Origin of the sequence: Gaoshiqia sediminis (genome assembly GCF_025907915.1) — a bacterium.
In the GTDB taxonomy this organism is placed as follows: Bacteria; Bacteroidota; Bacteroidia; order Bacteroidales; family Prolixibacteraceae; genus Gaoshiqia; species Gaoshiqia sediminis.
On record NZ_JAPAAF010000004.1, the window covers coordinates 57,672 to 173,014 of the forward strand.

Sequence of the window (115,343 nt, forward strand, 5' to 3'; positions counted from 1 at the left end):
TGATTTACTTCCATCACGAACAGTAAGAAATTTAACCAGAATATCACATGCCTTTGTTGTTGCCTGGCAAATGGAACGTGAGGATTATGCTTGCGCTGCCCAGGAACCCAAAATTGGTTATTCATTCTTCTAAGTCAGTAGTAAAAGTATTTATCTCCGAAATATCATTCACTTTTTTCAGATTGAATGGGAAGGTTTTACACCTTATTTAGGGTGTAACAGGGGTTGATCATGTTTTATAAAAAAGATAAAAGGAACGTATTTATGAGAGTGCTTATGTTTGGTTGGGAGTTTCCACCCAACATTTCCGGAGGTTTGGGAACAGCATGTTTGGGGATTACCAAAGCGCTGACCGCTTATGCAGATATTGATCTTACATTTGTTGTACCCAAGGCGTATGGTAACGAGGAAACCTCCCGGATGGAATTTATCGGGGCGAATGAAATTGACCTGATCAAAAGTAAAATTAATCAGGAGCGCCTTTGCGACCCTTATACCTATATCAGTGTGCAATCGGGGATGTTGCCTTATGTCGATCCTGTAAAATATGCTGAAGTCATCCAGGCTAAATCTAATGAGGCCGGCAAGGACAACGAAGTAAAGTCCAGGAAAGTAACATTTACCGGGAAATATGGGGCCGATCTCTTGACCGAAATTCACAATTACTCGATAATTGGGGAGTATATTGCTAAAAGCGGAGAGTTCGACCTCATTCATGCCCACGATTGGTTGACTTATCCGGCTGGGGTGCTGGCCAAGAAGGCAACTGGCAAGCCATTGGTCATCCATGTTCATGCAACCGATTTTGACCGTAGCGGGGGGCACGTCAATCCGGATGTTTTTTGGATTGAGAAACAGGGCATGGAGGCCGCTGATGCCATCATTTCTGTGAGTAATCATACAAAAAGGATAATTGTTGAGAAGTATGGTATCTCTCCGGAAAAGATTTATACCGTTCACAATGGGGTTGAACCCGTTGCGGCAATTGCTAACCCGCAAAAAAAGGAAGTGAAAACAGTCACCTTTTTAGGGCGCATTACCCTGCAAAAAGGGCCGCAATATTTTATTGAGGTGGCCCGGAAAGTACTGCAGAAAATGGAGTCGGTTGAATTCGTCATGGCTGGAAGCGGTGATATGACGGCTCAAATGGTTGCCATGGTGAACAAATATGGTTTGACGGATAAATTTCAATTTCCAGGCTTTTTATGCGGCGAACAGGTGCAGGAGATGTACACCCGCTCGGATGTATATATAATGCCTTCAGTGTCCGAGCCGTTCGGAATTGCCCCGCTCGAGGCCATGCACTGTCGCGTACCGGTCATTATTTCAAAGCAGTCGGGAGTGTCTGAGGTGGTCAAGCATGCCATTGCCGTCGATTTTTGGGACACGGATGCCATGGCCGATGCCGTTTACAGCATTTTGAAATATTCAAAATTGAAAAATATGATGGTAAAAAACGGCACACGTGAGGTGGGTAACATCAATTGGGACCAGTCTGCGAAACAATTGGTACGTGTTTATGATAAGATGACAAAATGCGCATAAAATCGATGGATATGAATAAGGTATGTTTGTGTATTCAACTTCATTTGCCGGCAATTCTCCGGCAGTACCGTTTTTTTGAGGTGAATAAAAATGATTACTATTACGACGATTGTGTTACCGATAGTCAGGTTGATCAGTTTTACAAGGATATTTTTGTGCCTTTTTTTGATTTGGTGACCAAATTGAGCACTCGGGCCAAGAGTAAAATAAAACTGGGCATTTCCGTTTCGGGTATCACCCTGAAGTTGTTTAAAAAATATCGTCCTGAAGCTTTGGTGACATTGGATACCTTGCATCAGAAAGGATTGATTGAGTTCTTGTCCGTTTCCTGGTCTAACAGCTTGGTGGCGTTTAATGATAGCAGTCTGCTAAAGGAACAGCTCTTGTTGCACGACCAGTTCATCCAGCATTTTTTTGGAACAACTCCGAAGGTTTTTATGGCTGGCCGTCACACGTTATCAGCGCAGAGCCTTTCCGTGATTGGCGAAGTTGGGAAAAAGGCGGTTGTCAGGTTTGGGACAGAACCTGATAAAGATTGCGATTACTATACAACTCCGGGCTGTCCTGAGATGTGGTTTGCAGATCAGAAATTAAGCCGTTTGGTGGAGAAGCAGGAATTGGCTCTGTTGAGTGAAAAAAACAACTCTCGTCCTGAAAAACTGTTAAAGCAAATCCGGGAGCATGCGCAGTCAACTCCTGTATTTATTGAGTACAACCTGGCTCAACTGGGTGAGCCATTTTTGTTGAACCGGTCATATTTTTGGCAAACGTTACTCACAGAGCTGGGGGCTGATTCGCAAGCCGGATTTGTATTGCCGAGCGAATTTGTGGGTTTATCAAGGAATTCATCCGGCAATGGAAACAACGAAAGAAGAGTGTCAGGAAAAAAAGGTAAGAATCTTTGGCTGAAAAACGACTTACAAAAAGAGGCGTTTAGTAAACTCGTACTTTTAAATGAAATGGTAAAAGCATGCGATTGTGAAACGCTTGTCCGGGATTGGGAGTACCTTCAGGATAAAGAATATTTGTTTTACATGAACGACCGTTTCTTCGAAGACGAATTTGCCTCACAGCATTTCAATCCCTACCAAAGTCCTTATCTGGCGTTCATCAATTACATGAACATTTTGAGCGATTTGGAAAACCGGCTTTTAAATAGGATTCGGAAAAATGAATTTGAGCAGCATCAATTATATAGCATCAATTTCCCTTCTAATTAGTACACCACTTTCTTTTCCTACTCCCTTTCGGCGAACCGAAAGGGAGCTTTTTGCTTTAAATTGGCCCTGTCTTTTCCGTTATTGGCTACTTTATTCTGCGTTGATTACGGATTTGTACAGATCTGCTTAAAAGTCATAGACTCCTGTCATGGCAGCAGTCGTAGTCAGTTTTGCCCCGGCTTTTTGCATTTCGTCCCAGGCTGCCTTTTCATCTCCGGGATGGGCGTTTACTCCTGCTGTTGCGTCTTGCACCACGAATGTTTCGTAACCGGCTTTCAAAGCATCCAGAACGGTGTTTTTTACACAATATTCGGTGGTCAATCCGCAAATGTACAGCGAGTTTACTGCGTGCATTTTGAGGTGTTGGTCCAAGGAGATGTTCGTGGCCTCGAATGCGGAATACCCATCATCCAGATCGTTCGTCCCTTTATACAAAACCAGGTCAATTTTGGGGCGGTTGAGGCTGAACGGGAATTCGGCCCCTTTTGAGCCGGCAACGCAGTGAACCGGCCATTTCTTGAAATGAACCGAGTTGGCCGGGTGCCAGTCTTTGGAGGCAATAATCAGGCTAAAATGCTCCATCAGCTTGTTGATTTCCGGAACCACTTTGTCACCGTTGGGTGCCGGTAGGGTCCCTTCGGGTAAAAAATCATTTTGAAGATCGACAATCAGTAAGGCTTTCATGGTCTTTTGTTTTTATTGAATGATTCAAAATTCATTTTTTCGGTAAACATGATCAGCCACCGCATTTCTGCTGGCCAGTAATTTTTCACTTATACCGATTTTGTAAACGTGAGGGTTCAAAAAACGTTTGTGTTCTTCGGGCAATTGTTGCAGCCGTTTTAAGGTAAAAGCAGCATTTTCGGCGGGTGAAGCCAAGGGCTGGATCGTTTTCCCGTTTTTCATCACCTGTGTCATTAACTCTTCCTTTTGAAGGTTTACCACCTGTTTTCGTTTTTCAGGCTCTGCCGGATGGTGAATGTAATCGTATGTGCCTTCTCCAATGTTGGAAATACCATCAGCATAAAACTGGTTTTCTTTGTCCAAAAAGCGGTGAATGGTCTTTTTCCCGGGCAGGGTCATTTTCGTTTTGTTTTCCGATACTTTTAACGATGGTTTCCCGTCGAACCACGAAAGTTTGTAAACGCCATCCAGCGCGGGATCGTCCTTTCCGGTAACGAGTGATGTGCCTACCCCAAAAACATCAATTGGCGCGCCCTGTGCCAGCAAGCTCTGGATGATGTGCTCATCGAGCTGGTTGGATGCAACAATTTTCACTTCGGTCAAACCGGCTGCATCCAGCATTTTGCGGGTTTGTTTGCTCAGGTAGGTCAGGTCGCCACTGTCCAGCCGAACTCCGATAAGCCGGTGCCCATTTTCTTTCAGCTCCCGGGCTACGATTATCGCGTTTGGAACGCCGCTTTTCAGCGTGTTGTAAGTATCCACCAGTAGGATGCAATTATCGGGGAAGTGTTCTGCATACACCCGGAAGGCAGTCAATTCATCTTCAAAACTTTGAATCCAGGAATGAGCCATTGTTCCGCTGCTTTCGGCTCCAAACTGCCAGGCGCCGTAAACATTTGATGTTTTGTCGAATCCACCACTTATGGCTGCTTTGGTGGCATTTATCCCGCCCAGCCCCTGTGCCCGGCGGAGGCCAAATTCCAACAATAGCCGGCGCCCTGCGGCCAGGCGCATCCGGCAGGCTTTGGTAGCGATCAGCGATTCAAAATTCAGGATATTCAGCAGAACGGTTTCAATGAGTTGGGTTTCCAGGATATTCCCCTCAACGCGCAATACGGGTTCATTGGGGAAAATCACCTCGCCTTCACGCACCGAAATGATATCTCCCTGAAATGAAAAACGACTAAGAAAGTCAACGAAACGTTCATCAAATCCAATCGATGCCAGGTAAATGCAAGCATCCTGATCGAACCGGAAATTTTCAAGCAGCTCCAGCAAGGATGATAGTCCGGAGAATACAACGAAGCCTCCCTGGTAAGGTATTTTTCGGAAAAAATAATCGAAGCAAGCCGGCTTGTTGTGACGGCCACTCAGGAAATAGCCTTGCGCCATGGTTAATTCATAATGATCGGTGTAGAGTCCGCTGCCTTTTTCAATTAGGTTCATAATCGTAGTTTTTTGTAAACAGATACAAATTACGGATAAAATTGCGGCTACAGGGATGGTTGCTTTGAAAAATGTTGACGGACAAGCAATCCGGCTTAGTGAATAGCAAAAAAGCCGCTCGGAAATGAGCGGCTTTTTACAATCGGCTGATGATATTATTTTGCCTGGCTATGCTTTATGTTGGCTTGAGCAGCAGCCACTCTGGCGATTGGTACGCGGTAAGGAGAGCAACTCACATAGTCGAGTCCAACGCTGTCGCAGAATTCCACAGAGCTGGGTTCACCGCCGTGTTCGCCGCAAATGCCCACTTTCAGTTTGGGTTTTACCGAACGGCCTCTTTCAACGCCCATTTTTACCAGCTGCCCAACGCCGTTTTGATCGAGCACCTGGAACGGGTCTTGTTTCAGGATGCCGTTGTCCAGATAGATGGGCAGGAATTTACCAGCATCATCGCGCGAGTAGCCCAAGGTCATCTGGGTCAGGTCGTTAGTGCCGAACGAGAAGAAGTCGGCTTCTTCGGCAATATGATCAGCCGTTAGTGCGGCACGTGGAATCTCAATCATGGTTCCAAGCAGATAATCAATCCGGTCGCCTTTTTCCTCGAAAACTTTCTCGGCAGTATTTCGAATGATGTTTGCTTGGTGTTTCAGCTCGGCCACAGTGCCTACCAGCGGGACCATAATTTCAGGCAGGGTAGCAATACCTCTGGCTTTCAGGTTTAGGGCAGCTTCTATGATTGCTCGTGCCTGCATGGCAGTAATTTCTGGATAGGTAATTCCCAACCGGCAACCACGGTGACCCAACATCGGGTTGAACTCCTCTAGTTCTGATATTTTCGTTCTGACGGCATCAATGGATATCCCCATTTCCTGTGCCAGTTCTTTCTGTGTGGCTTGCTGGTGGGGCACAAACTCGTGCAAGGGTGGGTCAAGCAAGCGCACGGTAACTCCGTAGCCTTCCATTGCTTCAAAGATGCCTTCAAAGTCGCCGCGTTGGTAGGGCAGAAGTTTTGCGAGTGCTTTTTCGCGTCCTTCTTTTGTTGAAGAAAGGATCATCTCGCGCATGGCTTTAATGCGTTCTCCTTCAAAAAACATATGTTCGGTACGGCAAAGGCCTATCCCTTTTGCTCCAAAATTGCGTGCAACTTGTGCATCATTTGGGGTATCGGCATTGGTCCGGACTGACATGCGTGTAAATTTATCCGCCAGGTCCATCACCTTCCCAAAGTCACCGCCCATATCAGGGGTTTTTGTCTTTACTTTACCTTCGTAAACTTCTCCGGTTGAGCCATTCAGCGAAATCCAGTCTCCTTCAACGAATTTGTTTTCGCCAATGGTCATCACGCGGGTTTTGTAATCAATTTTTACAGCGCCGGCACCCGATACGCAACATTTTCCCATGCCCCGGGCCACTACGGCAGCGTGCGAGGTCATCCCGCCACGGGCGGTCAAAATGCCGCGTGCAATGTTCATTCCCTCCAGGTCTTCGGGGGAAGTTTCGATGCGGACCAGGATGGTGTTTTCGTAATTCGATGCTTCATCTGCAAAGAAAACCACTTGACCGGTAGCTGCTCCCGGTGAGGCGGGAAGTCCTTTTGCCAGTACATGTGCTTTTGCCATTGCTTCTGTGTCGAAAACCGGATGGAGCAATTCGTCGAGTTTATTTGGCTCGATGCGCAACAAAGCTGTTTTTTCGTCGATCATGCCTTGCTCCAGCATGTCAATCGCAATTTTCACCATCGCCGCTCCGGTCCGTTTCCCGTTGCGCGTTTGCAGCAGCCAAAGTTTACCTTCCTGGATGGTAAATTCCAGGTCCTGCATGTCTTTATAATGATTTTCCAGTTTTTCCTGAACACTCATGAGCTCTGCATACAAAGCCGGCATGGTTTCTTCCAGCGACGGGAAATTGGTTTTTCTTTCCTCTTCTGATACACCTGCCAGTTCTGCCCATCGCTTACTGCCTTCCAGTGTAATTTGCTGCGGGGTGCGGATTCCGGCCACCACATCTTCGCCCTGGGCATTAATCAAGTATTCGCCGTTGAAGATGTCTTCGCCGGTGGCTGCGTCGCGCGTAAAAGCAACGCCTGTGGCGGAGGTGTCGCCCATGTTACCAAATACCATGGCCTGAACGTTAACGGCTGTTCCCCATTCTGCCGGAAAACCGTGCATTTTTCGGTAATACACGGCGCGGTCGTTCATCCAACTGTCGAAAACAGCATAAACGGCGCCCCAAAGTTGTTCCCAAGGATCGTCAGGGAAGCTTTTCCCGGTAACTTTCAAGACGGCTTCCTTAAACCGGATAACCAATAGTTTCAGATCTTCTGTCGTAAATTGGGTATCCAGCTCAATGCCTTTTTCTTCTTTCAGGTTGTCCATGATGGCCTCAAACGGGTCGATGTCCTCCTTGCTTTCAGGTTTCATGCCGAGTACCACATCGCCGTACATTTGTACAAAGCGACGGTAGGAATCCCAGGCAAAACGCTCATTACCTGATTTTTTTGCGATCCCTTGCACCGCCAGGTCATTCAGCCCCAGGTTCAAAACCGTGTCCATCATTCCGGGCATCGACACCCGGGCGCCTGAGCGGACCGAAACCAGACAGGGATTATCTTTGTCGCCAAATTTAGTGCCGGTCAATTCCTCTATCTGTGACACTGCTCTTTCTACTTCGCCGTTGACGACAGTTAAAGCTGCATCTTTCCCTTGTTGGTTATAAATGGTACATACCTCGGTCGTAATTGTGAAACCTGGGGGGACTGGTACGCCAATCAGGTTCATCTCAGCCAGGTTGGCCCCTTTCCCTCCGAGAAGATTTTTCATATCTGCCTTTCCCTCGGCCTTTCCATTGCCGAATGTATAAACATACTTTGCCATAAAAACATCGTTTTGGATTAGTTAAAAAATCTGTTAAGTCTAAGTTTTCATTTGCTAATGTAAACGTAATTTTTTGAAAACTGAAAAGAAATGTTTTTGCAAATAGCTGTTATATAGCTATTAAGATTTTGGAAAGTGGTGTTTCTGACCAAGTTGCAATTTCTTATTCTGACCTGAAATCCAATAAGCAGATATTCTGGATGAATTTGAAGAATTAAATGGCCTGAAATTGCCGAAAACCAAACTCTTAACATTTGTTAACGTAGCTTGAATCTTCTTAACGTTTCTATGCCGTACATTTGTTAATACAAGAATGTAGGATTTTAAGCATAATTTTTTCATAGAGATAGGTTTGGTTAAGTTAGAAAATAGGATGGCGCCCACCATCCTTTTTCTTTTTACTGAGGTTGACCACCATCCATGCCAAAGCATCTTTAACGTTCCTTAACGATACTTGCAGCTTCTTAACGGTTAGATCCCGTATCTTTGTTTGGACAAGACAGAAAGATTCAAGAGTACAATTTTTTTTCATAGAGATAAGTTTGGTTAAAGTTTGAAGAAAGGATGGCGCCCACCATCCTTTTTTTTTGTAAAATCCTGTCATATTTGCTTCTCTCATAATTTTTATCTGACTAAAGTTCAGGCTGTTTGTTCGATTGGCGACATTTTGTCTTTTTTGTTGCTCCATTTTCCGGTTGGTTGCTTTTTTGAAAAATACACATTGCCGTTGAAATTATTCCGGCGTAACGATTGGAAAGCTTAAATTGAACAGAAAAAAGAGAATGCAATGAACTTTAATAATTTCACCATCAAATCGCAGGAAGCACTGCAACATGCTTTCGAAATTGCCCAGGGAAAGCAACATCAGGCCATCGAAAACGGGCACATTCTGAAAGGTTTGCTCCATACAGCCGAAAATGTAAGTGGGTTTTTACTGAAGAAACTTGGGGTTAACGTTCCTATCTTTCAGCAAGCGGTTGATCGAATTGTGGATTCTTATCCTAAGGTTTCGGGGGGTGAGCAATATCTTTCCGGAAATGCCAACAAAACGCTTCAAAAATCGATGGATATTTCCCGGAAAATGGGGGACCAGTTTGTTTCGGTCGAACACATTTTGCTGGCCTTACTTGAAAGTGGCGATACAATTTCAACCTTAATGAAGGACAATGGTATTAGCCGGAAAGACTTGGAAGTTGCTGTGGCTGATTTGCGGAAAGGAGCCAAAGTGGATAGTCAAACTGCAGAAGATCAGTTTAATTCGTTGAGTCGTTTTGCCGTCAATTTGAATGAACGGGCGAGAAACGGTAAACTGGATCCGGTAATCGGACGTGACGAAGAAATCCGGCGTTTGCTGCAAATCTTGTCGCGCCGTACCAAGAACAACCCTGTGTTGATTGGCGAACCGGGAACCGGTAAAACAGCTATTGCCGAGGGCCTTGCCCATCGGATTGTGCGGGGCGATGTGCCCGAAAACCTCAAATCGAAACAATTGTTTTCGCTCGATATGGGTGCGCTGATTGCCGGTGCAAAATATAAGGGCGAGTTTGAGGAACGCTTAAAAGCTGTGGTGAACGAGGTGATCAAAGCAGAAGGCGAAGTGATTTTATTTATCGATGAAATTCATACGTTGGTAGGCGCCGGAAAAAGCGAAGGCGCTATGGATGCGGCCAATATTTTAAAACCGGCCCTGGCGCGCGGTGAGTTGCGGGCTATTGGCGCCACCACGCTTGATGAGTATCAAAAATATTTCGAAAAAGATAAAGCGCTGGAACGCCGCTTCCAGATTGTGATGGTGAACGAACCCGATACGCTGAGCGCCATCTCCATTTTAAGAGGATTGAAGGAACGTTATGAGAACCATCACCGGGTGCGCATCAAAGATAATGCGATTATCTCGGCCGTTGAGCTATCGCAACGGTATATTTCAGACCGGTTTCTGCCCGACAAGGCCATCGACCTGATGGATGAAGCGGCAGCCAAATTACGGTTGGAAATGGATTCGGTACCCGAAGAATTGGACGAAATTGAACGTAAAATCAAACAACTTGAAATTGAGCGCGAGGCCATCAAACGCGAAAAGGACGAAAGCAAACTGGCCGTGCTGAATGAAGAGATTGCCAACTTGAAAGAAGACCAGAACCGTTACCGTGCTCAGTGGGAAATGGAGAAGTCGCTGATCGATGGCATTCAGCAGCATAAAACGGAAATCGAAAACCTGAAGTTTGAAGCCGAACAGGCCGAACGATCGGGCGATTACGGACGTGTGGCCGAAATCCGGTACGGGAAAATCAAGGAAGCTGAACAAGAAATTGTCCGCTTGCAGAAAGAGTTGCAGCAAATGCAAGGCGATTCGCTCATCAAAGAAGAAGTGGATGCGGAAGATATTGCCGAAGTGGTGGCTCGTTGGACCGGTATCCCGGTTAGTAAAATGATGCAAAGCGAACGGGATAAACTGCTTCATTTGGAAGAAGAATTGCATAAACGGGTGATTGGGCAGGACGAGGCCATCCATGCGGTGGCTGATGCCGTTCGCCGGAGCAGGGCAGGCCTTCAGGATGAAAAACGTCCGATTGGCTCGTTTATCTTTCTGGGTACTACCGGGGTGGGGAAGACGGAGCTGGCAAAGGCACTTGCCGAATACCTGTTTGATGACGAAAATATGATCACCCGGATTGACATGTCGGAATACCAGGAGAAATTTTCTGTTACCCGGCTGATTGGTTCTCCACCGGGATATGTGGGTTACGATGAAGGAGGCCAACTGACCGAATCAGTGCGCCGGAAACCGTATTCAGTGGTATTGTTTGACGAAATTGAAAAAGCGCATCCGGATGTGTTCAATGTCTTGCTGCAAGTGCTCGACGATGGACGCTTGACCGATAACAAGGGGAGGGTGGTCAATTTTAAAAACACGATCATTATTATGACTTCCAACCTTGGCTCCCAACTGATTCAGGAAGGTTTTGAGCGGATGACCGACAGCAACCGCACCGAAGTGTTTGAGCAAACACGCACAGCTATTTTCTCCTTGTTGCGAAAAACCATCCGTCCTGAGTTTTTGAACCGGATTGATGAAACCATCATGTTCACACCCTTGTCGCGTGACGACATGAAGGGCATAGTCCAAATTCAGTTCAACCGAATTGTGAAACGCATGGGCAATCAGAACCTGCGCATCGAAATGTCGCCTGAAGCTATCAACTGGCTGGCAACGGTCGGCTATGATCCGCATTACGGAGCCCGGCCGGTTAACCGGTTGTTGCAGAAACATGTTCTGAACGAGCTGTCAAAACTGATTCTTGCGGGACGTGTTTCCGTTGATCAAACCATTCGCATAGAAATCGAAAATGATGAGCTTAAATTCGTGTCAGTATAAGTTGAAACTGCGTTAATAAATAAGTCAATTGCCGGGTTCAAAGTGAGCCCGGCATTGATTTCTGATGCAGTTTTTTTATTCAAGGTTCTTTAGCTCATCTTTAAGTTCCTGTTCAGCCAGGGCAATCACCTTCTCGAAATCTTCTACGTGGGCTTCATAGGTTTCAATTTCAATTAGTTGTTGGGTTTTAAGCTGAAGTTGTTTTAGTCGCATTCCCAAGTCATTCAACCCAAAAGTCATCACCGACGATTTGGCTTTATGCGCCAGTTCTCCCAATTCTTTCCATTGTTGGTTGTTCAGATGGATTCTTAATCCATCGCGGAACTCGGGGATTTGTTCAAAAAACATCTCTATGAATTCCTTCATGATCTCGGCTTCACCGCCAGTAACTTCTTCCAGGTAGTTCAGATTGGTTAATCGTTGCGTTTCCATTTGATTTTTTTGTAATAGTTGCACCGACAATAATAACAAAAAAATGTTTATAGGCAGCACTGTAAATCAACTATTGAAATAAAATACCCAAAACGATTGCTGATTTTTTTCATGATTTTTTGATCTTTGAAGCTCTATTTTTACAAATCCAAAATTTATTAAATGAAGACAACCGCATTTAATCAGCTACATAAAAACGCCGGAGGGAAGATGGTTGAATTTGCAGGTTATGAAATGCCTGTAGAATTCAGTGGAATTAAAGATGAGCACATGACAGTCCGAAACGGGGTTGGTGTGTTTGATGTTTCGCACATGGGCGAGTTTTGGGTGAAAGGCCCTCACGCTGCCGATTTGGTTCAGTATGTCACCAGTAACGACATTTCTGTTTTAACCCCGGGACAAGCGCAATATTCGTGTTTCCCAAACGGGCATGGCGGCATTGTTGACGACTTGCTGGTTTACTGTTTTTCGCCCGAAAAATATTTGCTGGTGGTGAATGCTGCCAATATCGAAAAAGACTGGAACTGGGTTGTTTCCCAAAATAAATTCGGCGCCGAGTTGGAGAATGCTTCCGATCAAATTAGTCAGTTGGCTATTCAGGGGCCCAAAGCTTTGCCGGTACTCCGGAAACTGACGGATGTTGAATTAACCAAAATCAGATATTACACCTTTGTTACCGGGAAATTTGGCGGTTTTGATGATGTCATCATTTCAGCTACTGGTTACACCGGGTCGGGTGGCTTCGAGTTGTATTTCCCGAATGAACTGGCAGATCAAATCTATCAGGCTATTTTTGAAGCGGGCGCCGAATTCGATATCAAACCGATTGGCTTGGGCGCCCGTGATACACTCCGTCTGGAAATGGGATTTTGCCTGTACGGGAACGATATTGACGACACCACTTCGCCCATAGAAGCCGGGTTAGGCTGGATCACGAAATTCAATGGTAACAATAACTTCATCGACAAGGCATTATTGCACATGCAGAAGAACGAAGGTGTCAGTCGTAAATTGCGTGGTTTTGAGATGATTGACCGCGGGATTCCCCGTCATGGCTACGAATTGGCCGACGAAGCCGGAAACACCATTGGTGTGGTTACTTCGGGAACCCAGTCGCCCATGCTGAACAAAGGGATCGGGATGGGCTATGTAGCCATTGCCTGGTCGGCCATAGGGACGGAAGTGTATGTGAAAGTGCGTAATAAATTGCTGAAAGCGAAAATTGTCAAGATACCTTTTGTAAGTCCGCAGTAATGGGGAAACTTACAACTTACTAACCCTTGAACCCGTCAACTGTTTTGACGGGTTTTTTTATTGTATTTGTTCGATTATCTTTGCGGCAAAAATTCAGACTAACTGAGCATGAAGAACGCAAAATTCCGTTTGGAAACCTGCTTGTCCCCTGCCATTTACCCCAAACATGCCGATGACGGCAACATCGTTGTTGTGGTTGATATTCTTCGCGCCACATCGGCTATTTGTACTGCCTTCCACAATGGCGTAAAACGCATCATTCCGGTTTCTACGGTAGAAGAAGCCCGTAAGAAAAAGGAAGAAGGCTACATCGTAGCATCGGAACGCGATGGCTATGTGCTTGATTTTGCTGACTTTGGGAATTCGCCTTTTAATTTTACGGCTGAAAAAGTACGGGGAAAGGAGATTGTTTACTCCACCACCAACGGGACACGGTGCATTCACATGGCCAGTCATTCCAAAGAAGTGGTCATTGGTTCGTTTCTTAACCTGACTTCCCTAAGTGAATGGTTGATCCGGCAGGATGCCCCGGTGTTGATTTTCTGCGCTTCGTGGAAAGACCGGTTTAGTTTGGAAGACACCATTTTTGCTGGTGCTTTAGCCGAAAAATTACTGGATTCGGGAAAGTTTGAAACCATTTGCGATGCGGTCACCGCTTCGCTCGATTTGTGGACTTTGGCCAAGCCAAACCTGAATGAATATGTGCTGAAGGCAGCTCAAAAAGGGCGTCTGGCAGAAAAAGGACTGGATGATTGTATCGAATTTTGTCACCGGGCCGACTTTACTTCGGTTATCCCGATTTACAGAGATGGAGAATTGATTCCTGTTTCCTAACTTTGAAAAAGTTTGAAATCGATGTTTATGATGTCTATTCGGTTGAAATTCTGCTGTATAACGATGTTTTTAAACGTTGCACAAACGCCCTGTAGCTGATATATCTCAGCGGATAGTACCAAGGGTTTGTTTTATTTTAATAGATGAATGAAAAGATAATAAGAATAATTTTTTAACCCTAAAATTACATACCATGAAGAAGCATAATTTTTATGCGGGACCCTCAGTTTTACCCGAATACACCAAACAAAAAGTAGCTGAAGCAGCCCTCGACTTTGCCGGTACCGGCTTATCTGTGATGGAAGTTTCCCATCGCGGAAAAGAGTTTGTTGCTGTTATGGACGAGGCAATTGCGCTGGTGAAAGAATTGCTGAATGTTCCGGAAGGCTATTCTGTTTTATTTTTGCAAGGGGGTGCCAGCCTGCAGTTTTTGATGGTTCCTTACAACCTGATGAAGGCCAAAGCTGCTTACCTGAATACCGGCGCTTGGGCCTCAAAAGCCATGAAAGAAGCCCAATTTTTTGGTGAGGTTGTTGAAGTTGCTTCTTCAAAAGATAAAAATTTCAATTATATTCCTAAATCGTACGAGGTACCTGCCGATGTTGATTATCTGCACATTACCACCAATAACACCATCTTTGGTACCGAATTGAAATCGGATCCGGATGTTCCGGTGCGTTTGGTGGCGGATATGTCGTCCGATATTTTCAGCCGTCCGATTGATGTAGCGAAATATGATCTCATTTATGCAGGTGCACAGAAAAACCTGGGCCCCTCAGGTGCCACGCTGGTGATTGTGAAAGACGATGTTCTCGGTAAAACCGGACGTCAGATCCCTACCATGCTCGATTACCAGATTCATATTAAAAATGAATCCATGTTTAACACGCCGTCAACCGTGGCTGTATTTGCCTGTCTGCAAACACTGAAATGGTTGAAGGAAAACGGAGGTGTTGCCGAAATGGAAAAAGTGAATATCGCCAAAGCCGACTTGCTATACGGCGAACTGGATCGCAACAAGTTGTTTGTTCCTACGGTTCCTGCTGCTGAAGACCGTTCGCGCATGAACGTAACGTTTGTGATGGCACCGGGTTACGAAGCGTTGGAAAAAGAATTCCTGGATCTGGCTACAGCCAAAGGAATGGTTGGACTGAAAGGCCACCGTTCGGTTGGTGGTTTCAGGGCATCAACTTACAACGCCTTACCATTGGAAAGCGTTCAGGCTTTGGTGGATGCGATGAAAGAATTTGAAGCTATTCATTAATAAACCATAAAAGAAAGCAGGATGGGGGTCCTGCTTTCTTTTTATAAAACGAAAGGGTATGAAAAGGGTATTAATTGCAACCGACAAACCATTTGCTCCGGTTGCGCTCGAAAAAATTTCAACTGTTATCAAACAAGCTGGTTACCAGTTGAATTTGTTAGAAAAGTATCAGGCAAAAGTTGATTTTGCGGAAGCAATAAAAACAGCTGATGCGGTTATTGTGCGCAGCGACATTGTTGACCGCGAAATACTGGATGCCGCGCAAAGCCTGAAGATTGTGGTTCGCGCCGGGGCGGGTTATGATAATGTAGACACCGGTTACGCCAAAGAAAAAGGTGTGGTGGTGATGAACACGCCCGGACAAAATTCGAACGCTGTGGCCGAGTTGGCCATTGGGTTAGCCATTTACGGAATCCGGGAATTTTTTGGCGGAAAATCGGGTGGCGAACTTCGCGGCCGTACACTGGGACTTCATGGTTATGGCTACGTGGCCAGGAATGTTCACCGTATAGCCCGGGCTTTTGGCATGAACGTGAAAGTTTTTACGCGCTACAGCAAGGCACAGGCAACTTCCGAAGGCATTGAAGTGACCAATTCGCTGGAAGAGTTGTACGCCGTGTCCGATGTCGTATCCATTCATGTTCCGGCACGTGGAGAGCATATTGGTTCGGTAAGCATGGATGTGCTGAAACACTTGAAAACCGGTGCGATCCTGATCAATACTGCACGGAAGGAAGTGGTTAACGAGGCTGATTTGTGCCGCTTCATGGAAGAGCGGCCCGATGTGAAGTACCTTTCGGATCTTGAGCCGGATTGCTCGGCCGAGTTTAAAGAAAAGTTCACTGGAAGGTATTACTTTACTCCTAAAAAAATAGGAGCCCAAACCGAAGAAGCCAACACCAACGCTGGGGTTGCCGCAGCCGAACAAATTGTGGCCTTTTTCGAAAAAGGGGATGATACCTTTCGGGTAAACAAATAAAACGCTTGTGCCATTATTAAGTATCAATTAAATCCGGCGTCGGCGATTTTGATTTTTATAGGTTTCCCGAAAGAAAAGAAAGATAATTGCAGACTAAAATTTGAAAGTTGATTTTATGGCGAACGTTAAGGCATTTAAAGGACTTCGTCCACCGAGGGAAATAGCTAAGGAGTTGGCTTGCCTGCCCTACGATGTGATGAATACGGAAGAAGCTGCCCAGATGGCAGCAGGTAAAGAAAACTCGTTGCTGCACATTACCCGTGCAGAAATTGATTGCCCGGAGGGGACAGATATTCATTCGGAAACTGTTTACAACAAGTCTGTTGAGAATTTCAAGGCGTTTCAGCAAAAAGGCTGGCTGGTGGAAGATGACGAAGCTCGCTTTTATATCTACGCGCAGACCATGAACGGCCGTACGCAATACGGAATTGTAGGCGCAGCGGCCTGTGAAGATTACCACCAGGGCATCATCAAGAAGCATGAGCTTACTCGTCCGGACAAAGAAGAAGACCGTATGATCCTGACCCGCTACCTGAATGCGAATATTGAGCCGGTTTTCTTTTCCTACAAAGCTGTGCCCGAAATTGATGCCATTGTTGCCAACATCGTGAAAAGCCAGGAACCGGATTATGATTTTGTTGCCGAAGATGGCTTTGGCCACCACTTCTGGACAATTACCGATGCCGCTGTCAATAAAGAGATTGAACAGCTGTTTGCTTCGAAAGTGCCTGCAACATATGTGGCCGACGGACATCACCGCACAGCTGCTGCTGCACGTATCGGCCTGGAAAAGAAAGCTCAAAATCCAAATCATACCGGAAACGAATCCTACAACTACTTTATGGCGGTTCATTTCCCGGACAACCAGCTGCAAATTATCGACTACAATCGCGTGGTGAAAGACCTGAACGGATTGAGCGAGGCTGACCTGCTGGCCAAATTGGCGCTGGGGTTTACGGTTGAAAAAATGGGTCCGGAAATTTTTAAGCCATCAGCATTGCACGAATTTGGCATGTACCTGAATCGAAATTGGTACCGCCTGAATGCAAACGAGGGTACATACGACGATGCTGATCCAATTAGTGTGCTGGATGTGACCATCCTTTCGAAACAGGTATTGGAGCCTATTTTCGACATTCAGGATTTACGTACCTCCAAACGGATTGATTTTGTTGGCGGTATCCGCGGATTGGGTGAACTGAAAAAGCGGGTGGATAGCGGCGAGATGAAAGTGGCTTTCGCGCTTTTCCCGGTATCGATGCAGCAATTGATTGCTATTGCCGACACAGGCAACATCATGCCTCCCAAAACAACCTGGTTCGAACCTAAATTGCGTTCTGGCCTGGTGATCCACAAACTGGATTAATGTTACTGCAAAATTGAAATAAAAAACCCCGGGGCTGTTTTGCTCCGGGGTTTTTTGTATCGTGTAGATTCATTAATCTTCATCTTCTTCCATGTCCTCGTCGTCCATGTCATCATCGTCATCCAAATCGTCATCGTCGTACGAGTCGTCTTCCTCCTCGTCTTCAATGTTATCCGGGATATCGATATCGTCCGAATACTTATCTTCATAAGCTTCCCTCGATTCTTCTTTCAATACGCCTTCATCATCGTAATCCTCGTCTTCGCTGATAATGTCAATCGCCTCCTGGGTGGTCATGCGTACCAGGTAGTATTTATCTTCCGTTTCAAATGGCAGTGCGCTCACCAGCAGTCCGTCTTTATTGGTGAAGGTGATCAGGTGTTGGCTAAAACCATTCGGATATACCAGTTTTATTTGCTCTTTTATCGCTTCGTCTAACTTCTCGTAATCTTTAATAACTCTGGGTTTACTGCTGAGTGTCATTTTCTTATCCTCCATTTCGGCAACGCTGAAAGGGCGTTGGTCAATCGTTTTTATAGTTTTTAATTCGGTCGAAAAATACAAAAATGAAGTAATATAAAAATAGGTTGAAAAGCATTCGCCCTAAAAATATTGCAATCAGATTAACCTGAATGTGCTTCAGTAGTTTTATCGTATTGATTAACAGTTGATAGGATAGATGAGCCGATGTCAAAAAATATTCTCTTTTTTTATGATGGGCATGTTGTTCAGATCGAAAAAAGCATTGATCAGCCCGACCTTTTCATATTGATGAAGATTGGTTGCCGTAATTCGTGTCTCAAAAATTAAACCCAGATCGAGCAGGCGCTGGCGTTGCGTACCTTTCAGCAACGGCGTGTCTGGTGTCAGCCAGTGGCGGCCATCGTAAAAAACTAGATTGGCTATCGTGCAGTCGGTAACCAAGCCATGTTGCAGGACAATCACCTCGTCGGCGTTTTCGCGTTGATCGAGCAGCTTATTCAGTTCGTTGCGGTCGGCAAATTTCAGGTGATAATCCAGGTCATTCGCTTCTATTACTTTCAGAGCGCTGAACTCGCGTGGATGTTGGGGAATAAACTCTACCGATTCAATCTCGCGGCTGTATGATACCCGGCAACGGTACAGCCCGGTCTGGCAGCCGGCAGGTACCAGCAGGCTGTTGGTCAGATCAATCGGTTCAAACAGGTCGAAGAGCTCGGCCCGTGCGGCATTCAACCGGCGGGAGTGATAGTCCAGGTTCCAAAACAGGCCATGTTCGAGTTTAATGGTTTCGAGTAATTGGCACATACACTTTCTTGATAAGTTCGTGGTATTCATCGTCGCACTGGCTGAGATGGGTAATCCCGCCTCCGCTTTTAAAAACGAGCTGGCTGTCCTGTTGTTCCAGGTAGCGGATTAGTACGCAACTATCCACATTTGTTCCGTCGAAAACACCGAAAACCCCCGTGTAATAGCCACGTTCATAGCCTTCGGCGGCTTTAATTATTTCGATTGTCTTTTTCTTGGGTGCTCCGCTGATGGAGCCAGCCGGCAATAACCGGGCGAAGATGTCTCCCAGGTGTTCATGGTAATATTCGGGCAATTGGCCTGAAATTTCGGAGCTCATTTGCAATAGGCTGGCTTGGTCCGCCTTGATTTTATCGATGTAGCAAAAGCGCGGTACTTCCACTTGGTCGGCTACGCGGCTTAAATCGTTCCGGATCAGATCGACAATCGTATGGTGTTCGGCCAGTTCTTTCGGGTCGGTCTTCAACCGGTTTTCGGCATCCGGCAGGTTGGCATCAATCGTTCCTTTCATGGGGTTCGACGAAATCCGGCCTTGTTCGATCCGGACAAATATTTCGGGTGAGAAACAAACAAACCGGTCTTTCAGATAAACCAGGTAGGGCGCATGGCTCTGGTGAAAAATAGTTTCCAGGTCCAGATTGGTTTCTACCCGGCTGGGCATGGTCAGGTTGAGCAGGTAGCTGTCGCCATTGTGAATGTGGCTTTGAACCAACTCAAAAGCTTGCCGGTAGCGGGCGTACGAAACGGGTTTTACCTGCCAGTGGAAATCGGGGCAGGGGGTGTTTGGGGTCTCGTAATTGTTAAAGTGAGGGGTTTTCCAAAGCAATTGGCTTTTTGATTCTTCCCAACCGAAAAGCAGTGGTTGCCGGAAGTCAAAATCAATTAAAAAAACAAACGGACGGCGGGCCTTGCCCAATTCGTTCATTTTTAAAATTATATGATTCCATTCGTTTGTCATGAGGTCGGCAAAGATAGAAAAAGGGCGGCAAAACCTGCTGGTTTGGATGTTTTACAGCTTGAAAAAACTTTAAAAATGGCCAGCCATTTTCCCATGCTTTTGTAGATTTGTATTTCAATCCTGAAGAACATGGGAATTGCAGAGAACATACGGAAAATTAAAGATGCATTGAAGGAGGGGGTGTGCCTGGTTGCTGTATCGAAAACCAAACCCGATGCCGATTTGCTGGAAGCTTATGGGGCAGGGCAGCGGGTTTTCGGTGAAAATAAGGTACAGGAACTGGTTCAAAAATATGAGAGCCTGCCCAAGGATATTGAGTGGCATTTCATCGGGCATTTGCAAACCAATAAGGTGAAATATATTGCACCATTTGTTGGTATGATACATGGCGTGGATTCACTGAAATTATTGAAAACCATTGATAAAGAAGGACGAAAAGCCGGACGAAAAATAGCTTGCCTGCTCCAGTTTCATATTGCTGAAGAAGAAACCAAGTTTGGCTTGGATCTGGCCGAAGCCCGGGAAATACTGACCTCGGATGAATTTACCCAACTTGAATTTGTTGAGATCCGTGGGGTGATGGGTATGGCGACTTATACCAATGACACAGAACAAATCCGAAGGGAATTCAGACAGCTGAAAAGCATTTTTAACCAGCTCAAGCAAGAATTTTTTGTTGGGAGGGATTCATTCTCTGAAATTTCGATGGGCATGTCAGGCGATTTCCCCATCGCTGTAGAGGAAGGCAGTACCATGGTGCGGGTAGGCAGTTCTATTTTCGGAGATCGCCAGTATGCTTGAACCAGCAGGGCTGAACAGATGTTTTTATGAAAAATGATCAAGTGATAACTAACTTTTAAAATTATGGGAAAACTTGAAACGACATATTTGGGTTTGAAATTGAAGAACCCAATCGTGGTGGCCAGTTCGGGCCTTACCAGCAGCGTGGAAAAGATTAAGGCGTTGGAAGAAGCCGGTGCAGGCGCCGTGGTGCTGAAATCGCTTTTCGAAGAGCAGATCAACAGCGAGGTCAGCCACCTGATCAACAAAGATCCGCAAAACCTCTATCCCGAAGCCGAAGATTACATTTGGAACTATACCCGTCAGCACTCGGTTGATGCGCACCTCGAATTGGTGAAACAGGCAAAGAAGGAAATCAGCATCCCCATCATTGCGAGCATCAATTGTGTATCATCGAAAGAATGGACCAGCTTTGCCAAGGAGTTTGAAGCCGCGGGAGCCGATGCGTTGGAACTGAACCTCTTTTTTGTGCCCACCGGGCGACGCGAAACTTCCGAGTCGATTGAAAAACTGTATGTCGATGTATTGAGCAAGGTGAAAAAAGAGGTGAAAATTCCGGTATCGGTAAAAGTGGGCTTTTACTTTACCAATATGATTTCGATGGCTGAAAAGCTAATGGCCAACGGTGCCCGGGGCATTACCATGTTCAACCGGTTTTATGAGCCCGACATCAATATCGATAAATTGGAATTGACGGCGTCCGAAGTGTTTAGTACGCCGTCTGATATCCGCCGTTCGCTGCGTTGGGTCGGGCTCGTGAGCGCTGCGTTGCCCAAGCTGGAAATTGCCGCTTCAACCGGCATCCACGATGGCGAAGCGGTGATTAAGCAATTGCTGGCCGGGGCGCAGGTAGCCCAGGTATGTTCAACCGTTTATATCAACGGGGCGCAGGTGATCGACGGCATGATCAAAGATCTGGAGAAATTTATGCGCAAATGGAACTTCAAGCATATCGAAGACTTCAGGGGACGGCTGTCGTATGCAAAAATTGAAAATCCGATGCTTTATGAGCGTTCTCAGTTCATGAAATATTTTTCTGCAAAAAGTTGATAATAAATGGTCCGGATGAAAAAACTGTTGCTCACATTCGTTTTAATTATTTTGGTAATGGTTTTTTCATTCGGGCAAAGCGATGCCCTTAAAATTGAGAGTACCTACACCGCGCCAATCGACTATTGCAGTTCTCCGGTTGTCTTTGGCGAAGGGGTGAGTATTACCGGGGATAAGATTACCGGAGGACTAAAAATTTCCATCACCAATTACATCCCAGGAGAGGATGTATTGCAATTTACTTCCGCTGGCCGCATATCCGCACGCTGGGTTGCCGCCAGCGGAACGTTGTTTTTAGAGGGGGAGGCCAGCGCTGCCGAATACCAGCAAGCCGTTCAACAAATCCGGTATGTAAACCTGTTGGCCGTCCCAACCCGCACCGATCGGCATATCGCCGTGACGCTCACCGATGTCGATTATTTGCCTTCCACAGGTCATTTTTATCAATTCGTTGAAAAACTTGACATTACCTGGACGGAAGCCCGCGCCGAAGCCGAAACCAAAAGCTATTACGGCTTAAAGGGCTACCTTGCCACCATTCTTTCAAAAGAAGAAAATGATTTTATCTGGACAAAAGTTAATGGCGTTGGCTGGATCGGTGCCACCGATGAGGCCGTTGAAGGGGAATGGCGCTGGGCAACCGGCCCCGAAGCCGGTACTTTGTTCTGGAAAGGAAACTATCCTAGCGGGCAGCGGGTAAACAACCTGTTTTCGTTCTGGAGTAATGGCGAGCCAAATAATTCTTATCCCGACTTGAACGGTGGCTTAGGGGAAGATTACGGACACATTAACCAGAATCCGGATCAACCGGAAAAATCGTGGAATGATCTGCGAAATAGCGGCGATGGCCCAACTTCACAATATTACCGACCACAGGGCTACATCATTGAGTACGGCGGAATGGAAGATGACCCGGATGTCAGCCTTTCCGCCGCCTTTGACATTGCTATTCGTACCATCCTGTTTGACGGTCCGGCAGATCAAACCATTTGCCAGTTCGACACCGTCCGGCTAAACCACGAGTTTGAGGGCCTTTACGAATGGTCTCCTGCGATAGGCCTGGATGATGCTTTTTCGCCCAACCCAAAAGCTTCTCCGATGGTGACTACAACTTACAAGGTTACCGGTACAAACGGGACTTGTGTCGAATCAGCATTTTTTACGGTAAACGTAAAGCCAGCGCCAGTCGTCGATTTGGGCGACACAAGGAATATATGTGCAGGCACATCGGTTAAGCTTGATGCGGGCAATCAGCTTGCTTATGAGTGGAATACGGGTTATGACGGGCAAATGCTTGAAGTGGACGCACCTGGCATTTACCGGGTTCGGGTGATGAATGCCCACCCCTGTTATGCTTCGGATGAGGTGGAAGTTTTTGTACATCAATATCCGAAAATTGATTTGACGGCAACTGATACGTTGTATTGCGATTCGATGAATGGCCGCTTGCAGGTTGAAACCGACAAAGGAACAATAAAATGGGAGGCTGATAATTTTGGCCTCGATATTGTTTCCCCGGAGGCGGCAGTTTCGGATGTTTCCACCGACACTTACGGATCGTACAAAACTCATGTCACGGTTACAGATGACTATGGTTGCAGTACTGCCGATTCGCTGATGCTTCATTTCTATAAAACGCCCGATGCAACCTTCAGCATTGATTCTGCAGCGTGCTATGGCTACAACCTGGACGTGCATTACCTGGGCGATGCAACCGGTTCTGCCCTGTTTTACTGGTATTTTTCAGATTCAATTTATGCCGAAGGGGTGGGAATAACCGAATTGACCGTCAACCTGGGCTTTGACAACCAGCAAAACCGCTTGTTGGGATTACGGGTGAGTGAACATGGTTGTACCAGCGAAATTGCCAGCGAGCACATTAAAGTGGTTCCCAACCTGAAGATAGTTGCCGACCAGACGGAAGGTTGTGAACCTTTTCTGGTGAAGTTCAGCGGAGAAACCAGTGAGCCAATCGACCATTTTACCTGGGATTTTGGAGATGATACCTTTGATGAAACGCCAAGCCCGGAGCATATTTATGAAGACGATGGTTTGTATGATGTGGGTTTGCGTGTTGTTTCAACCGAAGGTTGTGAAAATTTCGGACTGATCGAAGAAATGATTACTGTGAGGCCGATTCCTTCCGTAGAAACAAACATCGACCCTTCTCGCTGTTATCCGCACGAGCTGGAAATACAATATACCGGCGATGGCCTGATGGACGATCGTTATTTTTGGGATTTGTCGGCACTGGATGCCGATGAAATCGTTCAGGACCCGGGCAATACTTCCGGCCCGCTGGTTGTTAGTTTGCAAAATAAGCCGCAATCCACCGTGGGGCTTCGGGTGGTTTCATCGTATGGGTGCGCAAGCGAAACCAAAGCATTTTCATTTAAACGAAAACCCTGGGTGATGCTGGCTGCCGACGAAACAGCCGGTTGTGCCCCGCTGGCTGTTCGTTTTTCCGCGGAACAGCTAGATGAGGTGGACGAATTGCACTATCGGTGGAATTTTGGAGAGGGTGATGAACTTGCCGGAGAAAATGAGGCGATTTATACGTATGTGTTACCGAACCGGGAGAACCCGGTTTTTGTAACAGTCACTTCCGGTAAAACTGGTTGCGAGGATATGGTGTGGCTTGCTGAGCCGATTCGTGTTCATCCGGAACCGGTGGCCGCATTTCAACCCGACTTGACCGAAAAGCTGATCACCGACCCGCTTTTTCGTTTTACCAATTTAAGTGAAGGAGGAACGGATTACTTCTGGGATTTTGGCGATGATGCCGGTTTCTCAGAGGAATTTCAACCAGAATACCGATATGGCTCAATTGGCTGGTTTACGGTGCAATTAGTTGCACAAAACGAATATTTGTGTGCTGATACGGCCACCTACGACCTGCTGGTTGCCCCGGACCGGCTGTTCGCGCCAACCGGATTCAACCCAAACAGTGAGAATCCCGAGAACCATGTTTTCCTGTTAAGTTCAGAGGCCGTGCACGATAATGGCTATCGCATGCAGATTTTCGATCGTTGGGGCGGGCTTGTATTTGAGTCAACCAGTAAGGAAAAGGGCTGGGACGGCAAAATGAAAAACGGCGTATTTGCGCCTGCGGGTACTTATGTGTGGGTGCTTTCGTACCAGGACGTTGTTGAAAAGCCACACAAACAAACGGGTACCGTTACACTGGTCCTTTAAAGTGACGGGATTAGCAAGGCATCCCGATCCGCATGTTTTTCACCCACAAAAAATATCAGTGAAATTTCGTGGGCGCCATTTGTGAAATTTGACAGGCGCGACAACGTGGTGTCATAACTGTAGCCCAGCTTGAAATTTTCGCGCATAACCCCCGCCATAAAAATGAGTGCATCAGGTTGAAAGCCGGAATTCTGACGGTACCAAACCCCGCCGGCCAACGATTTTTCGAGCAGGTAGATGCCCAGGTTGAGTTGTTTGAATGCCCCCTGTTGCTGATAAATGACGTTGGGCGAAACGGTAAATTCGCGCGACAATAACCCGCGGTGCAACTGGTGGCTGCGCGCTCCGGCATGAATAGTCAGTTTCAACGGCAGTCGCCCCTGCTGGTCGCCCACAAAAACAGATTCGTGCGGTTGTGTCAGGTGGTCCAGACTGATTCCTCCAAAAAAACTGTCGTATTGTCCCAATATGCCAATGCCAAAATCGGGGTATAACAAGGTCGAATTTTCGGGTTGGTCGCCGGCTCCTAAGTATCTTTCGCCGGTTAGTTGATTAATCATATCCGGGAAAATCAACTGTCGATAGTCCAGTTTTTTGTAGGCCAAGCCCGCCTTCATCCCCATATCCATGAAGAAGCGTTCGTTGATCTTCAGGTGGTGCGAGTAAAAAGCGTTTATCGTTGTATTTTCCACAATCCCGTTCAATTCGCGGTTGTTGTGCACCTGAAATCCCAGGCCACCGTTCAGCTTCGTCATAAATTGGTCGAAGGAGAGGCTATAATTGACAAAGGTGCTGCCTTGTTGCGGCCATTGATTCCGGTAATTGACAGCTATTCTCGCTCGGTCGGCAGTGCCTGCAAAGCCTGGATTCAGATAAATCGGATTGGCAAAAAACTGAGAATATTCGGCATCCTGGCCTGTGACCATTTTGCAGACGAGAAGGAGCAGCAGGACGAAGAATCGATTTTTCACACAGTCAGGTTTATGAAATTAGGTTGGCTGATTAAGTCATAAAATTAATCGTTTCAGACTGTAATGCAACTTTTTCTTTCCCTCTTCCTGATTAATTTCGAGGTCCTGCAAAAAATGGAAATATTGCACCAATACTTAAGATAGATTGGCAACCGGATTTTCCCATCATTATACTAAGATTTATGGTCTCACCGAAAGTCTCATTCATTGTACGTCAAAATTGCTGCGGGGCAATGCCTTCTTCCAAAACAGGCAGAAATTCGAGTACGTCGAGCAGTAGATTTTTTTTCTCTTCTTCGGCTGTCAAGATGGCTTCTTTTATTTTGCGGCTTTCCTGTTCGCAGGTTGCTGTCGAAATTTTGCCGGTCATGTTGGTGATTACGGTGTGGGCCTCGAAGGCTACCATAAAGTCATTCTTGATGACCAAATCGATGAACAGGGGCAGGTGAGCGCTGTAATCCATTCCGTTTTCCCAACAGGCCGAAACCAGGTACTGCAGTTCGTTCGCGTAGTGCTTGTTCTGAATGGCGTCGATGATAAGCGGGATGGCGTCGCTGTGTTTCAACTCGGCCAGCAGGCGGGTAATCTGTTTCTTGATTTCTTGGTTGCCGGTACTGTGAAGTAATTCGATCAAAAAGGGAAGATAGGCCGAATTCCCGGTTTCGCTTAACTGGTTGATCGTTTCAGAAACCAGCTCGGAATCATTCGATTGTAACTTGCTAATGATTTCTTTATTGAGTTTTTTGGATGATTCTGTTGTCATAATGTGTGTGCTTAATGATGCAAAAGTAATATTTTCAGAATAGAATAAGGTTTTTTGATGATCGTGATTTGTGAAGGTGATTGTTTACTTTTGCAACAAATCTTTTACATGGACAGAACAAAAGAATTAGGCGAGTCGGCTGTGGCACGCCTGATGCTAAAATATTTTATCCCGGCCTTTATTGGCGTTTTAGTCAACGCACTTTACAATATTGTCGACCGCATTTTTATCGGTCAGGGGGTGGGCGCGCTTGCGTTGAGCGGTATCTCGGTCATTTTTCCGGTCATGCTGATCATGATGGCTTTCGGTATGTTGATCGGGATTGGAGCCAGTGTGCTGGTTTCTATCAATATGGGCCGACGCGACATGGCCAAGGCTGAACATGTTTTGGGGAATAGTTTCTTGTTGATGATTGCCGCTTCGGGCCTGATCACGCTGATCGGTTTTTTGATTAAAGACCCCATGCTGGCCATGTTTGGTGCAACCCCTGAAACGGTGGGATTTGCGAACGATTATCTCAATATTATCCTGGTTGGCGTTATTTTTCAGGTGGTTGGCTTTTCGCTGAACAATGTTATCCGTTCCGAAGGAAATGCCCGCATTGCCATGTATTCGATGCTGATTAGCGCGGGTACCAACATTGTGCTGGATCCGATCTTCATTTTCTGGTTGGATATGGGGGTGAAGGGGGCGGCTTATGCCACGGTTATCTCCATGATGGTTCTGTCTGTCTGGGTGTTACTTCATTTTCGCAGTAACCGGTCAGTTGTTAAAATCCGGACGCAGTATTTTAAGCTCGATCTTCAAATCATTAAAGAGATCCTGGCAATCGGGATGGCTCCTTTTTTTATGCAGATTGCCAATTCGGTGGTTCAAGGGCTGATCAATACCAAGCTGATCCGGTTTGGCGGCGATCTGGCGGTGGGCGCCATGGGAATTGTCAACTCGGTGCTTACCTTGATTGTCATGACCATTGTGGCTATCAACATGGCTTCGCAGCCCATCATCGGGTTTAATTACGGAGCCAACAAATATGGCCGGGTGAAAGATACGCTCCGCATTTCGATGGTTGCGGCTACCCTCATTTCGATTGCCTTTTTTGCAGGTGTACAGGCGGCGCCCAGCCTGATTGTCCGTTTTTTTAATGCCGAAGATCCGGAACTGCTTGCTATTGGCAGTCAGGGACTTCGTTTGGGGTTGCTGGCCCTGCCGTTAGTCGGGTTTCAGGTGGTGGCCGGAAACTTTTTTCAATCGGTTGGAAAAGCGAAAATTGCCACGTTGTTAACGTTGTTGCGACAGGTTATCGTGCTGATTCCCCTGCTGTATGTCCTTCCTAATTTCTTCGAATTAAACGGGATTTGGATGTCCATGCCCATATCGGATGCCTGCTCGGCCATGATTGTCACCTATTTTATGTCGCGCGAATGGCGAAAATTGTCCGTCCGGGGAACGTCGGCGTAAAAGAAAAATAAGTAACGCAATGTTGCCTGGTTGGAGGAAGAACGTGTCATTAAGTTGTCATTCATGGTCATTTAGTGTATAAAAGCAATGAATGACAGTTGAAATTTCGGGATAGGAAAGCAATTTGATAGTAAAAAAAAATCATCCTGAATGAAAGGATGATTTTTTTGATCTGTGAATATTTGACTGTCTTTTAGATCTTTAAGCTTTCCAGTTTTTTGCTGAAGTTTTCCAGTTCCACCAACGCGTCTTTCTTCATTTCCTGCAATTTGTTGTCATATTTGGCAAACAACTGCTGGTAATAGGAAATGCCGTCTTGCATGTTTTTGCGGAAAGCGCGGTAATACGAAAACTGTTTTTCATCCTGGCTTTGGCCCAAATCGGCCAGTTTATTTTCCAGGTAATCCACATACATTTTCAGTTCTTTCAGGAACAGGTTCGGACGTTTCACCCCTTTCAGCAAATTTACTTTGCCATAAATGTGGTTTACCATTTCTTTCAGCGAAACCACCTGGTTGAAGTAGGCAATGTTGGGCCCGGGGCAAATGCTTACTCCGGTGCGCTTACTGTCGGGCGCGATGCCGTTAGCCAGGTAAGTTGAGTTGGTCAATCCTTCGCACAAACATTCTTTTTGGGTGAGCAGGATGATTTGTTTCTGCTGTTCTTCAGCCGAAAGTCCGCTTTCTTTCACTTCACTGATCTTTTTCTTCAGGTATTGCCGTGATGCGGTACAAATGGGCTGTTCGGTATATTCGGTGTTAAAAACCAGGTAGCGTTTGGTGCACGGGAAACCGGGCTTGCCATCGCTGAGATATTGCTGAATCTGCACTTGCTGACTGGTGCCGCGTACATTGTTGAAATGAACGCCCAGCGGCGAAGCATCGCTCAGGTAAACATCGTCCTCGCCGGCATTTCGGAGCAATTCCAGGCTTTCCTGGTCAATGTTGCAGGCTTCGGGTACCAGCATGAACGGGCTCCCCCAGCCAATGCTGTCCAGTTGATATTCGTCCAACAGAAAGTTATGTTCTTCGTTTGTTCCAACGCCGCCTTGTGCCGTGATTTTCATTTCGGGGGCTTGCTGTACAACTGTTTTGCCTTTCTTTTCGAGGGCTTTTTGGTAAACCGCAAAGGTCGAGTCCAGCAGTTCCTGCCGCTTTTCGCGGAATTCATCCAAAATCGGCCCCAGCAGATAGCCTTGGGTGGCAAACGCGTGGCCGCCGCAATTCAATCCCGATTCAACACGGTATTCGGAAACCCAAATTCCTTTTTGCCCCAGGAAGCGTCCTTGCACCATGGCCGAACGGAAATCGCTTACTTTCAAGGTGATTTTCTTTTTAAGCTGACCATTTGCATCGGGATAGAAATCCTCGAAGTTTTCGATGTAGCTGTACAAGCGCGGGTTCATCCCGGCCGAAAGGACCAGTGATGATGATAAGGTGCTGTTCGCAAATCCACGCAGGGCTGCATGGGCATCATTGAATTCTGATGGAAGAGCTTCCTTGTCCTTGTAATTTACCTTGTCCAACTTTGTCATGATGTTTACATCGATGCTACCCTTTGTCAGGTTGGAACGCAGCCAGTTTTTTACATCGGTCAGGTTTTTGCTTTCCAAGGCGTGGTTGAACTTTTCCCGGATGCTTTTTGCATCGGGCAGCATGTCGAAGTATCTCTCCAGCTCGTTTCCTTTTTGGTGGAAATTATTGATGAGCTCTTCATATTTATCATGAACAAGCTTGTCCACCATATTCAGGTAAGCAGTGATCCGTTTGGCCCGGAAATCCTCAACTTTGTTGGGTATTTCCTTGAACGGAAGGTCGAATTTTTGGCTGTAGAACTCGCGCATTTTTTCGATCAGGAAATCATCCACAATGGAGATCACCGATGATATGCCCAGATGGGCCACTTTCACGGGAGTGTCAACAGTATATCCCAGTCCCATAACCGGGATGTGAAAGGTGTGTTTGTTAAAATTCATGTATGTCGATTTAAAATAACAAGACGAGTTAATGGAGTAGATTCAAGTTGTTTCAGCTCAATCAACGCGATCTTTTTTCTCAATTTCCGGTAAAGATACAGGTTTTTAGGGCATACGCACGAATAACTGTTTAAAATAGTTGCATGGTTTGCGTTATAGTTTGCTTGCCAGTGCGTTGCCCGTAAAAGATACTGCCGATTTGGCCAGGTCTTCCGGCTTGCCTTCAAAGATGACCTGCCCGCCGTTTTTCCCGCCTTCAGGTCCCAGGTCGATTACCCAGTCGGCCGATTTGATTACGTCCAGGTTGTGCTCGATGATAATGATACTGTGCCCGCGGGAAATCAGCGCATTGAACGACACCAGTAACTTATTGATATCATGAAAGTGTAGACCGGTTGTCGGTTCATCAAAAATGAAAAGGGTGGGAGAGTCTTTCTCTTTAGCCAAAAATGCTGCCAGCTTTACACGCTGGCTCTCGCCGCCCGACAAGGTGGAAGAGCTTTGACCAAGCTTTACGTAGCCCAAGCCAACATCCTGCAAGGGTTGCAGCTTTTTGGCCACTTTCTTTTCGGTTGAGCTTTTCCCGTGACCAAAAAATTCGATCGCTTCGTTCACGGTCATTTCCAGTACATCGTAAATGTTTTTTCCCCGGTATTCTACTTCCAGTATTTCCTCTTTGAAACGTTTGCCCTGACAGCTTTCGCAAACCAGGTGGACATCGGCCATAAATTGCATCTCGACATTGATTTCGCCTTCACCCTGGCATTCTTCGCAGCGACCGCCATCCACATTGAAGGAGAAATGTGACGGTTTGAACCCCTGGTATTTTGATGCTGGCAAATCGGCATACAATTTCCGGATTTCGTCGTAGGCTTTCAGGTAGGTCACCGGGTTGGAACGGGATGATTTTCCAATCGGGTTTTGATCAACAAATTCAACGGCAGTCAGTCGGTTAATATCGCCTTTGATGGCATCGTGCTGTCCGGTTTTTTCACTGAACCCGCCAAAAAGCTTGGCTACCCCGGGGTATAGTATTTTGCTGACCAGGGTGGATTTTCCGGAACCACTGACCCCGGTTACCGCTGTAATCGTGTTTAGCGGAAATTTGACCGTAATATTTCTCAGGTTGTTTTCCCGCGCACCGATCACTTCAATGAAATCGGTCCATTTTCGGCGTACAGATGGCGTTTCAATTTTGCGGGTGCCGTTCAGGTAGTCAGCTGTCAGGCTATTTTTTGCGGTGAGCAACTGTTTGTGGTCGCCTTGAAAAACCAATTCGCCACCGTGAATTCCTGCTTTTGGGCCAATGTCGATAATTTCGTCAGCCGCGCGGATAATTTCTTCATCATGTTCGACTACCAAAACTGTGTTGCCTATTTTTTGAAGCTTTCGGAGTACCTCGATCAGCCGTTCGGTATCCTTCGGATGCAGCCCAATGCTGGGTTCATCCAAAATATACAGCGATCCAACCAGGCTCGATCCCAGCGATGTGGCCAGGTTGATCCGCTGTGATTCGCCTCCGGAGAGCGTTGACGACAACCGGTTTAGGGTCAGGTAACCTAAACCAACATCGCATAGAAAATTCAGCCGGCTAGTGATTTCAATCAAAATCCGGCGCGCGATTTTCAGTTCATGTTCGCCCAGTTTTATGTGGCTGAAAAATTCACGTAACTCGTTTACGGGCATCAACACCAAATCCTGAAGCGGAGTATTGGCCACCTGTACATAACCGGCTTCTTTTTTCAGACGTGTTCCCCGACAGTCAGGGCAAGTGGTTTTGCCCCGGTAACGGGCCAGCATTACCCTGTACTGAATTTTATAGCTTTTTTCTTCCAGCATTTTAAAAAAGGCATCAATTCCTTTGAAATAGGCATTCCCTTTCCAAAGCAGGCGTTGCTGTTCGGGGCTGAGTTCATAGTAGGGCTTGTGGATCGGGAATCCAAAGCGCGACGCGTTTTGAATCAGCTGGTCTTTCCAGAGCTTCATGCTTTCGCCTTTCCAACAGGCCACGGCATCCTGATAAACCGACAGGGTTTTGTTTGGGATGACGAGGTCTTCGTCGATACCGATAACTTTTCCGTATCCCTCGCAGGTAGGGCATGCCCCAACCGGGTTGTTGAAGCTGAACATGTGCTCGCTGGGCTCTTCAAATGCCATTCCGTCAGCTTCAAAAAGATTCGAAAATTTCTCTTCCAATACCTTTTCGCCCTGGTAAACTTTGATCAGACATTCGCCGTGTCCTTCAAAAAATGCGGTCTGCACCGAATCGGCCATACGGCTGACGTTATCTTCGTCGCGACTGGCCTGTAAGCGATCCACCACCAGGTTGCAGTTGCCGGAGCAAAAATCATCTGGATTTTCACTTAACAGTTCATCGATTCGTTGAATGCCTTTGGGCGTTTCGATGCGCGAAAAACCCTGTTGAAGCAGCAATTCCGCTTCTTCCAGGATTGAACGGCCATTTTTTGCCCGAAGCGGTGAACTGATCAGCAAGCGGGTTTCTTCCGGGAACGAGCAGATGAAATCAACCACATCGCCAACCTGGTGGCGCTTCACTTCTTTCCCCGAAATGGGCGAAATTGTTTTGCCAATGCGGGCATAGAGCAATTTCAGGTAATCGTAAATTTCGGTTGATGTGCCCACGGTGGAGCGCGGGTTGCGGGTGTTCACCTTTTGCTCGATGGCAATAGCTGGCGGAATCCCTTTGATAAAATCGACCTCCGGTTTATTGATTCGGCCCAGGAACTGCCGGGCATACGACGACAGGCTTTCTACGTAGCGACGTTGTCCTTCGGCATACAGGGTATCGAAGGCCAGCGACGATTTTCCCGAGCCTGAAAGTCCGGTGACAACAATCAGTTTGTTGCGCGGGATTTTCAGCTCGATGTTCTTCAGATTGTGTACGCAGGCCCCTTTTATATGAATGTTATTTGCGGCAGAGCTGTCTTTTGTCATGAAAATGTGATTTTTTTAATCGGGCAAATTTGCATTTCAACCAAAAATCAGTGAAATTTACCTCGTGCAAAATTAAGAAATACTTTTACTCATTCTAAAAACCGGTTGCCTATAGACGAATTTTACTTTTTTGTTTTAAAAAACTAAATAGAAAGTAATGTTCAGCACAATCACTTCTGATGATAATTTGCTTGTTCAGCAATTTATCAATGGCGACCAATCAGCAATCGAAACGCTTGTCGGCCGTCATCAACACCGGGTTTTTACCTACATCGTTTTAATTGTCAAGAATCAGCAGTTGGCCGAGGATATTTTTCAGGACACCTTTATTAAGGTGATTCGTTCACTGAAAACCGGGAAATACACCGAAAACGGAAAATTTGTTTCCTGGGTGCTCCGGATTGCTCACAACTTGATTATCGACCATTTTCGAAAGGAAAAGTTACAGAATACTACTTCCAACGAAGATTCGGAATACGATCTGTTCAATTCGCCCCGCTTTTCGGATGAAAATATTGAAGACCAGTTGGTTTTTGAGCAAATCCGGTCCGATATTCGCCGGTTGATCGATGAGCTGCCCGACGACCAGCGACAGGTAATCATTATGCGCCATTACCTGGGCCTAAGTTTCAAAGAAATTGCCGAACGTACTGATGTAAGCATCAATACGGCTTTGGGACGTATGCGGTATGCACTGATCAACCTGCGCAAGATCATCGAGAAGAACAACCTGATACTCACAAAAATTTAGGCTTCTTGCGGAGCAATATAATTTTTGTATGGGCGTTTGAATGTTGATGTTTTACTTTAATACTCAGTGCCTATGAACGAAAATTATACCTTGAATTATTTTTTACGTGCATTACAGCAGGAAGCAGTGGGATGGGAATTGAATCCAGGGCAAATTATGGAGAGTGCAGGGATGAAGAAGATAGCCGGTAAGAATGAAAATTTACCATCGAAAAAAGTATTGGCAGGAATTATGGATTTTGCAAAATCCTACGATGCCGTAAAGACCCGCACTGTTGGATATATTGAAATGAATTTCAACTAAAAAACACCTGTTTTTGTATTGCAGAGCATCTTGACAAAGATGCTTTTTTTTCGTTATTTAGTGATATCAAATTGATATTAGTATGAATTAAAATCTGATATTATGGAAAGGTCTTATGCTGCAAAATCGGGTTACTTGTTTTTGGTACTTGAATTCATCTTTTTGGTGCTTTCATTTTTGGGCTTCATGCGCGGGATGGTACTGCCTTCGGCTATTTTAATTCTGGTTTTTGTTTTTTGTGCGCTAGGCTTTGTGATTGTCAATCCGAACGAGAGCCTGGTGCTGGTGCTATTTGGTGAATACAAAGGCACGATCAAGAAGAATGGTTTTTTCTGGGCAAATCCACTTTTCAGCAAGAAGAAAATCTCGCTGCGGGCGCGTAACCTGGACAGTGAACCAATTAAGGTAAATGATAAAATTGGTAATCCTGTCATGATTGGTGTTGTGTTGGTTTGGCGGGTGAGCAATACCTTTAAGGCTGCTTTTGATGTAAATGACTACGAACATTTTGTCGATATTCAGACCGAAGCTGCGATCCGAAAATTGGCCGGGCTTTATCCCTACGATAATTTTGAAGATGAAGCGGCCGAGATTACCCTGCGTAGTGGTGGAGAAGAAGTTAACGAGGAGCTTGAACGTGAAGTGACCGAACGTTTGGCTATCGCCGGAATTGAAGTGATGGAGGCGCGAATCAACTATCTGGCCTACGCACAGGAAATTGCCCAGGCCATGCTGAAACGCCAGCAGGCAACCGCCATTGTTGCTGCCCGTTTCAAAATTGTAGAAGGTGCGGTCAGTATGGTAGAAATGGCCTTGGACGAATTGAGCAAGAAAGAAATTGTTGTGCTGGATGAGGAGAAAAAAGCCACCATGGTCAGCAATCTGATGGTTGTATTGTGCGGCGACAAAGAGGTAAGTCCGGTAGTGAATACAGGCAGTATCTATTAACTTTTAGGTCAGTTTATCATGAAAAGATTGGACAATGATCGTGAGCTGGATAACATGCGAAACGATCCGGATAATTATATCTGGGGCATCTTTTATTTCAACCCGAAAGATTACCGGGTGATACTTCCGAAACGAAACCGGTTTTTGGGCTGGACCCTGAATTTTGCCAAAGCAGAATCATACCTGATTCTTTTGATTCTTGTTGCAGCCGGTTATGTTCTGGGCCACATGTTTGGATAAGGGCAACAAGTAATATTGGAAACAGCAATAATATAATAAGGTAGGTGCTATTGAAAACAACTGATGAAAAGCAATACGCCGAAAGCCTTGGTGAGGATTGAGAGATGGCAGGGAAAAAATCATTTGTTTTACGACTGGATCCGAAGGATTATGAGGCACTGGAGCGTTGGGCTGCCGATGAATTCCGGAGCATCAACGGGCAACTGGAATGGATTATCCACCAGGCGCTGAAAGATGCCGGGAGAAAACCCGGTTCCTCAAAAAATGAAGAAAATTCATCAACCGATTAAGTAAATTTATCATGAAGCAAACGTATCAATGCCCCAAGTGTGGCGGACGCAAAGTTGAAGTTGACCGGATCCGGACTACCGGTGACGGTTTTACCCGGTTTTTCAATATTCAAAACAGGCGTTTTACAGCGGTGTCGTGTTCAGCCTGTGGTTATACTGAATTTTACAAAGGCAGCCCATCGGGTAAAATGAGCGATGTCTTTGATTTCCTTACAAACTGACGGAAAAAGCAGGGAGTTATTTTTTTGTCCGGGTTTTGGGTATTTATGACCGGAAATAGAAGTGATTTAAAACATCTTTTCTTTTTGTTTGTTTTAAATATTTGGCTTTCAGTTCAATATTCGTGATTGTGGTTACATATGCAATCCTATCGATTTGATAAGCCAGAAATATCTGTATGTTTACAAGGATATTGATATCTACTCATGCAGCAATGTAATTTTTTACATAAATGAAAGAAGAAGATGTTTGACGATTCTATTAATAGAGAATGTGCCAATTGTAAAAGAGCTTGTTGTTTGAAATGTTTTCCGGAGGAGGAAGCATCTATTTTCAGGACGTTGACTGCTGATGAGCTGGAGTATCTGACGGCTTGCAAGCAGAGCGTCATTTTTAATCCCGGAGAAACGATCATCAAGCAAAACACATCATCTACTTACTTCGTCTGTATTAAAGAAGGTATGGCCAAGGTGGTTGCCGAAAGCATGAAAGGGAAAAATGTAATCCTCAGGCTGGTGTCTTCGCATAGCTTGGTGACAGCCGGTGGCGTTGTAAGCGACGATATCCGTCATTTTACGGTTACGGCTATCACACGGGTGGAATGTTGTTTCATCGATTCGTCAAAACTTCAGCAGTTGATTGAACGAAACAGCCGTTTTTCATACGAATTGCTAAAATATAACAACAAGCAGAACATCCAGATGCTCAACACACTGGTTGGCCTGACGCAGAAATATATGCCTGGTCGGGTTGCAGATACCTTACTTTACCTGAAAAACAACATTTACCAAACCAATCCTTTCAACTGCAACCTTAACAAGCAGGAACTCGCAGAAATGTCGGGAATGACCAAAGAAAGTTTTATCCGTAGTTTAAAGGAACTTGAATTGTCAGGCATTGTCCGTCAAAATAAACGCCAAATTGAAATTGTGAAGGAAGACGACTTGATGTTGATCAGCAAAAACGGTTGATTGATATATATCAACTTTCTTCTCGTCATATGTCATACCGCTCATTCCGGGTTTAATACGATCCAATTCTATTTTTAGGGTAATAAAAAAGCAACTGAATTGTTTTTCCTGAATTATTGACCGTATTAAATCTAAAGCTTATGAAAATCAGAGAAATACTCCGATTGTTGGCCATTATAGCTCTGGTACTATTTATGCTGCCATCTTGTGTAAAAGAAGGACCTCCGGGACTTGACGGTGCCAACGGAAAAGATGGGGTGGATGGAGTTGACGGGCAGGATGGTCAGGATGGAATCGTATCCTGCGTAGCTTGCCACAACCTAACCACACGCGACGCCATTACTTCTGCCTGGGCAGTTTCCAAGCACGGAATCGGAGCAACGGCAGCCCGTAGCTCTACCGCAAGCTGTGCCCCTTGTCATTCACACGAAGGTTTTGTAAACTTTATCAATAACCCGGGCGCTGCACCGGTGGCCATTTCCAATCCGGGTTCAATCAGCTGTGCAACCTGCCACACCAATCATAACAGCTTCGACTTTGAAAATGACGGCGCAGACTATGCTTTGCGGACAAACGCTGCAGTAAAGATGATCATGTATGATGATCCAACAAAAGTTCTCGACTTTCAGAATTCATCAAATATGTGTGTCAATTGCCACCAGTCGCGCCCGGTAAGTCCGGCGTTGGCACCTGATGCCGATGGGAATTACAGTATTGCCAATTATCGTTTTGGTCCGCATCATGGTCCGCAAGGTAATCTTCTGGAAGGGGTTGGCGGATATGAGCTGGCTGGAGGGGTGCAATATCCCGGAACCAAGTCGCACCCTCACCGCAAAAGCACAAATGCTTGTGTTACCTGTCATATGCATGAGGGGGACCATACTTTTAAAGCAAGCCTGGCTTCGTGTACCGATTGTCATGGTACGATAGATAACTTCAATGTGAACAGTGTTCAAACAGAAGTCCATGAATTGATGGAAGAGCTTGCTGAACTATTGGTAACCGCAGGTGCTTTGGATGCAGACAGGAACATAATTGCCGGTACGTATCCGATCGAAGTTGCCGGAGCGGTGTATAATTGGAAAACCATTGAAGAAGATCGCAGTATGGGCGTTCATAATCCGGCATATATCAAGGCTCTTTTGACAAATTCTATTGAAGCGCTACAGTAGTAGCTCGTTTATGTCCGGGAAGCTTCTGCCAACAGGGTGTCTTTAATTTATAATTTTTGCCTGAAATGAAAAAAATGAAAATATTCTGTCTGATTTTCCTCGTTGGATTTTTATTTGGCGCTTGCGAGTATAATTTTATTGTCCCTGAAGAGGTTCCTCCCATAGATAATGGTGGTGGAAATGGCGAAGAAACTGTTAGCTTTTCGACTCAGGTACTACCCATTTTTAGCGCCAATTGCGCCTCGTGCCACAAAACCGGCAGCACCAAGCCCGATCTAACGGCAGCCAATGCCTATCAAAGCATCTATACAAGCAAGTATATTGATGTTTCGAGCCCGGAGCAAAGCAAGATCTATTCATTTGTGAAAAACGGGGCTTCGACACATAAGCATAAACAATATACGGCAATCGAAGGTCAGTTGATGTTGACCTGGATCACCGAAGGGGCAAAGAACAATTAGTGATTATCTAAATGAACCTACAAACATGAAGAAAGTGTTAATATTTATCGTGTTCGGTCTGTTGGTTAGCACGAACTTGTGGGCGCAGGACGAAACTGCCCCTCAGCCCCAAGTAAAGGATAAGCCGGTTCGATTTGCCTGGGAGAGCGGTATGTTGATCGACAACCAAACTTCATATATACCCACTGTCAAAACGCTGGAACTGGTTATTCAGCATAAATTTGGCGACATATCAAATGGTCATTCCGATTTGTGGGGGATATATGCACCATCCAACAATATCCGATTAGGGTTGAATTACGTGGTCGCTAACAATGTGCAGGTTGGCTGGGGGATCTCCAAAAAGAATATGTACAATGATTTTAATGCGAAATGGACTATTCTGGAACAAACCCGAAACAACACGATTCCGGTATTTGTGACTTTATACGGAAACCTGGCGTTGGATGGCAGTTCTGACGAAACATTTGGAACTGTTTACAAATTTTCCGACAGGATTTCTTATTTCAGTCAATTGATTGTTGGTCGCAAAGTTACTGAATGGTTTTCGGTGCAGGGAGCGGTCAGCTTTGCGCATGCCAATTCGACGCCTGCAGAACATGATCATGATCGGATTGGCTTGCATGTAAACGGTCGGATTAAAGTTCGCCCGCAAGGATCGATCATCTGTACTTATGATGCTCCGTTGAAAATTGATAAAATATCGGAGCAACGGCCGGAATGGGACAATCATCCCAAACCGGGGCTAACGTTTGGTTATGAGGTTTCGACAAGTACTCATGCTTTCCAGATTTTCATGGGGAATTCAACAGGCCTTGTGCCACAGGATAATCTGATGAACAATTTCAATAAAATAGATAAAGATAATTTTGCTATCGGCTTTACAATTACCCGTTTGTGGAGCTTTTAGACCGGACATTTAAAATTGTTGATTATGAAAAAGTACACCAATGTATTCGTATTACTAATGGTTGTGATTTCGACAGGTTTGTTATTGTCTTTCGCAACTGTACAGGACAAAAAGGACGGAGGCCCCTGGAACGTTCCTGAGAAGTATAAAACCATGCAAAATGCTCATAATGGGGATGAGGGGCTGGTTAAAATCGGCAAAATGCACTACATCAAACATTGCAAGTCGTGCCACGGTGGCGACGGATTGGGCGACGGGCCAAAAGCCGCCAGCATGAAAACCAAGATGAATTCGTTTAAAAGTGCTGAATTCCAATCTCAGAAGGATGGCGTAATTTATTATCAATCGTTTATCGGTCGCGACGAAATGCCAAATTTTGAAAGTAAAATCCCGGACGATGAGGATCGCTGGGCGGTGGTAAATTACCTCAGAACGTTAAAATAGTAACATGTTACAATTGTCCCCGGAATTGAAAGTCATTGGTTTGGGTGGAATGGTTTTCAATTCGGGGGCAATTGCTTAATTTTTTTGGTATGCGATACTTCAAACTTTTGCTGATCTTTTCATTTATTGTTTTGTTTTCCGGGGAGGAAGCAATAGGATCAACTTTGCCGGAAGAGAGCAGACAGTGTCTGAAATGTCATGCCAATCAAACATATTCGTACTACAACGATTGGATTGAAGCCGAGCAGAAGAGGATGATGAATCCGTTTTATATCATTGACACCACCCTGTTTATTTCAGGTGTTCATGGTGGATTTAAGTGTTTCGACTGCCATTCGTCAGATTATGAAACCTATCCGCATGAGGCCGAACTAAAGCTGGAGCCACTGAGCACCTGTATCGATTGTCACGGAGGTGATGACACGTATGCGGATTTTCAGTTTGAACGCATAGAAGAAGAGTTTCAAAAAAGTGTGCATTACGAAATGGCCGGTGAGGCCTTTTCGTGTTCCAAGTGTCACAATCAGCATTATTATACTCCGGTTACCCGGACAAGCCATACGGTCGGCGCCATTGTTAGCTACAGTAATGACATGTGCCTTTCGTGTCATGACAATACCTTAAAATACCAAACCGTGTCGGCCGGGCAAGGGCCTCAGTTGAAACAGGTTCATGATTGGCTCCCAAGCCAGGAGCGCCATTTTAAAAGTGTACGGTGTATCGATTGTCATACCGTGGTGATTGATTCGCTGATGGTTTCGCATAATATTATGAACAAATCGGAAGCTTTGCGCGATTGCAATGGCTGTCATTCATCCAATTCACTCTTGAAAGCGTCGTTGTACAAATATGAAAATCTTCAATCAAGGGCAAGTGATGGTTCACTTGGTTCGGTTTTTACAAACGAAGCATACATCATTGGCGCTAATCAAAATCCGTTGATGAAGCTTTTTAGTCTTTTACTGATCGGTTTCACGGTGTTGGGTATTGCCGCTCATTGGGTCTTGCGAGTTCTAAAAAAGAAATAACCATGAATTCATCAAATCGAATCTATCTGTATCCGCTTTGGGTGCGAATTTGGCATGGTGTCAATGCCTTGGGGATTATTTTTTTAATCATCTCGGGTCTCCGAATGCAATATGCTGATGTTGACCTGTTTGGTTTCAGTTTTAAAACAGCGATTACGCTTCATAATGTAGCAGGAGTTTCCATTTCTGTAAACTACGTACTTTTCTTAATCGGTAATTTTGTCACAACCAATAAATATCACTACCGGGTTGAGTTGGACCAGTTGGTAGAAAAGCTAAAGCTTCAATCCAATTATTACTTGTCCGGTATTTTCACAAATGAACCAGCTCCATTCCCGGTCTCGCCTAAGCAGAAATTTAATCCGCTTCAGAAATACGTTTACATTGCTGTCATGTATGTGCTTGTTCCCTTACTAATTGTTACAGGTATTGCCTTGTTGTTTCCGGAGTTGATTGTTGAACGGATCTACTCCTTTAGCGGGATTTACCTGACTGCTTTGCTGCATGGGGCTATTGGCCTGTTTATTTTCATCTTCCTGATCATTCATTTGTATATTGCTTCGATGGGAAAAAATCCGTTGATTGCTTTCCGGAGTATGATTGATGGGTTTCATGATGTGTCTCATTAAGGTTTCAGAATTATTTATTGCTCACTTTTATCTCAGGATACTGCAAGATTGCTGCGTGATCATAAATTGGCTCGTTGTTTCAATGGCTTTCTGGTTCAAAATTTTTGATACTTTGGGTTATTATAAGCCGCTTATTTCTTTCGGTTGCGAAGAAACAGGCGGTTTGTTTCTGATTTCTGGCATTGCTTCTTAGTCTGCTTTATTTCTCAGATGGGAAAATGTCGTTGACTTCTCATTTTAATTTTCCTCATTGAATTTTCACATGCCATACGTTGAGTCATAGATCCCGCATTTTATTTTTGGAAATTATTTGAGATTTGGCTGCTGTTTGATTGAATTTCGAGGTGCAGACTACTCCAAGTTACCGGTGAAAATTTTATTCGTTTCTTGTTTTATTGAAGTTTTATCAGTAAAAAGAGTTTGATATTAAGCGTGTTATCGTGTGTTGTTGAAATGATTTTTAATTTGTTGATATACTTTAATATAGAATTCTTATTTTTGCTTTTGTAAAATACTTTTATTTTAGTATATTTTGAACGTCATATTTGTTTTATTTCAATCGGCTATGTTTGAACATTGTTGAAGAAATTCCAAGTGAATGAGAGACATAATGAAGAGGGGGTTGTTTTGTTTCTACTAGATGTTACAGATGCTGGTTGGCTAATAAAAAGGATGACAACAAGGAGTATGGGAGCGAAGATGATATATTGGAGTTGAAAATCTGTTAGTTCGAATGTATATTATTTTTGGCTTGATTATTGATAGAGAGGAGTCTTTATTTGCTGTCTATTTGGAAAAAAATTAAGACCAATACAATAGGTTTAGCGTTTGAGATTTTAAAGTGAATATATTTTCTAATTATTCGAATTAATAATTAATTATAGATCTATGAAAAAAGCAATTTTACTTTTTGTTGTTCTGGGCCTGTTGAGTGGATTGAGTTATGCTCAGGAAGCTAAGTTTAATAAATGGTCCTTGGAAGGTGGTATTGGCTTAACAAAACCTTTTGAAAATTTCGAGCAAGGTTTTCGTTCTGCAACACCTGATTTTCTGGCTACCGAATTGGGTGTTCGGTATATGATTAGTGAGTATTTTGGACTTAAACTGGGGTTGGGCTACAATCAGTTTTCCGAAGCTGATAACAGCCAGGATTTTACCTCTGATCAATATCGAGTTGATCTGCAAGGAGTAGTTAACCTGGGACGGTTGATGAAATTTGAAAGTTGGACAAAAACTTTTAACCTGTTGGCCCATGGTGGTGTAGGTGTTGGTAAGTTGGAATACGATCTTAACCCAAATGCGAAAGACAAGGTTGGTATTCTCCTTGCCGGTGCAACTGCTCAGGTGAGATTATCCCCACGGGTATCGTTGAACATTGATGGTACTGCCATGAGCAATATCCGTCAAAACTTGTCTTTTGATGGTACGGGCCCTGGAAGCGAGCATAATTTAGGGATTGTCTTTAACGGGACAGTAGGTTTATCGATATCTCTGGGCAAAAATAAATCACATGCTGATTGGTACTTACGCGAGAATGAGGCCATTAATCAAATTGACCTGAAAATTGCTGATCTTGACAAACGTGTTAAAGATTTGGAAGACAACACTGCCAGCAAACAAGACCTGAAAAAGACACAAGACGGAGTAGATGATTTAAGCAAAGAAGTGGACGCACTGAAAGACAAATTGGATACACCTCCTGCTACTTATGAGGACTTTTTGAAAAAGATGGTGAACGATGGTTATATCAATATCTATTTCGACTTCAACAGTGCTAAAGTAAATCAATCATCAGTTGTTTCTGTTGGTTTCCTGAAGACCTATCTGCAGAAAAATGCAGGTGTACAGGTTGATGTATTGGGATACGCTGACGAACTGGGAAGTGACGGTTACAATCAGAAGCTTTCAGAACAACGCGCCCAGGCAGCTGCAAAATTGTTGGCTGAATCTGGCATTGAACAGTCAAGGTTGAACGCTGTAGGCAAAGGTGAAGACACAAGTGTTGACAAGAGTTCGGCTCAGGCCCGTCAAATGGCCAGAAGAGTAAGTTTTGTCGTGAAATAATTGCTGACTATTTGATTGCACAATCGTGCCATAAAACGTATAAAAAATGCCTTGGTTCAGACGAGCCAAGGCATTTTATTTTTGGGATGGATTGGTTGTAAATTAATTTTTTCCGGCAATCACGGTGTAAAATGAATCAGCAGTAAAATACGTTTTCGCCAAACGCATCAGTTGTGAAGGCGATACATGAAGCAAGGTTTGGTAGTAATCATCATAAAAACGGTAATTCAGCCCAAAATCGTGTACGTTTCGGAACGTTTGAGCCAGCGCAAAAGGACCATCCAGATCGCGTATAAATTCCCCCAGCAGATACTGACGGACTCGTTCCAGTTCATCATCGCTTACCGGTTGCTGACACAGCAATTCAATTTCATGGAAGATCTCGTTCAAGGTAGCTTTTTCGTAACTTTTATCCACCTCCGTGGCAATGGTGAGGTAGCCGGCCTCGTTTAAGCTAAAAAAGCTGGCCCCGATTCCGTATGTGTACCCTTTTTCTTCGCGGATATTTGCCATCAGCCTTGAACTGAAATAACCGCCCAAGAGTGTCACCAGGATTTGCAACGGCAAATAATCGGGATGTTCTTTCCCGACCAAAATCTTGCCTACCCTAATGGCCGACTGAATGGCATCGGGTTTTGAAACATGCAATAACTTGGTTGGCGAGTTCGACGGTTGAAATGTAGCTGGCTCTGCTGGCTCTTGTTTCCAGTCGGACCCGCCAAAATATCGGTTGATCAATTCGGTAAGCCCTTCATCAAAACGACCGGCAACTAAAATCTCGCAATTGCCGGCATGGTAAAAATGGCGGTGAAAGTCAATCAATGATTGAAGTTGCAGTGAATCAAAATCTTCTTTTTTAACGGTTTGGGCATACGGATGTCCGTCGCCGAACAACAGTTCCGAAAACTTTTTCTGACACAGCACTTTCACTTTTTCATTTTCCAGCAGAAAACGTTGTTTGCGGCGTTGTACGAGTGTTTCGAATTCATTTTCCGGGAAAAGTGGGTTCTTCAGAAAATCTTCGACAACAGGTAACAAACGCGGTAAATGGCGTGTGAGGCTGATCAGGCTGACGGTGCCATAATGCTGATCGGCCATGAGTTGCAGGTATGCGCCATGAAAGTCCATAATCTCTGCGGTTTGCGCAGCCGAATACTGTTGGCTCCCTTCCTGTAGCATGGCATTGCACATGGCTGCCTGCAGTTGTACTTCCTGTTGCCAGGTGCCGGCCTTGAAAATGAAATCGATTTTACACACTTCCTGTGTGCCAGCATGCAATAAAAACAGGGGCACACCATTGTCTAGCGTTCTTTTTTCGGGTGGAATGAATAATGGTTTGTCAATATTCCTGATGGTGGGTGCTATTTCTCTGTTGATCATGATTTTGCCAGGTAATTTAGTTGAGAACAATTTTCGGGGTGAAATAATTTTTGAGCCGTTTGCATCAAATCCGCCGGAGTAACAGACCGGTAGATGTCCAGCTGTTCATTAATCAGTTCTGCCTTCCCGATGTTCTCAAATGTGGCCAGTTCCTGGGCCATATTCAGGTAATTCATTTGCGAATAGACGTGGTTGGCCTCAATCTTGTTCTTTACTTTCTCCAGTTCAGCTGTCGGAACCAGTTGGTTTTGCAGTTTATGCAGTTCCTGCCAAACGGCTTTTTGTGCTTTTTCGATGCTTACCTGCTGGGCCAGTTTGCCCGACACCAAAAATAAGCCAGGATCATGATCGCCCGAAATGTAAGCATCTAACTCGACAAACAATCGTTCCTCCTTCACCAGTTTTTGGTAAAGGCGGGAGGAGTTCCCGTTTGAAAGTACATCCGAAATGATATCGCAAATGTAATATTCCCGGCTTTTGCGGTCATCCATGTGGAAGGCCAGGTAGAGGGCTGTATCGGGTACCGGCCGTTCCACCGTTTTCTCGCGGAAAGCGGTTTGGACGGGCTCTACAGGCAATGCGGGTTTTTGCACCTTCCGATTGGGAATTTGGCCAAACCATTTTTCTGCCAACCGTAAACTTTCATCGATATCCACATTTCCACTCAGTACCAGCACTGCGTTGTCGGGGGCATAAAAGCGGTAAAAAAACGATTTCACATCGTCCAGGCTGGCATCGGCGATGTGGTTGATCTCTTTTCCGATGGTGGGCCAATTGTAGGGATGTACCCGGTACGCCAGTTCACGGATCAATGCCCAAACATCGCCGTAAGGTTGGTTCAGGTTTCGTTGCTTAAATTCCTCGATTACCACGTTTCGTTGCACATTCAGGCTGTCTTCCGAAAAATCGAGTTCCAGCATACGGTCCGATTCCAGCCAAAAACCGGTTTCCAGATTGGCTTTTGGAATTGTCAGGTAATAGTTTGTTAAATCGTTCGTTGTGTAAGCGTTATTTTCGCCACCTGCCCGTTGAAGGGGTAAATCGTAGTCGGGAATATGTTTCGATCCTCCAAACATCAGGTGTTCAAATAAATGTGCAAAACCGGTTCGATTTGGATCTTCGTGTTTGGCACCAACGTGGTAACACACATCCACGGCTGCCATAGGCGTGGAGTAATCTGGATACACGATCACCTGCAATCCGTTATCCAGTTTATGTCGGTAAAATTGAATCATTGTTTAGAATGAAAAGTTAGATCCGTCAATAAGTTCATGTCGGGCCTGTTCATATTCACTAATCAGGTTGTGCATGATTTCTTTTACGCTGGGAATATCGTTAAGTATGGCCGAAACCTGGCCGATTTCCAGTTCTCCTTCATTCAAATCGCCCTCGAACATGCCTTTTTTTGCGCGGCCCCGTCCCAATAATTGCCGTAGTTCTTCTTCCGGCGCGCCCCGCAGTTCTGCCTCGTTGACCCGTCTGAAAAACTCATTTTTAATCAGCCGGACTGGAGCCAGTTTTTTCAGGGCCAGTTTGGTACTGCCTTCACCTAAACCAACCACTAATTTCTTAAACTCGATGTGGGCCGACGATTCCTGTGAAATGGCGAAGCGTGATCCGATCTGTACGCCTTCTGCTCCGAGGGCCATGGCAGCCAGCATGGATCGTCCGCAGCCAATCCCACCGGCTGCCATCAGCGGTAAACTTGTTGCTTTTCGAACTGAAGGGATGAGGGCCAAGGTCGTTGTTTCGTCGCGTCCATTGTGACCGCCAGCTTCAAAACCCTCTGCAACGATAGCATCCACATCGGCTTCTTCGCATTTCCGGGCAAAATAGGAGCTGGCAATTACATGGGACACCTTGATACCTCGCTGATGGAGCCAATTGGTCCATGCTTTGGGGCTGCCCGCCGACGTAAACACGATTGGTACTTTTTCTGCCGCGATAATCTCCATAATGGTTTCCAGCTCGGGGTAAAACAAGGGCACATTCACACCATAAGGTTTGTCTGTCGCCTTTTTTGTTTTTTGAATGTGCTCCAGTAAGGTTTCCGGATGCATCGATCCGGCTCCTAACAGACCCAGTCCGCCGTGATTACTTACGGCCGAGGCCAATTTCCATCCACTGCACCATACCATACCTCCTTGAACAATCGGGTATTTAATATTGAATAAGGTTGTTATTCTGTTTTTTGTGTTCATCCTTTCTGTTTTTTGTAACCCATATCACCGCATTTTCATCAGCCTATGGTTTGAATTGTAAATTTGTTGCTTTAAATTTTTATCGAAAATTGATCCGTGCCAACGAAGTGACTTCATTCTATAAATTGAATTAACCGACAATCGTTGATGGGAAAAAGTAAATCGATGGGCAAAGTTAGCAGAAAATGAAATACTGATGGGCAGATGATTGATTTATGAATAAAGGGAAGCGACAGATTTTTGGGGATTGCAGTGACTGAAATCGACCCTATCCTTCAAAGTGTTTCGTTTTTAGGTGCAGATCGCGCTGGGGGAATGGAATTTCCACGTTGTTTTTGCGGAATTCGTCGTCGATTACAAAACGCAGGTCGCTTTTGATGTTTTCAACCAAAAAGTCATTGACCGTCCAAAAATAGAGCTGGAAATCAAGGGATGACTCTCCAAAATCATTGAAACGGACAAATGGTTTTGGTGCACGGGCAATCTGCTTATGCCCATCGGCCGCGGCCAGCAAAATCCGTTCAACCAAACGGACATCGGAGCCGTAGGCAACCCCAACATTCACATGAAACCGTGTCGCATCATCGTTGTGTGTCCAGTTGATGATTTTTTCGCCGGTGAAGCGTGAGTTTGGCACGATAATTACCACATTGTCGCGGGTGAGCACTTTCGAAACCCGCAGCCCGATTTCAAGAACCCGGCCCACAACACCTTCTACTTCCACCACATCATCTACTTCGATAGAGCCATCAAACAAGATGATAATCCCGGAGAAGAAATCGTTGAATATATGCTGTAGCCCAAAACCAACACCGACCAATAAGGCCGATACACTGGCTATTACCAAGGTCATCCGGAAACCCAACGAACTAATAATGATGGTAAACCCAACCATCCAAATCAGATATTTAATAATTTGAATGAACGATTTTCCTCTTCCGCGGTCCATTTTTTTCCGCTCAATGCGCAGATCCATCAGGTATTCGCTAACAAAGGCGAAAATGCGGATGAAGTAGATGATGACGAAAATGATGAACAGATTTGCTATTTTGACCGTGAATTTTTCGGTGGTAAAGAGTGGGTGCTGCAGAATGGTTTGGTAGTTAATTCGGAGTACTTCAAGCAGTAAAATCAAGGCAATAAACCAGGTAATGGCCCGGATTCCTTGTCTCAAAAAATGCGAAAACCTTTCCGGTACCTGGTTTCTTTTACTGTATCGGTCAAGAAGGCGAATGCTTAGTTGGTTGACAATAATTGCCACTGCAAGTATCACAAAGAAAAGTATGATTTGCCACAACGAGTAACTGGCATCTCCTAATCGAAATATTTCCAGATTTTTCATTTCAATCATCCGAATCATCTGATGGGTGAAGTACATTTTCCAGCATTTTCGACAGCTCGGCCAGTGAAATGTTCAGGTGTAATTCGCCAGCTTGTGCCACCGAAATTTTTCCTTTCTCTTCGGAAACAATAATGGCCATGGCGTCGGTCACCTCCGAGATTCCTAGTGCGGCACGGTGCCGCAGTCCTAGCGTTGGGTCCAGGTCGTGTTTGTCGGTTATGGGCATAATGCAGCGGGCTGCAACAATTCGGTTGCCGAGAATAATCACGGCGCCATCGTGCAGAGGTGTATTTTTAAAAAAGATAGTTTCGAGCAGGGCGTCCGAGATGCGGGCATTGATTTTTTCGCCGGTTCGCACAAATTCGCGCAGTTCCGATTTTTGAGCTACCACGATTAGCGCCCCCGTGTAAGTACGTGCCATATTCTCGCAGGCTTTCACCAGCATCTTCAATTGCTGGTTCGACGGGGTTTTGTATTTGTCCGATGAAAAAAGCTTATCCATGCCAAGCAGCCTGTTAACCTGGTTGTTGCTGCCAATCAGTAGCAAAAAACGGCGTATCTCCTGTTGAAAAACCACGATCAGCGCCAGTACGCCCACCCCGATAAATTGCCCCATCAGCGTGTCGATTAGCTCCATGTTGAGTGCGCGAACCAGCAGCCAAAACAGATAAATGACAAATAGTCCGATAAAAATATTAAAGGCAACCGTGCCCCGGATGAGCATGTACAAATGGTACAGCAGGAATGCGACCATCAGGATGTCGAGGATATCGAGAAAACGTATGGCGATAAACTGGTTCATTTATTTGGCCACCTCTTTTAACTTCTTAAATAATGTTATCGCGTGAACGGCCTCCTTTACGTCGTGGACCCTCAAAATATCGGCACCGCCCAGCAAGGCCATCGTGTTTGCAGTGATAGTTCCCGGAAGGCTTTCCTCCGGCGTAACCTCCAGCAGTTTATGGATCATCGATTTTCGGCTGACCCCAACCAGAACAGGCAGTTGAAATACCTTAAACGAGTCCAGCCGGTTTAGCAAATCGTAATTGTCTTCCACGCTTTTGCCAAATCCGAACCCCGGATCAAGGATAACATCTTTCACACCAGCCTTGGTTAGTTTGCGTACCTTTTCCGAGAAATATTTCGATATATCTTTAATAACGTCGTCGTAATGCGGGTTTTCCTGCATGGTTTTCGGGTTTCCTTGTATGTGCATCAGAATGTACGGAACTCCCAATTTTGCTATGGTATCGAACATGTGCTCGTCGAAATCTCCACCCGAAATGTCGTTTACAATACATTCGCCTATTTCATCAATTACCCGTAAAGCGACCCACGAACGAAATGTATCAATTGACATCGGGACATTGGGAAACTGCTTGCGGATGGCTGTAACTGCTGGCAATAATCGGGTCAGTTCTTCCTTGGTCGATACGCTGTCGGAACCCGGTCGGGTGGAAACGGCGCCCACGTCAATGATGTCTGCCCCTTCCTTCAGCATTTGTTCGGTGCGCTTTAATATGTCTTCTTCCGTGGCATATTTGCCGCCATCATAAAACGAATTGGGACTAACATTCAAAATCCCCATGACCACAGGGTTGGTTAAATCCATTAATTTGCCATTTAGCGTAATCGTACTTTTTCGTTTGAAAAATTTGCTGGCAGAACTGGTGATCAACATAAATCAGTCAGATTTTGAGAAGTTAAACATTGCTGCTTACAAATGTATAATAATGCCGTCAAAATACGTATTTAATTTCTATTTTTATGGCTCAATACATAATGAAATCAACATAAAGAAAAGCCTCATTTTCGGTACTGAAACGTGCTTCAGAAATGGTTTCCCGGAACATCCGGCATAGACGGCACAGGAGTTGGTAATGGCCAGTGAGGTGAACGAATAAGTAGAAAAACATGGAAAAAACAATTCAGGAATACGATCACGTAATTGGGATCTGTCAGGATATTTTTACGAAAAAAATGATGGACTATGGAACGGCGTGGCGCATTTTACGTCCGAGTTCGCTGACCGATCAGATTTTTATTAAAGCCCAGCGGATCCGGAGCATTGAAATGAAAGGTGCCATGAAGGTGGACGAGGACAGCCGATCGGAATACATCGGTATCATTAATTATTGCATTATGGCCTTGATCCAGTTGGAAAAAGGGATTTCGGAGAAGGACGACTTGGGCCCCGACGAAACCTTACAGCTTTACCTGGCTTATTTTAGTAAGGCTAAAGAATTGATGCTGAATAAAAACCACGATTACGATGAAGCTTGGCGCAGCATGCGGATCAGCTCCATCACTGATTTAATTTTGATGAAGATAAAGCGGACCAAACAAATTGAGGACAATGCCGGGAAAACCATCATCTCGGAGGGAATTGACGCCAATTACCTGGACATGATCAATTACGCTGTTTTTGCGTTAATAAAACTTGAGTTTTGCGAATAAACGAATTTTTTACGATGAAAGTATTATGGCATACAATCCGGTTGTTGCTGGGCCTGGTTTTTATTTTTTCCGGTTTTGTGAAAGGTATTGATCCCTGGGGTTCTGCTTTTAAGTTTACTGATTATTTTACGGCCTGGGGGATGGAAAGCCTTACTCCGTTGGCTTTTATTCTGGGGATTTTGCTCTCGGCCACCGAGTTTATCACCGGCTTGGCCTTGGTGGCCAATGTGTTTGTTACTTTTTTTTCGTGGGTTGCCTTATTGTTTATGGGTTTTTTTACAGCCATTACCTTGGTTGTGGCAGTAAGTAACCCGGTTACCGACTGCGGGTGTTTTGGCGATGCCCTCATCCTGACTAACTGGCAAACATTCTGGAAAAATATTGTCTTACTGGCCTTTGCTGTACATGTGTTTTTCTTCAGAAAGACATATATGCCTGCCAGGCAGTCGTTGGTTGCCGTTATCATGAGTGGTGCCACCGTGCTCGTTTTTGCTTATCTGGTGGACTACTCGTACAAACATTTGCCCATTATCGATTTTCGGCCATACAAAATCGGGGCAAACATTCCACAGGGAATGTTGATTCCTGAAAATGCGCCAAGGGAGGTTTATGAAAATACCTTCTACTACAAAAACAAGCTGACCGGTAAGCAAGAACGGTTCACGCAGGATAATTATCCCTGGCAGGACAGTTTGACTTGGGAATTTGTATCGATGGATTCGAAATTGATCCAAAAAGGATACGAACCGCCTATTCAAAATTTTACCATTGAAACACCCGATGGCGAAGATATCCGGGACTTTTTCCTGTATGACGAAAACTACACGTTTATTTTGGTGGCATATGATTTGGCGAAGGCCGACAAATCGAAAACCGAACAAATTAAATTTCTTTCCCATTATGCGTTGGATACGGGTATGAATTTTATCGGGTTAAGTTCCACTTCATTTGATGAGGCCGAACAATTTGTGTTGGCCAATGAATTTCCATTCGAGTTTTTTAATTGCGATGAAATAACTCTGAAGACCATTATTCGTTCCAATCCGGGGCTGGTGTTATTGAAAAATGGTACCATTGTCGATAAATGGCATTATAACGATATTCCAACCGTTGACGAATTTATCAAGCAGCGGGCCTATCTGGATAAATTGAACCTTTCTGCCAGCGGAACCGATGAAGAAAAAGATACGGATCGGTAGGCGGTTTTTGACCAAACTGTTCTGTCCCTTTTAAGGCTCCTCTTGGCAGGGAGTCTTTTCTTTTTTATACATTTGGGGCTTTGTTAAAAAGTCAGATGAAAATGTTACGATTCAACCCAATATTTCTGTTATTCCTGATTCTTTTTGCTGGTAATTTTGTCAGCGCCCAATCCTCGAAAATTGCTGCCGCAAATCCGCCTCGGCTCGTGGTGGTCATCAATGTGGAGCAAATGCGCACCGATTATCTGAGCCGGTATGCTGACAAATTTCAGCAGGATGGTTTTCTTCGTTTGGTCAACCAGGGAGCAGTATGCAGCAATGCCTCCATGAACCTGCACGTTAAAAAGTGCCTGACAGGCGTTCCAACCTTGTTCACCGGTGTTTATCCTGATCGGCATGGGATCATCAATGAAAGCTGGTATGACCGGTTGAAGGAAAAGGAGATTAATGCACTGGACGATAGCTATTATATGACAGTGGGCAGTGATTCTCCGGAGGGGCAACGCTCGGCGGCTTTGTTGTTGAGCCCAACGCTGGGAGATGTTTTAAAACTGAACACGAATGGAAAGTCCAGGGTGTTTTCGGTGGGCTTGAATGATTACAGCGCTGTTTTTTCGGCCGGACACGCTGCCGATGGCGCTTACTGGCTCGATAACCAGACCGGGCACATGATTTCCAGCTCGTATTACGTAGGCCAGTTCCCGGCTTGGGCTTTCGATTTTAACAATAAGGGTATGGCCGGGATGTACATTGGACGGGACTGGACAACCCTCTTGCCCATAAGTAGTTACGGTGCCAGTTTGAATGATGATTATGTCCTTGAGAAAGGCTACTATGATAAATGGAATACTTTCCCGTATAATCTTAAAAAGTTGATGTCAAATGCCGGGAGTTACAAGGTGCTGAAAACTACTCCTTTCGGAAACCGTATGATCAAGGACTTTGCTGTGAACCTGATTGAGTCAGAACAATTGGGGCGTGATGAAGTGCCCGATTTGCTCACGATCAGTTTCTCGTCGATGGATTATGAAAACAGTTCGTTTGGCCCTTCTTCGGTGGAGATGCAGGACATTTATCTGCGGCTCGATCAGGATATTGCCAGTCTACTCACTTATCTCGACAAAGCGGTTGGAATGACCAATACTCTGGTGGTGCTCACATCGGCGTGTTCTGCATCGTACCCGGTAACTTACCTGAAAGAAGAATTCAACATGCCGGTTGGTTATGTGGCTCCCGAGAGTATGATTGCGCTCTTGAAATCGTTCCTGAACATTACTTATGGGCAAGGCGATTGGATTGAATTTGTAAGCGATCAGCAGATTTACATGAACCGTCAGCTGATTGAAAAAAAGGGCTTGGCTCTCGAAACTGTGCAGGCAAAGGCCGCTTCGTTTATCAATCAGTTTGAAGGGGTGAAACTGGCCCTTCCGGCTTCCGATTTCACCCGGGGCGATTATGTGAAAAGCCAGTTGATGGCCATTGCCAAATCGTATAACCTGAAACGCTCGGGCGATGTGTTGTATGTGCTCGAAGATGGCTGGCAGCCTCAATTTAAGTACCATCGTACCATTTATAACGACAACTCGCGCATTCCGCTAATCTGGTTGGGCAGTTCGGTGAAGAACACACGCATCCTCGATCAAGTGGATGCCATTGACATGGTGCCAACTATTTTTGAAATACTTGGATTCGATGTGCCTGGCCATTGTGAAGGACGTATCCTGGAAGAGATTCTGCGGTAAATTGCTAGATGGCAAAGCTTCATTTTTAGAATTTGGCATCCGGTATCGACTATTTTTAGTTGTCAATTCCGGTCGCTGCTTCCTGGTCAAAATAAAATGCCAGCTTGCCATGCGTTGGCCGGATATGGGTCGCCGGTAATTTTTCGGCTTTTTCCAGCTTATTTATAATCTCTTTCACCCGTTCGGCCTTTGACTTCCCCGTCACTAAAAAGAAAACACGTTTGGCATTGTTCAGCACCTTGCCGGTCAGCGTCACCCGTTTTTGTCCGCTTTCCGGGTGAGTGGCCACAGCGCAAACCTGTTCCGAATCGAGCAAATACATCTGGTGAGGAAAAATAGAAGCGGTATGCCCGTCGTTTCCCATACCTAATATAATCAGGTCGAAAACCGGCCAGCCATCCGTGTGTGGCATTAAGTTGACGATTTCCTGCTGATAGGCGGCAGCTGCCTCTTCCGGGCGCCATTCGCCTTTTACCCGGTGGATATTCGTTTCGTCAACTTTAATTTTGCTGAATAAATGATCACGTGTCATCCGATAGTTGCTTTCACCATCGGTTGGCGGTACGCAACGTTCGTCGCCCCACCAGAAATGAATCCGGTCCCAAGGCATGATAGTGGCATATTGTCGCGCCAGGATATCAAAGAGCAGGGCAGGGGTGCTTCCGCCTGACAAAACCAGGTGAAACGGTTTTTCGCTGCTGCTTGCCAGTTGGTATAATTTTTTCGCAAAAGCGTTGGCCACTGCTACGGAATTGTCGAATACTTTTATTTTAGGTGGTTTGTTCATTGCTTTTCCTTTTCAGATATAAATGGAACAGGGACGGTTGCTAGAGTTCGCAATAATTTCCGTCGTCCGAGAGGTTTTTGCAGGGATAGCGCCAGCTTCCGCCTTCAATGAGTTTGTCGGTCACTTCGGGGCCCCAGGTTCCTGCGGGGTAACCGTAAACGGGAATGTCGGGATTGTTTTGCCAGGCATCCAGAATAGGCTGAACATAGGCCCACGCTTTTTCTACAGCATCTCCGCGCGAATACAGGGTGGCATCGCCTTGCATGCAATCAAGCAGCAAGCGTTCGTAAGCCGACGGCAGGTGTGTATCAGCCAAATCGTCATAATGAAAATCCATGTTGACGGTCTGCACCCGAAAACCAGCCCCGGGAACTTTCATCCCAAATTTCAGCAAGATGCCTTCATCCGGTTGAATCCGGATGATAAGCTGGTTGCTGGTTTGCTGGCTCGCTTGGCTCGTGCCGAAAAGGTGGTGCGGCGTTTTTTTGAAGTGAATGACCACTTCGGTTACACGGGTGGGTAATTTTTTCCCGGTGCGAATGTAAAACGGAACCCCGCTCCAGCGCCAGTTGTCAATGAAAAATTTCATGGCAAAAAAGGTTTCCGTGCGGCTTTCCGGGTTCACTCCTTTTTCCTGCCGGTAGCCTTTTACCAATTCTTTTTTTATGTGCGATTCTGTGTATTGTCCGCGTATAACCTGGCTGGCAACGTCATCTTCTTTAATTGGCCTAAGCGACTGGAAAACTTTCAACACTTCGTTTCGGATGGCATCGGCCTCAATCACAACCGGCGGCTCCATGGCCACCATGCCCACCAGCTGCATCAGGTGGTTTTGCACCATATCACGCATGGCTCCCGATTGATCGTAATAACCGCCGCGTTCCTCCACGCCCAGGCTTTCAGCCGATGTAATTTCTACATGCTGAATGAAGTTGTGGTTCCAGATAGGCTCGAAAATGCCGTTGGCGAAGCGGGTCACCAGCATATTTTGTACTGATTCTTTGCCCAGGTAGTGATCGATGCGATAGATCTGGTCTTCATCGAAATAATGAAGCAACTTTTTGTTTAGTTTTTTGGCCGAGGCGAGGTCGGTGCCAAAAGGTTTTTCCACAATCAGGCGGCGAAATCCATCGTCCGATTTATTCAGTTCCACGCTGGCCAGGTTGGCTGGTATCACGTCGTACAGTTTTGGCGGCGTCGACAGGTAAAAAATATAATTTTCGGCTATGACATTTTGTTTGGCGATGGTAGCCAGTCGATCCCTCAAAATCGGGTACTCATAGCCATCATCGGTAGCCAGCGGTTGGTAATAAAGTTTGGGGAGAAATTCTTCCACAACCGATTGGTGCGTCTCTTCTTCGGGGAGAAATTCCGTCATTCTGTTTCTGAATTCCTCATCCGAAAGTTCGGTACGGCTTACTCCCAACACGGCAAATTGTGCGGGCAGCAACTTTTGTTTGTACAAATCGAAGAGGGCAGGGATCAGTTTTCGTTTGGTCAGGTCGCCGGAAGCCCCGAAGATGACCAGTATGTGTGGTTTTGTGTGATTCATTTTTTAGTTTTTTCTGAGATAAACAAGTAAGCCGCGGTTATGTTTGGCTATTTTTTCGTTCGCGGATTATTCCTGTTGTCATCAATCAGACAAACAATAAGTTGCCTGTTGAATTGAAATTGGTGCACCCGGAAGTTCTGGGTTTTATCCGCCGTTAATGTGGCTGAGAGTTGTTTTTCATCACTAATTCCGACTTGAATTTGCCGGGCAAAATGGATACCCGGAATTCCTGCAGCTTTGTATGCAGCTTCCTTGATTCCCCAAAACAATCCGTGCCCGTTCGGTATGGTACGGGCCAGTTCCATTTCTTTGGGCGAAAGATACTTTTTTTCAACCCGGACGAAATCCCGGTCTGCATTTTCAATATCCAACCCGATGGTTTTTGAGGGATGCAGAAAAACACCGGCAAGCTTATCGGAGTGGCTGATGCTTATTTGATGAAAATGCTCGTGTTCGATCTGTGGCCTCCCGATTTCGGTATAAGAAATATGAGCAGGACTACATTCAACTTCACGAAGAAGCAACCTGACGGCCAGCCATTCTTTCCGCCTTTTGGGGTTGGTCAGCAACGAAAATGCTTTGTCGCTCAGCGCTTCCGGAATCAATATTCTCAATTCTTCCGGCGTTTCCGTAAGCTCCCAGATGAGCAGCAGTCCATCAAAAACAGATATTTTTTCTAATAATGGCATGGCAGTAATGTGTCAAGGGCGGTTTTGTCTATTTCCACCTGGTGGTTTCAATCAGGCGGATTACGTCCGGTTTCAGAAAATCGATCACTGGCCGGATTGAATCGATATTGGGGATTTCGCGAATGTACATGGCTCCGCGCAAAAAATGCCGGTTACTGTCGGTAAGGTAAAATTGCAGGGGCGAAGCAGCGTTCCCCTCAATAAAATAAATGGTACCGTACACCCTCTCTGTTGGGTTGATAAAGAGTTGCTCGTTAATGGCTTCTGCTTTTATGCTGTGGTCGTAGGCCAGTTTTCGCGAATCCTCAATGTGTTTGGCCAGATCGCCTTTCAAAGGGGCGTAAGTTATGTGCAGATCTGCCTTGTTTCCCGGGGTTACGACATTCACCCAGCTTTCGTTTGTTGTCTGGTTGGTAGTAGTAACGTTCGAATAATCAGCTACTTCGAATGAGAAAGGAAGCGGTAGGTCCGCTTTGTGGTACGATTTTTCGGGAAACGAAATCCTGAAATAGCCGCGCGGTTTTGGGGTGTGTTCATGGTTGGTACAGGCCGAAACCAGGAGGCATATCCATAATATTAGACTTCGGTATATGGGTGACTTTTTCATTTTTTAAAAGCTATGTTGAGTGATGAATTTCTCTTTTTTAGGTGAAATGCATTGATCCAAAATCATTCAACAATCCTCATTCATTAACGGATTTCCACCTTTATTTTTTTTATGCGCCGGTTGTCCACCGCATCGATAGAAAAAATAAAATTTTTGCAGGTGATTTTTTCGTGCATGGCCGGAATATCACCTTTCAGCTCCAGGATAAGACCGGCAAGTGTGTCGGCATCTCCTTTGTATTCATCAAAGATGTGCTCATTGCTGCCGGTAATTTTATAAAAATCATTGAGCAGGGTTTTACCATCAAACAAGTATTTGTTTTCGTCAATCCTTGTGAAATAGGTTTCATCTTCGTCAAACTCATCGGCGATGTCGCCCACGATTTCTTCCAGAATATCTTCCAGTGTCACAATGCCCGAGCTGCCTCCGTACTCGTCAACAACTATCGCCATATGAACTTTGTTTTTCTGAAATTCTTCCAGCAAATCATCTATTTTTTTGGTTTCGGGCACATAAAATGGTGGACGGATGATGGATTGCCAGCGGAAATTTTCGCGGTTGTGGGTATGGGGCAACAGGTCTTTGATGTAGAGGATGCCCCGGATGTTGTCGAACGAACCCGAATAAACCGGGATGCGCGAATAACCCGATTCGTTGATCAGGTTGATTACTTTATGGTACGAATCTTTGATGTCCAGGGCCACTACATCAACGCGGGAGCGCATGATTTCTACGGCGCTTTTATTGCCGAATTTCACAATGCCCTCCAGTATGTCTTTATCCTCCGAAAGTTCGTGGTCGGCTGTGAGCTCTAAGGCTTGGGAGAGCTCGTCCACCGAAATGTTTTGCGTGTGGTTTTGCATCTTCCGGTTCACAAACGAAGTTGAATAAATGAGAATGGCGTTTAACGGTCTGAATATGCGTTCCAGTATATATAGCGGGATGGCCATCAGGCGCGCAACGCGCATGCAATGGCGCGTGGCATAAACCTTAGGGATAATTTCTCCGAAGAGTAACAGGAAAAAGGTAATAACAACTACCTGAAAGATATAACCTACGGTTTGTGCGTTGGAGAAGTCAAAGATCATATTGGTAGTGTAGGCAGAGAGTATTACAATGCCTACATTGACAAAGTTGTTGGCCACCAATATGGTAGCCAACAACTTTTCGGGATACTCCAGGTTTTGGAGTATATAGTGCATATATTTTTCTTTTTTACTTTTCAGCCGTTGCCGGTCTTTCGGACTAAGGGAAAAATAGGCCACTTCGGAGCCGGAAATGAGCGCTGAAGATATCAGCAATATCACAATAAAGAATAGACTGAAAATTGCAGCTGCAGTGAGAGGATGAAAATCAACATCCCAGCTGAGGGCTAAATTTTTAGGTAAAGGGTCGGTTTCCAATTAATAGTTGTTTTAGTTACTAAAATGGCAAATCGTCTTCTTCCGATGGGCTAAAATCGGGCTCAGCGACGTTGTTTGCCGGTTGACTGGCCGGTGCAGCATGGTTATTGCCTGGTGCATCGGCACCTCGTGGACCACCCAGCATTTCCATATTGTCGGCATATATTTCGGTTGTGTAACGTTTGTTTCCGTCTTTGTCGTCCCAGGCACGTGTGCGGATACGTCCTTCGATATACAGCTTGTCGCCTTTTTTTACGTATTGTTCAACCACTTTTGCCAGTCCACGCCAAACGACGATGTTGTGCCACTCGGTAGTGGTCACTTTTTCGCCGTTTTTGGCGGTGTAGCTTTCGGAGGTCGCCAGCGTAAAGTTTGCTACTGCTACGTCTTTGTCAAGGTGCCGGACTTCCGGGTCGCGGCCAACATTGCCAATTAATAATACTTTGTTTACAGACATGATATTATAAGTTTAAAATTAACAAAATAAATTTACAACATTCCTCCTTGAAAACAGGAACATTAAGTTCATAATTTTACGAACAATGTATATTTTTTTACGGAACGTAACTCTTTCCCGAATTAACCAGCGTTCTCACCAATTTAATCTTTCCAATTCCCGTTCAATCGGTTTCGGAACAGCAAAGTTAAAAATATCTTTTTTATTCACTTTGATGAGGGAAGAAAGCATGTTTTTTTTGTAACATGTGCGAATATGGATAAACCTGTAATGAATGTGCTGGTGACTGAGGACCTGTTTGTGCCAGGGACTTATCCCGTTGATTTCGAAATCCAGGTTGCTGAAAAATTTCAATAGTCCTTCTTCAAGTTCTGTTACTTCAGCTTTGTGGTCAGTCTCAATAACCGGGAATTCGTATAAGTTTTTCCAGATATCACTTTTCGTTCGTTTATTTAAAAACGTTTTCTGCCCTGCATCAATCAGCAGATAATTAAAATACCGGTGTTTGATTTTTTGTTTTCCGACCTTCACCGGAAACTGGTCAACCAGATTGGTTTGGCGGGCAACACATCTATTCCGAAATGGGCAACTATCACAATCCGGATTCCTGGGGGTACATTGCAAGGCTCCAAACTCCATGATTGCCTGGTTGTAGTCCCCTGGATAGTCTTTGTCAATCAGTTGGTTGGCAAGTTCTTTGAAAGTCTTTTTTCCTTCGGTGGTATCTATTGGAGTGGAGATAGCAAACAAGCGGGAAAGTACCCGATAAACATTTCCGTCAACTACCGCGTGTGGCAAGTTGAATGAAATGGAAGCGATAGCGGCGGCAGTATATTCTCCTACTCCTTTAAATTTTAACAACTCCGAGTAGTTTTTTGGAAAATTTTCATGGTGTTGATTAACAATGTTTTGGGCTGTGTGGTGCATGTTTCTTGCCCGGGAGTAGTACCCCAGGCCTTGCCAAAGTTTCAGGATGTCGTCTTCGCTGGCGTTGGCAAAATGGGTTATCGTCGGGTATTTTTCCAAAAAACGGAGGTAATACGACAAACCTTGGTTAATTCGAGTTTGTTGTAAAATAATTTCGGAGAGCCAAACCGAATACGGCGCATTATTTTCCCGCCAGGGAAGCGTCCTCTTATTAATGGTGTACCATTGCAATAAGTCGGCGGCAATTGCTTTCAAATTCTCCATAACTGCTTTAGAATCTTTGTGAATTGCAAAAATAATTCAATTCATATGTTTCTAGTTCTCAAATAATTTTTATTTTTGCACACCGATTAAGGCGAAAATATAATTTATTGAAAACTAAATATTTTAAGAGATGACTAAAGCAGATATTGTTAACGAAATTAGCAAGAACACAGGGATTGAAAAAGTAACTGTTCAAAAAGCAGTGGAAGCTTTCATGGAAACTGTAAAAGATTCTTTAACTGAAGGTAGAAACGTTTACCTGCGTGGTTTTGGAAGTTTCATCGTGAAAAAAAGAGCAGAGAAAACAGCCCGAAATATTTCAAGGAATACAACAATTATCATTCCTGAGCACTTTATTCCGTCGTTTAAACCGGCGAAAACATTTGTATCTCAAGTTAAGGACCAAGTAAAAAAGTAAATTATGCCAAGCGGAAAAAAAAGAAAAAGACACAAGATGTCAACGCACAAGCGTAAAAAAAGACTACGTAAAAACAGACATAAAAAGAAGAAATAGTTTTCCCTTTTTAGGTAAAACTATAACGTTCTGTTGGTTAAACCTAAAGCACACGGGTGTTTTAGGTTTAATCTGTTTTATGAGTCGTATTTATGCGAAACTAATTTCTAATTTAAAAACGTTGTGAGTAGCGATCTGATTATTGATGTCACTCCCTCGGAAGTCGTTATTGCCTTATTAGAAAATAAACGCTTAGTTGAGCTAACAAGGGAAAAAAGCGGAGCAAAATTTGCAGTTGGCGATATTTATTTAGCCAGGGTCAAAAAAATTATGCCGAGCTTAAACGCTGCATTCATCGACGTTGGGTATGAAAAAGATGCATTCTTGCATTATCTCGACATGGGGCCGCAGTTTTCAACTTTAAATAAGTTCATGAAAATTGCCAGTTCTCCCAAAAACCGTATTTCTTCGCTGTCAAAAATCCAATCAGAGCCCGACATTAACAAAGAGGGCAAAGTTACAGAGGTGCTAAAGGCCGGACAGAATATTCTGGTACAAATTGCCAAAGAGCCCATATCAACCAAGGGGCCCCGGTTGACCTCCGAACTATCAATTGCAGGAAGAAATTTAGTGTTGATGCCGTTTAGTGAGAAAATCAGTATTTCTCAGAAAATCAGCTCAACCGAAGAAAAGAACCGGCTGAAGAAATTGATTCAAAGTATCAGGCCGAGGAAATATGGTGTCATTGTCCGGACCGTCGCTGAAGGAAAGCGCGTGGCCGAATTGGACCAGGAACTGAAGAAACTGGTCGCCAAGTTTGAAACGATTTTCCAAAAATTAAAGCGAGCCCAGGCGCCGTCTTTAATCGTGGGTGAAATCGACCGGACAACCGCCCTGTTGCGGGATATTTATAACCCAAATTTCAGCAGCGTAATTGTAAATGATGCTGCTGTTGCCGATGACATCGCAGAATACCTTGGAACGATCGATCCGGAGAAACGAAAGATTGTCAAATTGTATAAAGGCGGTCAGCCTATATTTGAACATTTCGGGATCGAGAAGCAAATTAAGTCGTCATTTGGAAAAACCGTTTCATTTAAAAGCGGGGCTTATCTGATCATCGAACACACCGAAGCTTTTCACGTTATCGATGTGAACAGTGGTAACCGCTCGAAAGCGGGAGTTGATCAGGAAACCAACGCACTGGAGGTGAACCTTGCAGCTGCTGAGGAAATTGCACGACAATTGAGGTTGAGGGACATGGGGGGCATTATCGTTATCGATTTTATCGATATGCACAATGCCGAAAACCGACTAAAGGTTTATGAACGCATGAAAGAGGCGATGGGCGCCGACCGCACCAAACACAACATATTGCCTTTAAGCAAGTTTTGTTTGATGCAGATAACGCGCCAACGGGTCCGGCCCGAAGAGCATGTTGAGACAGCTGAAGTTTGTCCGTCATGCAAGGGAACCGGAAAAGTAACGCCGACAATTCTCTTTACAGATGAACTGGATAATAAGGTCAATTATATTTTTAAGGACCTGAATAAAAAGGGTTTGACCTTAAAAGTTCATCCTTACGTTGCTGCATTTTTAACTAAGGGACTGATGTCCCAAAAGCGAAAATGGGCTTTCAAATTTTTAAGACGTGTTACCATTGAAGGAGTGAATTCCATGAGTTTCTTGGAGTACCATTTTTTTGATGATAATATGGAAGAAATAATACTTTAATGGCAAGTCCCGGGCAAAATGACCGGGATTTGTTATTTTAGGGATGTTTTTAAGCTGTTATCATGACCAGAACCATCCTGTTTTTGTTGTTTGTATTTCTGACCGGAGGATCGCATGCTTACGAAATCATCGGAAAGCTGAACATTTCCTCTGATTGGCAACCACGCATTTACCTGGCGTCCATCAATTCGCCGGAAAATTTGTTTGTAGCTTCCCCTGAATTTATTGTCAATGAAACCTTTATTGAACCGGACGGCAATTTTCGGCTTTCGGGACAGGATATGCCCGATGATCCGCGTTTTTATCGTCTGTACCTTGTTCGCAACAACTTGTTTGCCGTTGAGTTTATGACCGATTCGGTCCGGAATTTTGTTCACCTGATATTAAATAATCAGGATAGTATCTATCTTGAGAATAGTGATCCCTACCAGGTGTTTGGTGCTGTACAGATCACCGGTGCTGCAAGAAACGTACGGTTAAATGAATTCGAGAATGCATATTACCAGAAGCGTAAGCTTATCCAGGAAATTAATACGGTTGCCAAACGGGATTTTTATAGCCAAAGTTTAAATAAATATATTCGTGAGTTTGTTGAAGGATGCGATGATCCGCTCGTTGGATTATTCGCTATTTATCACATTGCGGATAAGGAAACAGACTTTCTGAGAAACCCCGGTTTTTACTTCAGCTTTCAGGATCGGTTGGCAGTTTCCCACCCTAAACATTTTTATGCGCATGCATACAATAATTTGATAACTAATTTGGTCGGGTATCGCGATCTGGTTTGTGAGATCCCCAAAATTACAAAGCCCTGGCGCACCTGGATTATCTGGGGCGAGGCAGCCATTATCTTTTTTCTGCTGTTCCTGCTTTTTCGGAAGCGTCGTAATCGGTCAAGTGATAAAGCTGTGGAGCTTAAAAATCTGTTGACCGAAAAAGAACGCCTGATATGGGAAAGCCTGGCTGCCGGAAAAACCAACAAAGAGATTGCTGCCGATTTGTTTATTGAGCTGAGTACCGTAAAAACCCACATCAATAATTTATACAAACGACTGGGGGTATCGAGCCGGAAAGAGGCTATCGCCTTGTACAATCAACAAAAATAAAATGCATCCTGATGGGGGACTAGAACCTTTTTCAACCCTTTTCGGTCAATTATCAACCTACCGTTTTTATAGGTTTTAGGCGATACCGCTTATTTTTGTGCCATTCATATAAATTTTGAACGATGAAGCAAATAACTCTTTTTATCGCATTGATCCTGTTTTCTCTGCAGTCGTTTTCTCAAATTCTTGAGCCTGTAAAATGGTCTTTTGATTCCAGGCAACAGGGCGATGAAGTGCAACTGATTTTTAAAGCTACCATTGAAGAAAAATGGCATTTATACGATACCAGCCTGCCGGATGGCGGTCCGGTGCCAACTTCAATTAATTATAGCGATACCAGCCAGTTTGAGTTGATTGGCGAGTTGACTAAAATTCCGGAACCGACCGAGAAGTTTGATGAGACCTTTCAAATGGATCTTCGGTATTTCAGTCACGAGGCTGAGTTCATTCAAACCATTCGGCTGAAATCTGACCAGCCGGTTGAAATAAGCGGTTATGTGGAGTTTATGTGCTGCGACGATGAAACTTGCTTGCCTCCAACCGAGGTCGATTTTAACTTCGAATTCAATACTTCCCCCGATCAAGAGGGTGCTGCCGGGGTAAGCGGGGAGAAGCAACAAACGCCTCCGATAAAAATAATGACCGACAAAGGAAAAGAGGGCTCCATTGAAACGATGTGGCTGTTTTTCTTTTTCTCCTTTTTGGCCGGACTGGCTGCAATCTTGACGCCTTGTGTTTTTCCGATGATCCCGATGACGGTTTCATTCTTCATGAAGAGCGGAGAAAATAAACTAACTGCAAAGTTGCATGCGGTTTTCTACGGGCTTTCGATCATTGCCATTTATACCATTGTGGGAACGCTGGTTGCGGTGCTGTTTGGGCCGGATGCCGCAAACTGGCTGAGTACCCATTGGGTGCCAAACACGCTGTTTTTTCTCATTTTCATGATTTTCGCCTTCTCGTTTTTCGGCATGTTCGAGATTGTCCTGCCCGGTTGGCTGGTCAATAAGTCCGACAGCCAGGTTGATAAAGGCGGTTTTTTGGGCTCTTTCTTCATGGCATTGACGCTGGTGTTGGTTTCTTTCTCCTGCACAGGGCCCATTGTTGGCGCTATTCTGGTTGAGTCGGCAGGGGGCGCGGTATTAAAACCGATTATTGGCATGTTTGGTTTTGCGTTGGCTTTTGCACTGCCGTTTACCTTATTTGCCTTGTTCCCTGGCTGGTTAAGCAATTTGCCAAAATCAGGCGGATGGCTAAATTCGGTAAAAGTAGTGCTTGGCTTCCTGGAACTGGCGCTTGGCCTGAAATTCCTTAGCATCGCCGACCAAACCTATCATTGGGGAATTCTTGACCGTGAGGTATATCTGGCGATCTGGATTGTCATTTTTGTATTGTTGGGCTTCTATCTGCTTGGAAAGTTGAAGTTCTCGCACGACAGTGATGTGAAGCACGTTTCCGTTCCCAGGTTAATGATGGCCATAATCACCTTTTCGTTTGTGATTTACCTGATCCCCGGTATGTTTGGTGCGCCACTAAAATCCATTTCCGGTTATCTGCCTCCGCAAACGACACATGATTTTGATTTGCACAAAATCATCCGTGATGAGGTGAGACTAGTTACTTCATCGACTGGCACTCATGCGTTTAATGGCGTAAATGAATTGTGTGACAACCCGAAATATGATGATTTCCTGCATTTGCCCCACGGGCTGAATGGTTATTTCGATTATGAACAAGGAATGGCGTGTGCCAAGGCCCTGAATAAACCCGTCTTCATTGATTTCACCGGACACGGCTGCGTAAACTGCCGCGAGATGGAAGCCACTGTTTGGTCCGATCCGCGGGTGCTGGAGCGCCTCAAAAAAGAGTTTGTCATTATAGCGTTGTATGTTGACGATAAAACCACCTTGCCGGAAAGTGAGTGGGTAACTTCGGCTTATGACGGAAAGGTAAAAAAGACGCTGGGGAAAAAATACGCTGATTTCCAGATCACCCATTTTGGCGTAAATGCACAGCCTTACTATGTTTTGCTGGATACCGACGGCAATATGCTGGTTGCGCCAAAAGCCTATGATTTGAACCCGAATAACTTTATAGAATTTCTGGATGAAGGTATCCGGAAATTCAACCAACAGTAATCTCCGTTTTTTAGTTCGAAAAAATCCCGGCCATTGATTTGACCGGGATTTTTTTGTTCGGGTTTTTCCTTTTGTTTATTCTTTCCAAACGGTAACGCCTGGGCTGGTCAGGGTTTTGCTGCCAACCAGAATTTTGGCCGGTTCGCTTATTGGCAGTTCATAGGGCTGCGACGAATAGTTGACCGCCACGTAAAAACCATCTTCCCATTCTATAAAAACACCTTTGGGCAGATTTTCAATGTTGGCGCCTGCTTTTTTATAAACCTCAGCCATCAGGTCTTTTTCCAGGTTTTTGTCGTCCGTATCTATACCGATATAAGTGACCGTACCTTTTCCGGCTTTGCGTGTAACTGCGGCAGTCATTCCTTTATAAAACTGATTGTCGTAGTTGGCCAGCACTTCCGTACCTTCATTCGCAATCAGTTGTTCTCCCCAATTGTTCCATCGGTATTGTTTTCCGTTGAATGAAACAAGTCCGTTCCCGTCTTCCAGCATCAGGTCGTAGCCGTCAATTTTTGCCCCGATCAGGTTCCACATCGGCTCGGCCCATTGGGCTTCAAAGAGGTGCCCGTTCCGGTCCTTGTGCCCGGTACGGCAAGTAATAATCAGTTGTCCGCCTTCCTCTGCATATTTCTTCCAACGTCCGATCAGTTTTTCATCCACCATTTGATAGGCCGGAACGAGCAAGAATTCGTAATCCGAAAAGTTGTTTTCTTCCGTAATAATGTCCACCGGACAGCCAAACGATTTCAGAATGTCGTAGTAACTTTTTACGAATGACCAGGTGTTCCACTGCCGGGTTCGTTTGGAGATCTCGGTATCCCAAAGGTTATCGTGACTCCAGAGGATGGCCGTTTTCTTTTTCAGCAATTCCCGGGGCATTTCTGCTTTCGGGTCGTATTGGGTACGCAGTTCTTTTATCTGGTTGATGAATTGCTCGTATTCCAATCCACCGCGGGACGGGGTGACACCGTCAGGGCCGATAATGCCGTGGTGGTATTGCTCCGAACCGTAAAGCGGTTGGCGGAAGCGGTACGTGCAGGCAAACGATGAACCACCTGCCCATGCATTCCACAGCCACATATTGACAGCGCCCGGCTCCGGAATCGGGTTAATGGGGGCCCAGTTTACCTGGCCGGGTTGTAGCTCCATTACACCGGTAACGCCGTTTATCGGGCGGTAAAAGTCGTTGGCAAAACTGATGTTGTTGTGGATGCCCAGCCGGAAACCGTTGTCGCCCACATTTTTCTCGCTGCTCACCGGATACATCGTGTAGCAGCTGAAAGTGAACTCTTTTGGCCTGCGCGGATCAGATGAAGTGATCGAATGGATGTAGTTGGAGGTGATCCACTGGTCTTCCGAAATGTATTTCTTTAAAATGCTGGCTTGAAAATCCAGAAACTGGGCTTGTTTGTCAGCCAGAAAGCGGTGGTAATCCAGCAAGCCGGTAGGACTTACCCCATATTGAATGGCAGGATTGGGAATATTGATTTGTTCGAAATCCTGGTATAGCCAGCTCCAGAATTTGTTTCCCCAAGCGTGGTTTAATTCTTCAATCGATCCGTATTTCTCTTTCAGCCATAGGCGAAATTTTGCCTGTGCATTCGGACTGTAATCTTCCAGCGAATTGGGCTCATTGTCCAATTGCCAGCCAATTACAGTAGGGTTGTTTCCGTATCGTTTGGCTAATTCCACAACAATTTTCTCTGTATAATCCTGGAATAAATCGCTGGAAGTTGAATAATTGGCCCGCGAGCCATGGAACAACATTTTTCCGTCTTTGTCCATGCGGTAAATGTCCGGATGTTCGACCGACATCCAGATAGGAGGGCAGGGCGTGGGGGTACACATGACCACCTTCAGCCCTTTTTCTGCGGCTATTTTTACGGCTTTGTCCAGCCAGGCAAAATCATATTTTCCTTCTTCCGGTTCCATAAAAGCCCATGCAAATTCACCAAAATGGGTGAATTCGAATCCCATTTCAGCCATTTTCCCCAAATCGCGTTCCCATTGCGATTCGGGCCAGTGTTCAGGATAATAATAAGCTCCAACGGTTATGAGTTGTTCCTCCGGGAAATAAGAATGTGTCGCAGTTTGTGCCTTTAAACCAGCTGATGAAATCAGTAAAAGGAGAAAAAGTAAATTGATTAGTTTCATAGTTAGTAGTTTAATTGGTGAACAAATTTTCCGGCCAAATCACTTGAGTAAAATGGGCCATCAGGACAAATATACTTTGTGAAATTGACAATGTGAATAGGCTGAGCGAAGAAGTCTCTGCAATCACAGATAGCGGGCTGTATTTTTTTTATAGGTAAGGTATTCTTCGCCAAACTCGGTGGCCATAAACTTTTCCTCATTCAGAATGATCAGGTGGTGGATTGTCAGGTTGAAAATTAGTAATAATGCCACCAGAATACTTGGGACGAGCAAAAAACAGGCAGGAAAGAAGAAAAAAAAGCTGGTGTACATCGGGTTTCGGCTGATGCGGAAGACGCCTTCGGTGTGCAGAATGTGTGGTGATGTTGGCAAACCAACCCGGGTAAAAATGCTCAGGCTGTAGTAGGCCGGAACCAGCAGGAGGTTTCCGCCAAACATGAAAATGAGCGCCATGAGTTTTTGCACTTCGGGTATATTGTCCTGGATAAGCCAGGGAAACAATTCGAAAAAACGGGAATGGGCGCAAGCGGCCAGCAGAAGGCCAAAGGCCAGCCCGGTGATGCTTTTGGACAGGTAAAATAAGACCGGCGAAATGGTCGGCTTTCCCAAGATGCCTTGTCCGTTGCGTAACAGCTGATAGCCCAGCAGGGCATTTGCCAAAACTGGTAATACGCTGAAAATGATTAAGCCGAGTTGGAGCAGGCCCATTACATTTCTCCTTTGTATTGATACCCGATTTCGGTAATTATTTTTTCGATTTCATCCAGGTTAATTTTGTTGCCGGCAATTTTTACCGCCGCAGTATTTTTATCGGCAATTACTTCTTCAATACCGTCCAGCTTTAGCAGGTTGCTGTTTACACTGGCTTCGCAGTGGGAGCAGGTCATCCCTTCCACTTTCAAGGTTTTAAATTCCATACTCTTGGTTGATTTACGTGACTTCTCGTAACGTTCGTAAAAATAGCCAAAAATTAACGAGCCAACCAGCAATATTGATGAACCAACTTGCAGCCATTTGGGGAGCATTTCGTGTTCACCATCGCCGTGGATGTGGGCAATCTGGCTCATGATCAGGTCGGTTGGGATCAGCCAGTTGGTAAGCATTCCAAAAATTACTGCCCCGCCGGTAATGGTTCCCAGGTAAACCAACAGGGATCTTTTGCCCATTGTATTTCCGATAACCGTTATGGTGGCTACGTTGGTTGCCGGGCCTGCCATCAGGAAAACAAGTGCAGCACCAGGCGAAACACCTTTCATTAACAGTACGGCTGCAATGGGAATCGAGCCCGTGGCACAAATGTAAATAGGCACTGACGCAGCCAGGATAATCAGGATTTCCAGAATTCCCCATCCCTGGAAAGAGCTGAAAAAGTCGTCGGGCAATATAACCGAAATTAATGCGGCAATGAGGAAGCCAATAATTAGCCATTTGGCTATATCTTGCAAAAGTTCAATAAAAGCATAGTGGGAAGCTCGTACAAAAGCATTGCCCTTCGGTTTTTCTGTATGACAGTCGCATGAGTCATCGTCGCAGGTTGGTGCTTTTTTGTCACTCGTTTTTGATGAAATAAGAACACTTTGTTCGCTTTTTTCAGTAGCAGTGGCCATTGATAAACCGGCAAATGCGGGCTTTGCTATTGGCTTTTCTTTTACCAGCCAGTTGGTTAAGATACCGCCTGCAATTCCGGTCACAAAGGCAACAATTGGCCGAAGAATGGCAAAGGGCCAGCCCAGCATGGAGTAGGTGGCAAATATAGAATCGACCCCGGTTTGCGGAGTGGAAATCAAAAACGAGTTGGTTGCGCCCCGCGAAGCCCCATTCTTGAAAAAGGAAATTCCGGTTGGAATGACCCCACATGAGCACAAAGGCATTGGTATTCCCAGTAACGATGCATTTACAGCTGATTTGGTTGTCGGTTTGCCCATGTATTTCTGAACCCTATCCTGCGGAAAAAATACCCTCAGCAAACCAGCAAAAACCAAGCCCAGCAACAGCCACGGAGCCATCTCGTTGAACAGATAGACCAGCTCGGAAATATAATTTGAAATAAACGTTTTCATCCACGATCCTTTTCTATATAAAATTCCCGAACGGCAAAAATTGTTCAGGAAGAACAGCCAAATATACATGATTTGGGTGGAAAACGGGAATTTACGTGTTCAGTGAAAGATGGAGGTTCCGTGGCAAGCCGCCATTGCTTCGCCATCAAAAAGTGAAGGTTTGGCTGGCCGCCATTGTCTGTCCGTCATCATTTAATGAAGGGCTGCCCAACGAAAAAGACAGGCTTTATTATTTAATGACAGGCCTCCCTGCAAAAAAGGAGCGTTTCATCATTTAATGAAAGCTCGTCCAACTGAAAAAAGGGGATTTCATCATTTAATGAAAGGCCGTCGAACTGAAAAAAGGAGGCTTGATCATTTAATGAAAGCTTCCCCGGCAAAAAAGAAGCCCGTCATCATTTAATAACGGGCAAAAAAGTGGTGGCAGGAGCCAAAGTCTTCAATATAAAACGGGGCGAATTCAGTGGCTGTTGACTTAAACTTTTTCGACATACAACTGGGCAGCTTCGTCTTTGACCACGACGACGCTTTCTCCTTTGTCAATCATGCCCATGTTGGCTACGGCATCGTAAATTTTGCCTTCGATCATCACTTTTCCGGAAGGGCGGAGAACCGTGTAGGCAGTGCCCGTTTTCCCGGTAAGTCTTTTGATATTGGTATCTACGCCTACAAAACCCTTTTCTTTCTCCTGAACTGCGTGCAGCGATAGATTCCGGAAGACGCCGGTATCCGCCGAAAACAGCTTTTTGCTGAGTGCGAGACTCAGCATAAATCCGGCAAACAAACCAACAAGAACGGTGGACAAGGCTGTGGTGATTTTGGCCGGATCCACACCCTCGAAATTGAAATTGATATTGTCCAGCAAACTCAATACCAGTCCTGTAAAGGTGAACAGGATACCCAGAATGCCCGCCACACCAAACCCCGGCAGCACAAACAGCTCAACAGCAATTAAGATCAACCCGACAATGAACAGCAGTATTTCCCAGTGGGCTGCCAGTCCTTCGAGGTAGAGCGGGGCAAAATAGGCCACTGCAGCAATTAGGGCAACTGCCAACGGGAACCCAATGCCCGGCGTTTGCAGCTCGAAATATAGGCCGCCCAAAATGGCCATGATCAGGATTCCGGAAACAATCGGGTTGACCAAAAAACCAATGATTTTTTCCAGTGTTGTTGGTTTGTATTCCACCAGTTCGTAATTTTCGAACCCTGCTTTTTTCAATACTTCCGGTACATTTTCGGCAATTCCTTCGCAAAAACCATATTTCACGGCTTCCGAAGGGGTGAAAGTGAGCACTTTGCCGGTGTCAATTATCCCCGGAATATAAACACTTTCATCTACCATGGCTTCAGCAATTTTTGGATCGCGAAACCAATGAAAAGTAGTGTCCTGTCCGCTGATGATGGTATCACCGCCATGCGATTCGGCTGTTGCCCGCATGATGGAGCGCATGTACGACTGGTATTTATCGGGCATTTGCTGTCCGGTTTGGTTAACCACGGTGGCGGCGCCGATAGAAGCCCCCGGACGCATGAAAATGCTGTCGCAGGCAATGGAAATGAGAGCTCCGGCACTGGCGGCATTGTTGTCGATAAACACATATACCGGAATGGGGCTGTTGAGGATTTTGGTGCGAATGGAATCGGCATCCAACACCGTGCCCCCGTAAGTGTTCATGTGGATGAGGATCAGGTCGGCGTTCAGGCTGTCGGCTTCGGCAAAAGCCTGTTTGGTTTGCCTCCATGTGCCCGGCATAATGTTCTCCATGATGTTGAACTTATACACGAGGTCTTTCTTTTCCGGTGTGCTTTGATCTTGGGCAAACCCGGATGTGAGAACAGAGAGTACGATAATGAGAGCCAACAGAAAACCTGATTTCATAGTATTTTTTATTTGAGGATTGTAGATCAAAGTTAAAGAATTTTGGCTTCCGATGGCATTTTATTCACCAGGTGGCTCGAAGTCACCTGGTGAATAAAACTTGGTTCGGTTATCCTTTCAGGATTTTCTCAATTAGATCAAGTTCTTCGTTGGTGAATGCCAGCTTGTTGATCACGGCAACATTGTCCTCGAGTTGTTTCACCGAACTGGCCCCAATCAGGACCGAGGTCACCCGTTTGTCTTTCAGCAGCCAGGCAAGTGCCATTTGCGCCAGGCTTTGTCCGCGTTGCAGGGCAATTTGGTTAAGTTTTTTCACCTTGTCAATAGCCGGTGCTACTTGGTGGGGCTTCAGAAACCCCCATGATTTGGAGGCGCGTGAGCCTTCGGGAATGCCATTCAGGTACTTGTCGGTGAGCAGCCCCTGGGCAAGGGGAGAGAAGGGGATGCAGCCAATGCCTTCCTCTTCGAGTACATCCAGCAGGCCGTCTTCCACCCAGCGTTCGAACATGCTGTATTTTGGTTGGTGTATCAGGCAGGGCGTTCCGAGTTGGCGAAGGATCCGGGCAGCTTCTTTGGCCATTTCAGCCGGATAGTTCGATATGCCTGCATAAAGAGCTTTCCCCTGGCGTACAGCCTGGTCGAGGGCCATCATGGTTTCTTCCAGCGGGGTGTCGGGATCGGGGCGGTGTGAATAAAAAATATCAACGTACTCCAGTTTCATCCGTTTCAGGCTTTGGTTGAGGCTGGCCAGTAAATATTTGCGGCTTCCCCATTCGCCGTATGGACCTGGCCACATCAGGTAACCTGCTTTGGTTGAAATAATCAGTTCGTCGCGATAAGACGAAAAGTCTTGTTTCATGATTTTCCCGAAATTTTCTTCGGCCGATCCTGGTGGCGGACCGTAGTTGTTTGCCAGATCGAAATGGGTGATGCCCAGATCAAAGGCCCGATGTAGCATGGATCGTCCGTTTTCAAAAACATCCACGCCACCGAAGTTGTGCCACAAGCCGAGCGAAATGGCTGGCAATTTCAGGCCCGAGCGGCCGCATCGGTTGTAAGGCATGGAGTCGTAGCGGTTTAGGTTGGCTGTGTAACTCATAATTCTACTGTATTTTTAAAGTATAAGGTTAACAAAGATAGTTGTTAGGTCTGATAATTGAAATGATAGCATGGTTGGAGTATTCCCATACATTGGCTCATGTGCAACCAGAATGTATTTTCTTTGTTTTAAATTGAGGAAAAATATTTGCGGCATGAGTAATCATAATAAAAATCAGAAGCCGGCTCCTATTTATGTGGTTTCAGGGGGGAAGGGATTGGCAGGTAATAATATGGTCCAATCCACACTGATTCAGTATCCGCAAAATAATGTACCAGTGATTATAGTGCCCAATGTGATGGATGAGGAAAAGCTGGAAAATGTTATTTTGCAGGCCAAACAAGATGGCGGACTGGTGACCCACACGATGGTGGACCGACATTTGCGGACACGCCTGGTTGAGCTGGCCCGTGAGCATGGGGTTCATCAAATTGATTTTATGGGTGAGCTGGGAGATTACCTGGATAAGGCACTGGGAATTCCTTCACTTCAATCGCCTGGCTTGTATCGGGAGATTAACCAACAGTATTTCGACCGGATTGATGCCATGGAATTTACCCTGAACCATGACGATGGACTCAGTCCGCAGCGCTTGAGTGAAGCTGAAATTGTACTTTGCGGCGTATCCCGTTCCGGGAAGACCCCATTGAGCGTTTACCTTGCCCTGTATGGATGGAAAGTGGCCAACGTACCGCTGGTTGCGGGAATTGATCCTCCTCACGAGTTGTTCAGTATCGATCCCGACAGGGTATTTGGCTTGCAGATTGGTGTTTCACAACTAATTGCCCACCGAATGAAGCGGTTACGGAGTTTCAATAATTTGGGAAATACCAACTATGTAGATGAAAAGTTGATATTGGAAGAAATTCGTCATGCAAACCTGGTTTTTTCGCGTGGCAGGTTTACTGTGATCAATGTAAATAATAAGCCGGTTGAATCCTCTGCCAATGAAATTCTCAATATTTTAACCTCGCGCTATCATTACGGGGGAAGAAAAATTCAATCTCCTTATCAGGACCCCGGTGAACCAAATGGGCCGGACGAATTATTTGAAGGGTTTGAAGATGATGGGGTTGATTAATCCTGGACTCAATGGAGGTCTGTTATTTTTCCTTAAATCTTTCAATGCAATTTGTTGATTATGAGCCGTAACTATTTCTTTGAGTCATCTCGGTCGTGTTTTTTTCAACTGTGCAAATTCTGACAGAAGCTTTACAACATGTTTTTGGTTCGGGTAAGGCTGTCGATTAGCTTTCTGCAAACTGGGCAAAATAATTTTAATTTTTAATTTTGTTTTTCTGAAATTTCCGGTGAATTCAATACGAGAAGGCATCTCATGGTGCCTGTTTAAAATCGGAGTTATTCAGATTTTTAAATAAATAATTTAAACCAACTATTCTTAATTTACTTCATTATGCAAGACAGTAAACAATCTTATGCATTGCCAATTTTCATGATGATCTTACTTTTTGGTATGATCTCTTTTGTCACAAACTTGGCAGCTCCAATGGGGGTCGTTGTGAAATCGCAATTTCAGGCCTCGAATTTTTTAGGCATGTTAGGAAACTTTGCCAACTTTTTAGCTTATCTCTTTATGGGGATTCCAGCAGGTAAATTGCTCGAAAAAATAGGCTATAAAAAAACTGCTTTAATAGCGATCCTGGTCGGTTTTGTTGGTGTTGGAGTACAATACTTCTCCGGGGTTGCCGAGAGCTTTTTAGTTTACCTTTTGGGCGCTTTCATCGCAGGTTTCTCCATGTGTATGTTGAATGTCGTAGTAAACCCGATGTTGAATACTCTGGGTGGTGGTGGAAAGAAAGGAAACCAATTAATTCAAATTGGGGCCACTTTCAATTCATTGTCAGGAACCCTGGTGCCCATGCTAGTTGGTGCACTGGTTGGGGAAATCACCAAAAATACCGCGATTAAGGACGTTAACCCGGTAATGTTTACTGCCATGGGGGTTTTCGCATTGGTTGGCCTGGTTTTGTTATTTGTTAATATTCCCGAACCGCACATCATTAAGGATAAGATGAAGGCCATTGAAAAATCAATGCACAGTGCCTGGTCTTTCCGTCACTTCATTTTGGGAGCAGTAGGTATTTTTGTTTATGTTGGGGTTGAAGTTGGTATTCCGGGAACACTGAATTTATTCCTTGCTGACCCGATGGCCGGAGGCTTGGATGCCACCACTGCTGGTTTTGTTGCCGGTACCTATTGGTTTCTGATGTTAATCGGGCGTTTCGTGGGAGCTTCAATTGGCGGTAAAGTTTCCAGTCGGTCGATGTTGATTATTGCTTCGGCAGTCGGTATGGGCTTGGTTCTGCTGGCTATTATTTCTTCACCTGCAACAACTGTTTCCATTCCTGTTCTTCAAACTACTGCAACCGGCGGAATCAGTTTTAGGGCAGCAAATGTTCCCGTGAATGCGATGTATCTTATTTTCGTAGGGCTTTGTACTTCAGTGATGTGGGGTGGTATCTTCAACCTTGCCGTTGAAGGTTTAGGCAAGTTTACGGCTTCTGCTTCAGGTATTTTTATGACCATGGTTGTTGGTGGCGGTATTTTACCGTTAGTACAAAACGGTATTGCCGATAAGTTAGGTTACATGGTTTCTTATTGGGTTCCATTTATCGGATTAGCCTATTTGTTGTACTATTCGCTTATTGGTAGCAAGAATATCAATAAAGACATACCTGTAGATTAAGTTTTTAATAGAAAAGAATTGATAGAATAAAATTCAGAAATACGTATGAAAAAAGTAGCAATAGGAATTGATGTTGGCGGAACAAACACAGCCATCGGAGTAGTTGATCAGGATGGACAGGTGATGGTGAAAAATTCGATCCCAACACCATCACACGGAGATATTGACCGGTATATTAACGATTTGACCAATGCCGTTAATGAGTTGATTCATTCGGTAAAATTGGTGAATGCTGATTTGGAAGTGTTGGGAATCGGTATTGGTGCGCCCAACGGGAACTACTATAACGGAACCATTGAATATGCGCCGAACCTGTCGTTTAAAGGAGTCGTACATTTTGTGGAGCTTTTACGGAAAAATTATCCAACGATGAAAGCCCTGGCATTGACCAACGATGCCAATGCTGCTGCTATTGGTGAAATGATATACGGCGGCGCCAAACACATGAAAAACTTTGTGATGTACACGCTGGGTACCGGCGTTGGAAGTGGTGTTGTTGTAAATGGCGATTTAGTTTACGGGCACGATGGTTTTGCCGGTGAGTGTGGCCATACCACGCTGATTCCGGGCGGCCGGTTGTGTGGCTGCGGGGCAAAAGGTCACCTCGAAGCGTATTGCTCGGCGCCAGGCATGAAACGTACCGCTTTTGAAATTATGGTCCGTGATAATGCAGTTGACAGCTTGCTGGCCAATAAATCGTTTAAGGAGTTAGATTCGAAAGCGATTTATGATGCTGCCGTTCACGGCGACAAAGTTGCTTTGGAAGTGTTTGAACAAACCGGGAAATGGTTGGGACAGGGATTGGCCGATACGGTGCACCACCTGAGCCCGGAGGCTATTTTCTTATTTGGCGGACCAACAGCAGCCGGTGAATTTATTTTCAAACCAACACGCGAAAGTATGGAAGCTCACTTGCTGCCAATCTTTAAAAACAAAATCAAAATCCTTCCTTCGGAACTGAAACCCGGCGATGCTGCCATTGTTGGGGCCAGCGCTTTGGTATGGAAAGAGATTGAAAAGTAGTTATTGACTACCGATATATATAACGGGGATTTCGAAAGAGGTTCCCGTTTTTATTGGTACCTGATGCATATTGAACGTGCAACATGACAAGGGACTGAATAATTGGGAAGGTTACCCCTTGTCGTATTTTAATCATCAGTAATTTAATGGGCCATGCGCGTTCGTTTAGCACCAGTCATCTGTCATCAGTCATGAGATATCTTTCAAAAACAGCCGGGCAATATCGGTGATGGTTTCATCCAGGTTTCGGTAGTTGAAAGAAATGGTTTGGCTAATTTTACTGCCGTTGTAGTGGTTGATCCGGTTGGAGCCGGAAACCGTGTCGCGGGTAATGGTGGGCCGTTTTCCAGAGAAGAAGCTTGCAAGCCGAGCGGCGCGCCAGGCCATCTGCAAAATCAGGTCGGGTGCAAACGTACGGGGCCTGGGCTTTTGCAGGGCATCGGCAATTTTGTTGAAGAACTCCTGGTAGCTCATGTTGCCTGCATTCAGGATAAAACGTTGGTTTCGGGTATCGGGGAAGTTTTGATCATCCATCAATCCAATCATGGCTGCCGCCACATCGCGCACATCTACAAAGCCGGTTTCGCCTTTTGTATAATACTTCAGCCCTTTCCATATGGCCTGAAACAGTTTTGGGCTGCCAATGTCCCAGTTTCCCGGCCCTAAAATGATGGACGGGTTGACGATCACCGCATCCAGCCCCTCTTCGATGCCCCGCCAAACTTCCATTTCGGAAAAAAATTTGCTCAGGCTGTACGCCGATTTTTGCTTGGAAGGCGTCCAATAAGTTTCTTCGTTGATTTCGGTTCCGTCGGTAGTTTTGCCCAAAGCGGCAATAGAGCTCACGTGGCAAAATTTTTTCACCTTGTTGAACAGGGCAGCATCGATCAGGTTGGCCGTTCCGCGGACATTATTATTCAGCATGCTGTCGTGGTCGTTGGCGTGAAACGATACGATGGCAGCGCAGTGATAAATTTCGGTCACGCCGGCAAGCACTTCTTCCAGGCTGTGGTAATCCAGGATGTTACCTTCCACCCATTCAATTTGGCTGAAAAGCTGATCAGCCTCATCGGAATAATAGGAAAAGATTTTGCTGACCAATTTGAGGTTGCTGGTATTCTGTTTTAGTGCCCGAATCCGACGTCCGGTACGCACCAGGTCAAACAAGATGTGCGAACCCACCAACCCCGTACCTCCCGTTACAAAGATCATAAGCTGCCCTCCCGCTTTTTGCCGGTTGAATAAATGTGATGTGATATGAAGTAGTTTCGAGGCATGATTTGAAGAGGTACTTTTATTGGTTCCACGGGGTAACTGCCTTGGCGCCGAACTCTTTGCCGGTAATTTTTACAATCTTCACCCTAATGATACCCACATTGACCACGGCCGGGCGGTTGAACTTAAACTCACGGTCGCTGTATTGAGCCATGGTTGCCTCCAGACATTTTACCTTTTCATCGTACTCTTCCACAAACTCCACGATGCCCTCTGCATTAACCGATTTCGATTTTACCCGGTAGCTGCATCCGTTGCGCTCATCCTGCCAGGCCAGTTCTTCGCCTAATGTCCAGTTAATGCATACGCGCGGGTTCTTTTTCAGCGTTTCCCACATGCGCCCGTGTTGTGCCGAATGAAGGATGACAGTGTCGCCAGCCAGCGCAAAGTTCATGGGCAACACGTACGGCTGTCCTTCATCGCTCATGGCAACATAGCAGGTTTTGCAGGCGCGTATTATTTTGTCAATTTCGTTTCGGTCTTGTATGAAGAGTGTTCTCATGATGAATTGGGTTTGTTAGACAATAGTGCGGTTGCCCAATTGTTCTGAAAGAAATTTGGCTACTTTTTTCAGATTAATATGTTGGTTCTGAAGGTCCATGATTTGCTCAAAGTTGTTAGCTTGGGCTGCTTCGTGTATTTTATGCTCCAGGTCGGCCAACATGTTTTTCACTTTGCGAAGCTTGTATTCCTGTACAATTTTTGGGACAAGGATGTCCAGTATTTCATCTTCGGCTTCCACAAAGGCGCCACCCTTTTTCCATCGTTTGCTTTCGATGTATTTTTCGGCCAACAGGTCGCTGGCAAGTTGGCTCACTTGCGGGTCGCTGTGGTAAATGAAAAACTGTGCGGGATTGAACGATTCGCTTTCCAGGTTTTCGGCAAACAAATCCAGCATTTTGTTGATAAGTTCATTGTCCGAGCGTAATCCGTCGTTCTCCAGCTCCTCAAGCACAAACTGCCCCACCGATATACTATACGTTTCACCGGGGTCTTCGCCTTCTTCCTCAAAAACCTCGTGGCGGAAATATTTCAGCAGGATCCGGATGATTTCGCGCTCCTCAATTTCGCAGGTGTTTTTAACCGGCGCAGTAGGAACTACTGTCGGCTGGACTGGCCGAGATTGCTCCCGGAAGCTTTTTTTCTGAAACTCTTCATTGTCGCGGAATTTGATTTTTCGTACTTCGGTGTACAGAATCTCTTCCTGAACGTCCATCAGCCGGCTGCATTCCTGAATATAAACCGAGCGGGTAATCGCATCGGGTACCATGGCAATGGAGCGCACAATATCGTTGATCAAACGCGCTTTGCTGATCGGGTCGCTCTCGGCCCCTTTCATCAGCAACTGGGTTTTGAAGCGGATGAAGTCGGTTTCGTGTTCGGCAATGTATTGCTGCAGCTGGCCCGAGCTCATCGAGCGGGCAAACGAATCGGGGTCTTCGCCATCGGGCAGCAACAGCACTTTCACATTCACGCCTTCTTCCAGCACCAGATCGATCCCCCGCAGCGAGGCTTTGATACCAGCTGCATCGCCATCATAAATGATGGTAATGTTGGGCGTGAAGCGCTTGATCAGGCGGATTTGGTCCGGGGTAAGAGCTGTTCCAGACGAGGCCACTACGTTTTCGATACCGGCCTGGTGGAGCGAAAGCACATCGGTGTAACCTTCTACCAGATAACATTTATCCAGCCGGGTAATGTCGCGTTTAGCCTGAAAAATACCGTACAGCACGCGGCTTTTGTGGTAAATTTCTGATTCGGGTGAGTTGAGGTACTTGGCAACGTTTTTATCGCTTTTCAGCGTGCGGCCCCCAAAGGCAATCACTCGCCCTGCAATGTTGTGGATGGGAAACATCACCCGCCCGGCAAAGCGGTCGCGAACCCAGTCGTCACGCTTGATGGTCAGCCCCGTTTTTTCCAGGAAATCCATTTTGTAGCCTTCCTTTTGGGCTGCCTGGGTGAAGGTGTCTTTCGCATCAGGGCAAAAGCCCAGTTCATATTTTTTGATGATTTCGTCGCGGATGCCCCTTTCGCGAAGGTAACTCAGCCCAATGGTGCGGCCTTCGTTTTCGCTCCACAGATAGCGCGTAAAGTATTTCTGGGCAAAAGCCGACACAATCATCATACTTTCGCGTTCGTCTTTCTGCAGCTTCTGTTCGGGCGTTTCCTCTTCGTCTTTTACCTCGATATTGTATTTCTTGGCCAGCCACTTCAGCGCTTCGGGGTAGCTCAGCGACTCGTGCTCCATGATGAAGTTGACCGAGTTACCCCCTTTTCCGCAACCAAAACATTTAAAGATGCCCTTGGCCGGGGAAACGGTGAATGAAGGTGTTTTTTCGTTGTGAAAAGGGCAATTTCCAAGCAAGTTCACCCCGCGTTTTTTCAGGGTGACAAATTCGCCCACCACGTCCGAAATCTCCGCGGCGTCTAATATACGGTCTATGGTTGTCTGATCGATCATTGCCACAAAAGTAGCAAAATTTGACTCTTTTCCGGAGAAGAAAAATGAGGGATGGGGAGATATTTCGTTACATTTTACAAGCCCCTGCTCTTCCTCTGATTTATCGGAATTGTCCTACTACCATTAGCATGGTGGCCATTTTGAAGCCGTGTTTTTTTAACCTTTCCTTGAAAAGAGGCAGTTGGCCGGCTATTTGGTGGTATCCGGGCTTGCCGTTTAATACTTCCAGGTGTTGTTCCATCATCCGGTATTTTTCGTTGAGGATGGTTTCGTCGATGATGGTATTTTCCATGAGTTCGTGCGGAAACGATAGTTTTATCTCAACTCCTTGGCGGGTGAGGATGTCGCGGATTTCAGCCTTGCTCCAGGTTTCCTGGTGGCTGATGCCGTTTGCCCGGTCAACGAATGATTTGACATGGTGCAACATTTTGTGGTTTTCCTGCGCCTCGTTGAGTTCATCTGCCGAAACCTCGTCAATGATGAGCCAGCCGCCGGGTTTGAGCACACGTCTGATTTCGTTCATGGTGGCGGTAATATCGTCCAGGTGGTGCAGGGCTTTTGACATAGAAACAGCATCGAAACTTTGGTCGTCAAATGCCAGCTTTTCACCTTCCATCCGGCGAAATTCGATATGGGGTTGATGAAAGCGTTCGCGGGCCTCGTTCAGCCATTGCTCTCCCGGATCGATGCCGGTAATGTGTGCCCGACCTTGAAATACGTTATCCAGCACCATCACAAAATCACCGGTCCCGGTGCCAATATCCAGTACAGATTCAATGGCTTTATCATGGAAAAATTCTTGTAACTGATTCATTGTAAAACGTTTTATGTATTTATGAACTTACACGTGCTTTATCAAACTAACAGTAAAAAGGCCGATATGGCTGTGATGATAATGATGGCCGACCGGTAGGTTTTCTCGGGGACAATCTTCACTAGCCGGATGCCCAGGAACGCACCTAGGGCGATGGCCGGAAAGGTCATTAAATCAAGTGATAGGGTATGCCAGCTGATGGTTTCCCAGATGAACAGATGCAGCGGAAACTTAAAGAAATTGACAATCAGGAAAAACCAGGCCGAAGTGCCGATAAAGGTGTTTTTGGGAAGGTGCATGGCCAGCAGGTAAATGGCAAAAATGGGGCCGGCCACATTGCCGATCATGGTGGCAAAACCGCCCAGTATGCCCATTCCGGCGGCAAACCACCATTGGTGGGGGATGAGCTTGTTTTTCTTGCGGTCGCGCCAAATCATCAGCCCGATGCATACGAAAACCAGGATGGCGATCAGGTCTTTGAATTGTTCATCGTTCACAATTTCGCCCACCCATAAGGCTAGTCCGATCCCGATAAATGCCCAGGGTAAGATTTTCAGCAGGTAACTCCATTTGGCATGGCGCCGGTAATAGGCTACTGCAAAAACGTCGGCCATCATCAGTATGGGCAGCAATACGCCGGTCGATTGTTTTCCTCCGAATATAAAAGCCAGGGTAGGAACCACGATCAGTGAAACGCCCGGTACGCCCACTTTCGACATACCGATAAGCAGTCCACACGCCGCCATGAGTGTCCATTGTAACAGGTTGAGGTCTAAAAAGAGTAATTGCATCCGATTTGTTTAGAAGCGCAAAGTTAAAAAAGGAGCAGTTTTATCAGGCAGTGAAGTTAAAAAAAGAAAGACCGAACGTAATTCCGGCCTTTCCCAACAATTAAACATTCGAAACAAACAAGATGCGCCATGAAAGCCGCTTTATAATTTAAAGAAATAGCGTCGTTTATCGATCTTTTCCCAGTGGCCAGGCACCCATTTCCAACCTTTGGGCAACTCTTTCCAATAACCTGATACCCATTTGTGTCCTTCTTTCTCAGGTATCCAGGTGGATACAACCCACAGGTAAACTTTTTGTTTTCGCGACCACACCCAATGGCCGGGAATCAGCACATGGGCAGAGCTTGGTTTTGGTGGTGTTTGCATTTGCACGTTGGGTGGTACCGGCTTTTCGGGCACTACCACCTGTGCATTTGCTTCGGTGTTCCTGAAAGCGATCATCGCGATGGCGGCAATTAAGATGAGTAGTTTACGTTTCATGGTTTCTGAATGCTTGGTTTGCTAGTGAAAAATCAAAAACAGTGCCATTGTGATTTGTCGTTGATTATCAACGGTTATTGAGGTTGTGAATGAAGTAAAAATGTTGGTATCAGGATATCTTCTCGTGGAGGGCATCGAGTTCAGTCTCGTCAACTTGTTTGAACCAGTGCTGAAGCTGTTTGCGGGCCTGGGCTTTTATTTCGGGGGTGATATGAATGCTGATTTGTGACAGGGCAAAAATCAGCACACCCAGGTCGTCGCTAAACCCGATGAGCGGCGCCAGGTCGGGGATGGCATCTGTTGGCAGGATAAAATAGCCCAAAGCCCCGGCGATAGTGAGCTTGGCTTTGAAAGGAACCTTCTCGTTTTTCAGTAAAAAATAGAGGAGCAGTGCCGCGTAAACGACCTGCATGCCTGCGGTTTTAGCGTACTTTTTTAACTTTTCCGTGAAAGTTTCTTCGGAATAATATTTTTTGAAGCGTTCCCCGGTCATTTTAGACTGACATTTGTGTAATCAACCCGCAAATCGCCGTAGTGTTCAATAATTTCGGACATAATCTGTTCAATATCCTCCATTTCGGTGGCTTGCAACAGCTTTATTTTGTGAGGCCTGAAGTTGGGCAGGCCGGGGAAATATTTGGCAAAATGGCGCCGCATCATCAATATGCCGCTGCGCACGTTGTCTTTCCATTCGATTGACATGTGCAGCTGGTCGAGCATGTTTTGTGCGATTTCGACGACGGTAGGCGGGGGGAGGACCTCACCGGTTTGCAGGTAATTTTTCACTTCTCTGAAAATCCAAGGGCGGCCAATGGCCCCGCGTCCGATCATCAGGGCATCCACGCCGCTTTGCCGCAAAAACTCAGCTGCTTTTTCGGGACCGTTGATGTCGCCGTTTCCGATGATGGGAATGGTGATGCGCGGATTGTTTTTCACTTCGGCAATCAGGCTCCAGTCGGCCTCGCCGGTGTATAGCTGTTTGCGGGTGCGTCCGTGAATGGCCAGTGCAGCCACGCCGGCATCCTGTAACCGTTCGGCGGCCGCGGTAATTACTTTCGAATTTTCGTCCCAGCCCAGCCGTGTTTTGGCAGTTACCGGCAACGAGACAGCTTTGACGATTTCGGCGGTCATGCGCTGCATTTTTACCAGGTCTTGCAACATGCCGGCCCCTGCGCCTTTGGCTACAATTTTTTTCATCGGGCAGCCGTAGTTGATGTCGATAAAATCGGGTCGTGCTTCTTCGGCTACTTTGGCGGCATTCACCATCGACTGAATATCGTGCCCGTAAATCTGTATAGCCACCGGTCGGTCAAAATCAAACAGGTGCATCTTCTGGTGCGTCTTTTTTACATCGCGAATTAAAGCCTCTGACGATACAAATTCGGTGTACATCACATCGGCGCCAAATTTTTTGCACATATAGCGAAACGATTTGTACGTGACGTCTTCCATTGGCGCCAAAAAAAGCGGCATTGTTCCCAGTTCTATATTTCCAATTTTCACGGTCTTTCTTAATTTACGGCGCAAAGATAATCAGTTTGAACAGTTTGGGAAATTCGTCCTTACGAAGGATGGATGAAACGGCTAGGCTGGCTGTTTTTCGGAAGACCAGAAAGGTGTATATTTGGATTTTCAAAAATGAATGACATGGCGTTTACTGCATTTCGGGGGATGAATCCCTGGTCGCAACTAATCATGACTGCGTTTGTAATCCTGGTGAGTTTTCTGGTTTTGTTTCTGCTGGCTATTGTTGCAGCTATTCCGGTTATCGGGTTGAATGAAATGCTCTCCAGTTTATCCGGCGGCAATTGGGACGATCCGGGAACTATCATGATCCTTAAATATTTCCAGGTGGTGCAGTCGGTAGGCTTGTTTGTGCTGCCGCCTTTGGTTGTGGCCTGGCTGTTCGACGGGAACATTGCCCGATATCTCCGGTTGAATACGAAGGTGAGTAAACAAGTAGTCGGGTTGGCAGTATTTTCTTTGCTGGCTTTTGCACCATTTGTCACCATGGTTGGGAAATGGAACAGCGACATGAGTTTACCCGGCTTTTTATCGGGCATGGAAGAATGGATGCGCACCATGGAAACTCAGGCCGAACAGCTGATCGACCGGTTTATCCGCGTGGAAACCACCGGCGGCCTGCTTTTCAATCTGTTTATGATTGCGGTGATTCCCGCTGTTGGTGAAGAGTTTCTGTTTCGGGGGGTCATTCAAAAAATCTTCACCAAAATCTCCCGGAATTATCATTGGGGAATCTGGATTTCATCCTTTTTGTTTAGCGCACTGCACATGCAGTTTTTTGGTTTTGTGCCACGATTGTTACTTGGAGCTTTGTTTGGCTATATTCTGGTTTACAGTGGCTCGTTGTGGCTGCCGGTTTTGTGCCATTTTGTGAACAATGCGCTGGGCGTTTTGTCGCTGCATGCTGCCAGCCGCGGTAACGAACAGGTGGAGCGGATTTTCAATTTTGAATTTGGCGACAGTTCTATCTACCTGTGGCCATTGGCCGCCATCAGCTTGTGGTTGACTTATATACTGATACGTGCCATGAAAAAAGCCGGGCCGGTAAATGAATTGGTAGTCAAGGAATGACCATTCTTTTCGAATTTCTTTTTAAAAAAGGTTAGTTTGCAGTTTGTCGGCTTCCATCTTTTTTAACTCGGCTGGCCGATAGAAATAAGTTACACCGTAATCGGTTGCCTTTTCACGTTTTAGTTCGTCGGGCAAGTTGCTGTACCTGGTCTCAATTTCATTCCAAACCTGTTGGATTAGCTGGTCGGCTTCTTCGCGAACCTGAGTGATTTGTTCCGATGCACGATTGGTGATATTCTGGAGCATCATCTGGTGGCGATAAGCGTCAATAAAAGATTCGTAGTGGACTTTAACCAGTGCGATGGACGGGCTGTAAATTGGGCTGCCCCCGTGCATGCACCGTTTTTGTTCGCCGGAAATTATTTTTTCGCCCCATTCCAGTACGTCTTTTTCCAGGTTGATGGCTGGAATTTTTTGCGAGTTAACTTCCAAGCCGTAAAATGCACGTGCTTCAGGTTTTATTTCTTCGCGGATGATGGCGAAGGTCATCACCTGAATAAAGTGGCTGATGTATAGTTTTGCTCTTTTGAAGGTTTCTCCGTATTCCCGTGACTTATCGAACTGGTTTTGTTTGGCGGCATTTAATTGGCGGATAGCAGCCGTCAGACGGGGATATAAAAATTGCATCTTTTCGAGGCTTTGTAAGCTAAAAGCCAGTTCTTTCATGGCGATCCTTTTCCCCTTTTCCAGAGCAGTTTCGATGGCCCTCATTCTGGCCTGATCTGTATTGGGCAACCTTCGGTACGGCATAAAAATAAGTTTTACGATTAATACGAAGATACAAAATCGTAAAACCGGTTTCGGGCTATTCGCATAAAACTAATTAACAAATAGCTGTTCAAAACCCTTGTTTTAAAAGATTTTTTAGAAAAAGAGCCCTTAGCCGGACTTCTTGTTTATAGCTGAACGTTGATTTCCGATCTGATAAACTTATTTTGAAATTTCCATCATCCGGAGAATCGGCTTTTTTGCCAATTCGATCACCTCATCAGGTAATTGAACTTCAGGAAGTTCGTGTTTCATGCAAATGTAAAGCTTTTGCAAGCTGTTCAGTTTCATGTATGAGCAATCGTTGCAGGCACAGGTTGAATCGTTGGCCGGCGCGGGGATGAATAGTTTGTTGGGGCAAGCTTTTTTCATCTGGTGCAAAATGCCGCTTTCAGTGGCCACGATAAACTTTTGGGCCGGGCTTTCCTGTACGTAGTTTAGCAACGATGAGGTAGAGCCAATGTGTTTGGCCAACAGCAGCACGGGGCGTTCGCATTCGGGATGGGCAATGAACTCGGCATCCGGGTTTTCGTCCATCAGGTTGATGATCTTTTCAACCGAATACTGCTCGTGAACCATGCAGGCGCCATCCCACAGTACCATATTGCGGCCGGTGAGGCTGTTGAGGTAGTTACCCAGGTTTTTGTCGGGCGCAAAAATCAGCTTTTGGTCTTTAGGGAAACTTTCAACCACTTTTACAGCGTTGGATGAAGTACACACCACATCGGTCACGGTTTTCAGGTCAGCGGTGCAGTTGATATACGAGATGACCTTATGGTCGGGATATTGAGCTTTAAACGCGCGGAACTTTTCAATGGGGGCCGATTCGGCCAGCGAGCAACCGGCTTTCAGATCGGGGAGGATGACTTTCTTGGAAGGGTTTATGATTTTTGCCGTTTCGGCCATAAAATGTACTCCCACAAAAACGATTATATCTGCTTCGGTTTTAGCTGCAGCCTGGGCCAGTTGCAGGCTGTCGCCCACAAAATCAGCAATATCCTGCAAGTCAGCGTCAACGTAATAGTGGCTTAAAATGACGGCGTTTTTTTCCATTTTTAAGCGGATAATTTCTTCGGTCAGCTTCACGGTCGGGTCAATCGTTTCGGTGATGTACCCGTCTTTTTCCAACATCACTTGGATTTGTTCTTTTTCCATCTTTCTCTGTTTTATTCCCGAAAAATCAGGCGCCAAAATTACGAATTCCATTTTAAAAAATCGCACATAATTGTCTGAAATGTTTTTGCCAGCACGGAGGTGAAGCTGAGTCGGGAACCATAAAAAAGCCCCGGCAAATGGTTCTGCCGGGGCTTTGAGAGTGAGTTAGTATTAATAAAGTAGTTGTTTTGCCAGTTGAATAGGATCGTCCTCAGCGGTAATGGCCTTAAGTCGGAACGAATAGTCGTACGCTTTTTCTGTGAGGCGGTACTGGTCGTGGGTCCATGCTCCCCAGCTATTATCTCCGCCAACGCCCATTTGTTTGTAGTTGATGTTCACCGAGGTCAGGTCGCGTGGTTTTACATCGGTAATGTGCCGGTGAACCGGTTTCACCCCGTCAATATGACGGCCGTCGGTGCGTTCGGGCGACTCAAAATCTTCCATAATATTATGGTGAGCGCTGACCTCGAGCAGCGATTCGCCAACCACCAGCAGGCCGGTGCCGCTATCATTGGTGATGGTCATCCACCGGACATCGGTTTTATTGCCGTTTTCTTGCGGACGTACGTAGGCCCAATATTGGTCGGCTACGGAGCCGCTGTATTTCCCGACAAAAGCACTGGTTTTTCTGTCCGAGTATGATTCGTGAGGTCCTCGTCCCAACCAGCTCATCTGGTCGAATTGGCTTGGCATTACCAGATTCATGCCCATCAGCGGGATTTCCGGCAAATCATTTTTCGCCATTTTGAAGCTGTTGGCCACTTGTACATCGCCACTGCCAAATACGGTATAAGTTGAGTTGTAGTCGGCAATTTTTTCACCGGCCTCATCACTTAAACCGAAGCTGAAACTGATGGTTGCTTTGTTGGCGGTTGTTTCGAGTTTGACTGAGTTTACGCGACGTTGCTCGCCAGCTTTCCGCCAAACACGACTGCGCTTGTGCAAGTCGTTGCCATAGTCGTTGTCGATAGGGGCACGCCAGAAATTCGGTTCCGGGCCTTCCAGCAGTAGTTCGGTTTCACCGGTTTTGAAGCTGGCCAATACGCCGGCCTTTTTGTCGAAAACCAATTCAAAGCCTTCTCCTTTCACCGTGATCTTTTCATCGTTTTCTTCAGTTTGAAGAGCAGGGAATTGGTTGGTGTCAATTTTCGTAGCTTGCTTGAAATCGGGCAACAGCATTTGTTCGGCAGCCAGTTCGTAACCGGCAGGTACCAATCCGCTTTCGGTTTTTGTTTTGGCCGAAAAGTTCAGGAAATACTCGGTTCCCGGCTCAGCCTCGAACGTATAATTCAGTTGGATTTTTGTGCTCTCGCCTGGTTGCAATTCGAAATCATCCAGTTTTCCTTCTTTTAAAATGGCTCCGTCAGCAGTGATTGTCCAGCTAATGGCAAAATCAGACAAGTTGGTAAAGGAATGTTTATTGATGATTTCCACTTCGCCTTTTTTCAGGTTCACCGGTTTGAAGCCGATGTTTTGATACACTTTTTTCACTTCCAGCAGGTGAGGTTTGATTCCGCGGTCGGGATCAACCAGACCGTTGAGGCAGAAGTTGCCATCGGAAGGAACCGTGTCGGGGCCAAAATCGCCACCATAAGCCCAGAATTCCTCTCCGGCTTCGTTGGTGGTCAGCAGTCCCTGGTCAACCCAGTCCCAAATGCAGCCGCCTTGCAGCACGTCGTAACTTTCAATCAGGTCCCAGTAGTCCTGGAGGTTCCCAACACTGTTACCCATGGCATGGGCATATTCGCACTGGATCATCGGTTTTTGCGGATCGTTTTTGGCATATCGTTCCATGTGTTCAATGGTGGCATACATGGGGCAGTTGATGTCGGTGTTTGCTCCGCCGTGTGCTTGTTCGTATTGTACCGGACGGGTATTGTCCATGTCTTTCAGATATTGATAGGTGGCTTCGAAGTTTACGCCGTTCCCGGCTTCGTTGCCCAGCGACCACGTAATGATGGACGGTTGGTTTTTGTCGCGTTCAAACATGTTCACAGTGCGGTACATGTGCGCATCGCCCCACAGCGGGTCTTTGGCCAGCGATTCGGGGCCGTATCCCATGCCGTGCGATTCGATGTTGGCTTCGTCGATGACGTAAAGGCCATACCGGTTGCAGAGTTTGTACCACATTTCGGGCTGCGGGTAATGTGAGGTGCGCACGGTGTTGATGTTGTGCGTTTTCATCAGCAGGATGTCTTTCAGCATGGTTTCTTCATCCTGGACATGGCCGGTGATATCGTTGTGCTCGTGCAGGTTTACCCCTTTCACATAGATCGGCTTACCGTTAACCATCAGCTGTTTGTTTTTAATTTCCACCGTGCGGAAACCTACATCCTGACGAATGACTTCGGTCACTTCACCGGAACTTTTTTTCAGGGTCAATAGCAGTTGGTAGAGTTTCGGTTTTTCGGCCGACCAAGGTTCGATACCTGAGATGATATCTTCGAAAGAGATCATAGCTTTTGTATCTGCCAGATCAACTTCTTCAGTGTATTTTTTGAGGCTGGTATTGCCATCGAACAATTCGGCTTCTACGGAAACTTTAGCGGCTTTCTCCTGTAAGTTTACTACCTCGGCTGTCAGGCTGAACGTTCCGTTTTCGTAATTATCATCCAAGCCGGCAATTACCCTGAAGTCGCGGATGTTCTGCTTTTCACGGGCCATCAGGTATATGTCTCGGGTGATACCGCTTAAGCGCCAAAAGTCCTGGTCTTCGAGGTAACTGGCATCGCACCAGCGGTGGATTTCAATGGCAATGGTGTTTTTGCCGCCTTTCAGGTAGGGCGAAATATTGAACTCGGCCGGGGTTTTACTGTCTTCGCTGTAGCCCACAAACTGCTCGTTTACCCAAACATTCAGGTTTGAGCTGGCTGCACCCACATGCAGAAAAATTACTTTACCTTTCCAATCCTTAGGCAGGGTGAATGTTCGTTTGTACGAGCCTACCGGGTTGTAGTTTTTTTGGATCAGTGGTGGCGTTTTTGCGTGCGGGTATTTTACGTTGGTGTAAATCGGATAATCGTAACCAATTACTTCCCAGTTCGATGGAACTTCAATATCGCTCCAGTCCTTCGTGTTGTAATCGTTTTTGAAGAACCAGAACGGGCGTTCGTCCAAGTTTTGGGACAAATGGAACTTCCACGTACCGTTGAGTGACTGGATGAAGGGGGACGACCAACTATCATCGAGCAGGGCCTGCTCCGTTGAGGCAAAAGGAATAAACGACGCCTGGGGCGCTTCTTTGTTGATTTGATTGATCGTGGGATCTTCCCAAGGCTTGGGGACCGGTTCCTCAAACGGAACATCTGTGTACTTGCTGGTACAGGCAACGGCTGTTAAAAGCAGCAGTACAATCGAAATTGGATACCAATTGATTCTTTTCATTGTGTTGATTAGTTTTAGATTACCACTTTGCACCTTACTGGTTGGTACTGGTTGGTATGCAAAAATCAAAAAAAAATAGATCATTTCCAATATCGAACAAGTTTTTTGTCCAATGATGATTCTGTTAACGTATTGTCCTTAAAATTTTGTGATCATGCAGGTTTTTCCTTGTTGGCATTCAGATGAACGTCTCAACAACATAAAGAGATTGTATTTAACCGGCAACTTTTTAGTAGAATACTGTTGAAATGTTGTAATTTGAAATGCTCAAATGCTACTCGTAATATATTTATGGGTAACAATTCGTGATTAAAAGGATTTTAGGGAGTTAGACGAGGTAAAGTCATGAAGATAATGTAGTGCCGGATTTCTTAATGTAAACGTTAAATAGTATTAATACTTATTAAATATATTTTAATGTTATTTGGTCAATCATTAAATCTATTTTCTATGAAAGCTTTACTGAAACATTTTTCTTTACTAATCCTATTTTTAGTTTTAAGTTATTCGGTTATTGCTCAGGTAACTACATCCAGTTTGAGCGGGATTGTTTCTGATAAAAGCGGGGAAGCTCTTCCCGGAGCTACTGTCGTTGCAATTCATCAGCCTTCCGGTACCCAGTACGGTACAGTTACTAACTCTGAAGGCCGCTACATTGTTAATGGCATGCGCCCCGGTGGCCCCTATACCGTAAATGTTTCGTTTATTGGATATTCTGCGGCAACTTATACTGGTATAAATTTGAACTTGGGAGAGTCAATGGTTCTCGAAGCCAGTTTGGTCGAAAGTTCTGTTGATATCGGTGAAGTAATGGTTTTTGGATCTGCAGAAAGTAATATGAGAAGCGATCGTGCCGGTGCTATTACGAATTTAAGTACCCGTCAGATTAGTGAAATGCCAACCATCAGCAGAAGTGTAAACGACCTGATTCGTTTGACACCTCAAGCAACAATCAATTCAAACGGTGCAAATATTGGCGGAGGTAACTATCGCCAAAGTTTTGTAACTGTTGATGGTGCTGCATTCAACAATGCTTTTGGTATTGGGCAAAACCTGCCGGCCAGTGGTTCGCCAATTTCGTTGGATGCCTTGGACCAAATTTCGATTAGCGTAACACCGTTTGATGTTCGCCAAAGCGGTTTTACCGGAGCAAGTATTAATGCTGTCACACGTTCAGGTGATAATGAATTTAGTGGTTCTGCCTATACGTACCTTAATAATGAATCATTTAAAGGAAATAAAGTAGGCGATGTATCATTCACTAAAAATGAATCGGAATATAAGTTATATGGTATTCGCATAGGTGGTCCCATCATTAAAGATAAACTGTTCTTCTTTGTAAACTATGAAAAGGAAGAATCAATTGAACCGGGCCCTGCCCGTGTTGCAGCTACTGCGGCGAATCCCTACACGGACGGATCGGATAATGTAGCCCGTCCAACAGCTGCGCAAATGGATGAAATTAAAAATTACCTGATCTCGTCTTACCAGTATGATCCGGGAGCTTATCAGGGATATTCTTCTGAAAGTCCGGGCAGTAAGTTTTTTGCTCGTATTGATTGGAACATTAACAATGATCACAAATTCAATATCCGCTACTCAGATACCAAAGCGAAAAACCCCTCAAACCCTTCTACGTCGACCAGTGGTTTGGGTGATCGGTCGTTTACGACGAACAGCAGAACGGCAATGACTGCTCTTTTCTTCGAAAACGCACGTTATTATCAGGAAACAAACTTCTCGAGTTTGGCGGGTGAATTAAACTCTCGATTTAATGATGGCAAGGTCAGTAATTTGTTACGGGTGTCATATTCGCATCAGGATGAGCCTCGTTCTACAGCTGGAGGTGCTTTCCCTTTTGTCGACATCGTTGAGGACGGGAATGTGTACACCTCATTCGGTACTGAATTATTTTCATATGGTAACCTTCGCGATGTAAAGACTTTGAATGTTACTGATGAGGTTACTTTCTCAATTAAAAATCATAACTTTTTGGCAGGAGTTCAGTTTGAACACAACACAACCAAGAATGGTTTTCAGCGGTTCGGCGCAGGCTATTACCAATTTAATACATGGCAGGATTTTGTAGACAACAACCCAAATCAGTTTGCGATAACGCATTCATTTAACGAAGACTTCTCTCAAGCCTTTCCCACCTTTAAATACAAACAACTGTCAGCGTATATTCAGGATGAAGTGACATTGAGTGAACGATTTAAGATGCAAGCCGGAATCAGGGTTGAGCTGCCGGTTTATCCGGATTTGGATACTTACAACGAACAAGTTGCCAATACATCATTAAGTGCAGGTGATTATAATTATCCAACCTTGATGAAAAATTATGATACCAGGGATTTGCCAAGCACGAAACTGATGGTATCGCCGCGTGTAGGCTTTAACTATGATTTAGTAGGCGACCGTTCGCTCGTATTACGTGGTGGTTCTGGCTTGTTCACTGGCCGCATTCCGTTTGTATGGATTGTGGCTCAGTCGGGTGATGCCGGTGTTTTGCAAACAACTTATACTGCAACACAAACGAATGGTAAAACAATTCCTTCTTTTACTTCTGACAGGATTGCCATGTTGCAACAAATTTATCCAAGTGGGATTACTGCCTCAACAGCCTCAATCAGTTCTGTAACGCTAATTGATAACGATTTGAAATTGCCTCAAACCTGGAAAACATCATTAGCCCTGGATGCCAAACTTCCCGGTGGAATTAATGCCACTTTAGAGGGGATCATAAATAAGGACATTAATCCTGCGGTTGTGACCAATGCGGGAATCAAACCCGGTGCTTATACTGATATTCCAGGGTACGCAGACAATCGTCCGTATTATGGCAAGTACTATGACAATACCTTGAGGAATGCATATTTGCTGACTAATGCAGAAAAGGAAGGTTATTATTATTCGATTACAGCTAAGCTGGAAAAATCGTTCGGCTTTGGCTTGGATGCTATGGTTGCCTACACGCGCAGTGAATCTAAAAATGTGACTGACGGGGTTGGTGATCAAATTGCATCGGCATGGTACACCCCGTACAATACATTTGGTGCAAATGTGCAGGAATTGAGTTATGCCAGTTATGTGATGCCTCATCGCTTAATAGGTGCACTAAGTTACCGGAAAGAATACCTGAAAAATTTACAAACAACAGTTTCGTTATTCTATGAAGGAGGACCTTCAGGCAGAATATCTTATACGTATACAGCTGCCGTTTTGGGTGACGGGGGTGCTTATAACCTGATTTATGTACCAAAAACCAAAGATGAACTGACTTTTGCAGATTATACCTTTAAAGATGCCTCCGGAGCTACGCAAACATACAGTGCTGCGCAGCAGGCCGATGATTTTTGGGCTTTTGTAAACAGTAACGATTACCTAAAAGACAGAAAAGGTCGTTATGCCGAGCGGAATGGTCATGTATATCCGTGGTCTCATACTTTTGATCTTAAGATTACGCAAGATATCTTCACAAAAGTAGGAGGGAAGAGAAACACGCTTCAAGTTGGATTGGATATCAAAAATTTCGGTAACCTTCTGAATAATAAGTGGGGCTCTCAGTGGTCGTACACCCAAAGTGCCGTTCTGAAACAGACTAATCAACGCGCCCAGGGGACCACTGTCGTTCCTGTTTACAACTTCGTTAGAAATGGTGTCAATATGTTGGATGACGATTATACAAAAACAATCGGTTATAATTCTACTTATTCTATGCAATTAACTCTTCGTTATATCTTTAACTAAGATTTTTTATCGATTTTATAAAAAGGCTTCCTTCGGGGAGCCTTTTTTTGCTCTTATTTGTAGTCTGTTTTGGTTTTGAGAACTTCATTTGCCGGTATTTTTCTTCAATTAGCCGATATCCCTCGAATTTATTTTAATGTCTTTCTGATGTGTAAGTAGCAGTATTATAGCATTGTAGGTTTAATTGCATAAAAATTGTTTCAAAAAATATACTACTATGCATTGCATGGAACTATATTTTGTATGTATATTTGTAATACCAAATTCAAGGTAAAGGATAGAAATAGTTTAAAAAAAGTTCTATATAAGTGTAACGGAAACAAAAATCAGTCGTCTTAAAAACAGAAACAGAAAACAAACAAGTTCTCAAAGCACACAGAAACAATTAGACATTAGAAAACAGAAACCGAAACAAAAAACAAACAGGAGACAAAGTCATGAAAACAATGAACAACAACCAGGAAAACAGAAACAATCAAGTAAGTCAAGCATTGTTGAGAAGCGCCGCCGTAGTGGTAAGTGTAGTTTTGTTGAGTTTTACCGTGAGCGCCCAGGGATTATGGAAACAGTTGTTAACTTACAACAGTTTCGGTAAAATGGCCATGCTAATGGTAAGTGAAGCTCAGGCAGCAGAAGAACCGGCCACGGCCGATGCATCCGCCTTCAATTTTGAACAGGCAACTGATGATGCGCTGGACGTAGAAAGCTGGATGACCGATGACACCTATTTTGGAGCGTTCAACCACTTTTTTGAAGTGGCTGCCGACGAACCGCTTGAGTTGGAAGAATGGATGACAAATGGCGCTTGCTTCGCCAATCGCATTGTATGCGAAAAAGATGAAGATTTGAAATTGGAAGCCTGGATGACCGATGATTATTACTGGGCTTTTTAGGACAAGCCGGCATTGAGGCGAACGATTACAGACTAAGAAAGGGGAATGTTATGAAAATTGAAAACACAAAAGCACAGATGCGTAAAGGGGTTTTGGAGTATTGCATCTTGTTGGTACTCGAGGGAAAACCCCTCTACGCCAGTGACATTATCGACGAATTGAAAAACTCGAAAATGATTGTCGTGGAAGGAACACTCTACCCATTGCTGACCAGGTTGAAAAATGACGGTCTGTTGGGTTACAAATGGGAAGAATCTACTCAGGGGCCACCGCGTAAATATTATGAGCTAACCGACGAGGGAAGACAATTCCTCGCAGAACTGGGCGGTTCGTGGGATGAGCTGGTGGAGGCCGTCGCTACTATCAAAACCAGAAAATCAGCATAACCAACATAACCAACTGACAACAAAGATACACACGCACAAAATTCCAAAGACATGAAAAAGACATTCACCATAAACATTAGCGGCAGTGTTTTTCACATCGATGAAGATGCTTACGAAAAATTGCAAAGCTACTTGCACATGCTGACCGGACATTTTGGCTCCGATGCTGATGGGCGCGAGATTTTACAGGATATAGAAGCCCGCATTTCCGAGCTGTTCAGCCAAAAAATGCAAGACGAAGAGAAAGACGTGATCATAGAACCGTGGGTTGATGAGGTAATTGCCCGAATGGGAAAGCCCGAAGACTTTATCGAAGCAGAAGAAATGGAAGATGTTCCGCCAGTCTCGGGAACCGTGAAAAGACGCATGTACCGCGATCCCGATCACCGTATCCTGGGAGGAGTTTGCTCGGGTATGGGCGCTTATTTTAACATCGATCCGGTGGTGCTGCGCATTATATTTTTCGTTCTGTTCTGGATGAGCGCCGGAATTGCGTTGCTGGTGTACATCCTGCTGTGGATTGCTGTTCCCAAAGCAAAAACAACGGCTCAGAGGCTGGAAATGCGCGGGCAGGAGGCCACGGTTTCCAACATCGAAAAATCAATTAAAGAAGAAGTTAAAGAAGTGAAGGAAAGCTACAAACGCTTTCGTGAATCAGACTCCTATAACAAAGGCCGCGAACATGTTTCGCGCTTTGGCGAAGTAACTTACAATATACTGAAGGTTACCTTGAAAGTGCTGGTAATTCTTTTTGGAGCCCTGCTTATTTTTGTCGGGTTTTTCGGGCTGGTTAGCTTTATCGCTTCCATGTTTGTTGGCCATTCCCTGATGAGCGCTGCCCCGTGGGTTGGTCATTGGGGCCCCGAATTTCATATGCCCGAAGTGGTCAACTTTTTTATTGCTCCAGGTTCCATGACAATCCTGATGATTGCAGTTGCGTTCCTGGTGGGAATCCCCCTTTTGGCGATTCTGTTTATCGGTACCAAAATGGTTTTTCGCTTCAAGTCGAATAACAAAATGGTATTTCTGGCCGGTTTGGGTGTTTGGTTAGTAGCATTAATTACTGTGATCACCGTTTCGTTGAGTCAGATTGACGACTACAGTAAGCGGACTACCGTGAGTCAGAGTCAGGTTTTGGATTGCCAGGGTTGCAAAACGCTCTACCTCGAATTGGGAGAAGATGTTTATAAGGACAACTACGGATACGAAATGGACCTGGAACGGATGAAGGTAATTTCTGAAAACGGGGAACCCATTCTGTTGGGAAACCCGCGGCTGGATGTAGAAAAAAGCAACAACAACGATTTTGTGATCCTGATCCGTAAGAAATCGCGTGGGAGCAGCCAGGAAACAGCCAATCAGCATGTAGAAGATATCGTTTATAATTTTACCCAAAAAGATTCGGTCCTTTATTTTGATCCCTATTATACCTTGGGAACTGGAAAACGCTGGCTGGGCCAGGAAGTAGACATCACTGTGAAAGTACCGGAAGGAAAGACCATCTATTTGGGTGAGGAAATGGTAAAGATCATTTACGACATCGAAAATGTGTCGAATACCTGGGATGGCGACATGGTGGGCAAATTCTGGGAAATGACACGTTTGGGGCTGGAAGAAAAGAAAAGCTTGGCGGAATAACCGATAACTTGCTGGATATATGCGATTATGAATCGCTTCTAGAAAATTGTTCTAATTGATTTGTGTCCTGTGGTTTTTGTTTTCCGGGGGTTGGCCTTGGGCCAGCCTTCGGCAGGGCACTACCAAACTGCGAAATAAAAAAAGCTCATGAAAACAATCGCAGTTAAAATCATGTTGGATTTTGGAAAAACAAAAACAGAAACAATAACCACTAAAAACAGAAAGCCATGAAACGACTTGCTAAATCTTACGACAGTGTGCTTGCCGGTGTATGCGGCGGTATTTCGGACTATATCAATCCGGGACTGGACCCCCTGATTGTGCGCCTGGCCTGGTTCATTATCAGTCTGTTCAACCCGCTGATGGTGCTCATTTACTTTATTTTGGCATTAGTGATGCCCTCTCCCGAAATTGCCGGAACGAAGCAGTGAATTGTCGGAAAACTGGCAGGGTCAGTTCTATTGCCCTTGCTATTTACTGTAAAAACAAAAAGCGGTGAAAGTTTAGCTCCTTCACCGCTTTTTGTATTATTTTGTCCGGTTGGTTTATTACAACCGGTTTTCCAGAATCAGCTTGATTTCTTCAGGGCCAATGTCGGCTTTTTCACCAATTTTAAAACCGCGTTCGGCAAAACGGTTCGTAATTTTTGTGATGCTTTCGCCCGGGACTCCGTATTCGGGCAGGGTGGTTTTAATGCCCACCGATTCAAAGAAACGGATAGTTGCCCGGATGGTTTTGTCGATTCGTTCATCAGGGGTTCCTTCAGCGATCCCCCAAACGCGTTCGCCGTACTGCAATAATTTGGCTTCTTTTTCTTTTCTGCGGATGTGCATGATCCCCGGTAGAACAATAGCCAGTGTTTGCGCATGGTCAATTCCGTGGAAGGCAGTCAGCTCGTGTCCGATCATGTGGGTCGCCCAGTCTTGCGGTACCCCAACAGCAATCATGCCGTTCAGGGCCATGGTAGCGCTCCACATAAAGTTGGCAGCCGCTTCGTAATCTGTGCGGTTGGCCAGTACTTTCGGGCCTTCTTCTACGAGGGTTTTCAGGATACTTTCGGCAAAACGGTCCTGCAGGGGAGAATTTACCGGGAAAGTGAGGTACTGTTCCATCACATGAACAAAAGCATCAACCACGCCATTGGCTACCTGACGTTCGGGTAGCGAGAAAATTACTTCCGGATCAAGGACGGAAAACTGAGGCATGACAGCCGGTGAACCAAAAGCCAGCTTTTCGTTAGTCTCAATTTTCGAAATTACAGCGTTTCCGTTCATTTCCGATCCGGTAGCGGGCAAAGTCAATACCGCTCCAATCGGCAGGGCTTTGGTTACCGGGCAGCTGCTGCTTTTGGCCAGAATATCCCAAGGATCGTTTCCTTCAAACAAAACTGCTGCGGCAATAAATTTGGTCCCATCGAGTACCGAGCCACCACCGACCGATAGCAAGTAATCAACTTTCTCGGCTTTGCAAATGTCCACGGCTTTCATCAGGGTTTCGAACTTTGGGTTGGGCTCAATGCCGCCAAATTCGATCAGGTTCAGCCCCTCTGTAGCAGCTTTTACCTGATCATAAACGCCATTTTTAAAGATGCTGCCGCCGCCATACGTAAGCATGATTTTTGCCTTTTCTGGCAATTCCTGCCGCATGTTAGCGATTTCGCCTTTTCCAAATAGAATTTTAACCGGGTTTTTAAACACGAAGTTGTACATATTCAGTTATTTTATGGTTTTTAAGAATGAATTTGTTTGATGTACAAAGTTATAAAATGAAAAGGAAACGGGATGTTAATAAGTTTAAAGGATTACTTTTGCTGAAAACCAACAGGTATGGAATTTCCGGATAAAGACAGTTTAAAAAGCCGTTATGAACACTATTCTGATGAACAATTGCTGGAGATACTGAAAAATCAGGCTGGTTATCAGAAATTGGCGGTTGAAGTGGCCGTTGAAGTTGCTTTGTCCCGGGGATTGATCAACAGCCGGGAGGATTTGCCGGAGCTGCAATTTCATGCTCAAAAAACAGCTGGATCGCCTATTTTTCCCAGATTGAATACCGCTTCCCAAACTCGGAAGGTGACAAAAAGCCTCATGCGTGTTGTGTATCTGGTAACCCTCTTTCCGCTCATTTATGCCGGGCTTGCTTATGCCGGCGGCAATCAACTGAATTTTATTGTTTTTGGCGGACTGGGCCTGAGCTGGGGGCTATTGGCTTATCAGGCTGGGCAAACTCACCGGGGCGGCTACATTTACCTCATGATGCTGCTGTTGGTTGCAGGACCTCTGTTATTTCTAATGCTGAACAAGTTTATGATGCAACCAGGTATTATCGATTTGCTCATTTGGGGACTGTCTTTTTTATTATTACTATACATTCTACTTTATTTGCGTCTGTTGTTTGCCCGCAGTAACTAAAGTTGATTTGCCTTTAAAAAACCGTCGTTCATCGAAAAGAATACGGCCATTGGCGCCGAAGAATGGTAATTTTGAAAGAGCAACAGTAATCTTTTATACCATGAAAAGCATCCTGATAAAGTTGTCGGCCCTTTTGTTGTTCGGTCTGGTTGTACTATTACAATCTTCCTGTGCTTCCCGTACCACGGGGACTGAAACGGAACGAAACTACGAAATTGGCAGTTTCTCCCAATTATATCTGAAAGGCAATTTTCGAATTGTGCTGGAGCAGGCCAAACAACCGGGGCTTCGAATTCAGGCTAATGAAGAAGCTTTCGATCATCTGGTTGTCGATCTTGACCCTTTTTCAAATCAACTTCGCATTACGCGGGAAAAGATCGATTTCCAACGCCCGGTTTTGTACATTCGGTTTGTTGCCCTGGAGAATATTCATATCGAAGGCGGTGTGAAGCTGGAAACCAAAGGCTATGTCGATCTGAACGAATTTCATCTCCGGGTAGATGGTGGCGCTACCTTGCGGATGCAGGTAAAGGCTGATTATATTGGTGTGTCAGGTTCTGGCGGTGTCAATTTTGTTTTTGAAGGAGTAACAGACCATTTTCAGGCACTTATTTCAGGTGTGGGCTACCTGGATGCAGGAAACCTGCAAGCCAGTCATGCCGATATCGAAATTGAAGGCGGCGGCTTTGCATTGGTAAATGCCTCCAATACCTTGAAAGCTACTGTTGAAGGAGTGGGAAAAATCCGCTATAAAGGCCATCCGCAGGTGGATAAGCGGGTGGAGGGCCTGGGGTCAATAACCAGCGAATAGCATCTTTTTCTTTCCGGTTTATTCAGGTTAATGGCTCTTACGGTTTTTTATTAATGAAGGGCGGCAGCTTTTGTACAGCATCTCCAGCTATATTTTTTGATAGGATATTAAATCATTATTGTTATTTTTGGGATTCAACCTGAAAAACAAATAAAATTTATCAAATCTTATTCAAAAATTGTATTTAAAAAGAACAGATTATGAAGCGTATTTTTTTAGTAATTGTATTCTTTTTGGGAGCGTATTGTGGCTTCGCGCAGGATGCAGCAGAAATGATTAACAAAGCCCAGGAGGCTTTAACAGCGAAAGATTATGCCAAAGCCTTTGAATTGTATGAGAATGCAATGAACAATTTGGGCGATGTGCAGGTGGATGCAGCGATCAATTTCAATATTGGTTTTGCTGCTTTCCAGGCCGACAAATATGAGGCAGCGATCAAGTATTTCGAAAAATCGATAGCTGCTGAAGCAAATGTAGCCGGTGCTTATGAATACATCGGTAACTCGTATGCCAAACTCAACAAAGCAGCCGAGGCTATCCAGGCCTACAACAAGGCAATCGAAGCTGGTTCGGATAAAGCAGGCAGCTTGTATTACAATGCAGGAATTGTTGCTTACAAAGGCAACATGCTTGAGCAGGCAGTTGAGCTTTTCGGAAAGGCCGTAGCTGAAAATTACAATGGTGAAACTGCTATGTATTACAAAGCGGTTTCGTTGAAAAAGTTGGACAAAGATGAGGATTACAAGCAAGTTCTAGTGGAAGGTGCTGAAAAATTCCCAGCAAATGACAAAATTACTTCAGCCCTTGCCAATGTGTATGTACAGGAAGGAAATGCCCTATACCAGAAAGGTGTAGCCATTATCAATGCTGCCAACGAAAAAGTCAATGCCGGTACTCTGAAAACTACTGATGCCGAGTATACCGCTGAGATTGATAAATCAAAAGTTGAGTTTAAAGCAGCTTTAGAAATCCTGGAAAAGGCTAAAGCGTTGGATGCTTCCAATGCCAATGCTGCTAAATTGATAGAAGCTTGTAAGGCTGTTATCTAAGCGCTGATTTTTTAGCCGAAAGAGAGGGCTGCTGTGTAAAACATGGCAGCCCTCTTTTGCATTTCGTAGAAGAGCAAACGAATAAATCAGACAATAAATCTACTGGGAGCTTAATTAACCCCTCTCACTTTCATCCCGATTTTATATACCGATGTACGTGCTGTGATAAACAACGTTTTCCGTTTTTTCCCGCCAAAGCAAACATTCGATGGTGTTTCCGGAATTTGCAGTTCGCCAAGTTTTTCCCCATTAAAAGAAAAAATTGACACTGCCTTATTGGTTAAATAAACGTTGCCTTGATGGTCAATCGTCATGCCGTCCGATCCTTCCGGCGCGAAGAATGTTTTATCAGCCAGGGTACCATCGTCCTGAATCCGGTATTTCCAGGTTTTCCTGGCATTGATATCGGCCACGTACAGCGTCTGGCCATCTGGTGAGCCGATAATCCCGTTGGGCATTTCGAAATCATCAATTACACGAGTCATTTCGCCGTTGGGTTTCACGCAATACACCCCCCGGCAATCCTGTTCCTGCTGATGCCCCTTGGGCCACCAGGGCCGATGGTAATAGCTGTCGGTGATGTATATGTTGCCGTTTGGGTGAATCCACAGATCGTTGGGGCCGTTCAGGTGTTTGCCGTCAAATCCGTCAACGAGGGTGGTTTTTTCGCCGTTCATGCTGATTTTGATGAGCTTATTGTGATAGTCGGCGCAGGCCACCAAATCTCCGTCAGCATGAAAGAAGAGTCCGTTTGCCCGTTCGCCATCCACCTCAAAGGTTCGGATTCCTCCGGTTTCGCTCCAGATGTATATTTTATTGTTGGGCTGATCAGTAAAAAAAATTTCGCCCAGCTGGTTAACTGCCGGTCCTTCTGTAAAGGCAAAGCCGGATGCGATTGTTTCAATAAACTTGCCTGCCGGTATCAGTTGCTTCAGGTTCTGTGAATGTCCGGTGAGGTTATAAATGAGCAGGATTGCAGATAATAAGATTGTTGGTTTCATGGAAAATTTGTGTTAATGGATTAGCTTTTCAAGGGTAAAGGTGAAGAATCTTTTCAGGAAAAGAAATACTTTCACGGCAGAACCAAAATAAATCTGCCCGAAAAGAATGAAAACACTTCTTGCCTTGATGCTGTTTTTGTCGGTTTTTGTCCGGACAAACGGACAAGAAAATAAAAATTTCTACCTATGGAATACAACGTCTGTTGTTGCCGGATTGTCCCCGAAATCAAGCTTGGAACTGAGTGTGAAAACTCATTATTTGCCCTCGGAAAATTTCAGGGATATGACTTATGCGGATCTCGCCGTGGGGCGCAAATTGAATAGCTGGTTTCAATTGGGTGTTGCCTTTCGGGTGTCGCAAATGCCCAAAGAAAACAGTGATGATATTTATGAATATCGTCCACAGTTTGTGACGAAAGTTTCGGCCACAACCCATGCGGTCAAATTCAGGACGACGAATCGATTGGAATACCTTTCGTTTAATTTTGGTGAGGCATTTTTTCGTTACTACCACAATTTATTTATCGACTTTCCAGCCTTGGCTTTCAAGATACCAAAGCCTTACCTGGGTGAAGAACTTTTTACCAAACTGAATGGGAATGGTGTTCATTTAGGCCGGCTATACGGTGGATTGCATGTTTGGGAGAGCGGTCATGTTGGTGTTGATCTGTTCTATGTTTGGCAAAAACTAAAATCTGCCGGTTACTGGAAAGGGGCCGATGTGTTGGGCTTGAATCTAAAGTTTAAGATGTAGGTCCGAAGAAATAGCGAATGGCTAGCCGGGCACTGTAATTTCGGGGTAGTCCGGGATAATAATATCGTGGCGACTGGTTGCCGAAGGCAGATGCATTGATCAGCACCATAGAAGCATAATGCGTATCTGTTATGTTATATGCGGCTCCTGCCAGGTTGAGTTCAACCTGTTTCCAGCGTTTCTGATAACTGATTATCAGGTTTAGCAGTCGGTAGGAATCGGTATAAACCGAATTGTCGTCCCGAAGCGGCATGGCGCCGGTGTAGCTGTATTGAAGGTTCATCCGGAATGATTTTTTCCAGCTGCTTTCCAATTCCAGATTTAGAAGTTTTCGCGGGCTGCCGGTAAGTTCGTTATCCGAGTAATCCGTTTCTCCATCGATAAAATCAATAAAATATGCCGGGGTAAAACTGCCGTTCACCGAGAAACTACCGGTTAGGGTAGGAGTGCGGACAAATTGATAGTTCAGGGCATATTCCATTCCGGGGTGTGCCGTTTTTCCGGCATTAATTCCTATCCAGGCGTCGTCAGCAGTTCGGCGGGCCACCAGCAGGTTGTTGATTTGCAGGTAGTAAACCGAAAGATCGTAGAAAAGTCCTTCGAACAGAAAACCACGGCTGCCAATCTCAATGTTCCAGCCGGTTTCAGGTTGAATGTCCGTGTTGCGCTGTCCGTCGGGAAGCAAGGTTTCTTCCAGACTGGGCGGTGAAAAACCGTGATTGACCGTTCCGTACAGCGCCAGATTTTGGGAAAAACGATAGTTGAATGCCAGGCGTGGCGACAGGACCAGGTCGAAACGGTGATTGGCCGACTGGTCGCCATCCGCCAGGAAAATGTCGGTATAGCGGTAGGATGTGTGGTTGATATTGAACCCTCCCGTTACACGAAGGTTACCGGATGGTTGATATTCGGCCTGAGTGAAAAAGTTGGCATACTTTCGTTTTTCGGTGTTTTCGGATAGAAGTTTGCCTTTTTCCCGCCCATCGTTCGCAAAAGTCGCCCAGTTGTAATCTTCAAAAAAGGTTTCGTTGCCGACGCTTATTTTCAGGATTTTATCCGAAAATCGGTAGGTTTTTTCTGCAATAAACCTTCCGCCAAAATACGCGTTGTTTTCTTGGAGGCGGTTAAACGGACGTAACTCATCATTTTTCCGGTGATTACCAAACAGGCTCAAGCGGGTAGTGAGGTTATTTTTCCAATCCGATTGCGTGGAAATTCCGGCCATCCATTTTTGGTAATCTTCGTAACCACGGATGGCTGCCCAGTTTGCGGCCGCTTTTTGTGGTGTGGTATGGAACGTTTCCAGGTCAATCGAACTGGGAATGTATGCCATCAAATCTGTATAATTCGCAATCAGGTTGATGAGATGGTTGTTCGCTTTTAGTTTCCCGATGTAGCTCAGGTTGGTGCGTTGGGTTTCGTTATTTTCCCGGTATCCATCGGTATTCAGCTTTTCCAGAAAGAAAGCGTTTTGAAATCTTTCATTGCCCATCGTCAGGTTGCTTCGATATAGCTGGTTGCCGAATGAGGAAAGGGTGCTTTCGGCCATAAATTTATTGGGTGAAAGGGGGTAAGAAAATAATAGGGTTCCGCCAAGTCCAGACCCGTAGTAGCCCGAGGCAGGCCCCTTGATAATTTCGACCCGGGAAATAGTGGCTTGGTCCAAATCTTCGATGGTGGTTTCGCCCACGCCGTTGGTCAGCGGAATATCTTCGTAATAAGCCCTCACTTTGTTGGTGGCGTAAGCCGAGCGGCTGCCTATACCGCGGATGGTGAGTCTGTTCGTGTTCAGGCTGCCGCTTTGCATATACACGCCTGGCACCTGGTTGATGGCTTGGGCGATGGTTTGCCCCGGATTTTGCTGGAGCTGGCTGGCCGACAGAACTGCAACTGCCCCGGGTGTTTCAACCAACCGGTGACCGTATCGGAAAGCCTGTACGGTAACCTCTTCAATGGGGAAATGGATTTCGGTTTGCAGGCTGTCTCCTTTTATTGTAGCAGCATTTTGCGCAGAAACTACCGCTGGAGATCCGAGCAGCAATCCGGCAACAACTAATCTGGAAAAGCCGTTCATCCGGTTATTTATCTTTTATTTTCTTGGGTTTGCAAAGCTTTTCTTCTTTTTTTGCCTTTTGTCCACATCTCTTGCAGTAATATTTTGGATTCTCAGGTTCTTTGTAATCGTCTTTTTTGCACGCAGTTTTGCTCATCACTCTAAAAGTCTTGTTCTCTGTGTGAAAGAACAATATTCACCGGGTAATTGTTTTTCAGGTGCTCCGCCAATTGTTCGGCGGCGTACACCGAGCGGTGTTGTCCGCCGGTACACCCAAAACTGACACTCAGGTGAGTAAACCCGCGCGAAAGGTAAGTTTTTACCGATTGCTCCACCAAGGTGAAAACATGCAGGAGGAATTCGGCCATTTCGGATTTGTTTTCCAAGAACTCAATTACTTCCGGGTCTTTACCGGTATGCTGCTTGTATTCATCATACCGACCGGGATTATGAATAGCCCGGCAGTCGAATATAAAGCCGCCGCCATTTCCAGACGGGTCTTCCGGCAGTCCTTTTTTGTAGGAAAAACTGGTGATACGGACTGTGAGTTTTGCCTGTTGTGCACCAATTTTCTTCAGAAAGGCAGATTTGCTGACAGCTTCGAGCACGTTGAAAAGTTCCGGTAATTTTTCGGGGATGTTGTTGTTTTGGAGCAAGTATTTCAGGTTTTCAAGGGCAAAGGGAATACTTTTCAGGAAATGTTCTTTCTTTTCGTAAAATCCGCGGAACCCGTAAGCACCCATGGCTTGCATGATGCGAATAAGCACATAACCGGTGAAGAAGGCTTTAAATTCATCTCGGTCAACGGTCATGTATTTCTCTAACTCGTCAAGGTAAAATTCGAGCAACTCGTTCCGCACTGATTGCGGGATATCGGCCTTGGCATCGTACAGCAGCGAGGCCAGGTCGTATTGCAGGGCACCTTTTCGTCCGCCCTGGTAATCGATAAAAGCCACTTTGTTGTCTCGCAACATGATGTTTCTTGATTGGAAATCGCGGAACATGAAGTAATCGGCGTCTGCAGCCAGCAGGTAATTGCTGAAGTGCTGAAAATCATCTTCCAGCGCCTGCTCGTCAAATGGTATTTTGGCCAGTTTCAGAAAGTAGTATTTGAAATAATTTAGGTCCCACATCATCGATTGTTTGTCAAAGGCCGCCCGCGGGTAACAATAGCCGTAGTTGATCCCCTTTCCTGCTTTGATTTGAATTTTGGGCAGCTCCCGGAGTACGCGTTTGTACACCTGTGCAATCTTGTCCGAAAAGCCTTCCAGCTCACGGGTGCGGCTTAGATAGTCAAACAAGGTGAGCGAACCCAGATCTTCTTGTATGTAGCAGGTCTTTTCCGCGTTCACGGCAAAAATTTCGGGAACATTAATACCTTGTTCCAGAAAGTGCTTCGAAAATTGGAGAAAAGCTTCATTTTCGCGGATATCGCTGTTATAGGCGCCAACGGCCTGGTTGTTTGGGCTTTTGATGCGGCAATATTCGCGGTAGGAGCCCGAGGGGGGCAACACTTCAAAAGCAGTCATTTCCTCTTCGAAATGGTTCTCATACAATCGGATGAGATCTTCTTTTATCGTAAAGTCCAAAGCTGATCAATTTAAGTTTACAAACAAAGATAAAAGAAAAACACGGCCCTGCCAGTTAAATCCGGGCAGTCCGTGTTTCGTTCCATATTTTGGATGCATCAATAAATTATTTCCTAATCGTTTCGGGCGGAAAAGCATAGCTTCCTTTCCATCCGCCAAGGTCGATTAAAATTTGGTCAATCATCACGCCGGGGTCAACCATCCAAACCTTCAGGTGGTGTTTGCCAGGAGCGGAAATTTGCTGCTTGGCTGATTTCACGGCGGCGTTTTTCAACACGTTTTGCTTCCACTCGTTGCTGCGGCCAAAGGTTTGGAAGTCGATAATGACCGGCTCGGCATCGTCGATCGCAACGGCGCAGCGTACACCCTTTCCTTCGTACAACGGGTGGGTTGGCACAATCTGAACCCGTACATCGGCTTCACCGAAATTGAAGGTGTAGAAATCGTATTCCAGCACCGGGCTGTTGGCTTTAATGGCTGCCGGGTCGGTTATCGATTCAGCCTGATATGCGCTGGTTGCAACCACCGCTCCCGAGTAGCCCAAACCGGGCCAAACCGTCCACGAAACGTCATTCCCGCTTTCGCTTTGGAAATTCTCAGCATTGATGGAAACATAGCCGTTGGCCTCAATAAAACCTTGGTAATTTTCCAACTCGGCAAATTTCGGGTTGTAAGTCGTTACGCCGATGTTGATGGTGGTGTCGGCTGTTGAGAAAGCGATGGAGCTGTTCACTTTGTATGCCGGCGGAATCAGTTGGTAGTCGTGGCCGAGCGGCGGCTCTTTGGAGTTCACTCCTTGCGGCACTTTATACCAGTCAATTTTCACCCAAATACGTTGCTCTTTTTCACCTTCTTTCATGCTTAGCTGGCCGTGGTCGGCCGAAAGCAAAATCCACGGCTCTTCGGCTTTGGCCTGCCAGCTCAGTTCACCTTCGCCTTTCAGAAAAACATCGATGTAAACCGAGTCTTTCAGGTAGCTGTTTAGCAGCGGCAATACGTCGGCATAGTTATTTTCGATGAGTTTGTTGGCCTCCATTTCGTAGCCTTCGAGGGCTAAGCCGAATTCCGGTTTGTCGGTTTTAGGAGGCAACGCATAGGCCGGTTTCGAGAATACCGGCAGGTTGCGCGGGCTCATGCTCATCATGTGTTTCCATTTACCGTTTTGCAGTTTGGTGTTGAAGTAGTCGGTTTCGGCTTTTATCCGGTTGAGAGCTGCTTCGGAGCGCGCTGCAAAATCGGTAGCACTGCTTCGTCCCTGGCGGGCAGCCAGTTCGTTTTTGTAGTGGTACAACCATTTTTGGTTCATCAGCGAAGCGCCGGTTACCGGGTAATACACCAGTTGGTAAAACGCATCCTGCAAACGGGCAGGAATGCCGCTTTTCAGCTTTTCAACCTGGCTAGAAAGACTTTCCCAAGCATTGAGACGTTTGGTCAGTTCGTCACCGTATAAAATCTGGTTCAGTTCGGTTGCACCAGGTTTGGTGGTAGGTTCGGTTTGGCTCCAGGCCATAAACTCGGGGCGGCGTTCCCAGCAAAGCTGGTAATAACACGTCATCAAGTGGTTCAGCTCGGCGGCTTTATTGTCGCCAAACAGTTTGCCCAGCCATCGCTGCTGGTGTTCACCAACTTCGTTGGTTGAGGGGAAACGCGTCATGTCCCAGGCCATGTCCATAAACAGCTCAATATGGTATTCCAGCGGTTTAATGTCGCCGCAGTTCAGAATCCACATGTCGCGGGCGTTCAGTTGGTAGGCTTTGTACATTTCTTCCCAAATCAGCGCCGGAGCAGTCGAGCTCAGCCACAGGTAATCGTGCGGGCGGCCCCAGTACGAAGCGTGGTAATAAATGCCCGAACCGCCGGGACGCTTCTGCTCCTCGGGCGTGCTGAACTGGCGAATGTAGCCGTAGTTGTCGTCGGTCCACATCAGGGTCACGTCTTCGGGAACTTTCAAGCCTTTCTGGTAGTAGTCGAGCACTTCTTTATAGGGAATGAAGGCTTGCGGAACAGTCTTCGGGTCTTGGCCGGTTTCGGTCTGCAGAATGGAGCGCTGGTCAGCAATCACGCGTTCAATCAGGGCCATTTGTTCGTCTTCGGTCAAATCTTTTGCATTCATAGGCGAGTCGTGTTCGCCGCGCATACCGATGGTATAAATATTATCGAATTTCGAAGTGCTTTTTACCCGGTCTTCGAACATTTGACGAATATTTTGCTCGTTTTTGTCGTAGCGCCATTCGCCCATCGTGTTGTGTTTCCACTCGGCATTCACGTTGCAAAGCATGGGTTCGCAGTGCGACGTGCCAACCACAATGGCATAGTCGTCGGCCGCTTGGGCGTTACCGTCGATGGTGTAAAAGGCCTTGGTACAACCATGCATGGCCGGCCAAATGGTATTGGCGCGGAGACGAAGCATCAGTTCAAAAATTTTGGCATAGGTTTTCGGTCCAATGTCGCGGGTTTCTGGTTCGAAGGTTTTGGCGGCCCAGGGCTGGAGCCCCCAGTCTTCGTCGTTCAAAAACAACCCGCGGAATTTTACCGAGGGTGAACCATAAGTTTTAGCTTCGATATTCAGGCTGATGCTTTTCCTTTTTTCGGGTTGAACGTCGGCCCACCATTCCCAGGCCGAAATGCCCATTTGGCGCGAAATTTCCAGCAAACCGTAGGCTGTTGCCCGGCGGTCGGAGCCGGCGATGACCAGTACCTTGCCGGTTCCGGCAAAAGGTTTGTCGAGCACCTGCATGCTCCAGCTTTCCCACTGGCCGGCGATGGCCGATACATCCAGTTTCTTTTCGTTAACCAGCTTATCAATCAGCTCGCTGCTGCCGATGGTTCCGGCTACAATCAGCGGTAAATTGCCTTTGGGCAGGCCGGTTTCAACTTTGGGCATTTGGCCGCAGACGTTTTGAATATCGTTGGCTAGCAAGTCAGTGGCGATATGCACCACTTTTGTCTCTTTATCGTCCATGTAAATTGAAGTGATTTTCCCCGGCGATGCCAGATCGAAACGGGTGGTTTTCGGCGCTTGTTGTGCCTGCGTAGTTGCTAAGAATCCGAATGTGAGAAGTACACAGAATCCGTTTCTCAGTTTTCGTTTGAATTGTTTCATTGTAAATCAGTAGATGTAGTTTGAACTCGAAAAATAAGCATTACTCGCAGCTTGCCGAAGCAAAGCGGCGTTTTCCTTGTCATTCAAACTAAATTTTAATGTAAATCCGGCGTTTGTCGAGCCACCAGCCAAGCGCCCAACACAGCGCGACGTAAGCTAAGGCCGTTGCCAATGCGCCGAACGAGCCGGGTAAGATGACCTGGAAAATGCGCTCGCTGACCCATTCAAAAGCGTCCAGGTTGGGAGTGACGGGTGTCATGCGAAGGACGACATAGAACAGCTCGGAGAAGAGGTAAATGAAAAGCGGATTCTTGCCGAAGACATCGCAAAACTTCACGCCGAATTTTACCTTTTTTAATTCGATGGCGAATAGCAACAAGGCCATAATCGACAGGTCGACGCCAACGGTGTACAGCACGAAGGGGCTGGTCCAGAGTTTCTTCGAAATCGGGAAAATCAGGTCCCACCACAAAGCCAGCGAAGTCAGCAGAAATCCGGTCATCAGCAGGTACGCCAGTCCTTCGAAACTTTTGCCTTTCTTCTGAATAAAAACGCCGGCCAGGTAGCCCCACAGTACGTTGACGATTGCCGGCAGGGTACTTAGTATTCCTTCGGGGTCGAAGGGGATGGCATCTTTTTTATAAATGTGCCCCATGCCGAGAATAGCCAGGTCGAAACGCGAGCCGGCATTGGTGGCCATGTCGAGCTCCGCACCCGGTTGTCCGAAAAGATAAAGGATGGCCCAATATGCCAGGAGTATCAATGCTGATGTGATGATAATGGCTCTTTCGGAGAGGTAGCGGACCATGACCGAGGCAAAGAAATAACACAAGGCGATTCGCTGTAACACGCCCATGATGCGGGTTTCGGCAATGGGTTTCCACAGGAATGAGCCGTCGTCGGCAAAATGGAAGAAGGGGAACCAGTACATGAGGTAGCCCAGTAAAAAAATGATGACGGTTCGTTTGATGATTTTTGTCCAAAGCTCGGATGCGGGCATCTGGCGCATTTTCAGCATCGAAAAGCTCATCGCGTTCCCCATTGCAAACAGAAATGACGGGAACACGAGGTCGGCCAGGGTGAAGCCGAACCAATGAGCGTGAACCAGATAGGGGTACAACGGTGCCCCGGTGCCGGGTGTGTTCACTACAATCATCAGGGCAATGGTTAGCCCGCGAAAGACGTCGAGCGAGAGGAAACGCTCCGGTTTTGCAGTTCGTGTTTGTTCCATATCAATAGTCGTATTGAATTGGTTTCATTTGTTTCGTCAGTGGCTCAATGCGGTCGCGGTATTTGGCATGCAGTTCTTTCGCCAGCTGAATTTCGTTGCCGTTCGCTTCAGTTGGAAATTGCTTTTGGCTGCAAACCCAATTCCACTCCCAGTCGGCAATTTTTTTATCGAATCCGGATTGGTCGAAAGCTTTCCAGTTCTGGTTCACGTCCGCAAAAAACTGTTCCCAGCGGGGTTTGTAAAAATCGCTGATGAGGCCGTTCCATTGGCGGCAACTGTATTCGTGTAGCCGGTTGTTGGCGCCGCCCCACAAGGTAATCAGGTCACGGGCATTTTGCTCGTAAAGGTTTTTCTCTTCTTCCGTTTGGCCGCAGGCACGGGCATCGGCCAGCCAGGGCCCGAGCATGAAATCGCGGCGTGTTGCCAGCAATCGGTCCATATCGTCCATCAATTCCAAAAATTCCGTGCTGTATTTGGCAAAGGCAACTTTGTCGTTGTTTCGCCAGGCTTCTGCAAAGGCTTGCTGAACTGGCAAGGCATAGTTGGCCAGTACTTGCCGCGTCACATCAATCAAATCGTAACGAAAACCGTCGGAGTTGGCGCAGCTGTCGGCTTGCTGAACCAGCAATTCCCAGGCAGGCAGCAAATCGGACTGAGCGTAATTTAGCTTGGTGCGTGCCCAGCGGCGGAAACCTTCGAAAGTTGGCCGCGCCACAATAATCGATTCGGTGCCGTCGCGGATGGTCTGGCCGTTGTAAACCGTCTGGCAAAGTACCGACCAGGCTTGTTCCAAAGTGGCGTTGCTCTCGCCGTAACGGTTGCGGATGTAGCGCGGAAGCCATTCCTGCAGGTCAATTGGCGAATTGCGCCAGGTATGGTCGGTCATTAATTCGTACAACACCGGTGTTTGCTCAATGGCCTCCATGGTCAGACCAATACCTTTGAGCTGTCCCGAAGTGGAATCATTCAATGCCAGTGCGGGTTTCGTGGCTACTGTCTCAATGCGGCCAAAGAGGCTGACGTTGCCGCCAAAATTGTGCAACATGTTCCAAATCCATTCTTTGCCGTAAAACGCTTCGGTGCGTTTCCAAACCGGTTCAATTTCGGCGGCCAAGTCGAGAATAATCATCCGGTCGTCGGGAATGGTATCAAGTAGCGCTTTGATTTGCGGGGCTTTCCAAAAATCGCGGTGACTGTAAAACAGCCAGCCTTGCATCACCCAAACTGCATCCGGGTCAGCCGACTTCATGCCTTCGAAAACCTCCGCACTTAATTCCGACAGATAAGCCGGTTCGTTCGAGGGCGGTTCGTTTTCGTTGAAGGTGTCGGCCGAATACAGGTGGTCGGTGCCGAAAACCTGTTGCTGCACTTCGAGGAACTTTTTACCGATTTCGGCAAACAGCGGGTCGTTGGCATCGAGAATGTAAGTGTCGTCGAAATCGTTGCCCCAGTTGGTTTGTTTCAACTTAGCATTTGGAAAATATTTTTTGAATGACGCCGGAACGTGACCGGTAAAAGCCGGCAAAACGGGTTTCATGCCCAGCTCGCGTTCGCGTTGTAAAATTTTTTGTTGAAGCGCACGCTGATTGTCTTTCCAGCTTTTGGGCAGCGGGCCGCCCCAGCCGTCGAGGTTGCCCATCCAGAACCAACCGAAATAGGCCGGTCCGCAGAAAAACGGGTTCAAATCATCGTCGGTAAAACCGTACGAGCGGTACACTTCATCCCAAATCGACTCCTCGCCGGTAATGGCCAGCGGCATGTTGATGCCGTGCAGTGCCATCCAGTCAATTTCCTTTTCCCAGCGGGGCCAGTCCCACCAGCTCATGCTGTAGTTGAAGGTGCAGTAGTTGAGGTAGTAGCGGTACTCGTAAGGGCTGTCTTTCCGAACTTTTGCCGGAATTACCGGAAGCTCCGAAGGCAGATTCAGGTTGGTGCCGTTCCAGGTAATTTGGCAATGGCAATATTCGGTGAGGTAGTAATAAAAAGCTGATGCCACAGAAACGCCATTATTTCCGCGAAGCTGAATTTTGCCATCTTTCGATTCCAGCTCGAACCAGTCTGCCGAGTCAGATGCGACAACTTCAACTTCGAACCGGTCTGCATATTCCGGCACGATACGCTGAATTAAGGCCGCTTCGGGTGATAAACTGCCGGGGTTGGCTTTTGGGGAGGTGCAGGCTGAAAATGAGAACAGGATAACAGCTGCGAAAGCCAGGTTAAGTAATTTCTTCATGGTTCTATTTTTCGTGGTTTTATGGTTTCGGCTTACTGATTTTTATCGAGTGAATAAGGGCGTGATTCGGAAGCGACCCCCCAGGTAGTATCGGGCTGGTCGCTCATTTCAAAATCGATGGTGCCGCCTTGCATCAGGTCGAAGTGATTGAAGAAGTTTCGGTCCGTTTCTTTTCCGTTCACGACCAGTTTCCGGATGTAATTTTTCCCTTCCGAAGCACCTGGCGCATTAATGGTCAAGGTATTCCCGTTTTCCAATTGAAGCGTGATTTTGTCGAAGTGGGGGCCGGAAACCACATATTCGGGAACCGACGGACAAACCGGATAAAAACCGAGTGCTGCAAAAACATACCAGGCCGACATTTGCCCGGCATCGTCATTACCACTTAAACCTCCGGCATCAGCTCCATATTCGGTCTTCATGATCTCTGCAACAAGCTGCTGGGTTTTCCAGGGCTGCCCCGAGTAGTTGTACAAAAAGGGAATCTGGTGTCCCGGTTCATTACCATGCCAGTACTGCCCCGATGCATGAAAATGATCGAGATTTTTGTTGAAGCCTTCCTGTCCGCCCATCAATTGCATCAAACCTTCAACATCTTGCGGAACATACCAGGTGTATTGGTAAGGTGTTCCTTCGGTGATGTAGGATTGGCGAATAAATTTGTTAAAATCACCGGTATAAGTTCCGTCCGCATATCGGCCACGCATACACGAATCGGCCGGACTATATACATTTTTATAGTTGAGGCCCCTATTTTTCAGAATTGCTGCGTTGACTGAATCGCCTCGTTTCTCGGCAATCCGGCTTAATGCAAAGTCATCGAATGCATATTCCAAAGTTCGTGAAACCTGTTCTTTTTTGTGAAAAGATTCCTGCACGCTGTCCTCTAAAGGAATGTACCCGTACTCCAGATACGATTCCAGTGCCCGGCGACCTTTTCCCTCCTTATATTCGTCAAAGGTTTCAGGCGACTGAAAGGCATTTTTCAGCAGTAACTCGTATTGCACTTCGGTCAAATCAATGATACCTTTAGAATAAGCATCTCCAATTGCCGCAATCACGTGATCGCCGATCATAGCCGAGGTGTAGCTGTTCCAGCAGGGAAAGATTGGTAACCAGCCGCCTTGTTTGGCTTTATCCAACAAACTGTACATCATGTCGGCATTGGTTTTCGGCACAAGCAGATTGAATAGCGGATGGGATGCCCGATAGGTGTCCCACATCGAAAAGTCGCAGTAATAGTCGCGGTCGCCCGAGTTCATGATTTGTGTACCGCCGGCAAAACCGGGATAGCTGCCATCAATATCGTTAAAGGTACGCGGGTGTAAAAAACTGTGATAAAGAGCGGTGTAGAATTTTACTTTTGCCTCTTCATCAGAACCTTCAACCCGAACCTTGCCCAGCAGCTTTTCCCAGTCTGTTTTCAAGTTGGCTTTGGCCTGTTCAAAATCAATTCCCTTGGTTTCAGCGTCGAGATTTTTGCGGGCTTCATCGATGCTGGTAAACGAGGTGCCAATTTGCACCCAAACGGTTTCGTTCGCTTTCAAATTAAAACTGACATAAGCGCCAAGTTCCGGTAAATTTACCAGCTCAGTGGTGTTTGCCTGCAGAAGGCTGTCGGTAAAAACGCCGAAGTTCTCGAAATCGTGGCTAAACCGTGCAACAAAGTACCCGCTGAAACCGGCCGGTTCGCCCCAACCCTGGTAGATGCGGTGAACCGGGTTGTAACCCGAAATTTCGTTGTTCGAGGCATCGATTTTTACAAATCCCTGTGCCTCGTCGCTGTTGGGATTGATGATGATATGCGATTCGCCTGCCCGTTCAAAGGTAAATCGAAACAAGCCGCAGCGTTTGGTGGTCGTCATCTCGGCATCGACGGCATAGTCGTTTAAATGAACCTGATAGCAGTATGGTGTTGCGTTTTCGCTGTCGTGCGAGTAGGCCGAGCCCCGGTTTTCAGTCTGAAATTTTAGTTCACCCGAAATCGGCATGATGCTGACACTGCCATAGTCCTGCACGCAGGAACCGCTCAGCCAGTGGCTGCCGCGAAAACCGGAAATAACCGAGTCGCTGTAGTAATACGGTGCCACGCATTTGGTTTCGGTGGTTCGGGTTTGCGGGGTCCAGTTGGTCATGCCGAAAGGCACGGTGACAAAGGGAACCACCTGCGCGTTGTTTTCGGTTCCTTCGCCGTGTTTCAGCGCGCTGATGGTTGTTGATGGCGCTGTTCCA

Annotated in this window: 97 protein-coding genes (2 of these 97 cut by a window edge); 48 read left to right on the forward strand and 49 right to left on the reverse strand. The window is 45.7% G+C overall.

What is annotated here, in order from left to right; all coding sequences use genetic code 11:
- The 3 genes from N2K84_RS04305 to N2K84_RS04315 all read left to right on the forward strand — a co-directional run.
- Window positions 1–133, forward strand: partial view of a hypothetical protein gene (locus tag N2K84_RS04305; protein WP_282590548.1) — the 3' portion only. It extends 71 nt beyond the left edge of the window; 133 of the gene's 204 nt are visible here — the last part of the coding sequence; its start codon lies off the left edge, out of view; its stop codon occupies window positions 131–133.
- Window positions 134–264: 131 nt separating this feature from the next.
- Complete coding sequence (locus tag N2K84_RS04310; RefSeq protein ID WP_282590549.1) at window positions 265–1,545, forward strand: glycosyltransferase family 4 protein; 1,281 nt, start codon at window positions 265–267, stop codon at window positions 1,543–1,545.
- An 11-nt stretch (window positions 1,546–1,556) separates the two neighbouring features.
- Window positions 1,557–2,765, forward strand: coding sequence for a hypothetical protein (locus N2K84_RS04315; RefSeq protein ID WP_282590550.1), 1,209 nt, complete (start codon window positions 1,557–1,559; stop codon window positions 2,763–2,765).
- Window positions 2,766–2,891: 126 nt separating this feature from the next.
- Here the strand turns inward: N2K84_RS04315 and N2K84_RS04320 are convergent, their stop codons facing one another.
- The 4 genes from N2K84_RS04320 to N2K84_RS04335 form a co-directional block, all read right to left on the reverse strand.
- On the reverse strand, window positions 2,892–3,449 hold the full coding sequence (locus N2K84_RS04320) for an isochorismatase family protein (RefSeq protein WP_282590551.1): 558 nt from the start codon (window positions 3,447–3,449) through the stop codon (window positions 2,892–2,894).
- Between the two features lie 24 nt (window positions 3,450–3,473).
- Window positions 3,474–4,895 carry a nicotinate phosphoribosyltransferase gene (locus N2K84_RS04325; protein ID WP_282590552.1) on the reverse strand — a complete coding sequence of 474 codons (1,422 nt, stop codon included), beginning with the start codon at window positions 4,893–4,895 and terminating at the stop codon, window positions 3,474–3,476.
- 155 nt (window positions 4,896–5,050) lie between these two features.
- Window positions 5,051–7,768 (reverse strand): pyruvate, phosphate dikinase, encoded by a 2,718-nt coding sequence (ppdK, locus tag N2K84_RS04330; protein WP_282590553.1) that lies wholly within the window; start codon window positions 7,766–7,768, stop codon window positions 5,051–5,053.
- Window positions 7,769–8,129: 361 nt separating this feature from the next.
- A complete protein-coding gene (locus tag N2K84_RS04335) occupies window positions 8,130–8,456 on the reverse strand; it encodes a hypothetical protein (RefSeq protein ID WP_282590554.1) in 327 nt (108 codons plus the stop codon).
- 99 nt (window positions 8,457–8,555) lie between these two features.
- Between N2K84_RS04335 and clpB the strand changes: the two genes are divergently transcribed.
- Window positions 8,556–11,144: an ATP-dependent chaperone ClpB gene (gene clpB / locus N2K84_RS04340; protein WP_282590555.1), complete on the forward strand. Its 2,589-nt coding sequence runs from the start codon at window positions 8,556–8,558 to the stop codon at window positions 11,142–11,144.
- A 75-nt stretch (window positions 11,145–11,219) separates the two neighbouring features.
- Here clpB and N2K84_RS04345 read toward each other — a convergent pair whose 3' ends face one another.
- The gene (locus tag N2K84_RS04345) at window positions 11,220–11,576 is read right to left on the reverse strand and encodes an Hpt domain-containing protein (RefSeq protein ID WP_282590556.1); all 357 of its coding nucleotides are present in this window, start codon (window positions 11,574–11,576) and stop codon (window positions 11,220–11,222) included.
- A 162-nt stretch (window positions 11,577–11,738) separates the two neighbouring features.
- Here N2K84_RS04345 and gcvT point away from each other — a divergent pair, with 162 nt between their 5' ends.
- The 5 genes from gcvT to N2K84_RS04370 all read left to right on the forward strand — a co-directional run bounded on the left by gcvT (window position 11,739) and on the right by N2K84_RS04370 (window position 17,273).
- The gene (gcvT, locus tag N2K84_RS04350; RefSeq protein WP_282590557.1) at window positions 11,739–12,830 is read left to right on the forward strand and encodes a glycine cleavage system aminomethyltransferase GcvT; all 1,092 of its coding nucleotides are present in this window, start codon (window positions 11,739–11,741) and stop codon (window positions 12,828–12,830) included.
- Between the two features lie 108 nt (window positions 12,831–12,938).
- Entirely contained in the window at window positions 12,939–13,664 is a 726-nt protein-coding gene (locus N2K84_RS04355) for a 2-phosphosulfolactate phosphatase (protein WP_282590558.1), read from the forward strand.
- A 193-nt stretch (window positions 13,665–13,857) separates the two neighbouring features.
- A complete protein-coding gene (gene serC, locus N2K84_RS04360; RefSeq protein WP_282590559.1) occupies window positions 13,858–14,928 on the forward strand; it encodes a 3-phosphoserine/phosphohydroxythreonine transaminase in 1,071 nt (356 codons plus the stop codon).
- 58 nt (window positions 14,929–14,986) lie between these two features.
- On the forward strand, window positions 14,987–15,907 hold the full coding sequence (locus tag N2K84_RS04365) for an NAD(P)-dependent oxidoreductase (RefSeq protein WP_282590560.1): 921 nt from the start codon (window positions 14,987–14,989) through the stop codon (window positions 15,905–15,907).
- Between the two features lie 115 nt (window positions 15,908–16,022).
- Entirely contained in the window at window positions 16,023–17,273 is a 1,251-nt protein-coding gene (locus tag N2K84_RS04370) for a DUF1015 domain-containing protein (RefSeq protein WP_282590561.1), read from the forward strand.
- A 72-nt stretch (window positions 17,274–17,345) separates the two neighbouring features.
- Here the strand turns inward: N2K84_RS04370 and N2K84_RS04375 are convergent, their stop codons facing one another.
- The 3 genes from N2K84_RS04375 to N2K84_RS04385 all read right to left on the reverse strand — a co-directional run bounded on the left by N2K84_RS04375 (window position 17,346) and on the right by N2K84_RS04385 (window position 19,485).
- Window positions 17,346–17,771, reverse strand: a complete 426-nt coding sequence (locus N2K84_RS04375) for a hypothetical protein (protein ID WP_282590562.1) — start codon at window positions 17,769–17,771, stop codon at window positions 17,346–17,348.
- A 192-nt stretch (window positions 17,772–17,963) separates the two neighbouring features.
- On the reverse strand, window positions 17,964–18,560 hold the full coding sequence (locus N2K84_RS04380) for an aminotransferase class IV (RefSeq protein ID WP_282590563.1): 597 nt from the start codon (window positions 18,558–18,560) through the stop codon (window positions 17,964–17,966).
- On the reverse strand, window positions 18,535–19,485 hold the full coding sequence (locus tag N2K84_RS04385) for an aminodeoxychorismate synthase component I (RefSeq protein WP_282590564.1): 951 nt from the start codon (window positions 19,483–19,485) through the stop codon (window positions 18,535–18,537). The genes N2K84_RS04380 and N2K84_RS04385 overlap by 26 nt, the downstream gene beginning before the upstream one ends.
- Window positions 19,486–19,497: 12 nt before the next feature.
- Between N2K84_RS04385 and N2K84_RS04390 the strand changes: the two genes are divergently transcribed.
- From N2K84_RS04390 to N2K84_RS04405, 4 genes are all read left to right on the forward strand, one after another.
- Window positions 19,498–19,623 carry a hypothetical protein gene (locus N2K84_RS04390; RefSeq protein ID WP_282590565.1) on the forward strand — a complete coding sequence of 42 codons (126 nt, stop codon included), beginning with the start codon at window positions 19,498–19,500 and terminating at the stop codon, window positions 19,621–19,623.
- A 24-nt stretch (window positions 19,624–19,647) separates the two neighbouring features.
- The gene (locus N2K84_RS04395) at window positions 19,648–20,319 is read left to right on the forward strand and encodes a YggS family pyridoxal phosphate-dependent enzyme (protein ID WP_282590566.1); all 672 of its coding nucleotides are present in this window, start codon (window positions 19,648–19,650) and stop codon (window positions 20,317–20,319) included.
- Between the two features lie 63 nt (window positions 20,320–20,382).
- Window positions 20,383–21,369, forward strand: a complete 987-nt coding sequence (locus tag N2K84_RS04400; protein WP_282590567.1) for a dihydroorotate dehydrogenase-like protein — start codon at window positions 20,383–20,385, stop codon at window positions 21,367–21,369.
- Window positions 21,370–21,384: 15 nt separating this feature from the next.
- Window positions 21,385–24,564, forward strand: a complete 3,180-nt coding sequence (locus tag N2K84_RS04405; RefSeq protein WP_282590568.1) for a PKD domain-containing protein — start codon at window positions 21,385–21,387, stop codon at window positions 24,562–24,564.
- On the opposite strand, the gene N2K84_RS04410 is transcribed toward N2K84_RS04405, so the two are convergent.
- Both N2K84_RS04410 and N2K84_RS04415 read right to left on the reverse strand, forming a co-directional pair.
- Window positions 24,561–25,535: a PorP/SprF family type IX secretion system membrane protein gene (locus N2K84_RS04410; protein ID WP_282590569.1), complete on the reverse strand. Its 975-nt coding sequence runs from the start codon at window positions 25,533–25,535 to the stop codon at window positions 24,561–24,563. The genes N2K84_RS04405 and N2K84_RS04410 overlap by 4 nt on opposite strands.
- Window positions 25,536–25,749: 214 nt before the next feature.
- Window positions 25,750–26,298 carry a HEAT repeat domain-containing protein gene (locus tag N2K84_RS04415; RefSeq protein WP_282590570.1) on the reverse strand — a complete coding sequence of 183 codons (549 nt, stop codon included), beginning with the start codon at window positions 26,296–26,298 and terminating at the stop codon, window positions 25,750–25,752.
- A 108-nt stretch (window positions 26,299–26,406) separates the two neighbouring features.
- Between N2K84_RS04415 and N2K84_RS04420 the strand changes: the two genes are divergently transcribed.
- Complete coding sequence (locus tag N2K84_RS04420) at window positions 26,407–27,759, forward strand: MATE family efflux transporter (RefSeq protein WP_282590571.1); 1,353 nt, start codon at window positions 26,407–26,409, stop codon at window positions 27,757–27,759.
- Between the two features lie 193 nt (window positions 27,760–27,952).
- Here N2K84_RS04420 and N2K84_RS04425 read toward each other — a convergent pair whose 3' ends face one another.
- Window positions 27,953–29,734, reverse strand: a complete 1,782-nt coding sequence (locus N2K84_RS04425) for a hypothetical protein (protein ID WP_282590572.1) — start codon at window positions 29,732–29,734, stop codon at window positions 27,953–27,955.
- A gap of 153 nt (window positions 29,735–29,887) precedes the next feature.
- Entirely contained in the window at window positions 29,888–32,689 is a 2,802-nt protein-coding gene (gene uvrA / locus N2K84_RS04430) for an excinuclease ABC subunit UvrA (protein ID WP_282590573.1), read from the reverse strand.
- A 157-nt stretch (window positions 32,690–32,846) separates the two neighbouring features.
- On the opposite strand from uvrA, the gene N2K84_RS04435 reads away from it, so the two are divergent.
- The 14 genes from N2K84_RS04435 (at window position 32,847) to N2K84_RS04500 (ending at window position 43,119) form a co-directional block, all read left to right on the forward strand.
- Window positions 32,847–33,440, forward strand: coding sequence for an RNA polymerase sigma factor (locus tag N2K84_RS04435; protein ID WP_282590574.1), 594 nt, complete (start codon window positions 32,847–32,849; stop codon window positions 33,438–33,440).
- A 72-nt stretch (window positions 33,441–33,512) separates the two neighbouring features.
- Window positions 33,513–33,743: a hypothetical protein gene (locus tag N2K84_RS04440; protein WP_282590575.1), complete on the forward strand. Its 231-nt coding sequence runs from the start codon at window positions 33,513–33,515 to the stop codon at window positions 33,741–33,743.
- A 102-nt stretch (window positions 33,744–33,845) separates the two neighbouring features.
- Complete coding sequence (locus tag N2K84_RS04445) at window positions 33,846–34,691, forward strand: SPFH domain-containing protein (RefSeq protein ID WP_282590576.1); 846 nt, start codon at window positions 33,846–33,848, stop codon at window positions 34,689–34,691.
- 18 nt (window positions 34,692–34,709) lie between these two features.
- A complete protein-coding gene (locus N2K84_RS04450; protein ID WP_282590577.1) occupies window positions 34,710–34,931 on the forward strand; it encodes a hypothetical protein in 222 nt (73 codons plus the stop codon).
- 104 nt (window positions 34,932–35,035) lie between these two features.
- A complete protein-coding gene (locus tag N2K84_RS04455) occupies window positions 35,036–35,221 on the forward strand; it encodes a type II toxin-antitoxin system antitoxin (protein WP_282590578.1) in 186 nt (61 codons plus the stop codon).
- A gap of 11 nt (window positions 35,222–35,232) precedes the next feature.
- Window positions 35,233–35,442, forward strand: a complete 210-nt coding sequence (locus N2K84_RS04460) for a zinc ribbon domain-containing protein (protein WP_282590579.1) — start codon at window positions 35,233–35,235, stop codon at window positions 35,440–35,442.
- Between the two features lie 297 nt (window positions 35,443–35,739).
- Entirely contained in the window at window positions 35,740–36,411 is a 672-nt protein-coding gene (locus N2K84_RS04465) for a Crp/Fnr family transcriptional regulator (protein WP_282590580.1), read from the forward strand.
- Window positions 36,412–36,551: 140 nt separating this feature from the next.
- Complete coding sequence (locus N2K84_RS04470; RefSeq protein ID WP_282590581.1) at window positions 36,552–37,583, forward strand: hypothetical protein; 1,032 nt, start codon at window positions 36,552–36,554, stop codon at window positions 37,581–37,583.
- Between the two features lie 74 nt (window positions 37,584–37,657).
- Window positions 37,658–38,044 carry a c-type cytochrome gene (locus tag N2K84_RS04475; RefSeq protein ID WP_282590582.1) on the forward strand — a complete coding sequence of 129 codons (387 nt, stop codon included), beginning with the start codon at window positions 37,658–37,660 and terminating at the stop codon, window positions 38,042–38,044.
- A 25-nt stretch (window positions 38,045–38,069) separates the two neighbouring features.
- Window positions 38,070–38,954 carry a DUF5777 family beta-barrel protein gene (locus N2K84_RS04480; RefSeq protein ID WP_282590583.1) on the forward strand — a complete coding sequence of 295 codons (885 nt, stop codon included), beginning with the start codon at window positions 38,070–38,072 and terminating at the stop codon, window positions 38,952–38,954.
- Between the two features lie 24 nt (window positions 38,955–38,978).
- Window positions 38,979–39,398: a c-type cytochrome gene (locus tag N2K84_RS04485; RefSeq protein WP_282590584.1), complete on the forward strand. Its 420-nt coding sequence runs from the start codon at window positions 38,979–38,981 to the stop codon at window positions 39,396–39,398.
- A gap of 89 nt (window positions 39,399–39,487) precedes the next feature.
- Window positions 39,488–40,426, forward strand: coding sequence for a cytochrome c3 family protein (locus tag N2K84_RS04490; RefSeq protein WP_282590585.1), 939 nt, complete (start codon window positions 39,488–39,490; stop codon window positions 40,424–40,426).
- Between the two features lie 2 nt (window positions 40,427–40,428).
- On the forward strand, window positions 40,429–41,055 hold the full coding sequence (locus N2K84_RS04495; protein WP_282590586.1) for a cytochrome b/b6 domain-containing protein: 627 nt from the start codon (window positions 40,429–40,431) through the stop codon (window positions 41,053–41,055).
- Window positions 41,056–41,943: 888 nt separating this feature from the next.
- Window positions 41,944–43,119: an OmpA family protein gene (locus tag N2K84_RS04500; RefSeq protein ID WP_282590587.1), complete on the forward strand. Its 1,176-nt coding sequence runs from the start codon at window positions 41,944–41,946 to the stop codon at window positions 43,117–43,119.
- Between the two features lie 102 nt (window positions 43,120–43,221).
- On the opposite strand, the gene N2K84_RS04505 is transcribed toward N2K84_RS04500, so the two are convergent.
- The 6 genes from N2K84_RS04505 to folP all read right to left on the reverse strand — a co-directional run bounded on the left by N2K84_RS04505 (window position 43,222) and on the right by folP (window position 49,654).
- Window positions 43,222–44,499, reverse strand: a complete 1,278-nt coding sequence (locus tag N2K84_RS04505; RefSeq protein WP_282590588.1) for a M16 family metallopeptidase — start codon at window positions 44,497–44,499, stop codon at window positions 43,222–43,224.
- Window positions 44,496–45,734 carry a M16 family metallopeptidase gene (locus N2K84_RS04510; RefSeq protein WP_282590589.1) on the reverse strand — a complete coding sequence of 413 codons (1,239 nt, stop codon included), beginning with the start codon at window positions 45,732–45,734 and terminating at the stop codon, window positions 44,496–44,498. The genes N2K84_RS04505 and N2K84_RS04510 overlap by 4 nt, the downstream gene beginning before the upstream one ends.
- Before the next feature lie 3 nt (window positions 45,735–45,737).
- A complete protein-coding gene (locus N2K84_RS04515) occupies window positions 45,738–46,700 on the reverse strand; it encodes an NAD(P)H-dependent flavin oxidoreductase (protein WP_282590590.1) in 963 nt (320 codons plus the stop codon).
- A 268-nt stretch (window positions 46,701–46,968) separates the two neighbouring features.
- Entirely contained in the window at window positions 46,969–48,078 is a 1,110-nt protein-coding gene (locus N2K84_RS04520; RefSeq protein ID WP_282590591.1) for a mechanosensitive ion channel family protein, read from the reverse strand.
- On the reverse strand, window positions 48,044–48,844 hold the full coding sequence (gene cdaA, locus N2K84_RS04525) for a diadenylate cyclase CdaA (protein ID WP_282590592.1): 801 nt from the start codon (window positions 48,842–48,844) through the stop codon (window positions 48,044–48,046). The genes N2K84_RS04520 and cdaA overlap by 35 nt, the downstream gene beginning before the upstream one ends.
- Complete coding sequence (gene folP / locus N2K84_RS04530; RefSeq protein WP_282590593.1) at window positions 48,845–49,654, reverse strand: dihydropteroate synthase; 810 nt, start codon at window positions 49,652–49,654, stop codon at window positions 48,845–48,847.
- A gap of 302 nt (window positions 49,655–49,956) precedes the next feature.
- Between folP and N2K84_RS04535 the strand changes: the two genes are divergently transcribed.
- The 3 genes from N2K84_RS04535 to N2K84_RS04545 all read left to right on the forward strand — a co-directional run bounded on the left by N2K84_RS04535 (window position 49,957) and on the right by N2K84_RS04545 (window position 53,440).
- Window positions 49,957–50,499, forward strand: coding sequence for a DUF1599 domain-containing protein (locus tag N2K84_RS04535; protein ID WP_282590594.1), 543 nt, complete (start codon window positions 49,957–49,959; stop codon window positions 50,497–50,499).
- A gap of 14 nt (window positions 50,500–50,513) precedes the next feature.
- Window positions 50,514–51,698 carry a BT_3928 family protein gene (locus tag N2K84_RS04540; RefSeq protein ID WP_282590595.1) on the forward strand — a complete coding sequence of 395 codons (1,185 nt, stop codon included), beginning with the start codon at window positions 50,514–50,516 and terminating at the stop codon, window positions 51,696–51,698.
- Between the two features lie 101 nt (window positions 51,699–51,799).
- Window positions 51,800–53,440 (forward strand): alkaline phosphatase family protein, encoded by a 1,641-nt coding sequence (locus tag N2K84_RS04545; protein WP_282590596.1) that lies wholly within the window; start codon window positions 51,800–51,802, stop codon window positions 53,438–53,440.
- A 55-nt stretch (window positions 53,441–53,495) separates the two neighbouring features.
- Here N2K84_RS04545 and pgl read toward each other — a convergent pair whose 3' ends face one another.
- From pgl to mutY, 7 genes are all read right to left on the reverse strand, one after another.
- A complete protein-coding gene (gene pgl / locus N2K84_RS04550) occupies window positions 53,496–54,227 on the reverse strand; it encodes a 6-phosphogluconolactonase (RefSeq protein WP_282590597.1) in 732 nt (243 codons plus the stop codon).
- A 40-nt stretch (window positions 54,228–54,267) separates the two neighbouring features.
- On the reverse strand, window positions 54,268–55,779 hold the full coding sequence (gene zwf / locus N2K84_RS04555; protein WP_282590598.1) for a glucose-6-phosphate dehydrogenase: 1,512 nt from the start codon (window positions 55,777–55,779) through the stop codon (window positions 54,268–54,270).
- A gap of 47 nt (window positions 55,780–55,826) precedes the next feature.
- On the reverse strand, window positions 55,827–56,468 hold the full coding sequence (locus N2K84_RS04560) for a 4'-phosphopantetheinyl transferase family protein (protein WP_282590599.1): 642 nt from the start codon (window positions 56,466–56,468) through the stop codon (window positions 55,827–55,829).
- 28 nt (window positions 56,469–56,496) lie between these two features.
- Window positions 56,497–57,075 carry a gliding motility lipoprotein GldD gene (gene gldD / locus N2K84_RS04565; RefSeq protein ID WP_282590600.1) on the reverse strand — a complete coding sequence of 193 codons (579 nt, stop codon included), beginning with the start codon at window positions 57,073–57,075 and terminating at the stop codon, window positions 56,497–56,499.
- A gap of 83 nt (window positions 57,076–57,158) precedes the next feature.
- Window positions 57,159–58,478 carry a gliding motility-associated protein GldE gene (gene gldE, locus N2K84_RS04570; protein ID WP_486865278.1) on the reverse strand — a complete coding sequence of 440 codons (1,320 nt, stop codon included), beginning with the start codon at window positions 58,476–58,478 and terminating at the stop codon, window positions 57,159–57,161.
- Window positions 58,479–58,497: 19 nt separating this feature from the next.
- Window positions 58,498–58,935, reverse strand: a complete 438-nt coding sequence (locus N2K84_RS04575; RefSeq protein WP_282590601.1) for a single-stranded DNA-binding protein — start codon at window positions 58,933–58,935, stop codon at window positions 58,498–58,500.
- A gap of 135 nt (window positions 58,936–59,070) precedes the next feature.
- Window positions 59,071–60,126: an A/G-specific adenine glycosylase gene (mutY, locus tag N2K84_RS04580; RefSeq protein ID WP_282590602.1), complete on the reverse strand. Its 1,056-nt coding sequence runs from the start codon at window positions 60,124–60,126 to the stop codon at window positions 59,071–59,073.
- Window positions 60,127–60,256: 130 nt separating this feature from the next.
- Between mutY and N2K84_RS04585 the strand changes: the two genes are divergently transcribed.
- The 4 genes from N2K84_RS04585 to N2K84_RS04600 all read left to right on the forward strand — a co-directional run bounded on the left by N2K84_RS04585 (window position 60,257) and on the right by N2K84_RS04600 (window position 65,558).
- The gene (locus tag N2K84_RS04585; RefSeq protein WP_282590603.1) at window positions 60,257–60,544 is read left to right on the forward strand and encodes an HU family DNA-binding protein; all 288 of its coding nucleotides are present in this window, start codon (window positions 60,257–60,259) and stop codon (window positions 60,542–60,544) included.
- A gap of 219 nt (window positions 60,545–60,763) precedes the next feature.
- A complete protein-coding gene (locus N2K84_RS04590; RefSeq protein ID WP_282590604.1) occupies window positions 60,764–62,314 on the forward strand; it encodes an Rne/Rng family ribonuclease in 1,551 nt (516 codons plus the stop codon).
- Between the two features lie 62 nt (window positions 62,315–62,376).
- Window positions 62,377–63,420, forward strand: coding sequence for a helix-turn-helix domain-containing protein (locus tag N2K84_RS04595; protein WP_282590605.1), 1,044 nt, complete (start codon window positions 62,377–62,379; stop codon window positions 63,418–63,420).
- A gap of 122 nt (window positions 63,421–63,542) precedes the next feature.
- On the forward strand, window positions 63,543–65,558 hold the full coding sequence (locus N2K84_RS04600; protein WP_282590606.1) for a protein-disulfide reductase DsbD family protein: 2,016 nt from the start codon (window positions 63,543–63,545) through the stop codon (window positions 65,556–65,558).
- 75 nt (window positions 65,559–65,633) lie between these two features.
- Here the strand turns inward: N2K84_RS04600 and N2K84_RS04605 are convergent, their stop codons facing one another.
- The 5 genes from N2K84_RS04605 to mgrA form a co-directional block, all read right to left on the reverse strand.
- On the reverse strand, window positions 65,634–67,715 hold the full coding sequence (locus tag N2K84_RS04605; RefSeq protein ID WP_282590607.1) for a beta-galactosidase: 2,082 nt from the start codon (window positions 67,713–67,715) through the stop codon (window positions 65,634–65,636).
- A gap of 123 nt (window positions 67,716–67,838) precedes the next feature.
- Window positions 67,839–68,423 (reverse strand): methyltransferase family protein, encoded by a 585-nt coding sequence (locus N2K84_RS04610; protein WP_282590608.1) that lies wholly within the window; start codon window positions 68,421–68,423, stop codon window positions 67,839–67,841.
- Window positions 68,423–69,775, reverse strand: coding sequence for an SO_0444 family Cu/Zn efflux transporter (locus N2K84_RS04615; RefSeq protein WP_282590609.1), 1,353 nt, complete (start codon window positions 69,773–69,775; stop codon window positions 68,423–68,425). The genes N2K84_RS04610 and N2K84_RS04615 overlap by 1 nt, the downstream gene beginning before the upstream one ends.
- Window positions 69,776–70,250: 475 nt before the next feature.
- Entirely contained in the window at window positions 70,251–71,657 is a 1,407-nt protein-coding gene (locus N2K84_RS04620; protein WP_282590610.1) for an NfeD family protein, read from the reverse strand.
- Between the two features lie 109 nt (window positions 71,658–71,766).
- The gene (mgrA, locus tag N2K84_RS04625) at window positions 71,767–72,756 is read right to left on the reverse strand and encodes an L-glyceraldehyde 3-phosphate reductase (protein WP_282590611.1); all 990 of its coding nucleotides are present in this window, start codon (window positions 72,754–72,756) and stop codon (window positions 71,767–71,769) included.
- Between the two features lie 154 nt (window positions 72,757–72,910).
- Here mgrA and N2K84_RS04630 point away from each other — a divergent pair, with 154 nt between their 5' ends.
- The 3 genes from N2K84_RS04630 (at window position 72,911) to N2K84_RS04640 (ending at window position 76,486) form a co-directional block, all read left to right on the forward strand.
- Window positions 72,911–73,837 (forward strand): pyruvate, water dikinase regulatory protein, encoded by a 927-nt coding sequence (locus N2K84_RS04630; protein WP_282590612.1) that lies wholly within the window; start codon window positions 72,911–72,913, stop codon window positions 73,835–73,837.
- Window positions 73,838–74,170: 333 nt separating this feature from the next.
- Window positions 74,171–75,463 carry an MFS transporter gene (locus N2K84_RS04635; protein WP_282590613.1) on the forward strand — a complete coding sequence of 431 codons (1,293 nt, stop codon included), beginning with the start codon at window positions 74,171–74,173 and terminating at the stop codon, window positions 75,461–75,463.
- A 45-nt stretch (window positions 75,464–75,508) separates the two neighbouring features.
- Window positions 75,509–76,486 (forward strand): ROK family protein, encoded by a 978-nt coding sequence (locus tag N2K84_RS04640; protein ID WP_282590614.1) that lies wholly within the window; start codon window positions 75,509–75,511, stop codon window positions 76,484–76,486.
- A gap of 189 nt (window positions 76,487–76,675) precedes the next feature.
- On the opposite strand, the gene N2K84_RS04645 is transcribed toward N2K84_RS04640, so the two are convergent.
- From N2K84_RS04645 to dusB, 8 genes are all read right to left on the reverse strand, one after another.
- Complete coding sequence (locus N2K84_RS04645; protein ID WP_282590615.1) at window positions 76,676–77,698, reverse strand: NAD-dependent epimerase/dehydratase family protein; 1,023 nt, start codon at window positions 77,696–77,698, stop codon at window positions 76,676–76,678.
- Between the two features lie 82 nt (window positions 77,699–77,780).
- Complete coding sequence (locus N2K84_RS04650) at window positions 77,781–78,263, reverse strand: pyridoxamine 5'-phosphate oxidase family protein (protein ID WP_282590616.1); 483 nt, start codon at window positions 78,261–78,263, stop codon at window positions 77,781–77,783.
- Between the two features lie 15 nt (window positions 78,264–78,278).
- Entirely contained in the window at window positions 78,279–80,222 is a 1,944-nt protein-coding gene (gene dnaG, locus N2K84_RS04655) for a DNA primase (protein ID WP_282590696.1), read from the reverse strand.
- Window positions 80,223–80,322: 100 nt separating this feature from the next.
- A complete protein-coding gene (locus N2K84_RS04660) occupies window positions 80,323–81,051 on the reverse strand; it encodes a class I SAM-dependent methyltransferase (RefSeq protein ID WP_282590697.1) in 729 nt (242 codons plus the stop codon).
- Window positions 81,052–81,077: 26 nt separating this feature from the next.
- Complete coding sequence (locus N2K84_RS04665) at window positions 81,078–81,827, reverse strand: sulfite exporter TauE/SafE family protein (protein WP_282590617.1); 750 nt, start codon at window positions 81,825–81,827, stop codon at window positions 81,078–81,080.
- A 141-nt stretch (window positions 81,828–81,968) separates the two neighbouring features.
- Window positions 81,969–82,307, reverse strand: coding sequence for a hypothetical protein (locus N2K84_RS04670; protein ID WP_282590618.1), 339 nt, complete (start codon window positions 82,305–82,307; stop codon window positions 81,969–81,971).
- A 109-nt stretch (window positions 82,308–82,416) separates the two neighbouring features.
- Window positions 82,417–82,800: a YkvA family protein gene (locus tag N2K84_RS04675; RefSeq protein WP_282590619.1), complete on the reverse strand. Its 384-nt coding sequence runs from the start codon at window positions 82,798–82,800 to the stop codon at window positions 82,417–82,419.
- Window positions 82,797–83,810: a tRNA dihydrouridine synthase DusB gene (dusB, locus tag N2K84_RS04680; RefSeq protein WP_282590620.1), complete on the reverse strand. Its 1,014-nt coding sequence runs from the start codon at window positions 83,808–83,810 to the stop codon at window positions 82,797–82,799. The genes N2K84_RS04675 and dusB overlap by 4 nt, the downstream gene beginning before the upstream one ends.
- A 144-nt stretch (window positions 83,811–83,954) precedes the next feature.
- Here dusB and N2K84_RS04685 point away from each other — a divergent pair, with 144 nt between their 5' ends.
- Entirely contained in the window at window positions 83,955–84,902 is a 948-nt protein-coding gene (locus tag N2K84_RS04685; protein WP_282590621.1) for a CPBP family intramembrane glutamic endopeptidase, read from the forward strand.
- A gap of 21 nt (window positions 84,903–84,923) precedes the next feature.
- Here the strand turns inward: N2K84_RS04685 and N2K84_RS04690 are convergent, their stop codons facing one another.
- The 3 genes from N2K84_RS04690 to lacZ all read right to left on the reverse strand — a co-directional run bounded on the left by N2K84_RS04690 (window position 84,924) and on the right by lacZ (window position 90,209).
- Window positions 84,924–85,652: a hypothetical protein gene (locus N2K84_RS04690; RefSeq protein WP_282590622.1), complete on the reverse strand. Its 729-nt coding sequence runs from the start codon at window positions 85,650–85,652 to the stop codon at window positions 84,924–84,926.
- Window positions 85,653–85,832: 180 nt separating this feature from the next.
- On the reverse strand, window positions 85,833–86,825 hold the full coding sequence (gene nadA, locus N2K84_RS04695; protein WP_282590623.1) for a quinolinate synthase NadA: 993 nt from the start codon (window positions 86,823–86,825) through the stop codon (window positions 85,833–85,835).
- A 171-nt stretch (window positions 86,826–86,996) separates the two neighbouring features.
- The gene (gene lacZ / locus N2K84_RS04700) at window positions 86,997–90,209 is read right to left on the reverse strand and encodes a beta-galactosidase, LacZ type (RefSeq protein ID WP_282590624.1); all 3,213 of its coding nucleotides are present in this window, start codon (window positions 90,207–90,209) and stop codon (window positions 86,997–86,999) included.
- A gap of 450 nt (window positions 90,210–90,659) precedes the next feature.
- On the opposite strand from lacZ, the gene N2K84_RS04705 reads away from it, so the two are divergent.
- From N2K84_RS04705 to N2K84_RS04725, 5 genes are all read left to right on the forward strand, one after another.
- A complete protein-coding gene (locus N2K84_RS04705) occupies window positions 90,660–93,959 on the forward strand; it encodes a TonB-dependent receptor (protein WP_282590625.1) in 3,300 nt (1,099 codons plus the stop codon).
- A gap of 437 nt (window positions 93,960–94,396) precedes the next feature.
- On the forward strand, window positions 94,397–94,852 hold the full coding sequence (locus N2K84_RS04710; RefSeq protein WP_282590626.1) for a hypothetical protein: 456 nt from the start codon (window positions 94,397–94,399) through the stop codon (window positions 94,850–94,852).
- A 50-nt stretch (window positions 94,853–94,902) separates the two neighbouring features.
- Window positions 94,903–95,238 carry a PadR family transcriptional regulator gene (locus tag N2K84_RS04715; protein WP_282590627.1) on the forward strand — a complete coding sequence of 112 codons (336 nt, stop codon included), beginning with the start codon at window positions 94,903–94,905 and terminating at the stop codon, window positions 95,236–95,238.
- 51 nt (window positions 95,239–95,289) lie between these two features.
- Entirely contained in the window at window positions 95,290–96,876 is a 1,587-nt protein-coding gene (locus N2K84_RS04720; RefSeq protein ID WP_282590628.1) for a PspC domain-containing protein, read from the forward strand.
- Between the two features lie 227 nt (window positions 96,877–97,103).
- A complete protein-coding gene (locus tag N2K84_RS04725) occupies window positions 97,104–97,307 on the forward strand; it encodes a PspC domain-containing protein (RefSeq protein WP_282590629.1) in 204 nt (67 codons plus the stop codon).
- A 117-nt stretch (window positions 97,308–97,424) separates the two neighbouring features.
- Here N2K84_RS04725 and N2K84_RS04730 read toward each other — a convergent pair whose 3' ends face one another.
- Window positions 97,425–98,585, reverse strand: a complete 1,161-nt coding sequence (locus N2K84_RS04730; protein ID WP_282590630.1) for an iron-containing alcohol dehydrogenase — start codon at window positions 98,583–98,585, stop codon at window positions 97,425–97,427.
- Between the two features lie 117 nt (window positions 98,586–98,702).
- On the opposite strand from N2K84_RS04730, the gene N2K84_RS04735 reads away from it, so the two are divergent.
- The 3 genes from N2K84_RS04735 to N2K84_RS04745 all read left to right on the forward strand — a co-directional run bounded on the left by N2K84_RS04735 (window position 98,703) and on the right by N2K84_RS04745 (window position 101,147).
- Window positions 98,703–99,287: a hypothetical protein gene (locus N2K84_RS04735; RefSeq protein ID WP_282590631.1), complete on the forward strand. Its 585-nt coding sequence runs from the start codon at window positions 98,703–98,705 to the stop codon at window positions 99,285–99,287.
- A gap of 100 nt (window positions 99,288–99,387) precedes the next feature.
- Window positions 99,388–100,098 carry a head GIN domain-containing protein gene (locus N2K84_RS04740; protein ID WP_282590632.1) on the forward strand — a complete coding sequence of 237 codons (711 nt, stop codon included), beginning with the start codon at window positions 99,388–99,390 and terminating at the stop codon, window positions 100,096–100,098.
- A 200-nt stretch (window positions 100,099–100,298) separates the two neighbouring features.
- Window positions 100,299–101,147: a tetratricopeptide repeat protein gene (locus N2K84_RS04745; RefSeq protein WP_282590633.1), complete on the forward strand. Its 849-nt coding sequence runs from the start codon at window positions 100,299–100,301 to the stop codon at window positions 101,145–101,147.
- Window positions 101,148–101,257: 110 nt separating this feature from the next.
- Here N2K84_RS04745 and N2K84_RS04750 read toward each other — a convergent pair whose 3' ends face one another.
- Window positions 101,258–102,148, reverse strand: a complete 891-nt coding sequence (locus tag N2K84_RS04750) for an SMP-30/gluconolactonase/LRE family protein (RefSeq protein ID WP_282590634.1) — start codon at window positions 102,146–102,148, stop codon at window positions 101,258–101,260.
- 106 nt (window positions 102,149–102,254) lie between these two features.
- On the opposite strand from N2K84_RS04750, the gene N2K84_RS04755 reads away from it, so the two are divergent.
- Complete coding sequence (locus N2K84_RS04755) at window positions 102,255–102,902, forward strand: DUF2490 domain-containing protein (RefSeq protein ID WP_282590635.1); 648 nt, start codon at window positions 102,255–102,257, stop codon at window positions 102,900–102,902.
- Here the strand turns inward: N2K84_RS04755 and N2K84_RS04760 are convergent.
- From N2K84_RS04760 to N2K84_RS04785, 6 genes are all read right to left on the reverse strand, one after another.
- On the reverse strand, window positions 102,892–104,976 hold the full coding sequence (locus N2K84_RS04760) for a TonB-dependent receptor (RefSeq protein WP_282590636.1): 2,085 nt from the start codon (window positions 104,974–104,976) through the stop codon (window positions 102,892–102,894). The two genes, N2K84_RS04755 and N2K84_RS04760, sit on opposite strands and share 11 nt — an antisense overlap.
- A 140-nt stretch (window positions 104,977–105,116) precedes the next feature.
- Window positions 105,117–106,544 carry a RapZ C-terminal domain-containing protein gene (locus N2K84_RS04765; protein ID WP_282590637.1) on the reverse strand — a complete coding sequence of 476 codons (1,428 nt, stop codon included), beginning with the start codon at window positions 106,542–106,544 and terminating at the stop codon, window positions 105,117–105,119.
- Between the two features lie 106 nt (window positions 106,545–106,650).
- The gene (locus tag N2K84_RS04770) at window positions 106,651–109,647 is read right to left on the reverse strand and encodes a glycosyl hydrolase 115 family protein (RefSeq protein WP_282590638.1); all 2,997 of its coding nucleotides are present in this window, start codon (window positions 109,645–109,647) and stop codon (window positions 106,651–106,653) included.
- 88 nt (window positions 109,648–109,735) lie between these two features.
- Window positions 109,736–110,878 carry an acyltransferase family protein gene (locus N2K84_RS04775; protein WP_282590639.1) on the reverse strand — a complete coding sequence of 381 codons (1,143 nt, stop codon included), beginning with the start codon at window positions 110,876–110,878 and terminating at the stop codon, window positions 109,736–109,738.
- A 1-nt stretch (window position 110,879) separates the two neighbouring features.
- Window positions 110,880–113,111 carry an alpha-N-acetylglucosaminidase gene (locus N2K84_RS04780; RefSeq protein WP_282590640.1) on the reverse strand — a complete coding sequence of 744 codons (2,232 nt, stop codon included), beginning with the start codon at window positions 113,109–113,111 and terminating at the stop codon, window positions 110,880–110,882.
- A gap of 32 nt (window positions 113,112–113,143) precedes the next feature.
- On the reverse strand, window positions 113,144–115,343 hold the 3' portion of the coding sequence (locus tag N2K84_RS04785; protein WP_282590641.1) for a GH92 family glycosyl hydrolase. The gene runs 116 nt beyond the window's last position; the window shows 2,200 of its 2,316 coding nt (coding positions 117–2,316); its start codon lies beyond the right edge, outside the window; the stop codon is at window positions 113,144–113,146.

Bases quoted from the DNA above. Each gene is read 5' to 3' on its own strand.
- N2K84_RS04310 (WP_282590549.1), top strand. From the start codon at position 265: ATGAGAGTGCTTATGTTTGGTTGGGAGTTTCCACCCAACATTTCCGGA.
- N2K84_RS04315 (WP_282590550.1), top strand. From the start codon at position 1,557: ATGAATAAGGTATGTTTGTGTATTCAACTTCATTTGCCGGCAATTCTC.
- N2K84_RS04320 (WP_282590551.1), bottom strand. From the start codon at position 3,449: ATGAAAGCCTTACTGATTGTCGATCTTCAAAATGATTTTTTACCCGAA.
- N2K84_RS04325 (WP_282590552.1), bottom strand. From the start codon at position 4,895: ATGAACCTAATTGAAAAAGGCAGCGGACTCTACACCGATCATTATGAA.
- ppdK (WP_282590553.1), bottom strand. From the start codon at position 7,768: ATGGCAAAGTATGTTTATACATTCGGCAATGGAAAGGCCGAGGGAAAG.
- N2K84_RS04335 (WP_282590554.1), bottom strand. From the start codon at position 8,456: ATGGAGCAACAAAAAAGACAAAATGTCGCCAATCGAACAAACAGCCTG.
- clpB (WP_282590555.1), top strand. From the start codon at position 8,556: ATGAACTTTAATAATTTCACCATCAAATCGCAGGAAGCACTGCAACAT.
- N2K84_RS04345 (WP_282590556.1), bottom strand. From the start codon at position 11,576: ATGGAAACGCAACGATTAACCAATCTGAACTACCTGGAAGAAGTTACT.
- gcvT (WP_282590557.1), top strand. From the start codon at position 11,739: ATGAAGACAACCGCATTTAATCAGCTACATAAAAACGCCGGAGGGAAG.
- N2K84_RS04355 (WP_282590558.1), top strand. From the start codon at position 12,939: ATGAAGAACGCAAAATTCCGTTTGGAAACCTGCTTGTCCCCTGCCATT.
- serC (WP_282590559.1), top strand. From the start codon at position 13,858: ATGAAGAAGCATAATTTTTATGCGGGACCCTCAGTTTTACCCGAATAC.
- N2K84_RS04365 (WP_282590560.1), top strand. From the start codon at position 14,987: ATGAAAAGGGTATTAATTGCAACCGACAAACCATTTGCTCCGGTTGCG.
- N2K84_RS04370 (WP_282590561.1), top strand. From the start codon at position 16,023: ATGGCGAACGTTAAGGCATTTAAAGGACTTCGTCCACCGAGGGAAATA.
- N2K84_RS04375 (WP_282590562.1), bottom strand. From the start codon at position 17,771: ATGGAGGATAAGAAAATGACACTCAGCAGTAAACCCAGAGTTATTAAA.
- N2K84_RS04380 (WP_282590563.1), bottom strand. From the start codon at position 18,560: ATGTGCCAATTACTCGAAACCATTAAACTCGAACATGGCCTGTTTTGG.
- N2K84_RS04385 (WP_282590564.1), bottom strand. From the start codon at position 19,485: ATGAACGAATTGGGCAAGGCCCGCCGTCCGTTTGTTTTTTTAATTGAT.
- N2K84_RS04390 (WP_282590565.1), top strand. From the start codon at position 19,498: ATGATTCCATTCGTTTGTCATGAGGTCGGCAAAGATAGAAAAAGGGCG.
- N2K84_RS04395 (WP_282590566.1), top strand. From the start codon at position 19,648: ATGGGAATTGCAGAGAACATACGGAAAATTAAAGATGCATTGAAGGAG.
- N2K84_RS04400 (WP_282590567.1), top strand. From the start codon at position 20,383: ATGGGAAAACTTGAAACGACATATTTGGGTTTGAAATTGAAGAACCCA.
- N2K84_RS04405 (WP_282590568.1), top strand. From the start codon at position 21,385: ATGAAAAAACTGTTGCTCACATTCGTTTTAATTATTTTGGTAATGGTT.
- N2K84_RS04415 (WP_282590570.1), bottom strand. From the start codon at position 26,298: ATGACAACAGAATCATCCAAAAAACTCAATAAAGAAATCATTAGCAAG.
- N2K84_RS04420 (WP_282590571.1), top strand. From the start codon at position 26,407: ATGGACAGAACAAAAGAATTAGGCGAGTCGGCTGTGGCACGCCTGATG.
- N2K84_RS04425 (WP_282590572.1), bottom strand. From the start codon at position 29,734: ATGAATTTTAACAAACACACCTTTCACATCCCGGTTATGGGACTGGGA.
- uvrA (WP_282590573.1), bottom strand. From the start codon at position 32,689: ATGACAAAAGACAGCTCTGCCGCAAATAACATTCATATAAAAGGGGCC.
- N2K84_RS04435 (WP_282590574.1), top strand. From the start codon at position 32,847: ATGTTCAGCACAATCACTTCTGATGATAATTTGCTTGTTCAGCAATTT.
- N2K84_RS04440 (WP_282590575.1), top strand. From the start codon at position 33,513: ATGAACGAAAATTATACCTTGAATTATTTTTTACGTGCATTACAGCAG.
- N2K84_RS04445 (WP_282590576.1), top strand. From the start codon at position 33,846: ATGGAAAGGTCTTATGCTGCAAAATCGGGTTACTTGTTTTTGGTACTT.
- N2K84_RS04450 (WP_282590577.1), top strand. From the start codon at position 34,710: ATGAAAAGATTGGACAATGATCGTGAGCTGGATAACATGCGAAACGAT.
- N2K84_RS04455 (WP_282590578.1), top strand. From the start codon at position 35,036: ATGGCAGGGAAAAAATCATTTGTTTTACGACTGGATCCGAAGGATTAT.
- N2K84_RS04460 (WP_282590579.1), top strand. From the start codon at position 35,233: ATGAAGCAAACGTATCAATGCCCCAAGTGTGGCGGACGCAAAGTTGAA.
- N2K84_RS04470 (WP_282590581.1), top strand. From the start codon at position 36,552: ATGAAAATCAGAGAAATACTCCGATTGTTGGCCATTATAGCTCTGGTA.
- N2K84_RS04475 (WP_282590582.1), top strand. From the start codon at position 37,658: ATGAAAATATTCTGTCTGATTTTCCTCGTTGGATTTTTATTTGGCGCT.
- N2K84_RS04480 (WP_282590583.1), top strand. From the start codon at position 38,070: ATGAAGAAAGTGTTAATATTTATCGTGTTCGGTCTGTTGGTTAGCACG.
- N2K84_RS04485 (WP_282590584.1), top strand. From the start codon at position 38,979: ATGAAAAAGTACACCAATGTATTCGTATTACTAATGGTTGTGATTTCG.
- N2K84_RS04490 (WP_282590585.1), top strand. From the start codon at position 39,488: ATGCGATACTTCAAACTTTTGCTGATCTTTTCATTTATTGTTTTGTTT.
- N2K84_RS04495 (WP_282590586.1), top strand. From the start codon at position 40,429: ATGAATTCATCAAATCGAATCTATCTGTATCCGCTTTGGGTGCGAATT.
- N2K84_RS04500 (WP_282590587.1), top strand. From the start codon at position 41,944: ATGAAAAAAGCAATTTTACTTTTTGTTGTTCTGGGCCTGTTGAGTGGA.
- N2K84_RS04505 (WP_282590588.1), bottom strand. From the start codon at position 44,499: ATGATCAACAGAGAAATAGCACCCACCATCAGGAATATTGACAAACCA.
- N2K84_RS04510 (WP_282590589.1), bottom strand. From the start codon at position 45,734: ATGATTCAATTTTACCGACATAAACTGGATAACGGATTGCAGGTGATC.
- N2K84_RS04515 (WP_282590590.1), bottom strand. From the start codon at position 46,700: ATGAACACAAAAAACAGAATAACAACCTTATTCAATATTAAATACCCG.
- N2K84_RS04520 (WP_282590591.1), bottom strand. From the start codon at position 48,078: ATGTACTTCACCCATCAGATGATTCGGATGATTGAAATGAAAAATCTG.
- cdaA (WP_282590592.1), bottom strand. From the start codon at position 48,844: ATGAACCAGTTTATCGCCATACGTTTTCTCGATATCCTCGACATCCTG.
- folP (WP_282590593.1), bottom strand. From the start codon at position 49,654: ATGGATTTAACCAACCCTGTGGTCATGGGGATTTTGAATGTTAGTCCC.
- N2K84_RS04535 (WP_282590594.1), top strand. From the start codon at position 49,957: ATGGAAAAAACAATTCAGGAATACGATCACGTAATTGGGATCTGTCAG.
- N2K84_RS04540 (WP_282590595.1), top strand. From the start codon at position 50,514: ATGAAAGTATTATGGCATACAATCCGGTTGTTGCTGGGCCTGGTTTTT.
- N2K84_RS04545 (WP_282590596.1), top strand. From the start codon at position 51,800: ATGTTACGATTCAACCCAATATTTCTGTTATTCCTGATTCTTTTTGCT.
- pgl (WP_282590597.1), bottom strand. From the start codon at position 54,227: ATGAACAAACCACCTAAAATAAAAGTATTCGACAATTCCGTAGCAGTG.
- zwf (WP_282590598.1), bottom strand. From the start codon at position 55,779: ATGAATCACACAAAACCACACATACTGGTCATCTTCGGGGCTTCCGGC.
- N2K84_RS04560 (WP_282590599.1), bottom strand. From the start codon at position 56,468: ATGCCATTATTAGAAAAAATATCTGTTTTTGATGGACTGCTGCTCATC.
- gldD (WP_282590600.1), bottom strand. From the start codon at position 57,075: ATGAAAAAGTCACCCATATACCGAAGTCTAATATTATGGATATGCCTC.
- N2K84_RS04575 (WP_282590601.1), bottom strand. From the start codon at position 58,935: ATGTCTGTAAACAAAGTATTATTAATTGGCAATGTTGGCCGCGACCCG.
- mutY (WP_282590602.1), bottom strand. From the start codon at position 60,126: ATGGAGAATTTGAAAGCAATTGCCGCCGACTTATTGCAATGGTACACC.
- N2K84_RS04585 (WP_282590603.1), top strand. From the start codon at position 60,257: ATGACTAAAGCAGATATTGTTAACGAAATTAGCAAGAACACAGGGATT.
- N2K84_RS04595 (WP_282590605.1), top strand. From the start codon at position 62,377: ATGACCAGAACCATCCTGTTTTTGTTGTTTGTATTTCTGACCGGAGGA.
- N2K84_RS04600 (WP_282590606.1), top strand. From the start codon at position 63,543: ATGAAGCAAATAACTCTTTTTATCGCATTGATCCTGTTTTCTCTGCAG.
- N2K84_RS04605 (WP_282590607.1), bottom strand. From the start codon at position 67,715: ATGAAACTAATCAATTTACTTTTTCTCCTTTTACTGATTTCATCAGCT.
- N2K84_RS04610 (WP_282590608.1), bottom strand. From the start codon at position 68,423: ATGGGCCTGCTCCAACTCGGCTTAATCATTTTCAGCGTATTACCAGTT.
- N2K84_RS04615 (WP_282590609.1), bottom strand. From the start codon at position 69,775: ATGAAAACGTTTATTTCAAATTATATTTCCGAGCTGGTCTATCTGTTC.
- N2K84_RS04620 (WP_282590610.1), bottom strand. From the start codon at position 71,657: ATGAAATCAGGTTTTCTGTTGGCTCTCATTATCGTACTCTCTGTTCTC.
- mgrA (WP_282590611.1), bottom strand. From the start codon at position 72,756: ATGAGTTACACAGCCAACCTAAACCGCTACGACTCCATGCCTTACAAC.
- N2K84_RS04630 (WP_282590612.1), top strand. From the start codon at position 72,911: ATGAGTAATCATAATAAAAATCAGAAGCCGGCTCCTATTTATGTGGTT.
- N2K84_RS04635 (WP_282590613.1), top strand. From the start codon at position 74,171: ATGCAAGACAGTAAACAATCTTATGCATTGCCAATTTTCATGATGATC.
- N2K84_RS04640 (WP_282590614.1), top strand. From the start codon at position 75,509: ATGAAAAAAGTAGCAATAGGAATTGATGTTGGCGGAACAAACACAGCC.
- N2K84_RS04645 (WP_282590615.1), bottom strand. From the start codon at position 77,698: ATGATCTTTGTAACGGGAGGTACGGGGTTGGTGGGTTCGCACATCTTG.
- N2K84_RS04650 (WP_282590616.1), bottom strand. From the start codon at position 78,263: ATGAGAACACTCTTCATACAAGACCGAAACGAAATTGACAAAATAATA.
- dnaG (WP_282590696.1), bottom strand. From the start codon at position 80,222: ATGATCGATCAGACAACCATAGACCGTATATTAGACGCCGCGGAGATT.
- N2K84_RS04665 (WP_282590617.1), bottom strand. From the start codon at position 81,827: ATGCAATTACTCTTTTTAGACCTCAACCTGTTACAATGGACACTCATG.
- N2K84_RS04670 (WP_282590618.1), bottom strand. From the start codon at position 82,307: ATGAAACGTAAACTACTCATCTTAATTGCCGCCATCGCGATGATCGCT.
- N2K84_RS04675 (WP_282590619.1), bottom strand. From the start codon at position 82,800: ATGACCGGGGAACGCTTCAAAAAATATTATTCCGAAGAAACTTTCACG.
- N2K84_RS04685 (WP_282590621.1), top strand. From the start codon at position 83,955: ATGGCGTTTACTGCATTTCGGGGGATGAATCCCTGGTCGCAACTAATC.
- N2K84_RS04690 (WP_282590622.1), bottom strand. From the start codon at position 85,652: ATGCCGTACCGAAGGTTGCCCAATACAGATCAGGCCAGAATGAGGGCC.
- nadA (WP_282590623.1), bottom strand. From the start codon at position 86,825: ATGGAAAAAGAACAAATCCAAGTGATGTTGGAAAAAGACGGGTACATC.
- lacZ (WP_282590624.1), bottom strand. From the start codon at position 90,209: ATGAAAAGAATCAATTGGTATCCAATTTCGATTGTACTGCTGCTTTTA.
- N2K84_RS04705 (WP_282590625.1), top strand. From the start codon at position 90,660: ATGAAAGCTTTACTGAAACATTTTTCTTTACTAATCCTATTTTTAGTT.
- N2K84_RS04710 (WP_282590626.1), top strand. From the start codon at position 94,397: ATGAAAACAATGAACAACAACCAGGAAAACAGAAACAATCAAGTAAGT.
- N2K84_RS04715 (WP_282590627.1), top strand. From the start codon at position 94,903: ATGAAAATTGAAAACACAAAAGCACAGATGCGTAAAGGGGTTTTGGAG.
- N2K84_RS04720 (WP_282590628.1), top strand. From the start codon at position 95,290: ATGAAAAAGACATTCACCATAAACATTAGCGGCAGTGTTTTTCACATC.
- N2K84_RS04725 (WP_282590629.1), top strand. From the start codon at position 97,104: ATGAAACGACTTGCTAAATCTTACGACAGTGTGCTTGCCGGTGTATGC.
- N2K84_RS04730 (WP_282590630.1), bottom strand. From the start codon at position 98,585: ATGTACAACTTCGTGTTTAAAAACCCGGTTAAAATTCTATTTGGAAAA.
- N2K84_RS04735 (WP_282590631.1), top strand. From the start codon at position 98,703: ATGGAATTTCCGGATAAAGACAGTTTAAAAAGCCGTTATGAACACTAT.
- N2K84_RS04740 (WP_282590632.1), top strand. From the start codon at position 99,388: ATGAAAAGCATCCTGATAAAGTTGTCGGCCCTTTTGTTGTTCGGTCTG.
- N2K84_RS04745 (WP_282590633.1), top strand. From the start codon at position 100,299: ATGAAGCGTATTTTTTTAGTAATTGTATTCTTTTTGGGAGCGTATTGT.
- N2K84_RS04750 (WP_282590634.1), bottom strand. From the start codon at position 102,148: ATGAAACCAACAATCTTATTATCTGCAATCCTGCTCATTTATAACCTC.
- N2K84_RS04755 (WP_282590635.1), top strand. From the start codon at position 102,255: ATGAAAACACTTCTTGCCTTGATGCTGTTTTTGTCGGTTTTTGTCCGG.
- N2K84_RS04760 (WP_282590636.1), bottom strand. From the start codon at position 104,976: ATGAACGGCTTTTCCAGATTAGTTGTTGCCGGATTGCTGCTCGGATCT.
- N2K84_RS04770 (WP_282590638.1), bottom strand. From the start codon at position 109,647: ATGAAACAATTCAAACGAAAACTGAGAAACGGATTCTGTGTACTTCTC.
- N2K84_RS04775 (WP_282590639.1), bottom strand. From the start codon at position 110,878: ATGGAACAAACACGAACTGCAAAACCGGAGCGTTTCCTCTCGCTCGAC.
- N2K84_RS04780 (WP_282590640.1), bottom strand. From the start codon at position 113,111: ATGAAGAAATTACTTAACCTGGCTTTCGCAGCTGTTATCCTGTTCTCA.